The following is a 113,215-nucleotide window of genomic DNA, read 5'->3' as shown; positions in this document are numbered from 1 at the left end:
CCGTTCGAGGGCAGTGTGGCCTGCCCGATGCCCTCCTGGCGCAACCCGGACAGACCAGAACACCTCTCACACGACCGTGCTCCCTGCCCAGGCCCCGCCGGGGGGAAGCTCCGACACCATTACCCGGGCCCTGCTAACCGACTTTCGGCCGGATAAACCTCCCGACGCGGCCGAAGGGTCACAGGCGCGTCGCGGCGCACGGGTGCGGATGCTGTTCGGCCGGCCGCTCGACCGGCCAGGCGCTGAGGGCAGCACGTCGAGGATCACGAAGGCGCTCATGCGACGCCGGCCTTCCTCCTCTTACCCTTTGTCCCCGGCTTCGTCCCCGGCTTCGTCCCCGGCTTCGTCGCGAGGCCGGCCCAGGAGTGCGCGCAGCAGTCGTTCGTCATCGGGGCCGAGGCCGTTGACGAAACTGGCCAGCACGGCCTCGCGGTCCCGCTCGGCGTCCAGCACCCTGCGCATGCGCCGGGCGGCGAGACCGGCCTCGTCGGACGCGGGCAGCCAGGCGAACGACCGCCCGCCGCGCTCGCGGGTGACCGCGCCCTTGGCGAGCAGCCGGGTGAGGATCGTGATCACCGTCGTATAGGCGAGACCGCCACCCAGGCGTTCCTGCACCCACCCGGCGGTGGCCGGACCGTCCGCCTCCCGCAGCGCCGACAGGACCAAGGCCTCCAGCTCGCCCTGTCCGCGCCGCCGGGGACGCTGCCGGTGATCCGTCACGCCCCGTCTCCTCTCCGCCGCCGTCCGTTTCCCGGTCGGACATCGTATAGACGCCGCCCGCCACACCCGCCTCGCATCGCCCGGGTGAACCCTTGCTCTCGATACCCCTAGGGGGTATACAGAACGTATGGACCACGACCAGCACCACCCTTCGCACGGCGACCGGCACCACGATCACGCCTCCCCGGCGGCGCAGCACGGAGGCGTCTCCTGGTCCATGGCGATGAAGGCGACCCTGCACTGCCTCACCGGGTGCGCCATCGGCGAGATCCTCGGGATGGTCATCGGTACCGCCCTCGGCTGGGGCAATGTGCCGACCATGGTCGTCGCGATCGTTCTCGCGTTCCTGTTCGGCTACTCCTTCACCCTGTTCGCGGTGCGCCGGGCCGGCCTGAGCCTCAGGGCCGCGGTCAAGGTGGCGCTGGCCGCCGACACCGTGTCGATCGCCGTGATGGAACTGGTCGACAACACCGTCGTCGCCCTCACCCCGGGCGCGATGGAGGCCGAGTTGTCGGACGGGCTGTTCTGGGCGGCCCTCCTGGGCGGCTTCGTGATCGCCTTCGTGATCACCACGCCCGTGAACAAGTGGCTGATCGGCCGCGGCAAGGGCCACGCCGTCGCCCACGCCCAGCACGCCTGAGGCACCTCGCCTCCCTCGCCACTCCCCGCGCCTCTCCCCCGGCTTCGCTCACAGCCTGCCGAACGCCACCCCGCGCCAGATCCAACCCGCCGCCAGCACCGCCTCCCGCAGCGGATCCTTCATCTCCGCCGGGTCGAAGCGGTACGTCTCCTGGAGGCGCCGGCGGCCGTCGGGGCCACGCTCGACCGCCCATCGGCGGGAGACCGTGGTCACCTGGCCGTGGCCGAACTCCCGCGCCACGGCCGGCCGGGGAGGGTCGCCCACCCACGTGACCTCACGCAACTCGTCGACGCTGCGCACCTCATGGGTCCCCGGCAGCAGACGCATCCGTGTCTTGAGCGTCTGCCGCATTCGCACCTGGACGAAGTACGAGTGCCAGGAGGGCTCCCGGACCCGCCACTCCGCCACCAGATCGGCACGTTCCTCGGGCAGCGCGTTGCGTACGCGGTACGGAACCTCCGGGCCGTTGACGGCGAACAGCGCGGCCCGGACCTCCTCGGCGGAGCGCGGCACGAGACCGCTCTCCGGGTATCTGGTTCCGGTCAATCTGTCGAAGAAACCCATTCGATCAACCTAGGGGAAGGGCGGGTACGGCCGTCCGGGCCGCCCGGACATCTCGTCCGACCGAGGGTCGAACCGTCCCCACGCCCGCCGCTAGTCTTTCCCCTCATGGGGAAAACCGCAGGTGGGCAGATGGCGGTCGTGGCCGCGTTGGTGCGGTCGGCGTTCCTCGTGAACGCCGTGTACGCCGAGTCGAGCCGCGCCCACGGCATCACACCGCAGCAGGGCCAACTGCTGTGCGTGCTGATGCCGCAGCCGTACGGCATGAGCGAACTCGGCGAGATGCTCGGGCTCGCCAAGTCCAGCCTGACGGGGCTGGTGGACCGGACGGTCCAGCGCGGACTGGTCCGGCGCGAGCCGGATCCGCGGGACGGGCGGGCCGTCCGCGTCGGACTCACCGAGGAAGGCCATCGGCTGGCGCAGGGGTTCTACGACGAGACGTGCCGCCGTCTCGAGAACCTGCCCTCGGGGCTGAACACGAGCGAACGCGACCGGCTCGCAGCGCTGCTCGCCCGCGTCGTCGTCGACAACAAGGTGCCCGAGGTCTTCACCGACCCCGACGCCTGATCCCGGTCTGATCCCGGTCTGATCCCGGTCCCCCTGCCATCTCCCACGCACTCGCGCACTCACGCACCCCGACCACCCGCTCACCCGCTCACCCGACCGAAGTCGTTCGCCTCGTCCTCCGCGTCGGCTCGTCCGGCGGCGGCCTTCAATGTCAGGGTCACCGCGACCGATGTCAGCGCCATCACGGTCATCGCCGTTGCGGGTGAGGTGAGTTGGGCGACGGCTCCGGCCAGCGCCGCGCTGACGCCCTGCATCGTGAGCATGCCGGCCGAGTGCAACCCCAGTGCGTGGCCGCTGAGTTCAGACGGGGTGAGGGCCATCAGCCGCTCCTGCTGGACCAGGCTCGCGCCGAATCCGACGGAGGCGAGGGCCGCGCAGACCGCCGCGAGCGGAAGGGCGGGGCGCAGGGCGAAGAAGGCGTAGGGGGTGGCGAGCAGCAGCAGGAGGGGCGTGGCCAGGCGGGTGCGCAGGGCCGGCGGGACGAGGCGGCCCACGGTCACGTCACCGACCAGCATGCCCAGCGCGCCGCACGCGAACAACGTGCCTGCCGCGTCGGGGTCGTAGGACACGAAGAGCGCTTCGCAGCCGACGACCAGCCCGTTGGGGAGCCACAGGCCCAGATAGGTGAGGCGGCGGGACCGCGAGGACCACAGCTCGGCGTTCGTGCGCCGGGTCGCCGCGACCGAGGGACGGCCGCAGGCCCGCGGCGGGCGGACGGTCAGGCCGAGGCGGGTGATCACGGCTGCGGTCGTGTAGAGCAGGGCGGCGAGCAGCAGGACCGGACGCGGGGAGAGCACGGTCACGAGCGCGCCACCGGCGGCGAAGCCGATGATCTGCATCAGTCCGCTCAGCATGTTGAAGAGCGAACGCCCCGGCAGATAGCCGTCCTTGGTGAGGATCTCGTTCAGCAGGCCCCAGCGGACGCCTCCGCCGAGCGAGGCGATCAGTCCTTGGAGGAGCACGACCGCGAAGACACCCCACACCGGCAGTCCGGGCAGCGCCAGGACGGCCGTCGCGGCGGCGAAGGCGAGGGAGAGGCCGGTCAGCGCCGACCTCGGAGGCAGCCGGTCGGCGCCCGAGAGGAAGAAGGTCGCGCCCAGCACCTGCGCGAGCGACGGGCCGAACATGCTCACCGCCGACAGCAGCGGGGAGTCGGTGGCCCGGTAGACGAGCGTGCCGAGGGCGAGCCCGCTCACCGTCCCGGCGGCGGTCTGGGCGGCGGCGGAGAGGAAGAGGGGCGTGAACTCGGGCGTGCGGAAGAGCTGTCGGTATGTGTGGCCGGTCATGGGCGGAGTCTGCGACGGGCCGTGGAGGGGTGGTTATTGTTTCGCGGGACCGCGAAACGTCGTCGGTCGTACGGGCACGGGGTGGGGGCGCAGGAGCATGGGCTGGTGGCAGGTGAACGCGGACACCCTGGCGCGCAGCCGGTTCGTGCTCTCGCCGCTCGCGGAGACCTTCGCGAGCCTGAAGCTGCTGCACGCGGGCGTGGGGACGCATCCCGGCGAGCGCGACTGGCTGCGCGACCGGCTCCCCGGCTACCGCGCCGTACTCGCGGCCGACCCGGTGACCGCGCTGCTGGTGCGGGCCGGGCTGGGGCGGAGCTGGGTCGCCGACTTCCTCACGCCCACCCCGAGGGACGGCGAGAGCTTCGAGGAGGGCGTCGCCCGGGTACGGTCGGCCGATCCGGCGCGGGCCCGCGCCCATCTGCGGATGTCCCTGGGCGGTCCGCTGCCCGCCGCCCTGGACCGGGAGGACCTGCCGGACCGGGCGGCCGGGCTGCTGGAGTACGTGTGGGAGGCGGGCGTACGGCCGCACTGGGAGCGGCGGCGGCGCGTCCTGGAGGCCGATGTCGTCGCACGGACCGCGCAGGTCAGCCGGGGTGGCTGGGCGGCCGTACTGGACTCGCTGCGGCCGGGGACGCGATGGCTGGGCGAGAGTCGGTTTCAGGTCAACCTGCACGAGTATCCGCCCCGCGAGATCTCCGGTGCCGAACTGGTGTTCGTACCGGTCACCCCGAAGACGGGGTGGGTGTCGTGGGACGAGCGGGAGCGGTACGCCGTCGTCTATCCCTGCACGGGAGCGCTCGCCGAGGACCACCGGGACCGGGCCCGCGCCGCACCGGCCGCGTTGGGCGCCCTGCTGGGGCCCGGCCGGGCCGCGGTGCTCGTCCTCCTGGCCGGCCCCCTGAGCACCACCCAACTGGTCGCCCTGACCGGCCAGGGCCTCGGCTCGGTCGGCCGCCATCTGCGGGTGCTGCTGGAGGCGGGGCTGGTGGAGCGGCGGCGCGCGGGGCGGTCGGTGCTGTATTCACGGACGGCCGCGGGTGAGGTCCTGACCCGGGCCGCCGCCGGGTAGGTCCTGGCCGTCCCGGCCGGAAACGGAAGCGGGGGATGGCCCCGGAAGGGGTGGGTTCACCGCCCGGGGCTAGCATCCGGAGCATGACTACTGACGCAGGTGCCTCTCCCCTCGACGTTCGGATCGATGCCCTCAAGGGCGGTTCCGCGGAGCTCTCCCAGTACGCGGGCCAGGCCGTGCTCGTGGTGAACGTGGCCTCCAAGTGCGGCCTGACCCCGCAGTACACGGGCCTGGAGAAACTCCAGGAGCGGTACGCCGCCCAGGGCTTCACCGTGCTCGGCGTGCCCTGCAACCAGTTCCTCGGGCAGGAGCCCGGCACCGCCGAGGAGATCGCCGAGTTCTGCTCGGCCACCTACGGCGTGTCCTTCCCGCTGACCGAGAAGGTCGAGGTCAACGGCGCGGAGCGGCACCCGCTGTACGAGCGCCTCGTCGGGTTCGCGGACGCCGAGGGCCACGACGGCGACATCCGCTGGAACTTCGAGAAGTTCCTGATCGGGCGGGACGGGTCCGTCGTCGCCCGCTTCTCCCCGCAGACCGAGCCCGAGGCCGCCGAGGTCGTCGCGGCCATCGAGAGCCAGCTGGGCTAGGCGGTTCCCGGCCGAAGGATCGTCCGGCTTGACCTTGCCCCTGGGGCAGGGCCGAGCCTCCTCGACGCCGGGCGCGAAGGCCGCCCGGCGACGGAGGACGACGAGGGGGTGCGTGGTGGACATCGGGGATGACGGCGCGCTGCTCACGATCGGCGCGTTCGCCGCGCGGGCCCGGCTCTCGGCCAAGGCGCTGCGGCTGTACGACCGGCTCGGGCTGCTCGCCCCGGCGCACATCGACGAGGCCAGCGGCTACCGCTACTACCGGGCCGGCCAGGTGGAACGCGCCCGGCTGGTGGCCATGCTGCGTCAGCTGGACATGCCGCTCGCGCGGATCGCCGAGCTGGTGGAGACCGCTGACGGGCCCGCGTCCGGGGCACTGCTCGCCGCCTACTGGGGCGATGCCGAGGCCCGGTTCGCCGCCCAGCGCACCCTCGCCGCCTACCTCCGTGCACGGCTGTCGGGGAGGAGCTCCGAGATGTACGAGAAGTTCGAGGTCCGGTTGGCCGACGTGCCCGAGCAGGTGATCGTCACCGAGACACGGCACACGCTCGCGGACGAGCTGCCCCTGTGGATCCCCGCCTCTCTGGGGCGGCTGGAGGAGGCGGCCGGGGAGTGCGGGGGTGTGGTCGGGGCGCCGTACGTCGTCTACTACTCCGCGGTGTCCATGGAGAGCGACGGGCCGGTCGAGTCCTGTGTACCGGTCGCCGACGAGTCCGGGGCCCGGGCCTGGGCGGCCGCCGCGCAGGGCCGGGGCCGGCAGTTCCAGGTGCGGGTGGAGCCCGCCCGGCGGCTCGCGTACACGAGGATCACCAAGGCGCAGGTGGCGCACCCTCAGATCCTCGCCCCGTACGAGGCGGTGGAGGCGTGGATGAAGCGGGAGGGCTGGGACTACGACGGTCCCTGCCGGGAGATCTACTTCGCCGACTGGGACGCGGCGGGAGCCGAGGACCCGGTGTGTGACGTGGCGTTCCCGGTGAAGCGGGGCTAGCCGGGTCGGCGGGCCTGTCGGGCCTGTCGGCGGGCCCGCGCCGGGAATGTACCGAGCCCCCTCGGCAAGGACGGCGAGCTGGTCGAGGGGGCTCTTGGGTCGTGCTGGTGAAGCCGGTTGTGCAGATGAATCCGGTCGTACTGGTGAAGCTGGTCGTGCTGGTGGGGCGGTCTCAGGGGATCGTCCCCTTAGGCCTTGACCGATGCCACGAAGGTGTTCCACGCGTCGGCGGGGAAGGCCAGGGTCGGGCCCTCGGTGACCTTGGAGTCACGGACGGCCATGGCCGCACGGAGAGGGGACTTGATCTCGACGCATGCGCCGTTGCCCTGGGAGTAGGAGGACTTGACCCACTCGTTCGCGGCGCCCTGCTGGATTGCCATGTTCGCTCCGGTAGTCAGTTGCTGAGTTGCTGTCACCACGCCGTGCGCAGATCCCGTCTGCACGGCATGGTTTGCGCCACCGTTGTTGCTTGATGGCGTGATCGACGCTACTCGCCAACATCGTGATGCGGAGCGACTATTCACCCGTCCGGATGGCATATTCCATAGGGACTTCCCTCCGGCCCGGCCGGAGGTGTACCTTGCGGCGCTTCACGGGGCGACCTCCCTGGCGTAGTCCTTCGCCACCTTCGCGATGAACTCCCGGGTCTGGTCGGCGTTCAGGGCCTGCGCCCGCAGGTGCTCGTACATCACGCTGTACTTCTGCACGTCCTGCGGCTTCTCCAGGTACAGGTCGCTGGTGACTCCCTCGATGTAGACCACGCTGGAATCGGCCGCGTCCGGGAACTCGAGGATCGCGTACTGGCCGCTCACCCCCGGATGCGCGCCCATGGTGAACGGGATCAACTGCACGGTCACGTGCGGCAGCTGGGACATCTCCAGCAGGTAGTCCAGCTGCTCGATCATCACCTGCCGGTTGCCGACCTCGCGGCGCAGCGCCGCCTCGTCCAGGACCGCCCACAGACGCAACGGGTTGTCGGCTGTGGAAATACGTTCCTGTCGGCGCAGGCGCACCTGGATCCGCTTCTCGATGTCCGCCGGCGGGGCCTCCGGCAGCGCGCCCGAGATCAGCGCCTCCGCGTACTGACGGGTCTGGAGCAGCCCGGGCACGACCTGCGGGTCGTACACGCGCAGACTCGCCGCGTCCGTCTCCAGGCCGATGTAGACGCTGTACGGAACATCGCCGAAGGCATGCCACCAGCCCTGCTGGCGGGAGTCCTTGGCCATCTCCATCAGCGAGTCGACCATCCGCTGGTCCTCGACCTCGTACACCCCGCACAGGTCACGGACGTCACGCTGACTGATACTGCGCCGGCCGTTCTCCAGCCGGCTGATCTTCGACTGGGACACCAGCAGGCGCTCGGCCACCTCTTCGGCCGTCATGCCCTTGAGCTCACGGAGCCGACGCAGCTCCTGGCCCAGCCGGCGTCGCCTGACGGTGGGATTGACATTGGACGCCACGGGACGTGCACCTCCGGCTGCGTGTCTGTAACTGACACTTTGCGTATCTGCTGTTCAGCAGACTGCCACCAAGGCGCTTTCTACCGCTGGAAAACGGTGGATATGCGGCGGGTACACGCCAGTTCGGGTCCGTCCCCCGACATGCGTCCGCGCGGGGTGGCGGATCGATACGTCCACCACCCCGCGCGGCCGCTGCGGCTCCCGGAACGGGTCCTGTGTCCGACGGGTCCAACTGGCCCTGCGGGTCTTACGTCCTGCGGTTCCTACGCCCTGCGGTTCTCCGGCCCGGCCGGCGCGATGTCGTGGGACTGCGGCTCAGTGAGCCACGACACGCGCCATGGGACCGCGGTGCGGCTGCGCCGGAACGCCACGGGCGGGTTCCGGTGCGGGCCTGGCACCGGGTCCGGCCTGCCGGCCGGGTGGTGCCTGGTTACGGCGCGGCTGTGCCACCGCGCCGTTCTGGACGTCCATCACGGCGTGCGCCACGAGGCCGCCCATCGGGTCGTGCCTGATCAGATCCCGCAGCCGGGAGCGGGACGAACGTCCCTCGTTGCCCGGGTACAGGTGCTTGCCGAGGCCGACCGCGTGCGCCAGTGCGGCGAGCGCCGCGGTCCGCGGGTCCGGCGGTACGCCGGTGCGGATCGCGGAGTCCAGCCGGGCCTTGATCTCCCGGCTGATGTCGGTGTCCGTCGCCTGGTAGCGAGTCGTCGGCAGCACTCCGCACATCTGTCCCGCCACGGCATGAACCATGCCGCACCGCTCCAGATGCGAGAGGTAGGTCTGGCGTAGCCCGAGACGCGGCCCGCCGATCCAGTGGACGGCACGTACAGGAGCGCCACGCCTTCGCAGCAACTCCAACGCGCAGTCCAGCGTTGGGTCTCCAGTCGGCCGTGGGGACACCACGGCGATACGATCCCCGTCAGGGGCTATCCGTCCGGCCAGCGCCAGCTCCACTAGCTGTGCTCCGGCCAGACCGAGGTCGAGCGACTGCGGCTGTGCGGTGGTACCCGTGGTCGGGTCCAGCGCCAGCAACAAAAGCTCTTCCGGAATTGTTCTGCGGCTCCTGCCCATCCATGCCTCCCCGCGTGGATGAATGACAGGGTGACCCCTCTCACATTGGTCTGTCGAGGGTGCGTGACCTGTTTGTAGTGGAACCAGTAGGTATGTCGTTCTCGTCTACCGCAGGAGCCAAGCCCTCTACACAGGACACTGGTACATGGTTCGGACATGCCGTGAGGCGTGTTTCGGGCGGGCGGTTCACGGTTCGGCACGAGCGCGCGGTGGGCGTGCGGCACAGGAGGAGGCATCGGTGGCGGGCGAGTCCCCCGACAGGTCGAAGCAGCGCGAGTCGTCGGCAGAACCGACGTCGGGGAGCGCGAGCGCGGTTCCCGAGGCGCGTGAGCCTCGCGATTCCCGCGAAGTCCGCGATCCGCGGGTGGCCGTGGCGCGGGAGGCCGAGCCGTCGGCGTCACGGGGCGGCGTGGACACGGCGACGCGAGTGTTCTCGGTACGGGACCTGAAGACCGCGGAGTCCGAACAGCCCGAGGCGTCCGCGGAGCCCGAGGAGGGCGAGGAGCCCACGGGGACCGAGGACGGCGACGAGACCACGGCGAGCGAGTCCGCCGAGGACGCCACGGAGGCCGAGGAGCCAGAGGGCGGGGCCGGGGCCGACGACGCCGAGGAGCCCGCGGAGGCCACCGAGGCCACCGAGGCCACCGAGGCCACAGAGGCCGAAAACAGCGCTACGGCCGCCAGGACCGGATCCACCGAGGCCGAGGACGCCGAGAGTGGCCCCGAGGACGCCCAGGACGGCCCTGAGGGCGCCGAGGCGGCCGAGAGCGCCTCAAGGAGCGCCGGGGGCGCTTCCGGGGGCAGCGACGAGCGCCTGCGGGAGGCCGTGGCCCAGTGGGTGGCCTCGGCGGACGACAAGAGCTCCGCACCGGAGCCCGCGACGGACTCGGCGGCGGACGGGGGTGCCTCGGACGAGGACACCTCGGACCGGGGCACCGGCGCCGAGGCGGAGGAACGTTCCGCGAGCGACACCGCGGTAGCCGACGGATCCGACGAACCCGGCAAAGCTGACGATCCCTCCGACGCGAAGCCGGGCGCCGAGGCCCAGGCCGCCTCCGGGGCCGCGTCCGAGTCCACGCCCAAGTCGGCCGCCAAGCCCGCGCCGAAGTGGGCGTCGGACACCGACGAGGAAGCCGCCGAAGCCGCCGAGCCCGGTCGGGCCGAGGACGCCGAAGCCGACACCGGCACCGGCACCGGCACCGACGCCGACGCCGACGAGCCCGACCACTCCCCCGTCGACCAGCCCACCGCCGTCTTCAAGGCGCCCCGGCCCAAGCCCGCCGTCGACCAGCCGACCACCATGCTGAAGCTGGGCGGCGCCACCAAGCCCGAGCCGGACGAGGACGAGGCCGCTCCGAAGGATGCCCCGAAGGCCGGCCGGCCGGCCGAGCCCGAGGCCCCTGCCGAGCGGACCAGCAAGTTCGTCGCGCTCAAGCCGCTCGACGAGCCCCGGCCGCCGAAGCAGGCCGACGTCACCGCCCTGGTCCCGCAGGTCGGTCCCGAGCGCACCACCCAGCAGCCGCTGCCGCCGAGGCCGCCGCTGGACCTGCTGGCGGAGCTGACGAACACCCCGCCGCCCCCGCCCACCCCGCTGCGCACGCTCGGACGGCGGCTCAAGATCTGGACGCCCCTGGTCATCCTGCTGCTGGTCGCGTTTGCGATCGCGCAGGCTGTGCGGCCGCTGCCGGCGACCGCGTTGGCCCTCACCGCGGAGGACTCGTACACCTTCGAGGGCGGCAAGACGCAGTTGCCCTGGCCGAGTGAGGGGCAGGGCTGGATGGACGCCGACGGCGTCGGCACGGTGGGCAGCTTCGGCAAGCAGACGCCCGTGGCGATCGGCTCGGTCGCCAAGACCATGACGGCGTACATCATCCTCAAGGACCACCCGATGAAGGCCGGGGAGGAAGGCCCGGAGATCGAGGTCGACGCCACGGCGGAGAAGGAGGGCGGCTACGACGTCTCCGGCGACGAGTCGACGCTCAACACCGTCAAGGCCGGTGACCGGCTCACCGAGAAGCAGGCCCTGTCGGCCGTCCTGATCCCCTCCGCCAACAACATCGCGCGGCTGCTCGCGCGCTGGGACGCGGGTACGGAGGCGGCGTTCGTGAAGAAGATGAACGCCACCGCCAAGGAACTGGGGATGAGCGACACGACGTACACCGACCCCTCGGGCCTGAAGGAGACCACCGTCTCCACGGCCGAGGACCAGGTGAAGCTCGGCCGCGCGTTCGTGAAGGTCCCGGCCCTGGTCTCCATCTCCAGCGCGGCCAGCTGGACCGACCCGTCCGGCAAGTACTGGAACAACTACAACACCCTGCCGTACTACATCGGCGCGATCGGCATCAAGACCGGCAGCACCACCGCGGCCGGCGGCAACCTGCTCTTCGCCTCCCGCAAGAAGGTGAACGGGCAGACGGTGACCCTCGTCGGCGCGGTCCTCGGCCAGCACAAGCCGAAGATCCTCGAAACGGTCAACGCGGTCAGCAAGACGGCGCTGCTCGCCGCCCAGGACGCGCTCACCTCGGCGAAGATCCTCAAGAAGGGCGACGTCGTCGGGTACGTGGACGACCGGCTCGGTGGCCGAACGCCCGTCGTCATCACCAAGGACGTCTCGGCGGTCGGCTGGGCGGGCATGACCGTGAAGCTGTCCTTCACCGCCGACGACGTGCCGCACACGGCGAAGGCCGGCACCCAGGTGGGCACGCTCACCGTCGGGGACGGCACCAGCAGTGCCGTGAAGGTGCCCGTCGCCCTGCAGTCCGATCTGACCGAGCCGGGCTTCTCGGACAAGCTGACACGCATCGGCTGACCCGCGGCCCCGCACGTACGCCTGCGTCACCCCGTCGGGCAGCCGCCCGGCGGGGTGCGTGCTAGCGTCACGAAACGGGACAGGTCGCCGGTCGCAAGGACGCAGCCGTGAAGCGGACGCGAACGGCATGCGGCCGAGAGCAGAAGACGGGACACGGGGAGTGCCTTCAGGTGGCCACTGCGGAGCCGACACGCGCCGACGACACCGGTCCGGACCCGGACGCCGACGCGCGACCGAGGGTGCCCGCCCCGCAGTCGGGCGACCACGACCGTGACGACCGCGGCGACCGTGCCGGCCATGGCGCGATGGTAGAGCTCGAACGGGACCACGTCCCGGACCCCGACGCGGCGGACAGCCGTGCGGACGACCCTGCGGACGGCCGTACGGGCGACGCGGGCGACGCGCGTGAGCCGTCCCGGGTGAGATCCGCGCTCGACCGGCTGGGCGGCCGGCTGCGACGCCATCCCGTGCTGTCCATGACGGGACTGTCCGGCGTCCTGCACCTCGTCTGGTTCTTCACGTTCGCGAACAGTGGTGGCGACCTCGCGGCGCAGGACGCCTGGGCCGAGTTCGTCGGCCGGCACCCGGACTCCGCGTACAACCTCGCCTGGTACGGCGGCATGCACCCGGTGTCGTACAGCATGGTGTCGCCGTATCTGATGTCCCTGCTCGGCGTCCGGACGACGATGATGATCGCCGGGACGCTGTCGGCGGGGCTGCTCACCCTGATCCTGCTGCGCTGCCGGCCGGTGAAGAACCCGCTGTGGCCGGCGCTGGCCGGGGTCTTCGCCCTGCTGTGCAACGCGGCTTCCGGGCGCGTGACGTTCGGGCTCGGCAACACGTTCGCGCTGGGCGCGGTCGCCGTCGTGTTCTGCTGGCCGTACCGCTGGCGCTACAAACGCTGGGCGAAGGCGCTGTGCGCCGCCCCGCTCGCCGCGCTCGCCACGATGGGCTCGCCGGTGGCGGGGCTCTTCGTGGGGCTCGTCGCCGCCGCGCTGTTCCTCCAGAAGCGGCGGCCGGGCGCGTGGGCGTTGGGGCTCGCGCCGACGGCCGTGGTCGCCCTGTCCGCCTGGCTGTTCCCGTTCTCCGGCACCCAGCCGATGTCCTTCGGTTCGGCGTCGCTGCCGCTGCTGTCCGCGGTGGCCGTCTTCGCGGTCGTCCCGCGCGACTGGAAGACGGTACGGATCACCTCGGCGGTGTACGGGCTCGGGGTCCTGCTGGTGTGGCTGATCAGCTCGCAGATCGGGTCCAACATCACGCGTCTCGCGATGCTGTTCACGGGCGTGGTGCTGATGGCGGCGCTGCCGTTCGCCGTGCCGCGCAGCCGCAAGTGGTACGCGATCGTCGTGGCGTTCTGCGGGTTCGTGGGCTGGATCGGCTTCAAGTCGGTCGACGACGTCCTGCGGACGACCCCGGCGGCCTCCTGGGCGCGTGAGCTGGCGCCGCTCGTCAACGAACTCCAGGAGATCGGCGCGGAGAAGGGGCGGGTGGAGGTCGTACCGGCCCGCTCGCACCGCGAGGCGTCCGCGCTCGCGCCGTACGTCAACCTCGCCCGGGGCTGGAACCGCCAGGCCGACATGGAGCGCAACCCGCTCTTCTACGACGACACCCTCAACTCGGCGAACTACCACGAGTGGCTCCAGCGGTGGGCCGTGCACTTCGTCGTCGTCCCCAAGGAGGCGCTGGACGGGGACGGCGGCGAACGGGAGCGGGAGCTGGTGCAGCGGGGGCTGCCGTATCTGGTGCAGATCTGGGGCGACGCCAACTGGCAGCTGTTCAAGGTCACCGACCCCGCCTCGCTCGCCGAGCCGAACGCGGTGGTGCAGCGGGCCAAGCAGGACGAGATGACGATCGACGTGAAGAAGGCGGGGCGGATCCTGATCCGGATCCCGTACTCGCCGTGGCTGAGCGTCGTCGACGCGCAGGGCAAGAGCCTGAAGCCGCCGCAGGAGACGGACGCGTCCAAGGACCGGGTCGAGGGGGAGCCGAAGACGTACGACAACGTCGACGGGTGTCTGTTCGAGACGGAGGAGGACGCGGAGGGGGACAAGTGGACGATGCTGGTCGCTCCGCGGGCGGGGGTGTACCGGCTGGCCGCGCCCTATCAGCTGCCGCGGGGCACGCCGTGTCCGGACGAGTTGAAGTGAGCGTGGCCTGACGCCGGTGCCTCTGGGGGCTGCCCCCCCCAGGCCCCCGCTTCGGCCCTCAACGGGCCTCGTCCTCAACCGCCGGACGTGCTCGGAGTGCGCAGCTCGGTCACATGGCGGTCCGTGCCCGGGACCGTCGGGATGAAGGGTGCGAGCAGTTCCACCCGGCCCAGGCCCGACTCCGTCAGCGCCTCCTCCAGGCCGGTGAAGTGCGGGTCCCAGCAGTCCCTCGGGTCGGTTTCCAGGAACCACAGGAGGGTCAGGCGGGTGTCGACGCCCTCGACCTGCTTGACGTAGGTCATGCGGTCGCCGGGGAGCGGGGTGGGGCGGAAGACCGTGACCATGGCCGTCGGGGAGCCTGCCACCCGCTTGGGGAGGTGGCGGGCGCGCAGCCACTCCAGGAGTTCGGCGCGCTGCTGCGCCGAGTCGGTGTCGATCACCTCGAGCACCAGGCCCGCGTACGGATGGTCCAGGGCGTGGAAGTCGCGGGGACCGGCGGCGCCGTCCCGGTACACGGTCGTCTCGTGGTCCTGGAACGCCGTGAAGACGTGGGTGCGGTCCTGGTAGACGCGGGCGTCGCGGTTGAGGCGCTTGTTGATGGCGACCGTCCACTTCATGTGGTCGTCGTAGCGGCCGTCGGTGATCCAGTAGGTGGAGAGGTAGCAGCCGGCGGTGACCGGCCGGGCGATCGCCGACTTCTCCGGCCGGCGCAGGAGCTGGAGGTCGCGGGTCGCCACCCACCTGCGGCCGGCGTACATCCAGGGCATCGCCATCGCGCCGGCGTAGTAGTGGTCGTCCTCGTACCAGCGGTTGTAGGCGTACTCGTGGCCGGGGTGCGGTTCGACCATGGTGATCAGGGCGTGGCCGGGGCGCACCCCGTAGGGGCCGACGGCGGCCAGTTCGGCGTACGTCTCGCTGTGCGTGTCGCTGTGCGTCTCCTCGCGCATGCTCTTCCCCATCCTCGGTGACTGGCCCATACTCTGACGCTCCGTCAGATAATGCGCCAGAGGCCAGGGGGTCCCGATGTCACTGCTCACCGGCAAGACCGTCGTCGTCTCGGGAGTCGGCGCCGGGCTCGGACACCAGGTCGCCGCCGCGGTCGTCCGGGACGGCGGGAACGCCGTGCTGGGGGCGCGGACCGAGGCGAATCTCGCGAAGAGCGCGGCCGGTATCGATCCGGAGGGGGCGCGTACGGCGTACCGGGTCACCGACATCACCGACGAGGGGAGCTGCGAGGCGCTCGCGGAGCTGGCGCGGGAGCGGTTCGGCGGGATCGACGCCGTGGTGAACGTGGCGGCCTGGGACTCCTGCTTCGGCGGGGTGGAGGACGCCGACTTCACGACCTGGCAGTCGGTGATCGACGTGAACCTGCTGGGGTCGCTGCGGATGACGCGGGCCTGCCTGGCCGGGCTGCGGGTGCGGGGCGGGTCGGTGGTGTTCATCGGGACGCAGTCCGCCGTGGCGGCTCCCTCACAGGTGCGGCAGGCGGCGTACGCGGCCTCCAAGGGTGCGCTGACCAGTGCCATGTACTCGCTCGCGCGGGAGTGGGGGCCGCACCGGATCCGGGTCAACACCGTGCTGCCGGGGTGGATGTGGGGACCGCCGGTGCAGGCCTACGTCCAGTTCACCGCGCAGACGGAGGGGGTGGCGCAGGAGGAGGTGCTGGGGCGGCTCACCGAGCGGATGGCGTTGCCCGAGCTGGCGACGGACGGGGATGTGGCGGACGCGGCGGCGTTCCTGGCGTCGGACCGGGCGCGGGCGATCACCGGACAGTCGTTGCTGGTCAACGCCGGGGAGCTGATGCGATGAGTTCATGTAGGTGAACGCGAACCACCATACCGAATTCCTTTACCTCCCTTTGACCTTACGGTTACTTGTCGTGTTCACGCAGCAGCGCCCACGATGAGCGCCGGACTGAACGCCGGTCTGAACCCTGGGAGGGCGCACATGAACGGTCTCGACTGGGCCGTGCTCATCGGCTATTTCGGCGTGATGGTCGCGATCGGCGTCTGGTCGCACAAGCGCGTCGACAACGTGAGCGACTTCTTCACCGCCGGCGGCAAGATGCCCTGGTGGCTGTCCGGCATCTCGCACCACATGTCGGGCTACAGCGCGGTGATGTTCACCGGGTACGCGGGTATCGCCTACACCTACGGCGTCACCTCCTTCGTCACCTGGTCCTTCCCCATCGCACTCGGCATCGCCATCGGCTCGAAGCTGTTCGCGCCGCGCATCAACCGGCTGCGGTCGCGGCTCCACGTGGCTTCCCCGCTGGAGTATCTGAAGAACCGCTACGACCTCAAGACCCAGCAGGCACTGGCCTGGTCGGGGATGCTGCTGAAGATCGTGGACGTCGGCGCGAAGTGGGCCGCCATCGCGACCCTGCTGTCCGTCTTCACCGGGATCTCCCTCAACCAGGGCATCCTCATCACCGGCGCGATCACCGCCGTCTACTGCACGATCGGCGGTCTGTGGGCGGACGCGCTGACCGAACTCGGCCAGTTCGTGATCCAGTTGCTGGCCGGCGTCGCGATGTTCGTCGCCGTCGTGCTGAAGCTGAACGACAAGGGCATCGGGTTCCTGGACGCCTGGGACCAGCCGGCGCTCCAGGGCCACGACAAGCCCCTGGTCGCCCAGTACGGAACCGTGTTCCTGCTCGCGTTCCTGTTCATCAAGCTCTTCGAGTACAACGGCGGCATGCTCAACCAGGCCCAGCGGTACATGGCCACGGCCACCCCGAAGGAGGCCGAGCGGTCGGCGCGGCTGTCGGCGGTGCTGTGGCTGGTCTGGCCGCTGGTGCTGTTCTTCCCGATGTGGATGTCGCCGCTGCTGGTGACGTCGAACAAGCCGGACGGCTCCGACTCCTATGCCCTGATGACCGAACAGCTGCTGCCGCACGGCCTGCTGGGGCTCGTCATCGTCGGCTTCTTCTCCCACACGATGGCCATGTGCTCGTCCGACGCCAACGCCATCGCCGCCGTCTTCACCCGGGACTGCGCGCCGGTGATCTGGGCCAGGGCGCGGGAGTGGAACCAGCGGTCCGGGCTGATCGCGGCGCGGGTGGCGACCGTCGTCTTCCTGGGTCTGTCGATGGCGGCGGCCACGCAGGTCAACTCCCCCGCCTTCAAGGACATCATCACGGTCGTCATCAAGTGGGTGGCCGGACTGATGGGCCCGATGGCGATCCCGATGATGCTGGGCCTGCTGCGTCCGTTCCGCCGCTCCGGCCCGACGGCCGCGCTGACCAGCTGGTCGATGGGTCTGCTGGCCTTCTGGCTGGTCAACTACCCGATCAACTGGAACGTCGACGGCGGAGTGCCGCTCCAGTACCAGGTGTCGATCCCGCTGGCCGTGTCGCTGGTCCTCTACATCCTCATCGGGTTCATCAAGCCCGAGGACACCCCGGAACGCCTGGCGCTCATCGAGCAGATCAACACGGACGGGGACGGCAGCGCTTCGGCCGCCGCGCAGCTGCCGCGGCCCAAGGACGAGGTCCCCACGGCGGTGACGGACTAGCCGCCCCTGGGGTACCGGGCCATCCAGCCCGGGGACGCCCCGGCGGGACCGTGCAGGGCCGGCCCCTGGGTCATCTCCATGGCGAAGTCGTCGGCCAGTTCCAGGATCGTGGGACGGCCCTCCAGCTCGGCCAGCCAGGCCGGGGGGAGGGCCGTCTCGCCGTGCAGGGCGCCGAGCAGGCCGCCCGCGAGGGCGGCGGTCGGCCCCGAGGGCGCACCGTGGTTCACCGCGAGCCGCAGCCCGTGCCGGACGTCCTCCGCGACGAGCGCGCAGTAGACGGCACCCGCCAGCACGGCCTCCGCGGTCCCCGCGCCCGCGAGCTCCTCCACCCTCGCAGGACCCGGCAACCCCTGCCGTACGGCACCCAGCGCGTGCTGCAACGCCTCCGACACCGCCTCGTGGCCCGGCCGCGCGGCCAGCAGCGCGAGTGCCCGCTGCACCGCGCCGTCGAGACTCTCGCCGCAGGCCAGCGCGTGCACGGTGACGGCGTACGCGGCCGCCGCGAGGTACGCCGTGGGGTGGCCGTGGGTCTGGGCGGCGCACTCGACGGCGAGCTGGGCGACCAGTTGGGGCTCCCAGCCGACGAGCAGCCCGAAGGGCACCGACCGGGGAACCACCTCGGGCCCGGCCGCGCCGGGGCTCTTGGGCGAGTCCAGGGTGCCCATGACCTCGTCGCCGAGCCCGAGCAGCAGCGTCCGGGTCGGATCGCGCCGGGCGTACAGCCACTCCTCCCGGGCCAGCCAGCCGTCGTCCTTGCGGCGCAGGTCGGGACCCCAGTCGCGCTGGGTGGCCGCCCATCTCAGATACGCCCGGTGCAGATCGGTCGGCGGATGCCAGGCGCCGGTGTCCCGCCGCACCTGGGCGCGGATCAGCCCGTCCACGGTGAACAGGGTCAGCTGGGTGAGATGGGTGACCGCGCCGCGCCGCCCGTGCGCGGGGGCCAGGTCCACGATGCCCTCGGGCCCGTGCTCCTGCCGGATGTCCTCGATCCCGAGCCCGTCGACGGGCGCCCCGAGGGCGTCCCCGACGGCCGCGCCCAGCAGCGTGCCACGCACCCGGCTGCGGAAGTCCTGCTGTTCGGCACGGCCCCAGACGGGCCCGGCAGTCGCACCCACCCAGTCCTCCCGCACCGTGCGTACATACGACGTCCGTCACTGTAATCGAACAGCGCTCCGTTCCGGCCCCGTGCACGTGCTGTCCGGTGGAGGGGTGATGAAGACCTGGTGGGGTAAGGACACCGGCATGACCACCCCCACCACACGTATCCCACACGCGTCACGCGTGCTTCCGCTCACCGCCGCCCTCCTCACCGGGACGGTCGCGCTCTACATGCTTCTCGTCGCCTTCGGGAACATCACGGACTTCGGCACGAACCAGCAGTTCGTGCGGCATGTGCTGGCGATGGACACGACGTTCAAGGACGACGACGTGATGTGGCGGGCGGTGACGAGCAAGGGGCTTCAGGACGCCGCCTACGTCGCGATCATCGCGTGGGAGACCGTCGCGGGGGTGGTGCTGGCCGCCGGGACGTGGTTCTGGGCGCGGCGGGACGACATACGCGGTCGGTCGCTGTCCACGTACGGGCTGGTCATGGTGATGCTGCTGTTCGGCGCCGGGTTCATCGCGATCGGCGGGGAGTGGTTCTCGATGTGGCAGTCGGACACCTGGAACGGGCTGGACGCGGCGACCCGGGCCTTCCTGTTCGCCGGGGTCGTGCTGATCGTGAACCAGCTGCCGACCGGACAGGCGCGGGACGACTCCCGGGCCTGACGCCCGAAGCTCCGGGACCTACTCGACGACCCTGACCTTCGTCCCCGTCTCGCCGAACGCCCACAGCGCCGTCCCGTCCGCCTTGGCCATCCGGATGCCGCCGGTCTGCGTGCCGGCGGCGGCCGGGGGCGGGGAGGAGCCGTCGACGGCGTTGGAGAAGGCGATGTTGACGCCCGAGGTGGCGGAGAAGTAGACGATGTGCTCGATCGCCACGCCGTCGGAGCCCGTGGTGGCGTCCTTGCGGAGCGAGACCGTGAAGCTGCCGACGGCCGGGTCCACCGTGCCGGGCCAGACCGTGAAGGTGCGGCGGGCCGTGTCGTCGGCGTCGACCAGCCAGACCCGGTGCTGCTCCAGCGAGTAGACGATCCGCCGGCCGGTGCCCGAGCCGGCCGGCACCTCGGCCGCCTTGGGGGTGGCCGACGGTTTCGGTGAGGCCGAGGGCTGCGCGCCCGCCGACGCCGAGGCGTTCGGGCGGCTCGCCGCCGACGCCGTCGGGTGCGGGCCCTGTTCGGCCTGCGCCGTCAGGAAGACGACTGCGGCGATCGCGCCGGTCGTCAGGCCGGTGACCCAAACCCAGGAGGGAAGCCGTCGGGCAGGCACGGGCACGCATCTCCTCAGCTACGGGACCCCTCCGGTCGGGGCCCGATCATCGTACTGCGAGGGGCCCGCTCCCCGGTCCCTGAATAGTCCCTGAGCGATCCCCTCAGTCCAGCACCGGCAGCAGTTCCGGCAGATGCCCGTCCGACGCCGAGGCCGCCAGCCGCCGCTCCTGCGGCACCTCGCCGTACAGCGTCGTCCGCGGCCTGGCCGGGCGGCCCGCCGCGTCCGCGACCGCGATCAGGTCCTTGACGGACTTGTAGGAGCCGTACGACGAGCCCGCCATCCGCGAGATCGTCTCCTCCATCAGCGTGCCGCCCAGGTCGTTCGCTCCCGAGCGGAGCATCTCGGCGGCCCCCTCCGAGCCCAGTTTCACCCAGCTGGTCTGGATGTTGGGGATGTGCGGGTGCAGGAGCAGCCGGGCCATCGCCGTCACCGCCCGGTTGTCCCGCATGGTCGGACCGGGGCGGGAGATGCCCGCCAGGTACACCGGCGCGTTCGTGTGGATGAACGGGAGGGTGACGAACTCCGTGAAGCCGCCGGTCCGCTGCTGGATCCCGGCCAGGGTCCGCAGGTGACCCAGCCAGTGCCGGGGCTGGTCGACATGGCCGTACATCATCGTCGAGGACGACCGGATCCCGAGCTCGTGCGCCGTCGTGACGACCTCGATCCAGGTCGCGGCGGGCAGCTTGCCCTTGGTCAGCACCCAGCGGACCTCGTCGTCCAGGATCTCGGCCGCCGTGCCGGGGATGGAGTCGAGCCCGGCCTCCTTCGCCGCGGTCAGCCACTCGCGGATCGACAGGCCGGTGCGGGTCGCGCCGTTGACGACCTCCATCGGCGAGAAGGCGTGCACATGCATGCCGGGGACCCGCTCCTTCACCGCCTTGGCGATGTCGAAGTAGGCGGTGCCGGGCAGGTCCGGGTGGATGCCGCCCTGCATGCAGACCTCCACCGCGCCCAGTTCCCAGGCCTGTTGGGCCCGGTCGGCGACCTGGTCGAGGGAGAGCGTGTAGGCGTCGGCGTCGGTGCGGCGCTGCGCGAAGGCGCAGAAACGGCAGCCCGTGTAGCAGACGTTGGTGAAGTTGATGTTCCGCGTGACGATGTACGTGACGTCGTCGCCGACGGTCGAACGGCGGACGTCGTCCGCGATGCGGGTCAGGGCGTCCAGGGCCGGGCCGTCCGCGTGGAGCAGGGCGAGGGCCTCGTCGTCGGTGAGCTTCGTCGGATCGTCGGCGGCCGTCGCGAGGGCCTGGCGTACGTCCGTGTCGATGCGCTCCGGCACCATGCCGGGGGCGGCCGCCTCGCGCAGGGCGCCCCAGTCGCCGTACACCTCGTCGAAGTCGTCGCGGCGGTCGGAGGTCCGGCCGTCGGTGTCGATGGTGCGGTGCAGGTCGGTACGGCCGGACGGCACGAACACCTCCTCCGGCTCCTGCCAGGGGCGGCCCTCGACGACGGCGTCCGACACGGCCAGTCCCGTCTCCGGGTCGGCCAGCGCGCGCACGTGCGGCAGCAGCCGCGGGTCGAGCCACGGCTCGCCGCGCCGGACGAACTCCGGGTAGACGCAGAGACGTTCCCGCAGGGCGAAGCCGGCCGCCGCCGACTTCTCGGCGAGTTCGTCGATCTGCGGCCAGGGGCGCTCGGGGTTGACGTGGTCGATGGTGAGCGGGGACACCCCGCCCCAGTCGTCGATCCCGGCCCCGATCAGCCGCTCGTACTCGCTGTCGACGAGGTTGGGCGGGGCCTGGAGGCAGGCGGCCGGGCCCATGATGTGGCGGGCCACGGCCACGGTCGCGACCAGTTCGTCGAGTTCCGCGTCCGGCATGCCGCGCATCGCGGTGTCCGGCTTGGCGCGGAAGTTCTGGATGATCAGCTCCTGGACGCCGTGGTAGGCGCGGGAGATCTTGCGCAGCGCGAACAGCGACTCGGCGCGCTCCTCGTAGGTCTCGCCGATGCCGATCAGGATCCCGGAGGTGAACGGGACGGAGGAGCGGCCGGCGTCCTCCAGGACGCGCAGCCGGACGGCGGGCTCCTTGTCCGGGGAGCCGTGGTGGGGGCCGCCGGGCTCGGACCACAGCCGGGTGGCGGTGGTCTCCAGCATCATGCCCATGCTGGGCGCGACGGGCTTCAGCCGCTGGAAGTCGGTCCAGCTCAGCACCCCGGGGTTGAGGTGCGGCAGCAGTCCCGTCTCCTCGAGGATGCGGATGGAGATGGCGCGGACATAGGCGATGGTGTCGTCGTAGCCGTGCGCGTCGAGCCACTCGCGCGCCTCCGGCCAGCGGTCCTCCGGCTTGTCGCCGAGGGTGATGAGGGCTTCCTTGCAGCCGAGGGCGGCACCGCGCCGGGCGATGTCGAGCACCTCGTCGGGCGACATGAACATCCCGTGTCCGGCCCGGCGCAGCTTGCCGGGGACGGTGACGAAGGTGCAGTAGTGGCACTTGTCACGGCAGAGCCGGGTGAGCGGGATGAAGACGCTCTTCGAGTACGTGATGACACCGGGCCGGCCGGCCGCTTCCAGGCCGGCGTCCCGCACCCGGGCGGCGGAGGCGGCGAGGTCCTCCAGCTGCTCGCCGCGCGCCTGGAGCAGCACGGCCGCCTCGCCGGCGTCCAGGGCTACGCCGTCACGAGCCCGTTTGAGAGCGCGACGCATGGAGTTCTCGGTGGGGCCGGGGGTCGGGCCGGGGCCGGTTCCGGAGGTCGCGGAAGTCGTCATCCTTCGAGCATACGATCACGTTTTCCGAGCCCGGGGCGGGACCGGGGCCCGGAACGGAACCGGCAGCGGCGCCGGGGCCCCGGCCCGGACCCCGCCGCCACGGGCTCTGAGTACGCGTACCCCTCCCCCGTACGCAGCCGTACCGATGCCCCGTGCACCCCGGCGGGCCTACGGTCGCCGCATGCCCGAGGAGATCACCACCGCTCCCGCCACCACCGCCGTACCGGCACCCGCACCCGCCGCGACCGGCCGCACCGCCGCGCGGGCCTTCGGCATCGGCTGCGCGGTGCTCGTCGCCGTGCCGCTGCTCCTCGTCCTCGCCTTCGTCGGCTGGATCGCCGTGGTGACGAAGGACGCGTCGGACTTCCCGCGGGTCGCGCCCGAGGAGATGGTGAGCCGGGCGGTCGACCGCTCCCGGGAGGCGTACGACGTCCTCGGGTTCACCCGCACCGTCAGGCCCGGTGTCGAGGAGATCGGGGTCTCCACCGAGAACACGGTCGGCTCCGACCACTGCTACCGGGGCGGTCTGACCGACGAGACCGTCGACGGCGCCTACCGCGTCAGTCACAGCTGGGCGCTCGACCACGTCCCCGCCGGGCAGGCGGTCCCCGGTCTGCGCCGGCTGCGCGACCATCTGGAGGACACCGGCTGGGACATCACCTCCTACCGGGAGAACGTCTCCGGGGACTACTGGGCTCTGTACGCCTCGCGTTCGGACGGCGACGAGCGCATGTCCTTCCAGTGGTACGCGGACCGCGACTACTTCGCCGGCGGCACCTCCACGCCCTGCGCCGTGGACCCGGGTTGGCGGCCGGGCGACGACGAGCCCGCCGGGGACGAGCTGTGGCCGCCCGACTTCGGGCCGTCGGCGAAGAAGAACGGGTCGTGAAGGCCGGAACGCGAACGGGCCCTAGAGGTACGGCGCGAACTCGTCCAGGGCGCGCAGCGCCTCCGCCTCCCCCACCGGCGGCAGCTGCACCACGACCTCCTCGATACCCAGCTCGGCGTAGTACGCGAGCTTGCCGGGGGACGGCTGGACGGCGTACGGCACGACCTGGAGCGCGTCCGGCTCGCGGCCCGCGTCCGCCCACGCCGAGCGCAGCACGGGGAGCGCCTCGGAGAGGCCGCGGCCGCCGATCGGCAGCCAGCCGTCGGCGTACTCGCCGATGTGCGAGAAGAGCTTCGGTCCCGCGGCACCGCCGACGAGGGTGCGGGGGCCGGTGACCGGCCCGCGCGGCTTCTGCACCGGCTTGGGGTACGCCGTGCTGGCGCGGACACTGCCGAACTCACCTTCGTACGCCGTCGGTTGCTCAGCCCACAGGGCCTGCATCAGCCGCATCCGGTCCCGGACCAGCTCGCGGCGGGTACGCCACTCGACGCCGTGGTCGGCGGCCTCCTCCACGTTCCAGCCGTAGCCGAGCCCCAGGGTGAGGCGGCCGCCCGACAGGTGGTCGACGGTGGCGATCTGCTTGGCGAGGTCGATCGGGTCGTGCTGGGCGACGAGCGTGATGCCGGTGCCGAGGCCCAGCGTCTGCGTCACCGCCGCCGCCTGACCGAGGGCGACGAAGGGGTCGAGGGTGCGGCCGTACTCGCGGGGCAGGTCGCCGCCGGCCGGGTAGGGGCTGGTGCGCTCGACGGGGATGTGCGTGTGCTCGGGCAGATAGAGCCCGGCGAAGCCGCGCTGCTCCAGCTCACGGGCGAGGCGGGTGGGGGTGATCGTCTCGTCGGTGAGGAAGATCGTGACGGCGATGCGCATGGGAGGCCTTTCGCTGCGTACGGCTCTGTCGACGGCGTCGTCGCGAGTGACGGTCCCATCTCTACCTGCGGAACGATCCACTGTCCATACCGACCGGTCGGCATCGATTGTCATCCGGGCGGCATCGGCGTCAGAACGCGCCGGGAGTGTCGAGCGGCCATCTGTCCGGCTCCGACGGGGGGCCGTACGCCATGACCCGGCCGAGCCGCTCGCGGTGCGCCGCGTCGAGGGCGTCCTCGGCCGGGTGCGGCGGGAGGCCCCGGCAGTACTCCGCGAACCGGTCCCGACGCTCCGGCCACACGATCATCACCACCACGTGCAGCACCAGCGCGAACACGACCCACGTCAGCAGGCCCGCGACCACGCCCGCCACGAGCTCGGTCGCACCCGCGGAGAACGCCCCGCTCACGTACATCAGCTGGGCGGCGAGCCACCCCGCGAGCAGCGGGGCGACCAGGATCGCGGCGATCTGGAGGCGGCCCTCGGCGTGCCCCGACCAACGCGGCCACCTGGCGTCCTCGGCCCGCAGGAAGAGGCCGCGCCGCCGGCAGTGCTCGGCGTCCACATACAGCCGGTTCAGCGGCCACGGCCCGGCCTTACCGCGCAGCGTGACCAGTACGGCGGCCGGCACCGGATGCTCCGGCGTCCGGGCGGTGTCCGCGCCCGCGTCGGTGACCGTCGCCTCCGTCCTCCTCGATCCGGATCAGGCCGGCCAGCAGCAGCTCGGCGGCGGCCCGGTCCGCGCCCTGGTCACCGTCGATCGTGGCAACCGCGTGGTACGGGTCGACGCGCGTCCCGTCCACCCGCGCGACGGCGGCCCGGTCGGCCCGGTCGGTGATCCACCACAGCACGCCGAGCACGGCGTACACCACGCCGAATGCCGTCAACACGGCCAGGAGCAGGTCCACTTGACTCACGCAGGCTTCCTCTCGGACGAAGACGCGGGCGGAGGCGACGACAGGGACGGCGGCGGGACGGGGACGGCGGCAGGAACTCGGCGGATCAGCTCACGTGCCGGAGTTTCCCGTCCCGCGACGGAACCATGTGCGAAGCAGGCCCGTTCGTACGAACCCGTGACAACGCGACGGCATACTCGACAGCGCCGTAACTGAGCTGCCGAGCAGTCGACTTGAGTCGGCTTCGGCGAAGAGGGGGTGTGGTGCCGATGCGCACGAGCGGGAACGGGAGTTCCGGCAGGCAGGGTCGAGGCCGCACTGCCCTGCGATCCGCGACACTGCCGCTGGCCCTCGTCCTCACCACCGCCTGCCAGACGAACGCGGCCGACGGCCCGAGTACCGCTGAAGCGAGCTTCACCGTCCGCTATGACCGGCCGTCCGGCCCGGACGCGGACGACGCGGCGTTCGTCCGGGAACGGCGGCTGCCGGAGGAGGCCGTGCGGCACGTCACCGCTCTGGTGCGGCTGAACCCGCCGGTCGTGATGACCGTTCGGTCCTGCGACGGTGAAGGACCCTCCTACGACCCCCAGACCCGTGAAGTGGAGATCTGCTACGACGAGATCTCTGAGACACGGGGCCTCTATCAGGACGCCGGCCAGGGTCTCTCCGACGACGCCCTGTCCGCCGTCCTGCTGGAATCGCTGTTCCACGAGAGCGCACACGCCGTGATCGACGTCCTCGACCTCGCGGTGAGGGGTAAGGAGGAGGACTTCGCCGACCAGTTCGCCGCCCTCATGCTGCTCCGCCAGGGAGCGGAGGGAGAGGAGCGACTGCTCGACGTCGCCGAGACATGGCGCCTGTCCGCGATCACGTACGAGCACGAGGACGACGGTCAGGCAGACGAACACTCCACGGACCACGAGCGCGCCGTGACCTACCTCTGCTACCTCTACGGAGCCGCCCCGGCGAACCACGCGGACGTGATCGGCACGGACACACTTCCCGCAGGCCGGGCGCGCGGCTGCGCACGAGAGTGGAAGAGAGCGCAGGCCGCATGGATGAACGCCCTGGGGTGACCTGCCGCAGGCGCCGGCGCCTCCGCTGCCAGGACCGTCGGCGCCCGGCGGTCCGTGCCGGGATGAAACGATCGTGCCCATGACGTCTGCAACGCTCCCCACCGCCGACACGCACGTCAGGCTGCTCGCCGGGTATGCCGGCAACGGGCGGCCCGCCTACGAGGTGCTTCCCGCGCGCACGCTCGACGGGGATCTCTTCGAGTTGGCCGGAAGTCCGGGGCTGGTCCTGGGATGCGCGGCCGGTGACGTGCTGCGGATCTCGGACGACGGGGAGTTCGAGGTGACGCGACAGGGCCCCTGGCTCTGCGTCCAGGCCGCTCCGGAGGCCGGAACCTTCACAGCGGAAGCCCTGACCGCACTGCACGAAGCCGTCGAAGGACTGGGCGGGCTGGTCGAGTCCCCTGCCACCCTGCGCTTCGCCGTGATCACGATCGAGCGCTCCACGGATCCGGCCGCCCTCGAGAGCGCGCTGGACGCCTGGGCCGACCGGACCGGGCAAGTGGCGTGGTGGTTCGGAAACGGTGAGGTCGCTCAGTAGCGGCCGAAGGGCGACTCGGTCCACCACCCGTGGATCACGGACCCGCACCGGCTGCGCCGCCCTGCTCGACGCCGTCAGTGCACGTCGACCCGGTAGGTGACCCGCTCCGGCTCGGCCGTCGGGGTCGAGGTCGGGGACGGGGACGGGCTGGCGCCGCCGCCGCAGGCCGCGGTGTCCGCCGTGGGGAACGTGCAGTGCAGCAGCACGATCCGGGTGCTGCCCCTGCCGGTGGCCTCGAAGGTGAGGACGAGGGTGCCGCCGCCGCCGACCGACTTGCCGTCATCGGCCGGCTCGTAGCCGCGGTCGGCGGCGCGGACCACCGACGCGTCCGGCTGCGGGGCGACCACGAACCAGTGCTCGCGGGTGGACGCGTTCTCCGGCACGGAGAGCGTGAAGCGCTCGCCGACCTCGGCGGTGATGCTCAGGTCCTGCGTGGGGTGACTCGTGGGCCCGTCCGCGTCGGAGCCCGACGCGCAGCCCGCCACCAGCGTGACGGTGCAGAGTGCCGCCGCGACGGCCCGCGTGCCCCTGCTCGACCTGGCCGACATCGGCTCCCCCGTTTCGATCTTGACCGCCGGGAGGGTAACACCCGCCCGGCGGACAAGTCCTAGCCGTCGACCTCGTACCGGCCGACCTCCAGGAAGTACCGCAGCTCCTCCGGCGTCCCGTCGATGACCTCCTCGGCTGCGGCGCGCAGGGCGGCGCTGATCTTCGGGTCGGCCAGGATGCGGGCCACGGCGACGCGGTCGTCCTCGGCCTGGGCCAGGCGGTAGCCCGTCTCCAGGAAGGCGCGCAGAGCCTCCGGGGTGCCGATGTCGAGAGCCTTGCCGGCCTCCCGGACGACCGCCTTGCCGGAGTCCTCGTCCGCCAGGATGCGACCGATGGCGACGGCGTCGTCCTCGGCCTGGGCCAGGCGGTAGCCGGTCTTCAGGAAGGTGCGCATGTCCTCCGCGGTGCCGTCGAGGGCCTCGTTGGCCTCCCGGAGGACCCGCTTGCCGCTGTCCTCGTCCGCCAGGATGCGCGCGATCGCGACACGGAGCTCCTCCTCGGACATCTCGTCCACCGGCGTATCGGTCGTCACCACCGACGCCGCCGTGGTCGTCGCCGGGACCGTTGCCGTCGTCGCGTCGGTGGCGAACGCCGGGGTGGTGAGGAGGAGCGCCGGCGTCAGCGCGGTGGCCGTGAGGAGCAGGGCGGCACGGTGCCGTCTCAGGGATCTCATGGGCTTCAAGGTGGGTCCCTCCGTGGTCTGGCGGTCGGTACGAAGATCCTCGCCGCTCCGCGCCATCGATGTCAGTGCCGGATTCAGGCACTCCTTGTCGGCTTTCGTTGCCGTACCCGCACCCACCCGATCGGCCGCCCGCCGGTACACAACTCCCGTCGCGAGACCGGCGGTTACGTCGGAGGTAATCGCTTCGGGCCGTCCCCGCCGGTGATGATGGCGGCCTCGTCGCGTCAGTGGGACGCGGCTTCCGCATCGGAAGGATCCCCCGTGTCCTCAGCCACGCCCACGACTCCCCGCGCCGTGGTGCGGGAACTGCTCCGCCGGATCGGCGAAGGGGACCCCGAGCGCATCGCGGAGCTGTACGCCGAGCGGAGCGACTGGAAGCTGGACTGGCCGCAGGACGAGCACGGCCGTGCGCGGAGCGCCACCCCGTGGATCCGCCACCGGGCCACCCGTGCCGACGCCGCCGCCCACTACCGCGAGCTCGTCGAGCACCACGTGCCCGGGCAGGCGGCCACCGTGATCGAACGCGTCCTCGTCGACGGTGACGAGGCGGTCGTGCTCGGCGAGATCCGCCAGACCGCCCGCTCCACCGGGCGGGCCTACCGCGCCCGGTTCGCGCTGCACCTCACGATCGAGGGCGGCCTGGTCAGCCGGCACCACGTGTACGAGGACAGCCTCACCGTCGCCCGCGCCTTCGGTACGGAGGGCGCGGAGGCGACGGGTGGGACGCAGGGGATGGGTGAGACGGCGGGGCCGGGTGACGCGGGTCGGGCCACGGCCTAGATGATCGCCGTCCCCTCCTCCGCCAGGTCCGCGACCACGGCCGCGTGGTCCGAGGGCCAGACTCCGTCCACGGGGCCGTGGCCCGCGCGGCGGACGTGCCGGACATGGCCCTCGCCGACCGGGCCGGGCGGGCCCACGTGGATGTAGTCGATGCGGACGGCGGGTTCCAGCACGCGGGCCGCGTAGGGGTTCTCGGGGGACCAGGTGGCGGCGGGGGCGGTCGGGTCGGCGTAGTCCCAGGCGTCGTAGAGGACCTGTCCGGGGACGGCCGACGCGGTCCTCGTGCCGCCGAAGAGGCGCACCTCGTCGGAGTCCGGCCAGGCGTTGAAGTCACCGGTGACGACGGGCGGGAAGGGGGTGCCGCCGCGGTGCCGGGCGACGAGTTCCGCGAGCGCGGTGACCTGGGCGCGGCGCACCGCCGAGGCGTGGCCGGCCGAGGTGAGGTGGGTGGTGAAGAAGGGGATGTCGAAGGAGGGGGCGGCCACGCGCGCGTAGAGGGCCGCGCGGCCGTCGGCCAGGTCGGGGGGCGCGGGCAGGACCAGCGTCTCCCGTTCCACCACCGGCCAGCGGCTCAGCACCGCGTTGCCTATGTCGACCGAACCGGCCTCGGGCTCCGTGATCCGCTTGCGCCAGCGTTCGGGGGCCGGTGACGGGGCCCAGGTGCAGTGCAGACCGAGTTCGTCGGCCAGCCACTCGGCGAGGTTCTCGGCGCCGGCCGCCCACACCTCCTGGAGGCCGACCACGTCGGGGTCCAGCTCGCGCAGGACGGCCAGGATGGCCTTCTGGCGTTCCCGCCAGGGGCCGAACCGCCACCACAGGTTCCAGGTCACCACGCGCATGTGCAGCCACCCGCTCTCGTCGCGCCGACGGCGTCGGGGACCATTGAAGCAACAAACCTGTGCGTGAAGGAGTCCCACGGATCATGACCCGTTCCAGCGACCTCCGTTTCCGCGCGACCACCGCCCTCCAGCGGTACGTCGCCAACCCCCTCATGCGCCGCCTGCCGTTCCACACGCTCCTGGAGACCACGGGCCGTGTCTCCGGCCTGCCCCGGCGCACCCCGCTGGGCGGCCGCCGGGTCGGTGACGTCTTCTGGCTGGTCTCGGAGTTCGGCGAACGGTCGCAGTACGTCCGCAACATCAAGGCCGATCCGCGGGTGCGGGTGCGGCTGGGAGGACGGTGGCACTCGGGCACGGCCCAATTGCTGCCCGACGACGACCCGGTGGCCCGGCTGCGCACCCTGCCCCGGGGCAACAGCACGGCCGTCCGGGCCCTGGGGACGGGGCTGCTCACCATCCGGGTGGATCTGTCGAGCTGAGAGACATCCCCGTGAGTTCGCCCTCGGCCGGCCCGGTCGTGCTCGGTGCGTTCCGGAACCTGTCCGCCGTGCGGTTCACCGAGGATCCGGGCGCTGTGGACGAGCGGATCACGGAAGCGGTCGAGATCGGGCTCCGTGCCGTTCTCGACCTGTGAGGGGCGGTGCGTGCGGCGTTCTCACCCCGGCCACACGATCGACTGCACCTCGCTGTACGCGTGCAGCGCGTACGAGCCGACGTCCCGCCCGACGCCGCTCCGCTTGAACCCGCCGAACGGGGCCTCCATGTTGCGGCCCACGGTGTTGATGCCGACGCCGCCGGCCCGGAGCCTGCGGGCGACCCGGAAGGCGCGGGCCACGTCCGCCGACCAGACGTAGTCGATCAGGCCGTAGTCGCTGTCGTTGGCCAGGGCGATGCCCTCCTCCTCCTCGTCGAAGGGGATGACCGTGACCACCGGGCCGAAGATCTCCTCCCGCGCCACCCGCATGTCGTTCGTGCAGTCGGCGAGGAGGGTGGGGGCGACGTAGAAACCCCGTTCCAGCGGCGGGCGTTCGCCACCCGCGACGACCACCGCCCCTTCCTTCCGGCCGAGTTCGACGTACGCCTCCACCCGGTCCCGGTGGGCGGCCGAGATCACCGGGCCGACCACCGTGTCCGGCGCCCGGGGATCACCCACCGCCAACCGGCCCGCGTACGCGGCGAGTTGCTCCACCAGCCGGTCGTACACCCGACGCTGTGCCAGCACCCGCGTCGGGGCGGTGCAGATCTGGCCGCTGTAGAAGGAGAAGGTGGTGCCGATGCCGGCCACCGCCGAGGCGAGGTCCGCGTCGTCGAGGACGACCGCCGCGCCCTTCCCGCCCAGCTCCATCAGCTGGCGCCGCATGTCCCGGCCGCACACCTCGGCGATGCGCTGCCCGACCGCCGTCGAGCCGGTGAAGCTCACCATGTCGACGTCCGGCGACGACACCGCCGTCTCACCGATCCCGACGGCCCGCCCGGAGACGACGTTCACCACCCCGCGCGGCACGCCCGCCGCCTCCAGCGCCTCCGCCATCCGGTAGACGGACAGGGGGTCCTGCGGGGCCGGTTTGACGACCACCGTGTTGCCCATGGCGAGTGCCGGGGCGACCTTTCCGGCCGGGTTCGCCCACGGGTTGTTGTAGGAGGTGACGCACGTGACGACGCCGACCGGCTGCCGTACGGCGACCGCGCCCATCACGCCCGCCTTCCCCATCGGTCCGGCCTCGTTGACCTGTGGCGCGATCGGCCACTCGGCGGGCTCCACGCGCGCGTAGCGCCGGAAGCGGGCCACCCCCACCCCGACCTGCATCCCGCGCGCGGTGCCGGTCGTGGCGCCGGTCTCCGCCTGGGCCAGTTCGGCGTACGGCAGCAGCCGGGCGCGCATGATGTCGGCCGCCCGGGCGAGGATCGCCGCCCGCTCCTCGGCCGGAGTGCGCGACCAGGGCCCGAAGGCCTCCCGGGCCGCCGCGCAGGCAGCGCGCACCTGCTCCCGGGAGGCCTCCGGAGCCAGACCGACGGTCCCCTCGGTCGCCGGGTCGACGACCTCGTAGTGCCCCCCGTCGGGCTCCACCCAGGCACCGCCGACGAACAGCCGCTGCCCGCCGAAGCCGTGCGACCCACCGGACCCGTCGGTCGTGCCGCTCCCGTCGGTCACCTGGTGCTCACCGTCCTGGTGTCCCGCCCCGAGCGCAGCACCCGGCCCGGGACGGCGCCCGTCACCACGTCGTCCCGGATGGCCGCCACGCCGTTGACCCAGACCGCCCGCACGCCGAGCGCCTTCGAGTCCAGCCGAGGGCTGTCGCCCGGCAGGTCGTGCACCAGGGTGGCCTTGCCGGCGTCGATCCGCTCCGGGTCGAACAGGACGAGGTCCGCATGCCAGCCCTCCCGGATCCGGCCCCTCTCCCGGAGGCCGAACAGCCGCGCCGGGTCGTCCGTCAGCATCTTCACCGCCTGCTCCAGGCCCGCCAGTCTCCGGCCGCGCAGACAGTCGCCGAGGAAGCGCGTGGTGTACGGCGCCCCGCACATCCGGTCCAGGTGCGCGCCCGCGTCGGAGCCGCCGAGCAGTACGTCCTCGTGGCTCCAGGTGTCCGCCCGCAGCGCCCAGGAGTCCGGGTCGTTGTCCGTCGGCATGGGCCACAGGACCGTACGCAGTTCGTCGGCGGCGCAGATCTCGACCAGACAGGCGAAGGGGTCCAGGCCGCGTTCGGCGGCGATGTCGCGTACGACCCGCCCGGTGAGGCCCTCGTTCGCCGCGCTGTAGGTGTCGCCGATGACATACCGGCCGAAGTTGGTCAACCGCCGGAAGACGCCCGCCTCCTTGGAGTTGGCCCGCCTCAACAGCTCCGCCCGCACCTCCGGGTCCCGCAGCCGCTCGATCCGCTCGGGGACGGGCAGGCCGAGGACCGGCCCCCACCCCGGGATCAGGTTCAGCGCGCAGAACGTGCCCAGCGACATGTTCATCGGCGTGAGGATCGGCATGGTCAGCGCGACGACCCGGCCGCCGGCCTTCCGTGCCCGTTCGCTCGCCATGAGCTGCCGGGGCACGCGTTCCGGAACGGCCGCGTCGACGGTCAGGACGTTCCAGTTCAGGGGTCGTCCGGCGGCCGCGCTCATCTCCACGAACAGATCGATCTCGGCGTCGCTGAACTGGTCCAGGCAGCCCGCCACGATCGCCTCGATCTGGGTGCCCTCGTGCTCGCCGACGGCCCGGGACAGCGCGAGCAGCTCCTCCGGCCGGGCGTGCCGGGAGGCGACCGGCTGTCCGTCCCCGTCGGAGTGGGTCGAGGACTGTGTGGTGGAGAAGCCCCACGCGCCCGCGTCCATGGCTTCGTGCAGCAGCCGGACGATGTCGGCCAGCTGCGCCTCGCTCGGCTGCCCGCCCACCGCGTCCGCGCCCATCACGTACCGGCGCAGCGCGCAATGGCCCACCATGAACCCGGCGTTGACGGCGATCCGCCCCTCCAGCGCGTCCAGGTACTCCCCGAAGCCGTGCCAGCTCCAGGGCGCCCCCTCCTCCAGCGCGACCAGGGACATGCCCTCCACCTTGGACATCATCCGACGCGTGTAGTCGGCGTCCTCGGGACGGTCCGGGTTCAGCGGCGCGAGCGTGAACCCGCAGTTCCCGGCCGCGACCGTGGTCACCCCGTGGTTCAGGGACGGGGTGGCGTACGGATCCCAGAACAGCTGGGCGTCGTAGTGCGTGTGCGGATCCACGAACCCGGGAGCGAGGACGAGCCCGCGCGCGTCCTCGCTGGTCCGCGCCTCCTCGGTGACCGACCCGACGACGGCGATCCGCCCGTCCCGGATCCCGACGTCGGCGACGAACCCGGGCGCGCCCGTCCCATCGACGACGGTCGCCCCTTTGATGACGTGATCGAGCATGAGGGCTCCTTCTCAACTCCGATGCGATGGGCGCCCCCGAGGGGCGCGGGGCTGTATCGCTGTGCGGCTCCGCCGCGTGGGCGCGACCAGCCACGACGGACCCGCGACCGCCAGGCGACCCGCGCCCCCGGGGCGACGACGCACCCGCAGGTCCGCGACAGCGGCTACGCGCCTTGCCGGAACCGCGTCGTCCGATGGACGGGATCCGTGTCGATCTTCGGAATGACCTGCTCCCCGATCAGCCGGATCGTCTGGAGCGTCTCCTCCTTCGGCACCCCCACCGGCAGTCCGAAGGACAGCTGATCGGCGCCCGCCTGCTCCCACCGCTTGCACTGCCGCAGCACCTCGTCCGGGTCACCGCAGATCAACAGCTCTTCCTCGACGAGGAGTTCGACGAACTCGGCGTTGTACTCGGGCAGCGTCTCCGGCCAGACCGGGAAGCCCTCGGGCCGGGGGAAGGTGTCGTGGTAGCGGAACACCAGCGAGGGCAGGTAGTGCAGCCCGCCCTCGACGGCGATCCGGATCGCCTCGTCGTGCGTGGGCGCGCAGATCGCCGTCGTCGTCACCATCACGTTGTCGTTGACGAAGTCGCCGATCGGTTCGGCGTTCACCACCGCCGTCTTGTACTGCTCCAGCACCCACTCCATGTCGGACACCTTCTGGATGCTGAAGCCGAGCACCCCGAGGCCCTTGCGGGCGGCCATCGCGTACGAGGGCGGCGACCCGGCCGCGTACCACATCGCCGGGTGCGACTTCCCGTGCGGCTTCGGCAGGATCTTGCGCGGCGGCAGCTGCCAGTGCTTGCCCTGGAAGCCGACGTACTCGTCCTGGAGCCACATCTTCGGGAACTCTGCGATGGTCTCCTCCCAGATCTCCTTCGTGTAGTTCATGTCGGTGATGCCGGGGAGGAAGCCGAGGATCTCGTGCGAGCCAGCGCCGCGTCCGCTGCCGAACTCGAAGCGGTTGTCGGTGAGATGGTCGAGCATGGCGACCTTCTCGGCGACCTTCACCGGGTGGTTGACCTGGGCGAGCGGGTTGAAGATGCCCGAGCCGAGGTGGATGCGGTCGGTCGCGTGGGCGAGGTAGCCGAGGAAGACGTCGTTGGCGGAGAGGTGGGAGTACTCCTCCAGGAAGTGGTGCTCGGACGCCCAGGCGTACTTGAAGCCGGACTTGTCCGCCTGGATGACGTACTCGGTCTCCTCCATCAGCGCCTTGTGCTCGGCGAGCGGATCGGTCTCGGCGCGTTTGCCCACGTATCCCTGTACAAAGAGCCCGAATTCCACGGAGGTTCACCGTCCCGGTTCCTGGATCGCGGTTAACTGACGGTTCGTCAGATTCAGCGGATGCCGCCGACTGTGGCACCGGGCTCCTGGATGGTCAATAGCCGACGAACTCTCAGATGACCGAAACGCCCGCCAGCCATCCCCCGTCGATCACGAACGGTTGCCCGGTGATGTACGACGAGTCCTGCGAGGTGAGGAACAGGGCGAGGCGGGCCACCTCGTCCGCGCGGCCGATCCGGCCCAGGGGCACGAGCTTGCGATAGAGGGAGTCGAGGGCGCGGGTCGTCTCCTCGGGGTCGGAGTCCGGCTCCAGCCGGGACGGGTTGGACATCGCGGTGTCGATGGCTCCGGGACAGACCGCGTTGACCCGGATACGGCGGGGCGCCAGCTCCAGGGCGGCGACCCGGGTGAGGCCGAGCACCGCATGCTTGGTAGCCGCGTAGGCACCCACGGCCGCCATGCCGGTGAGCCCGGTGTAGGAGGCGGTGTTGACGATGGTGCCGCCGTCGGACAGCTCCGGCGCGGCGGTCCGGATGCCCAGGAAGCAGCCGACCTGATTGACCCGCACGACCTGCATGAACTCGTCCAGCGGGGTGTCGACGAGGGCGTTGAACCGCAGGATGCCGGCGTTGTTGACGAGCCCGTCGAGATGGCCGTACGCCCGCTTGGCCTCCCGCACCGCCGCGGTCCACTGCTCCTCCACCCCCACATCGAGGTGGACGTACAGCGCGCCGATCTCCTCGGCGAGCGCCTGCCCCTGCTCGTCGAGCACGTCGGCGACGATCACCTCGGCGCCCTCCTCACGGAACAGCCGCGCCTCCTGCTCGCCCTGGCCACGCGCCGATCCGGTGACGAGGACCACCCGTCCGTCGAGCTTGCCCATGCCGGCTCCCTTCGCCTCGGTGGAGCTCAGCATCGTATCGCCGCATCTGACGAATCGTCAGATGCGCGTGGACGCGAAGCGTGCGGGGAGAGGCCGGGCATTGCACAAGCACACACCAAGTGACCTGCCGGTAGGGACATTTGACTCTGTCCGACACCCGTCCGGGGCCCCAATAATCCTTCACGGCCGGGTAAAGCCGAACCCAAGGATGGAGTCCGCAGTGGCCAGAAGAAGACTGAGGAACAGGAAGGTCCGGTACGTGGCGATCGGTGCGGCTCTCGCGACCGGCGGAGCCGTCGTCACCCTGCTCCCGTCGGCGAACGCGGCCGACGAGAAGACACCGGACCAGATCATGAGGATGTGCCAGAGGTCCGCCGTGCTCAACGGGAAACAGCAGTCCGTGAGCGACTTCGGAGGCGCCTTCGCCGACGGATTCGAGTCCGACAACTGCGATTTCGTCGAGACGAAGTTCGAGACCTTCGACGGCCCCACCGAGAAGTCCTCCATCGATTTCCCGAACTGCGAACCGAACGCCGCCGAGCCGGCGAAGGTCTCGATCACCTGGTCGGCGGCCGCGGCCCAGGGCCAGGGAAAGTACTCGGTCACGCAACAAGGCGCCGGGGGCGGCCTCTTCGGATTCCTGAGCGGCTCCTGGCTGAAACACAAGGGCACCCTGGACATGACCGTGAAGTCGGCCACCGCAGGCGCCACGGAACAGCGGGAGGTGCCGGTCGGCAAGGTCCTCCACATGGAGTTCACGCCGAAGCTCCAGCGCATGACCGGCGAGTGGCGGGTGCGGCTCGACGCCGACCCCGGAAGCTTCGCCGTGAACCCCTCCCCCGAGCAGAACTTCGTGGCACCCGACGTCGTCGAGGGGCCCGTGATCCTGCCGGGCGCGGCTGGGGCGCCCGGTGTCGCGGACGGCACCTCCAAGGCGGTCCTGGAGGACTGCTGACCTGCGCGAAGCAGCAGAGACACCGCAGCTCGACCCGCATCCCCCACAGGAGAATCCCATGACCACCCGCACCCCCCGGGCCAGAAGCCACCGCAGCAGGAAGAAGCGCATCACCCTCGCCCTGGCCCCCGTCGCGGCTCTCGCCGTGGCCGTGCCGCTGATGCACCCGGCAGGCGCCGCCACCCCCTCCGAGGTGACCGCCGACTGTGCGGCCGACGCGAACGCACTGGAGAACTGCGAGTTCGTCGACGTCCAGTTCAAGGCGAACAGTCTCGGGCCCAATCAGCGCGTCTCACCCGTGACCCAGAACTGCGGATCGACGACCGCCGCGACGAACACCTTCAGCGTGAGCACGTCCGTCACCAGGACCATTCAGCTGGAGGACGGGTTCACCGCCGACGCCGGCACGAAACTCGGCAACTCCTTCTTCGAGATCGGCCTGAAGTTCAACACGTCGGAAATCAACATCACCCGCGACGACAAGACGACCGGCCTGGCGTTCAGCCGCTCCGACACCGTCCAGCCGGACAGCATCGGCTTCTTCATGTGGTCCGCCAAGCGCACCGACGTGAGCGGATTCCTGCGGGCCACCTACAAGGAGGCCCAGGAGGGCCAGAAGGTGTTCTTCGCGCCGAGCGAGGGCGGGAGCACCGTCCACGTCTTCTATCCGCAGATCCTGAAGAACGGTACGCCGGACGGCCGGCTCTGGCTGCGGAACGTGAAATGCGGAACGCCCGAGGCCAATGGAATCCAGAACTCGGAGAACAGCATCCCGACGGAACCGGGATTCGGCGAAGCCGGCGGAAACGTCACCGACGTGGAGGTCCCGCTCGCGGACCTCCCGCTCGCGGAGATCCCTGCACCCTGATGGTTCTCAGGTGCGAAGCACGGGTGCGGCCGGGGTGGCGCCGAGCCATCGCAGGACCGCTTCCGTGCTGCCCCGGGCGTCGATCTTGGCGTAGATGTTGCTGAGGTTGTTGCGGACGGTCTTCTCGCTCAGCCGTAATCGCAGCCCGATCTCCTGGGCGCCGAGGCCGGTCGACAGCAGCTCCATGACCTGCCGTTCACGCGGCGAGAGCAGCGCGCGCAGCCGCTCGATCGCGTCGCCAGCCGCCGGCATCCGGCGGGCCCCCTCCCGCAGGGCGGCGCATGCGGACGGGGAGAGGTAGGTGTGGCCGACGGTGGCCGCCATCACCGCGGAGGACAGCATGTGGGTGCAGTAGTCGCCCTCGGCCAGATAGCCCGCGCCGCCCCGGAAGACCCCGACGACCGTCTCGGTGTCCGTGCGGGGGCTGACGACGATCACCGGGACGCCGCGGCCGCCCAGCGCCGCCAGCAGCCCCGGGAAGGACGTCGCCGGCTCCGCGCAGCGCAGCACGACGACGTCCGGCTCACCCTCGTGCAGGGTGTCGTAGGGCGGGGCGACCCGCACCACCCGGCCCACGTACGGGTCGTCGGGGGCGGGCCAGCCCTCGTGCGGCCAGTCGTCCTCGGCGCAGGCGAGAGCGACAAGGAGTCGCTGGGAGGATCGCACTCACGGGGTCCTTCCGCCGGAACCATCACGTCCGTACGTCCGTACATACGCGGCCCGGCGTGGACATGTTCAAACTTCAAGAAGCCTGGTCGAGCAGGGGTCCCACCTCGGCTCCGAACAGGCCGATCTGGTCGGTGAGTTCGGTGCGGCTCCGGCAGCGGAAGCGCACCTGGATCTGATGGACGCCCATCGCCCCGTAGGCCCGCAGCGACTCGGCGAGGACCTCGGGCGGCCCGGTGAGGGTGCGGCGGCCCACCTCCCAGCCGGGGGCGCCGACGTACAGCGGCTCGGTGATGGCGCCGACGGTGAGCGGCGCGTCGTCCCCGCGCAGCCGCCGCAGCGTCTCGATCTGCGCGGGCAGCCGGTCCCTCGGGTCGCCCTGGGGCAGCCAGCCGTCGCCCTTGAGGGCCGCCCGGCGGACGGCGGCCGGGGAGGAGCCGCCGACCCAGAGCGGCACCCGCGCCTGGGTCGGCCGGGGCCGCTGCCCGAGCCCCTCGAAGTCGTACGACTTGCCGTGGTGGGAGGGGAACTCGTCCGGCCCGAGCGCGGCGCGCAGCGCGTCGATCGTCTCGTCGAGCACGGCGCCCCGCCGCTCGAAGTCCACCCCCAGCGCCTCGAACTCCTCCCGTACGTGACCGGCGCCGACGCCGAGGATCAGCCGGCCCCCGCTGAGGTGGTCGAGGGTCGCGTACTGCTTGGCGGTGAGCAGCGGGTGGCGCAGGCCGACGACGGCGACGTGCGCGAGCAGCCGGACCCGGTCGGTCACGGCGGCCAGGTGGGCGAGGGTGGCCACGGGGTCGTACCAGACCGTGCTCATGGCCTCGGCCAGCCGGTGCGGGATCGCCACGTGGTCGCAGGCGGCGACGTAGGCGAATCCGGCGCGGTCGGCGGCGCGGGCGATCTCGACGAGGTCGGCGGGGCCCGCGTCCGCCTCCCAGGGTTCGGCGTAGAGCGTGGACTGGGACTGGACCGGGAGCTGGATGCCGTAGTCGAGACTCACCGCGGGCTCCAGAGGCCGTCCGGGGTCAGCCCCAGCAGTTCGATCGCGTTGCCCCGTACGATGCGCTCCACCACGTCCGGCGCCAGGTGGCCCATCTGCGCCTCGCCGACCTCGCGCGACTTCGGCCAGGTGGAGTCGGAGTGCGGGTAGTCGGTCTCGTAGAGGACGTTCCCGACGCCGATGGAGTCGAGGTTCCTGAGCCCGAAGGCGTCGTCGAAGAAGCAGCCGAAGACGTGGTCGGCGAACAGTTCGGACGGGGGACGGTGGACCTTGTCCGCGACCCCGCCCCAGCCCCGGTTCTCCTCCCACACCACGTCGGCGCGCTCCAGGATGTAGGGGATCCAGCCGATCTGGCCCTCCGCGTACATCACCTTCAGGTTCGGGAAGCGCTCGAACTTGCCGCTCATCAGCCAGTCGACCATCGAGAAACAGCAGTTGGCGAAGGTGATGGTGGAGCCGACGGCGGGCGGGGCGTCGGCGGAGGTGGACGGCATCCGGCTCGACGAGCCGATGTGCATGGCCACGACCGTGCCGGTCTCGTCGCAGGCGGCGAGGAAGGGGTCCCAGTCGTCGGTGTGGACGGAGGGCAGGCCGAGGTGCGGGGGTATCTCGGAGAAGGCGACCGCGCGGACCCCGCGGGCGGCGTTGCGCCGGACCTCCGCCGCCGCCAGTTCGGCGTCCCAGAGCGGGATGAGGGTGAGCGGGATGAGCCGGCCCCGCGCCTGCGGGCCGCACCACTCCTCCACCATCCAGTCGTTGTAGGCGCGCACGCACAGCAGGCCCAGTTCGTGGTCGGCCGCCTCGGTGAAGGTCTGGCCGCAGAAGCGCGGGAAGGTGGGGAAGCAGACGGCGGACTGGACGTGGTTGACGTCCATGTCGGCGAGCCGGGACGGGACGTCGAAGGACCCCGGGCGCATCTGCTCGTAGGTGATGACCTCCAGCTTGATCTCGTCCCTGCTGAAGCCGACGGCGGTGTCCAGGCGGGTGAGGGGGCGGTGCAGGTCCTCGTAGATCCACCAGTCGCCGATCGGGCCGTCGTCGCCGGGCTCGCCCATGACGGGCTTGAAGCGGCCGCCGAGGAAGGTCATCTCCTTCAGCGGGGCCCGCACGACGCGGGGCCCGGTGTCGAGGTACTTCTTCGGGAGGCGGTCCTGCCAGACGGTGCTCGGCTCCACGGTGTGGTCGTCGACGGAGATGATCAGCGGGAGGTTCTCCGTGGCCTGGGCGGTCTTCGCGGTCTCCAATGCGTTCTCCATGGGGGGCACGGTAGCGCTGATCTGACGGATCGTCAGCTAGTGGGCGGGAGCCGGAGTTGATCGACTCCGCGGGGATGTGTGCACACCGGATGTGAGGGGTGTGTGGACTCCCGTGCAGCTGCCGGGCAAGCTGACGCTTCCGGCATGGACAGGGCAAACTGGCCTGGTAATTCGGATGCCTAAGGGGAGCCCTGATGGACGACCGGGTAGGACACCGCGACCCGCGTGTGCCGGAGCAGAGGCGTCCCGGCTCCACCGAGGAGCCGGCGGCGCTGCGCTTCGACGTGCTCGGCCCGGTGCGGGCACGGCGCGGCGACGAGCGGCTGGCCACCGGTTCACCGCAGCAACGTGCCCTGCTGGCAGCCCTGTTGCTGCGCGAGGGCCGTACGGCGACGGCCGCCGAGCTGATCGACGCGCTGTGGGGCGAGGAGCCTCCGTCGCAGGCGCTGGCGGCGGTACGGACCTACGCCTCCCGGCTGCGCAAGGTGCTCGACCCGGGTGTCCTGGTGAGCGAGTCGGGCGGCTACGCGGTACGCGGACTGGCCGAGGGTTCGTTCGACCTGGCGGTGGCGCAGGAATGGGCGGCGGAGTCGGAGAAGGCGCGGAACGCCGGGGACCTGTCCCACGCCCGCGAGGTGCTGAACCGGACGCTGGGGCTGTGGGACGGGGAGGCCCTGGCCGGCGTCCCCGGGCCGTACGCGGAGGCGCAGCGCGTCCGGCTGGAGGAATGGCGGCTGGGACTGCTGGAGTCCCGGCTGGACATGGACCTGGAGCAGGGCTGCCACGCGGAGGCCGTCTCCGAACTCACCGCGCTCACCGCGGCGTACCCGCTCCGTGAGCGGCTGCGCGAACTGCTGATGCTGGCGCTGTACCGCAGCGGCCGGCAGGCGGAGGCGCTCGCGGTGTACGCGGACACCCGACGGCTGCTTGCCGAGGAGCTGGGGGTGGATCCGCGGGCCGGACTGCGGCGGTTGCAGCACCGCATCCTCCAGGCCGACCCGGAGCTGGCGGAGCCGTCGGCGCCGGCGGCGGAACCGGCGGTGGTACGGGTGCGGCCCGCGCAACTCCCGGCCACCGTGCCCGACTTCACCGGCCGCTCCGCCTTCGTACGGGAACTGAGCGAGGTGCTGGCCGGAGCCGGTGACGGCACGGGCGCGGGCGGGCGGGTGATGGCGGTGTCCGCGCTCGCGGGCATCGGGGGCGTGGGCAAGACGACCCTCGCCGTGCACGTGGCCCATCAGGCCCGTCCCGCCTTCCCCGACGGCCAGCTGTACGTCGATCTCCAGGGCGCGGGGCCGCGGTCGGCGGAGCCGGAGACGGTCCTCGGGTCGTTCCTGCGGGCCCTGGGCACGGCGGACTCGGCGATCCCCGACTCCCTGGAGGAGCGGGCTGCGCTGTACCGCTCGGTGCTGGACGGCCGCCGGGTGCTGGTGCTGCTGGACAACGCGAAGGACGCGGCCCAGATACGCCCCCTGCTGCCGGGCACGGAGGGCTGCGCGGCGCTGGTCACCTCACGGGTGCGGATGGTGGACCTGGCGGGAGCGCATCTCGTCGACCTGGACGTGATGTCCCCCGAGGAGGCGCTCTCCCTCTTCACCCGGATCGTCGGCGAGGAGCGGGTCGCGGCCGAGCGGAAGGCGGCGCTGGACGTGGTGGCCGCGTGCGGCTTCCTGCCGCTGGCGATCCGGATCGCGGCCTCCCGGCTGGCCGCCCGCCGTACCTGGACGGTGTCCGTCCTCGCCGCGAAGCTGGCGGACGAACGGCGCCGGCTGGACGAGCTCCAGGCGGGCGACCTGGCGGTGAAGGCGACCTTCGAACTCGGCTACGGCGCACTGGAGCCCGCCCAGGCCCGCGCGTTCCGGCTGCTCGGCCTGGCGGACGGCCCGGACACCTCCCTGGCGGCGGCCGCGGCGGTCCTGGACCTGCCGGTGGAGGACACCGAGGACGTGCTCGAGTCCCTGGTGGACACCTCCCTGCTGGAATCGGCGGCCCCCGGCCGCTACCGGTTCCACGACCTGGTGCGGCTCTACGCGCGTGCGTGCGCCGACCGCGACGAGCCACCGGGCGAGCGCGGCACCGCGTTGTCGCGGCTGCTGGACTTCTATCTGGCGACGGCGGCCGGCGTGTACACGATCGAGCGGCCCGGCGACCGCACGGTCGTCCACCTGGAGCCCACGTCGTACCGGGGGCTGTCCTTCGGCGAGCGGACACAGGCCCTCGACTGGCTCTTCGCGGAGGCGCAGTGCCTGCTGGCGTGCGCACGGCAGCAGCAGTCGGGCAGCGGGCTGCGCCGTGCCGTCGATCTGCTCTGGGCCGCCAAGGACCTGGCGGAGTCGGGCGCGAACGCGAAGCAGTACGAGTGGGCGGCCACGGCCCTGCGGGACGCCGCGCAGGACGCCGCCGACGTCCGCGCGGAGAGCCGTGCGCGGACGGCGCTGTCCAACGTCCATCTGGCCGCCGGACGTTACTCCGAGGCGGACGAGGAGGCCCGGCGCGCGATCGAACTCGCGACGGCGGCGCACGACGCGACGCCGGTGAGCTGGGCGGCGACCGACCGGGGGATCATCGCCCTCGGCCAGGGCCGCTACGAAGAGGCCGAGAAGTTCCTCACCACCGCCAGGGACGGCTACCGGGCGGACGGGAACCGGCCGGGCGAGGCCAACGCGCTGTGCAACCTCTCACGGCTCTACGAGCGGATGAACCGCCCGAGCGACGCCGTCACCCTGGCCCGGCAGGGCGTCGACATCTACCAGCAACTCGGACTCACCCTGCGCCTCGCGAACGGCCGTTACGCCCTCGGCGTCGCGCTGATCAGCGCCGGCAGACTCTCCGACGGCCTGGTGCAGTTGTCGGACGCGCTGGAGATGTTCGGCAGCAACCGGCAGCGCCTGTGGGAGGGCACGACGCACTTCCGCATCGCCCAGCTGCACCTGGCCGACCGGCGGCCGGCCCAGGCCGCGCAGCACGCCGAACAGGCGCTGGCGATCGGGTTCATCGGCGGGGACCTCATCCGGGGCAGTGTGCTGACCGCGCTGGGCCGGAGCCTGCACGCGCTCGGCCAGTCGGACCGGGCACGAGCCTGCTGGCACGAGGCCCTGTCCCTCCTGGAGCGGTCGGGAGCGCCCGAGGCGGCCGAGGTACGCCGTCTGCTGGCGCCCCTGGACGCGTCGTAACCTGCCCTCGGCGGCGTTCATCGAACGTTTATGACCGCCTGGCAGGGTCTACTCAACGGTCCGTCGCCTCGGGGGGCAGACGGACCGGACGAGCCCGCTGGGGGGTGGGCTCCGGCACATGTCTCTGTCCGGCGATACTCGGGGGAATCGCCGGACAGAGGCGCCTCACTCACTTGAACACTCCCAGGGGGAGCCGAACATGAGCAACACCGAGAAGCAGACGACGCAAGCCACCGCGGACATCACCACGCTGGAGAACCACGCTCCGATCCTGCCGGCCCTGTCCAAGCCGGCGACGCCGGAGGCCGGGGCGGCCACGCCGGCGGCCGAGGAGAAGATCGTCACGCTCGAGAACCACGCGCCGGTCCCGCCCGCCCTGGACCTGGACGGCAAGTAGGCACCACCCGTCACCACTTCGACGGGGATCGGCCGCGGCGGCGCGGAGGGGAGCCGCCGCGGCCGACGTGTGTCCGGGGCCGCGCGGTCACCGTGCGCGCAGTTCGCCCTTCACCACCTTGCCGCTCGCGTTGCGGGGCAGGACGGTCACGAACTCCACCGTCCTCGGCACCTTGTAGTTGGCCATCTCCCGGCGGGCCCAGGCGATCAGGTCGTCGGCCGTGGCGACCGCGCCCGGCCGCCGCACCACGTACGCCTTGCCCACCTCGCCCAGGCGCGGATCGGGGACACCGATCACGGCCACGTCGGCCACGTCCGGGTGCAGGCCGAGGCGCTGCTCTATCTCCGCCGGGTAGGCGTTGAAGCCGCCGACGATGAACATGTCCTTCAGGCGGTCGGTGATCCGGAGGTTGCCGGCGGCGTCCAGGACGCCCACGTCTCCGGTGCGCAGCCAGCCGTCCTCCGTCAGGGCCTCCGCCGTCGCCGTCTCGTCCTCGTAGTAGCCGCGCATCACGTTGAAGCCCCGGACCAGGACCTCCCCGGGTTCGCCCGGCGCCGCGTCCACCCGCACCTCGGTGCCGGGGATCGCGCGGCCCGACGTCGAGGCGATGACCGTGGGGTCGTCCCCGCGACGGCACATCGTGACGACACCGCTCGCCTCCGAGAGGCCGTACGCCGTCAGGACGGTCTCCACGCCCAGTTCGCCCCGCAGGCGTTCGACGAGCCGCAGCGGCACCACCGCCGCGCCCGTGACGACCAGTCGCAGTGCCGACAGGTCGTGCTTGTCCCGGGACGCGTGGTCCAGCAGCGACTGGTGCAGGGTCGGCGGGCCCGGGAGGACCGAGACCCGTTCCGACGCCACGTTCGCGAGGACCGTGTCCACGTTGAACACCGGCTGCGGGATCATCGTCGCGCCCCGCATCAGACAGGCGATCACGCCCGCCTTGTAGCCGAAGGTGTGGAAGAAGGGGTTCACGATCAGATAGCGGTCGCCCTGCCGCAGCCCCGCGAGGTCGGTCCAGATCTCGTACGCCCGCAGGGTCTGCGCGTGGGTGATCACCGCGCCCTTGGGGCGGCCCGTCGTGCCCGAGGTGAAGACGATGTCCGAGGGCCACTCGCCCGCCACCCGGTCCGCCCGCGCCCGGACCTCCGCCGTCCCGATGCCCTCCCCGCTCGCCAGGAAGTCCTTCCAGGTCCGGAAGTCCGCCGGGGCGTCGTCCGAGAGGACCACCACCTGCTCCAGCGCGGGCAGCCCCGGCAGCGGGCCACCGCCGACGCCCTCCGCCGCCGCCCGCCGCAGCGACGCCACGTACGACGTCCCGAGGAAGGTGCCCGTCACGAACAGCAGACGCGTCCCGCTGCGGCGCAGTACGTCCGCCGCCTCCGTGCCCTTGAAGCGGGTGTTCAGGGGCACCAGCACCGCCCCCGCGCTCACCGCGCCGAGCGCCGCCACCATCCAGTCCAGCGAGTTCGGGGCCCAGACGGCCACGCGGTCGCCCGCCCGCACCCCGTTCGCCAGACAGGCCGCCGCCGCGCGTTCGACGCGGGCGCCGAGCTCGGCGTACGAGATACGGGTACGGCCCTCCACCACCGCCTCGGTCGTCGCGTACCGCTCGGCGGACCAGCGGACCAGGCCGGGGATCGTCCCCCACTCCATGTCACCACGCACGACCGGCCTCCCCACCGAACCTCTAGCTGACTGACCGTCAGATTAGCGGTAGCCTGACGGACTGTCAGCAGCACTGTCGCCGTGTGGAGGTGGGTGCGGCATGCCCGCAGTGACCGGAATCAAGGACGCCACGGCCATCGTCGGCATCGGGCAGACGTCCTTCGCCAAGCACCTCCCCGAGGACGAACGGACGCTCGCCTGCCGGGCCGTCCTCGCGGCCCTCGACGACGCCGGGATCGCCCCCGGTGAGGTCGACGCCCTCGCCTCCTACACCATGGAGGAGACGGACGAGGTCGAGCTCGCCAAGGCCGTCGGGTTCGGGGACCTGTCCTTCTTCAGCAAGATCGGTTTCGGCGGCGGCGGTTCCTGCGCCACCGTCGCCCACCTCGCCGCCGCCATCGCCGCCGGACAGGCCACGGTGGGGGTCGCCTGGCGGTCGCGGAAACGGGGCTCCGGGCCGCGTCCGTGGACCAACACGGCCGTCCAGCTCCCCACCCCCGCCCAGTGGACCCGGCCCTTCGGGCTGCTGCGGCCCGCCGACGAGATAGCCATGCTCGCCCGCCGCTATCTGCACGAGTACGGCGCCACCCGCGACCATCTCTTCAACGTCGCCCTCGCCTGCCGCAACCGCGCCAACCAGAACCCGGCCGCCGTGATGTACGAACGGCCGCTCACCCGCGAGATGTACATGTCGTCCCGGTGGATCAGCGAGCCCCTGTGTCTGTACGACAACTGCCTGGAGACGGACGGGGCGTTGGCGTGCGTCATCGTGAGCGGCGAGCGGGCCCGGGACTGCCGCCGGAGACCCGTGTACGTCCACTCGGCCGCCCAGGGCCTGCCCGCCCAGCACCACGGCATGGTCAACTACTGGAACGACGATCCCCTCACCGGCCCCGCCTGGGCAGCCGCCCGGCACCTGTGGAAACACGCCGACTTCACCCCGTCCGACGTCGACGTCGCGCAGATCTACGACGCCTTCACGCCCCTCGTCCCGCTCTCCCTGGAGGGCTACGGGTTCTGCGGCCGGGGAGAGGGTGGCGCGTTCACCGAGGGAGGGGCCCTGGAGACCGGCGGACGGCTGCCCCTCAACACCGGCGGGGGCGGCCTCAGCGAGGCCTACGTGCACGGCTTCAACCTCATCAACGAGGGCGTCAAGCAGCTGCGCGGGACCAGCACCGCCCAGGTGCCCGGCGCCGCGACCTGCCTCGTCACCGCCGGCGAGGGCGTCCCGACCTCCGCCCTGCTGCTCAGGAACTGACCGCACCGAGGAGTTGATCCCGCGATGCTCACCCCCGTCACCGACGCCGACGGCGCCCCCTTCTGGCGGTACGCCGCCCAGGGCGAACTCCGCGTCCAGGCCTGCGCCGACTGCGGCGAACCCCGCTTCCCGCCCCGCCCCTGCTGCCCGCACTGCCAGTCCTTCGCGAGCGAGTGGCGGCGGACGTCGGGACGCGGCCGGATCTGGTCCTACGTCGTCCCGCACCCACCCCTGCTGCCCGACTACGCCGCCCACGCCCCCTACAACGTGATCCTCGTCGAGCTGGCCGAGGCGCCCCGCATCCGGCTGGTGGGGAACCTGGTGAGCGGACCGGGGGCGGCGATCGACTCCTTCTCCCCCGACCGCATCCGCATCGGCGCCCGCGTACAGGTCGTCTTCGACGGCGACGGGCTTCCGCAGTGGGTCCTGGAGCGGCCGTGAGTGTGCGACTGGACATCGACAAGGACACCGGGGTCGCCGTCGTCACCCTCGACCGGCCGGCCCGGCTGAACGCCCTCGACCTCGACGCAGTCCGCGAACTGCAGGACATCTGGCGCGAGTTGCGGTTCGACGACTCGGTACGGGCCGTCGTCCTCACCGGGGCCGGACAGCGGGCGTTCTGCACCGGCCTCGACCGGGACGCCGTCGTGCCCCAGCCCGGCTCCCCGTACATGCAGGACGATCCGCTGCTCACCGTCGGCCCGAAGGCGAACGACCTGTGGAAGCCGGTCGTCGCCGCCGTGGAGGGGATGGCCTGCGGGGGCGCCTTCTACCTGCTCGGGGAGTGCGAGTTCGTCGTCGCGGGCGCCGACGCCGTGTTCTTCGACCCGCACACCACGTACGGGATGGTCAGCGCCTACGAGTCGGTGCTCCTGGCGCAGCGGATGCCGTACGGGGAGGTCGCGCGGATGATGCTCATGGGGACGGCGGAACGGATCTCCGCCCGGCGCGCCTTCGACGTCGGGCTGGTGTCCGAACTCACCGACACCGGTGGGGCGTCGGCCGCCGCCGTCGCCTGCGCCGCCGTCGTCGCCGGGTATCCCCCCGCCGGGGTCCAGGGCACCGTGCGGGCACTGTGGTCGGCGAAGGAGGCGGCCCGCGCGATGGGGTTCGCACAGGCGCCGCACCTCATCTCACTGGGGAACCTGCCGAGCGAGGAACAGGCACGCCTGTTCATTGCACGGACGACCGCCCGCCCGCGAACCCGCTGAACCGTCCGGAGTCCGGGCACGGCCGTCCCTCGCGCCCGCCGGGTCCGCCGTGCACGGCTCACGGCGGCCCGCCGCCTCCCTCGGCGCCTCCCGCACGGGACGGCACGGCGGTCAGGCCGCCAGGCGGGTGCCGCGGCGCCAGACGGCGCGGGTGTTGAGGGTGTCGCCGATGGTGCTCGTCGGGTCTCCGTCGACCAGCAGCAGATCGGCGCGGAGGCCCTCGGCGATGCGGCCCCGGTCGCCGAGGCGGAAGCGGCGGGCCGTGGTCGCGGTGGCCGCGCGCAGGGCCCGGGCGGGGGTGAGGCCGGCGGCCACGAGGTACTGCAGTTCGTGGTGGAGGCTCGCTCCGTGCGCCAGGCCGCCGAAGAACGTCTCGGGCATGGAGACGTCGGAGCCGGCCAGCACGTCGACACCGGCGGCGTCCAGAGCGCGCACGGTGTCGTACACGTCGTCGAGCTTGCCCTGCGGGTAGCGGTTGTAGCTGGAGCGCAAGGTCCGGTCCCACTCGGTGTCGAGGCGTGCCGCGACCCGGGGGTCGTCGGCGAGTGCGCTGCCGGTGATCCCCATCATCGAGGCGTTGAGAGTGATGCAGGGAATGACGAACATGCCCGCGTCCTTGATGATGCCGATGATCTCGTCGGTGTGCGGCTGGTCCATGAACACGTGGGTGAGGCCGTCGATGCCGGCTTCGGCGGCCATCGAGGTGGCCTCCACGGTCAGCGCATGGGCCACGGTCAGCGCGCCGTACTTCTTGGCCTCGGCCACACCGGCGTTCACGGTGGCCTGGTCGAGCGAGGGCAGTCCGGGGTGCCCCTCCACGCTGCCGTCGTCGATCATGAACTTGATGAAGTCGGATCCCCGGGCGAGGAGCTGGGGCACGAAGCGGGCCGCTTCCTCGGGGGTGGTGGAGAACGGCATCAGGGGCATCACCGGCGGGAGATCCCACTTCGGCCGGAACCCTTCGGGCATCAGCTCGCTCGGGTGACCACCGGGCGGTGTGATGGCGAAGCCGGAGGAGCGCACGTCGGCCTGGGTGTCGTCGTCGGTGATGAGCCCCCGGTTCTCCCGAGTGTTCATCCCCTGCATCTCCAGTTCGGTCGTCACCCCGAACCGCAGGGCGAGCGCCAGGGAACCCGGGGCGGAGTGGACATGGGCGTCGATCAGTCCCGGCAGGAGGGTGGCACCGGCGCCGTCGACGATCTCGCTGTCGCGGGGAGCGTCGCCACCGACACGCGCGATCCTCCCGCCGTCGACGACCACGGTCTGCACACCTGTCGCCTTCTCTCCGTCGAAGATCTGCGCGCCGGTGATCGCGGTGAGGGTCATAGCGGTCCGCCTCGTTTTCTCACGTCCAGGATTTACATACCTAATGCTATGCAGTTACCTGACAGCATGCAAATGCCTGATGGTATGCAAGTGTGCGCCCCGGCCCTAGACTCGGTCCTATGAGCCGCGTGTCCTTCCCCGAACCCTCCGACGACACGGCGTTGGACCAGATCGGCCCGGCGTTGTCACGGCTGCGCCGACGGGCACCGGCATCGAGGAAGGACCTCTCCCGCAATCTCGTGCTCAACGTGATCGCCGACGCGCCGGGCGAGACGACCGTCGGCAGCCTCGCCGCCGAGATGGGTGTCGCCCAGCCGGTGGCCAGCCGGACCGTGGCCGCCTGCATCGAGGACGGACTGCTGCGCCGGGCCGCCTCCCAGTCCGACGGACGCCGTACGGTGCTCGAACTCACCGAGCACGGCGAGGCCGTACGCGACCGCTTCGCCGCCGAACAGCGAAAGGCGTTCCTGGAGATCACCGCCGCCTGGTCGCCGGAGGAGCAGATCCAGTTCGCACGGCTCCTGGCCCGGTACGGAGCCGACGCCACCGCGTGGTCCAGGAGACAGGCCGCGAGCCCCGAGTGACCCGGCGGCGTCCCGCCCCCGGGTCACGGCCGGGAGTGCGGGCATCGACCGCGCCGACGCTCCGGGAACCTCATCGCGCGTTCCGCCTGCGGGCGGGCCGCGCACCCGGCCGTCGGGGCCCTCTGCTCAGCCGGCTGCGAGGAGCCGCTCGTGGGCCCGGCAGTCGCGGCAGCGGCCGGGTTCCGGCGTACGGAACGCGCGGTCGCAGCCGTCGCAGTTGCGCAAGGGGACGACCGCCCGGCCGACGGGGGCTTCCGGGTCTCGGGCAGGTGCGGAGAGCGGCAGGGGCGTCTCCTGGAGCCGGTAGGCGAGGAGGCCCGTCGGGCGGGTCAGGAACCGGTCCGGGAGCCTCGCGGTGAGGTGATCCGTGATGTGCGTGGGGAGGAGACCTGCCGCGGTTCTTTCAGGAGGTCAGCGGCCCGCCGGACCCTCGTGGACAAGGGCCCGGTGAGCCCGGAACGTGGACGGCGGCCGGGGGACGGTCGCCTCAGAGGCGGTGGTGCCCGGCCTGCAACTCGCCTGTGAACGCGGCCCAGGAGGCTGCTCCGAGGCACAGCGCCGGACCGTGCGGGGCAAGACGGTGTGGGCGGAAGTGCCCCGGGAGGGGTCGGCCCGTCGAGAGACGTCCGGTCAGCGGGCCGGTGCGTAGGGCTCCGGGTCGCAGTGGTCGACCTTCGCCGCGACGGCGGGGGCGGAGAGGTCGACCTGGACCGTCGTCGTGTCGTTCCCCGAGACGTACGCTTCCTCGCTCTGCTCCTCCAGCCGGCCGGAACCCGCGTCGAGGAAATCGACCGTGACGGTGAAGTAGCCGCCGGTCGCGTTCGGGTTGGCGACCTCGACCGTCGCGTACGCCTCGCTCGGCGTCGCGCAGTCGATCAGCTCCACCGTGGCGTCCTTCTGCGCCGTGGACGTGCTCGAGGAGCCGCCGTCGCCGTAGGTGTCGTCCGCGTAGTCGTCATCGTCGTCGTAGTCGTGGTACGTGCTGCCGGACGAACCGCTCGACGTCGAACCCGACGTCGACGACGAGCTGTCGTGGTTCTGGCCGGAGCTGCTGCACCCGCCGCCCCCGCCACTGTGGCTCCTGCCGTGGCCCTTGCTCGTCGAGAATCCGGTCAGCGCCAGCACGACGCACACCGCCACCGCCGCGAACCTGAGTTTCCGCCCCCGTTGCTCCATACCGACAGCTTAGGCACCGCCTGTCACGGTCATGTCACCGCGTGGCGACCGGCCGGTCCCCGGCGTAGCGTCTGCGGTGGCGGCCGCCGTCCAGGTCCCTTCCGTGCGCCCGGCACGACGGCCGTCCCGCTGCGACGGCCGTCCTCGCGGCGGTGAGCGGCCGGCTCAGGCCGTCCGCGCCGTGCCCGTGCCCTTCTCCGCGTCCAGGGCGTACACGCAGCGGTCCTTGCTGGAGGCGTACACGACACCGTCGCGGACCACCGGGGAGCCGGTGATCTCGCCGCCGGTCGCCAGCTTCCAGCGCAGCCGGCCGTCGTCGGCCTTCAGGGTGTACAGCAGGTGGTCCGTGGAGCCGAAGTGGATACGGCCCTCCGCGACCGCCGGGGCGCCCACGATGTCGCCGCCCGCCTGGAAGCGCCACTTGGGCGTGCCGGTGACCGCGTCCAGGGTGTAGAGCCCCTTGCCGCTGCCGACGTGCACATGACCGGCCGCCACCAGCACCGGGTCGACGGACGACCGGGCCTCGGTGGCGATGCGCCAGCGGTCGCGCCCGTCCGTGGCGTCGATGGCGTACACGGTGCCGAGGTAGTCGGCGAGGTAGACGCCGCCGCCGGTCACCGCCGGGCCGGGCACGAAGGTCGGCGGGGACAGGAACACCGCCGGGGCCTCGAAGTGCCAGCGCACCATGCCGCTCGCGACGTCGACGGCGAGGACGCGGGTGCCCGCGGAGACGTAGACATAGCCGTCGGGGGCGGGGGTGACCCGGACCGGGACACCGCCGCAGGAGGCCGTGTCGCCGATGGGGTACGACCAGCGTTCCTCGCCCGTACGGGCATCCAGGGCTCTGAGCCGGGCGTCCTGCCAGACATAGACCGTGCCCTCGTGCAGGACCGGCCCGGCCTCCGGGGACTCGAAGTCGGTCTGGCAGCCGGTGATCTCCCAGAGCTTCTGGCCGGCCGAGGCCTCCCAGGCCTGGACGCCGCCGCCGCGCGTGCCGGTGACGACCGTGCCCCGGTCGGCCTTGAGCGAGTACACCCAGGCGTCCGTCGACAGCCGCCACAGGTCGCCGCCCTCACGGGCGTCCAGGGCGAACAGGGTGGGTCCGTCGGAGGCGTGCACCCTGCCGTCCGCGACCGCCATCGACCAGGCCACGTCCCGCGTCTTGAAGCGACGGCGGCCGGTGGCCACATCCAGGGCGTGCACCTCGAAGGAGGTCACGTAGACGAGGTCCCCGGCGACGGACGGCGTGCCCCACACATCGTTCGACATGCGAAAACGCCAGGGCCGCCAGCCCGCCGGGGTCTCCGAGGGAGCGCTCTGCGGGGCCGGTACGGTCGTGTCGGCGCCGTTGACGCCGGGGTGCGGTCGGGACCAGTTGGCGACCAGGCCGGGCTCGGCCACCGGCGCCTTCACGGCGGCCGTGGCACGGACGTCGGCGACGCGCGGCCCCGGCCCGATCGGCACGGCGGCGCCCGCCAGCCGGACCGGACCGATGTCGGGGGCACCGACGGCCACGGGCGCGGGCGCCGGGCGGGAGAGGACCACGGGGGCGTGGGACGGCGGGGGCGGTACCGCCGGCACGGCGGGCCGGGCCATGCCCACGCCGCCTCCGCCGCCGCTGCGGGGGCTCGGGGGCGCCGGTTTCACCTGACGGCCGCCACGGCGCGTCTCGATGAGGGTGACCGCCTTCTCGGGCAGCCACGCCGACGCCGTACCGCTGTCGTCGGAGCCGGAACCGAAGAGGTGGGGGGCGAGCTGGGCCTGGAGATCGGCCGGGTTGGGCCGGGCCGTGGCCTCCATCTGCATACAGGACTCGATGAGCGGACGCAGCTCGTCCGGCAGGCCCTCCAGGTCCGGTCCCTCGCGCAGCAGCATGAAGACCGTCTCGACCGGGTTGGCGCCGTGGAAGGGCGGATGTCCGGTGGCGGCGAAGACCAGCATCGAGCCGAGCGAGAAGACATCGCTCGCGCCGGTCACGCTGCGCGAGTCCTTCGCCTGCTCGGGGGACATGTAGGCGGGGGTGCCGACCGCCACGTTCGTCATCGTCAAACGCGTGTTCGAGACGCCGGACGCGATACCGAAGTCGATCACCCGGGGCCCGTCCTCGACGACCAGCACGTTGGACGGCTTCAGGTCACGGTGGACCAGCCCCGCGCCGTGGATCGACTGCAGCGCCTCGGCGACGCCCGCCGCCAGCCAGCGCACCGCCTGGGCCGGCATCGGCCCGCAGTCGTTCACTATTTCCTCGAGGGAGGGCGCGGGCACGTACGCGGTGGCCAGCCAGGGCACGGCGGCGCGGGGATCGGCGTCGACGACGGCGGCCGTGTAGAAGCCGGAGACCGCCCGGGCCGCCTCCACCTCGCGGGTGAAACGCACCCGGAAGAGCTGGTCCTCGGCGAGCTCGGTCCGGACCGTCTTGATCGCCACGCGCCGGCCCGAGGCCGAACGGGCCAGATAGACCAGCCCCATGCCGCCGGCGCCCAGCCGTCCCAGCACCTCGAACGGCCCGATCCGCCGCGGATCGTGCTGCGTCAGCTGATCCACCACTTGCCTGCCACCTCCCCGTACGAACCGCGTCACCCACTTGTGTACACGGCCCCGTGCAGCGTCTCACCACCGCACCGCCATGGCGGCACGCCCCCTGATTCTTCCTGGCCGGACGGCCGGTTGCGAACCCGGGGGCAATCGGGGTGTCTCATTTCATATACGCGCATACGGCACGTATACGGCACCCGTCAGCGCTGGAGCAGCGCGAACGATGCCCCTTGATTGTCCGTGACGACCGCCACGATTCCGTACGAAGCGGTGAACGGACCCGCCTGAACCCGCCCGCCGAGCCGGCTCACCGCGCCGAGAGCCGCCTCGCAGTCCTCCACGCCGAAGTGGACGAGGAAGTGCGGCGGCATGACCTCCGGGAAGACGTCGCCGACCGGCGCCCGCCCGAAGTCGGGCTCGGCGCCCGGCCCGAACAGGGCCTCGTGGAAGAGATGACCGTAGAAGGTGTTGGCGGCCTCGGTGTCCCGGGCGTAGAGCTGCGCCCAGGCGAAGGCGCCGGGCCGGTGCCGTACGCCGAAGCCGGGGTGGCCGGCCGGCTGCCACAGGCCGAAGACCGCGCCCTCGGGGTCGGCGGCGAGCACGGTGGTGCCCGCCTCGCCGACCGGCAGCGGCGCCATGATGACCTGCCCCCCGGCGTGCTGGATACGACGGGCGGTCTTCTGCGCGTCCGGGGTCGAGAAGTACACCGTCCAGACGGTGGGCATCCGGCCGTCCGTCTTGTGCGCGAGCGCCGCCACCGGCTCGCCCTCCAGCCGGGCCCACACGGAGGAGCCGTACGCCTCCACGAAGTCCCACCCGAAGAGCTCACCGTAGAACCGCTTGCCCGCGTCCACGTCGGGGAGCTGCGCGTCCACCCAGCAGGGGACGCCCTCTGCGTACACCGATGCCCTGTTTTCGGCCATACAGCCAAACTAACGGCGCCGCCCGCAAGCCGCAGACCAGGCACACCCGCCTCCGCACCCCCTCGCACCCCATTTGCAGTCGGCCGAATAGCGCTCCGATCACCCCTCGGTAAGCTGACGGCATGACAGGACAAGTGCGTACCGTCGACGGCCGCGTGGCCGGTCGGCGCGGGCAGGCGACGCGGCAGAAGCTGCTCGACTGCCTCAGCGAGATGCTCAGCTCCTCTCCGTACCGCGACGTCAAGGTCATCGACGTCGCCCGGAAGGCGGGCACTTCACCCGCGACCTTCTACCAGTACTTCCCGGACGTCGAGGGCGCCGTACTGGAGATCGCCGAGCAAATGGCCGCCGAGGGAGCCGAGTTGACCGGCCTCGTCGAGGGGCGCTCATGGGTCGGCAAGGCGGGCTGGCAGACGGCGCAGGAACTCGTCGACGGCTTCCTGGAGTTCTGGCGGAAGAACGACGCGATCCTCCGGGTCGTCGACCTCGGCGCCGCGGAGGGGGACAAGCGCTTCTACAAGCTCCGCATGAAGATCCTCAACTCGGTGAACAACTCCCTTTCGGACGCGGTCGCCGAGTTGCAGTCCAAGGGCAAGGTCGACAAGGACGTGAACCCGGCCGCGGTCGCCGGCGCGCTCGTCGCGATGCTCGCGGCGGTCGCCTCGCACCAGAAGGGCTTCCAGACGTGGGGCGTCAAGCAGGCTGAACTCAAGCCGAATCTGGCCCTGTTGGTTCACCTGGGCATCACCGGCAAGAAGCCGACGAAGTAGCCCGACCCCACTCGATTTTCGGTCAAGTCCTGTCTGCCAGGCGGCAGCTCACCCGGGTGAGCTGCCGCCTGCCGCGCTGTCGGCCTCAGGCGGGCAGCGCCCGGTCCCTCACCACGTGCTTCATCACCAGCGTCGACGTCAGCCGCTGCACCCCCGGCAGGGTGGCGAGGCGCTCGTCGTACAGCCGCTGGAAGGCCGCGAGGTCGGCGGTGGCCACCCGCAGCAGGTAGTCGGGCTCCCCGAACAGCCGCTGCGCCTCCAGGACGTGTTCCACCTCGCCCACCGCCCGCTCGAACTCGGCCACGGTGTCCCGGTCCTCCTGCCGCATCGAGACGAAGACCAGCGCCTCGAAGGTCAGCCCGACGGCGGCCGGCTCCACCACCGCCCGGTAGCCGCTGATCGCCCCGGACCGCTCCAGCTCCCGCAGCCGCCGGTGACAGGGCGAGACGCTCAGCCGCACCCGCGCGGCCAGCTCGGTCACGGTCAGCCGCCCGTCCTGCTGAAGCTCGGCAAGAATCTTCCGGTCCACGTCATCCATGGGGCAGATCTTCCCCCGGATCGCGGCGAACTGCGAAAACTTCGGGAACACTTTCGTCCACATCGCGCCTAATGTCGCCGGTATGGACTCGGGAACGCTGATTTCTTTCCTCGCCGTCGACCTGCTGCTCGTGTGTGTGCCGGGCGCCGACTGGGCGTACGTGATCTCCGCCGGGCTGCGCGGCCGTTCGGTGGGCGCGGCGGTCGGCGGCCTCGTGAGCGGATACGCCCTGCACACGACGCTGGCCGCGGCGGGCCTCGCGGTACTGGTCGCGGGGTCGCCGACGCTGCTCACCGGGCTGACGGTGGCGGGCGCCGCGTACCTGGTGTGGCTGGGGTGGGCCGTGCTGCGGCGGCCGGGGACACCGGGCGCGGGCGCGGAGATCACGGCGGGCGGATCCCGGGTGTTCCTGCGCGGGGCCACGATCAGCGGTCTGAACCCCAAGGGCCTGCTGCTCTACCTCTCGGTCCTGCCGCAGTTCCTCACCACCGGCGAGGGGCACCTGCCGGTGGCCGCCCAGACGACCGCCCTCGGCCTGCTGCACATGGCGTGCTGCGCCGCCGTCTATCTGACGGTGGGCGTCCTGGCCCGCAGGCTGCTGGGCGCCCGCCCGGCGGCGGCACGAGCGGTGACCCGCACCTCCGGCGCGGCAATGCTGGGCATCGGCACGTTTCTGCTGCTCCAGCACGCCTTGTAGCGCCTTCCGGGCCCCCGGCCCCCGACCCCCGGCCCTTCGGGCCACCCAGGCCCTCGAGTCCCTCTAGGCCCTCGGGGTGAGCCGGAACAGGCGGATCTCGCGCTCCACCCGGGCCTGATACGTCGCGTACGGCGGCCAGAAGGCCAGCAGGGTCGTCCAGACCGCCGCCCGCTCCTCTCCCGTCAGCGGCACGGCCGTCACCGGGATGTCCCTGCCCTTCCAGCTGATCTCGGCGTCGGGGTGGGCCAGGAGGTTGCCGGTCCAGGCGGGGTGGCCGGTGCGGCCGAAGTTGGAGCCGACCAGGATCCAGCTCCCGCCGCCCTCCTCGGGCATGCAGGCCAGCGGCGCACGACGCGGCAGCCCGCTCCTCGCCCCGGTGGACGTCAGGATCACCCCGGGCAGCATCTGGGCGCTGAGCAGCACCTTTCCCCTGGTGAGGCGGTGGACGGCCCGGTCGAGGGCGGGGATGACATGGGGCGCCACCTTGGCGAAGGCCCTCGTCGAGGAGACCTTCTGCACCACCCGGACGCCGATCACACCGACACCTCCGTCCGCTCGAAGAGCCGGGCCCCCTCGGCCGCGTGCGCCCGCAGCCGGTGCACGGGCCCGAACAGCAGCTCGTCGCCGGCGGCCCGCTTGAAGAACAGGTGCGCCTCGTGCTCCCAGGTGAAGCCGATGCCGCCGTGCAGCTGAATGCCCTCGGCGGCGGCCCGGCGCAACGCCTCCAGCGCCTGGGCAAGTGCCAGCCCGCCGACCCGGCCGTCCGGGCCGGCGAGACCGTCCGGGCCAACGGCACCGCCCGCCGCCCAGGCGGCGTAGTACGCGGCGGACCGGGCCGCCTGGATCTGCACATACACGTCGGCCAGCCGGTGCTGGACCGCCTGGAAGGAGCCGATCACCCGCCCGAACTGCTCCCGTCGGCCGAGGTACTCGACGGTCCGCTCCAGCGCGCGGTCGGCGGCACCGACCGCCTCGCAGGCCAGGAAGGCGGCCGCGAAGTCACCGACGCGGGAGAGGGCCTCCGGTACGCCCGACGCCTCCTCCTCGCTCCCGAGCAACTCGGCTCGCACATCGCGAAGTTGGACGCGGGCCTGCGGGCGGGTGGCGTCCAGGGCCGTCTGCCGGGTGCGGACGAGCCCGACGGCGTCCCCCGGCACGACGAACAGCAGGGTCCGCGACCGTACGAACCCCCCGGTGTGCGCGGCGACCACCAGCGCCCCCGCGCCGTGCCCGTCGAGCACCTGCACGGCCTCCCCGTACAGCCGCCAGACGCCCTGGGCCCGCCGGGCCTGGATCCCGCCCGCGCGCCCGCCGCCGGCCCAGTCGCCGTCCTGGGGACCGGTCAGGGCCAGGGCGGTGGCCAGGGCGGGCGCGGGCACGGCGAGGGCGGCGGTCAGGGTGCCGTCGGAGATCCGGGGCAGCAGGTCGGCGCGCTGGGCGTCGGTGCCGAGGCCGAGGATCAGCGGCGCGGCGAGGACGGAGGTCGCGAGGAGCGGGGAGGGTGCGAGCACCCGGCCGGTCTCCTCGGCGGCGAGGGCGAGGTCGGTGACCGGACAGCCGACACCGCCGTACGCCTCGGGCAGCGCGAGGCCGGGCAGCCCGAGCTGCTCGGCGAGGGCGGCCCAGAGGGCGGGATCGTGACCGAGGGGTGCGTCCAGGGCGGCGCGCAGTTCTTCGGGGCCGCAGCGTTTGTGCAGCAGTTCGCGCAACGTGCGGCGGATCCCGTCCTGTTCGGCGGTGAAGCCGGGGTCCATGGCCACCCCTCTCATCCGGATCTGACGGTGCGTCATATTAGGGCGGGGGGACGGGAATGCCCAGAGAGGCGGCACCTGTCGGGGCAGCCGATATCTGATGTACCGTCAGATTCATGGCATCCGCATCCGGTACCCGGAAAGTGGCCGTGGTCGGCGTCGCCCTCTCCGACTGCGGCCGAGTGGACGACGCCACCCCCTACGCCCTGCACGCCCAGGCGGCCCGGCGGGCACTGGCCGACGCGGGGCTCGACCGGTCACGGGTGGACGGCTTCGCGTCCGCCGGGCTCGGCACGCTGGCCCCCGTCGAGGTGGCGGACTACCTGGGCCTGCGGCCCAGCTGGGTCGACTCCACCTCCGTCGGCGGCTCGACCTGGGAGGTCATGGCGGCGCACGCGGCCGACGCGATCGCCGCCGGTCACGCGAACGCGGTCCTGCTGGCGTACGGCTCGACGGCGCGCGCGGACGTGAAGGCCGGCCGCCGCACCGGCACCTTCGCCTTCGGCGGCCGCGGCCCGCTCCAGTTCGAGGTCCCCTACGGCCACACCCTGATCGCCAAGTACGCGATGGCCGCCCGCCGCCACATGCTCCGGTACGGCACGACGATCGAGCAGCTGGCGGAGGTGGCGGTCCAGGCACGGGCGAACGCGGCGTTGAACCCCGACGCGATGTTCCGCGACCCGGTGACGGTGGACGACGTCCTGTCCGGCCCGATGATCGCCGACCCCTTCACGAAACTGCACTGCTGTCTGCGCTCCGACGGCGGCGCGGCGGTCCTCCTCGCGGCCGAGGAGTACGTACGCGACTGCCGCACGGCCCCGGTGTGGATCCTGGGTACGGGGGAGCACGTCTCGCACGCCTCGATGTCCGAGTGGGAAGACTTCACGGTCTCCCCGGCGGCGGTGAGCGGCCGACTGGCCTTCGAGCGGGCGGGGCTGGGTCCGCAGGAGATGGACTTCGCCGAGATCTACGACGCGTTCACCTACATGACGCTGGTGACCCTCGAGGACCTGGGCTTCTGCGCGAAGGGCGAGGGCGGCGCGTTCGTGGAGAAGGGGCGGCTGACCCTGTCCGGCGCCCTGCCGGTGAACACGGACGGGGGCGGGCTCTCGGCTCAGCATCCGGGCATGCGGGGCCTGTTCCTGCTGGTGGAGGCGGTACGACAGCTGCGGGGCGAGGGCGGGGACCGCCAGGTGAGGGCGACGGACGGGGGCTTGCCCCGGCTGGGCGTCGCCTCCGGGACCGGCGGGTGGTTCTGCTCGTCGGGGACGGTGATCCTGGGACGGGACTGAGGCCGCCGGACTTTTCCCGGGCACGGCAACCTTTTCCGGGTCCGGCGGCGACTGACGGGGCGAAAGCTTTCCAGGACTTGCTTCGCCGAACCGCGTAAGGATTCATCCGTGGCATCCTCCTCACACCGCCGAGCCCGCCCCGAGAGGCGCACGCGCCGCGTTCCCGTCGTCACGGTGGTGGCCGTGGCGGCCGTCGCGCTCCTCGTGTCCCTGGTCGTGGCCTTCCGTCCCGACGGCGGGTCCGAGACCGGGGCCGGCGGCGGGGCCCGCGCGGTCGAGCCCGCCGCCGGGTCCGGGGTGAGCGGTTCGCCGACGGCGACCGGGACCACCGGGTCGCCGTCGCCGAAGCCGAAGCCGTCCACCGCGTCCCCGAGCGCGACGGCCGGCCGGGCGTCCACACCCGCCGCCACCCCGGCCCGCAGGTCCGGCTCGTCGAGCGGGCGCTCGGCCGCGCCCGCCGCGCGGACCGCGTCCGGCGCGGCACCGTCGGCGGGGCGGATCGCGCCCGGGACCGCCTACCGGGGCGTCGCCACCTCCTACGACGTCGGGAACGGCGACGGCGCCTGCTCCTACGGCCCGACCTCCGACGTCATGACCGCGGCGATGAACACCGCCGACTACGAGACGTCCAAGGCGTGCGGCGCGTACGTCCTCGTCCGGGCCGGGAGCGGAGCGTCGATCACGGTCCGCATCACCAACGAGTGCCCGGCGCCCTGCGCGCCCGGCCAACTCGACCTCAGCCAACAGGCCTTCGCCAAGCTGGCCCCGCTCTCGACGGGCCGGATCCCGGTCACCTGGAGCCTGCTGAGCCCCGCCACGTCCGACACCGTCTCGATCCGCTACAAGACCGGTTCCACCCAGTACTGGTGCGGCATCCAGGCGATCGGCCACCGCAATCCGCTGGCCCGGCTGGAGGTCCGCACGAGCGCCGGCTGGACCCGTCTGGCGCGCACCGACTACAACTACTTCCTCTCCGAGCAGGGCACCGGCTGCGGCGGCGCGCTCCGGCTCACCGACATCTACGGGGAGCAGCTGACGGTCGAGGGGATCGCCGTCCGGGCGAACGTGGTGCAGTCGACGGGGGTCCAGTTCGCCCGGCACTGACCGCTTACCCTCGCGGTATGGCCAAGGATCTTCATGAGCTGCTGAGGTCGCTGCGGGTGTGGGACCCGGAGGTGACCGCGCTGCCGCCGTTCGCCCCGGAGGAGGCCCCCGCCGAGCCGCTGCCCCTCTTCACGGACTGGTTCGCCGAGGCGGTGGCGGCGGGCGAACGGGAGCCGCACACGACGACCCTCGCCACCGTCGGCGAGGACGGCCTTCCGGACGCCCGCATCGTGATGCTGCACGGCGCCGACGCGGACGGCTGGGCCTTCGCGACCCACGCCACCAGCCGGAAGGGCCGTCAGCTCGCCGCGCGCCCGTACGCGGCCCTCACCTTCTACTGGCCGGTGCTGGGCCGCCAGATCCGGGTGCGCGGCCCGGTCACCTCCGCCCCCTCCGAGGAGGCCCAGGCCGACCTGCACGCCCGCTCGACAGGCGCCCTGGCCGCCGCCCTGACCGGACGCCAGAGCGAGGTCCTGGCCTCGACGGAGGAACTGACAAGCGCGTCGGAGGCGGCCTGGGAACACGCCCGCGCGAACCCGACGGCCAAGTCCCCGACCTGGACCCTGTACCGACTGCGCCCGGACGAGGTCGAGTTCTTCCAGGGGGACAGCACCCGCCGTCACGCCCGGCTGCGCTACCGCCGGGCGGGAGAGTCCTGGTCCAGGGAGCGGTTGTGGCCCTGAGGGCACCCCTCAGGGGCGGTCCGTGGCACGAGGGTGCCCTGAGGGGGCGACACGCCCCGCCCACGGCCCGTCAGTGGTCCTGCCTCACGGCCGAAGAGGCTCCGGGTCCGTCGCCAGGCGGCCGTGCAGGTGGACGTCCCGGAAGGCGTCCCGGCGGCCCGACTCCCACATCGCGCCGCGCAGGGTCCCCTCGCAGCGGAAGCCGCAGCGTTCGGCGATCCGGCACGAGGCGTCGTGACCGAGCGCGTGGCCCAGCTCCAGCCGGTGCAGACCGATCTCGGTGAACGCCCACCGGGCCGCGAGCAGCAGGGAGCGGGTGGCGACGTGCCGGCCCCGCGCCTCCGGCAGGATCCAGTAGCCGACCCTGGCGAAGCTCAGCACGTGGTCGATCATGTTGACTCCGACCTGCCCGAGGACCGTGCCGTCGGCCGCGTCCGTGACACAGAACGCCATGGCACGTCCGGCGGCCGCGTCCGCGCTCCGGCCCTCCAGGGAAGCCCGGGCGCCGGCCGCGTCGGCGATCGTCCGCAGCGGGGTGTTCCAGCGCACGAACTCCGGGTCGACGTGCCCGCGCAGCCAGGCGTCCACGTCGGTGGCGGACTCCGGGTCCCAGGACCGCAGGGTCAGGCCGTGGCCGTGGAGACCGGAGGCGAGGGGGGCCGGGTACGGCTCGCGTAGGTCGGTCATCCGGCCATTGAACACCGCCGGTCTTTCACGGCGCGGGCCGGAACACCGGCACCCCGTCCCGGAACGCGACCGCCAGCTCCAGCCCCGCCCGCAGCCCCGCCGGCGACTCCCCGGCCGCCTGCCCCACGATCTCCGTGGACATCCGCGGCCCCTCCGCCAGGTCGACCACCGCCGCGACGTACGGCGTGCGCCCCCCGAAGGGCGGCAGGTCGTTGCGGTGGACGACGGACCAGGTGTAGAGGGTGGCCCGGCCGCTCGCGTCCTGCCAGCTCACGTCCTCGCTCCAGCAGTACGGGCAGAACTCCCGCGGGTAGTGGTGGGCCCGCGCGCAGGCCCCGCAGCGCCGGATCAGCAGCCGGCCCTCGGCGGCCGCGTCCCAGTACGCGCGGGTGAAGGCGTCGGCCTCGGGGACGTCGAAACGGTTGCCCAACTCCATGGATCTGACGGTACGTCAGACGACCGGATCCGGGAAGACCGCGCATTTTCCATGAGAGATCCCTGTGCGTTCACCATGAAACTGTGCGTCGCCCGTGAATGTCCCGCAGATTGTTGACGATTTTGTCGGCTCCGAATTACGTTCACCAACGCAAGCCCGGAGAGCACGCAGTCACCACCCGGTTCATCGAGAGGCAGCATCGTGAAGCACAGGGCAGTCAAGCGCAGGTCGGTCGTCTTGGGGCTCGGCGCCACCGCGGGTGTCGCGGCAGTGGGCGGCATCGCCCTGAGCGCGCAGGCGTCCGGCGGCACGTCGACGTCCTCGTCCTCGGACGCCGGCTCCCTCGCCTTCGACCCGGACGCCTACACCAAGCTCACGACGACCGTCACGGACACCGCGGGCGCCGAGCACGCCGTGACGTACCACTTCTGGAAGGCGATCACCTACGTCGCCAAGCCGGTGGACGCCACCTACCAGTCGCTGAACGTGAGCGTGCCGGTCGAGATCGACGGCACGGCGGTCGACGCGAGCAACGCGCCGATCCTGTTCGCGAACTCCGTCGGCGGCTACATGCCGTCCTCCGTGGCGGACGCCACCGGGATCGGCGCCGGCGGGATGGGCGCCGGCGGGATGGGCGGCGGCGCACCCAGCGGAGCGCCCTCCGCCTCCGCTTCGGCCTCCACTTCGGCCCCCGGTGCCAACGGCAATACCAACGCCACCGGTGGGGCCCTGTCCTCCAACCAACTGCTGGCCCTGGCCGCCGGCTACGTCGTCGTCGAACCCGGCGCCCGCGGCCGTACGCTCAAGAACTCCGCCGGCGAGTACTACGGCGTGGCTCCCGCCGCGATCGTCGACCTCAAGGCCGCCGTGCGGTACGTGCGGGCCAACAAGGGCGTCATCCCCGGCGACACCGACCGGATCGTGTCCGCCGGCACCAGCGCGGGCGGCGCGCTCTCCTCGCTGCTCGGCGCGTCCGGCGACAGCCCGCTCTACGCCAAGTACCTCGAGGAGCTCGGCGCGGCCGACGCCTCCGACGCGATCTTCGCGACCGGCGCCTGGTGCCCGATCACCGACCTGGAGCACGCCGACGGCTCCTACGAGTGGAACTGGGGCGGCAACGCCCTCAGCACCGGCAAGCAGGTCGACCAGACGGTGTCGAAGGCGCTCCGGTCCCAGTTCGCCGAGTACCAGGCCGGACTGAAGCTCAAGGGCCTGAACGGCTTCGGCACGCTGAACGCCCGCAACTACGACGAGTACCTGGTCAAGCAGTACCTGGAGCCGTCGGCCACCACCTACCTCGCGGCCCTGTCCGACACCGCCCGCGAGACGTATCTCGCCGCCAACACCTTCATCACCTGGAAGAACGGCAGGGCCGGCTTCTCCTGGGCGGACTTCCTCACCCATGTCGGCGCCCGCAAGAAGAACACCCCGGCCTTCGACGCCTTCGACCTGTCGGCGGGCGAGAACAACGAGTTCGGCAAGGGCACGGTCATCTCCCGTCACTTCACGGCCTACAGCCTGAAGAACGACACCACCGGGCTCACCGCCAAGCGCCTCGACAGCGACATCCCCGAGATGCTGCGGCTGATGAACCCGATGTACTTCCTGGCCGACAAGCCCAACGAGGGCCGCAGCAAGCACTGGTGGATCCGTCTGGGCACCAAGGACTCCGACACCTCGCTGACGGTCTCCGCCAACATCGCCGCCGCCGCGAACGGCCTCGGCGACGACGTCGACCACCTCTACTACTGGGACCAGGGCCACGGCGCCAACACCGACCCGGGCGACTTCATCGCGTGGATCGCCAAGGTGACGGGCCACAAGGCCAAGGCCAGCGGCAAGGTCAAGAAGTAGGAGTTCCGCATGCCTCCCGGTCCGACCGGGAGGCATCCTGGACGCGGCGGCGTCAGTTTCCCGTCATAGTCACCGACGCCGTCCGCACGCGACGCCTGGCCCGAGCGCACCTGGGCCAGGCGTCGCCCCTTTCCCCGCCGCCTTCCCACCGCTTCCCCACCGGTGCGCCCGGTCGCGCACAACCGAGTGGCCTACGTCACCGGTCCTACCCCCACTTCCCCCACACGTGATCGATCCGCAACCAATTCCGGTCTTGACCGAGACCCATCAATCTCCCGCGTGATTACGCTCGCGCTCATGGAAGACTCCGCACCGCCCCCGACCCCTCAGGCGATCACCACCGCGAACCCGGCCGACCGCCCCGTCTACGTCATCGGCGGCGGTCCCGGCGGGCTCGCCACCGCGTACGCGCTGCGTGCCCAGGGCATACGGGCCGTCGTCGTGGAGAAGGCCGACGGGGTCGGCGCGTCCTGGCGGCGCCATTACGACCGGCTGCATCTGCACACCACCCGGCGCCTGTCGGCCCTGCCCGGGCTCGCGATGCCGCGCCGGTTCGGGCGGTGGGTGGCGCGCGACGACATGGTGCGCTATCTGGAGAAGTACGCCGAGGTCCACGAGCTGGAGATCGTCACCGGCGTCGAGGTCTCCCGCGTCGAGCGGACTCCGGACGGCACCGGCTGGCTGCTGCACGCCACCGGCGGGCGCGAGCTCGTCGGCTCGGCGGTGGTCGTCGCCACCGGCTACAACCACACCCCGCACCTGCCGGACTGGCCCGGCCGCGAGGAGTTCACGGGCGAGCTGGCGCACGCCGCCGCCTACCGCAGCGGCAAGGAGTACGCCGACCGGGACGTCCTCGTCGTCGGCGTCGGCAACACCGGCGCCGAGATCGCCGTCGACCTGGTGGAGAGCGGTGCGGCCCGGGTGCGGCTGTCCGTGCGCACCGCCCCGCACATCGTGCGCCGCTCGACGGCCGGCTGGGCCGCGCAGTACACGGCCGTGCTCGTACGGCGGCTGCCGGTCCGCCTCGTCGACCGGCTCGCGCGGCCGATGGCGAGGCTCAGCGTGCCGGACCTGTCGGCGCACGGTCTGCCCCGCCCCGACAGCGGCCTGTACTCCCGCGTCAAGGAGGGCGCCATCCCGGTGCAGGACGTCGGCCTGATCGACGCCGTGCGCAAGGGCAGGGTGGAGATCGTGGCCGCCGTGGCCGGCTTCGAGGAGGGCGGCGAGATCGTCCTCGCCGACGGCACCCGGATCACCCCGGACGCCGTGGTCGCCGCCACCGGGTACGTCCGCGCCCTGGACGGCCTGGTCGGCCACCTCGGCGTGCTCGACGACCGCGGCAGACCCGTCGACCACGGCGCCCGCGCCCCCAAGGACACCCCCGGCCTGTACTTCACCGGCTTCACCACCCCCATCAGCGGCACGCTCCGCGAGCTGGCGATCGACGCGGAGAAAATCGCGAAGGCCGTGCGCCGCCACCTCCGGTAGCCCGCCCCACCACCTCCGGCGGGCAGCCCCGCCACCCCCGGTAGCTCGCCCCGCCACTTCCGGCAGGCCACCCCACCACTTCCGGCTGCCCGCCCCGGCAGGCACGGCTGCGGCCGCCCGCCTCCGGGGTCAACTCCCGGTATCTCGCTGCCCGTTACACCTGTGTCAGATGTGACGAGAGCGTTGTCCCGTGCCCTTCCACGGAGCCAGAATGTGAGCACTGTTCATCTTTCTGGTTCCACCCCCGCTCGCTCTCGAAGCTCGACGGAGGACGCACGTGGCAAGTGAAAGACAGCATTCCCCAGGCATGTCCCGCCGTTCCCTGCTCGGCCGCACCGCCGCCGTGGCCGCCGGCGCCACCGCCGTGACCACGGCCGCCACCGGTACGGCCACCGCGGCTACCACCCGGGACGTGGACGTCGCGATCGTCGGCGCCGGACTCGCCGGCCTCACCGCGGCCCGCGACCTCGTGGCCGCCGGCCGGACGGTCGCCGTCCTGGAGGCCCGCGACCGCGTGGGCGGCCGGGTCGTCAACCTGCCCCTGGCCAACGGGGGAGTCACCGAGGGCGGCGGCGAGTTCATCGGCCCCACCCAGGACCGCATCAAGGCGCTCGCCGACTCCCTGGGCGTGGCCACCTTCGCCACCTACAACACCGGCAAGAACCTCCTCTACAAGGACGGCAGGAAGACCCCGTACGCCACCGACGGCCTCCTCGGCTCGGTCCCGCCCGTCGATGTCGCCGGACTCGCCAACGCCGCGATCGTGCAGGCCTCGCTGGACGACATGGCCAAGCAGGTGCCGGTCGACGCGCCCTGGACCGCCGCCAAGGCCGCCGAGTGGGACAAGCAGACCTTCGAGAGCTGGCTGAACGCCAACGCGGTGGTCCCGTCGGCGAAGTTCCTCCTCGACGTGGCCTGCACCTCGATCTTCTCGGCCGAGCCGCGCGAACTCTCGCTCCTCTTCGTCCTCTTCTACATCGCGGCCGCCGGCAACGCCTCGACCCCCGGCACCCTGGAACGCCTCACCGAGACCGCGAACGGCGCCCAGGAACTGCGCTTCGTCGGCGGCTCCCAGCTGGTGCCGATCAAACTCGCCGCCACCCTCGGCGACCGGGTGGTGCCGAACGCACCGGTGCGCACGATCACCCGGTCCGGCGGCAAGTACGTCGTCACCGCCGACGGCATCACCGTCACCGCCCGGCGGGTCGTCGTCGCCGTGCCCCCGCCGCTCGCCGCCCGCATCCGGTACGACCCGCTGCTGCCCGCCGCCCGCGACCAGCTCACCCAACGCCTGCCGATGGCCTCGGTCGGCAAGGCGATCGCGATCTACGACACCCCCTTCTGGCGGGCCGACGGTCTCAACGGCCAGGTCGTCAGCGACACCGGAGTGATCAGCTCCACCTTCGACAACTCCCCGCCCGACGCCTCGTACGGCGCGCTGATGGGCTTCATCGAGGCAGACGAGGCCCGCAAGCTGGACGCGGCGAGCGAGGCGGAGGTCAGGGCGGCCGTACTGAAGGACTACGTGACGTACTTCGGCGAGAAAGCCGCCTCCCCTTCCTCCTTCGTCCTGCAACGCTGGAACAACGAGGCCTACACCCGCGGCGGCCCCGTCTCGATCGCCGCACCGGGTGTCCTGACGCAGTACGGCCCGGCCCTGCGCGAGCCGGTCGGCGGGATCCACTGGGCCGGAACGGAGACCTCCGTCCACTGGATGGGCTTCATGGACGGAGCCGTGCGGTCGGGCGAGCGGGTGGCGAAGGAGGTGCTGGCGGCGCTGTAGGCGCCGACCGCGTCCGCCGCCCGCCCGCTCCTTTCTGTGTGCACGACCATTCCTGACGCTCCGTCAGGTATGTAACCTGACAGAGCGTCAGTTACTTGACGGTCACTCATGGCAGTCACACAGGAGCGGGCGGACCGATGCTTGGATCAACCCACGGCACCCTCACCACCGACTCCCGCCGGGCCCGGGTCATCGCGTGCGGCGAGCATCCCGGGCCCGCCGTCCACGGTCGGCCCCCCGCGGCGGACGACCTGGACGTCAGCGGCCGTCCGCTGTACGCGGCCGTCCCCGACCTGGACCGGTTCTTCCGGCCGGAGTCGGTCGCGGTCATCGGCGCCTCGGACGCCGAAGGACGCCCGAACACCGGTGTCACCCGGCAACTGGTGGGCTGGGCCGAGCGGGTGGGGGCGCGGCTGCATCCCGTGCACCCCACCCGCGGGAGCGTCTTCGGCCTGCCCTGCTCGCCGTCCGTGGCCGACCTGCCCGAACAGGTCGACCTGGCCGTCCTGCTGGTCGCCGACCCGCTGCCGGTCATCGAGCAACTGGCCGAGACCAAAGTGAAGTTCGCCGTCGTCTTCGCCTCCGGGTTCGCGGAGACGGGCGAGGAGGGCGCGGCCGCGCAGGCCCGCCTCGCGGCGGCGGTGGCCCGCTCGGGCATCCGCCTGCTCGGCCCCAACACCAACCTCAACGCCTTCGAGCGGTTCCGCGACGATCTCGGCGGCCCGTCGATCGCGCTGATCACCCAGTCCGGCCACCAGGGCCGCCCGGTCTTCGCCCTCCAGGAACTCGGCATCCGCCTCTCCCACTGGGCGCCGACCGGCAACGAGGCCGATCTGGAGACCGCCGACTTCCTCTCCTACTTCGCCGAACGCCCCGAGGTCGGCGCGATCGCCTGTTACGTGGAGGGGCTGAAGGACGGCCGGTCCTTCCTCCTCGCCGCCGACCGGGCCGCCCGGCGCGGGGTACCGGTCGTCGCGGTCAAGGTCGGCCGCACCGAGACGGGCGCCCGCACCGCCGCCTCCCACACCGGCAAGCTGACCGGCGCGGACGAGGTGGTCGACGCGGCGATGCGCCAGTACGGCGTGATCCGGGTGGACGGTCTCGACGAACTCCAGGACACCGCGACCCTGTTGGCCCGCGCCCGGCCGCCCCAGGCCGACGGGGTCGTCGTCTACTCGATCTCGGGCGGCACCGGCGCCCACGCGGCCGACCTGGCGACGGCGGCGGGCCTCACCCTGCCGACCCTGTCGGCGGACCGGCAGGCCGAGCTGCACCAGTGGATACCCGCCTACCTGAACGTGGCCAACCCGGTCGACAACGGCGGCCACCCGGTGGGCGACGAGCGCGGCCGGAAGATCATCGACGCGATCCTCGACGACCCGGCCGTCGGCGTCCTGATCTGCCCGATCACGGGCCCGTTCCCGCCGTTGAGCGACCGCCTGGTCCAGGACCTGGTGGACGCGGCGGAACGTACGGACAAGCTGGTGTGCGTGGTCTGGGGCTCGCCGGTGGGCACCGAACCGGCCTACCGCGAAGTCCTGCTGGGTTCCTCCCGGGTGGCGACCTTCCGCACCCTCGCCAACTGCATCTCGGCCGTCCGCGCCCACCTCCGGCACCACCGCTTCGTGAGCGACTACCACTCCCCCTTCGACGAGGCCCCGCGCACCCAGTCCCCGTCCTTCCGCAAGGCGCAGCTGTTGATGCGGCCGGGACAGCAGCTGAGCGAGCACGCGGCGAAGCAGCTGCTGCGGGCGTACGGCATCCGGGTCCCGCGCGAGCAGTTGGTGACCAGCGCCGCGGCTTCGGTGCGGGCGGCCGGACTGGTCGGCTACCCGGTGGTGATGAAGGCGTCCGGCGCGCAGATCGCCCACAAGACCGAGCTGGGCCTGGTGAAGGTCGGCCTGACCTCGGCCAGCCAGGTCCGGGACGCCTACCGCGAGCTGACCGACATCGCGCGCTACGAGGGGGTCTCGCTGGACGGCGTCCTGGTGTGCCAGATGGTCGAGCGGGGTGTGGAGATGGTGGTCGGCGTGACCCACGACGACCTGTTCGGCCCGACGGTGACGGTGGGCCTCGGCGGGGTCCTGGTGGAGGTCCTGCACGACGCCGCCGTACGCGTGCCGCCGTTCGGCGAGGACCAGGCCCGCGACATGCTGGCCGAACTGCGCGGCAGAGCGCTGCTGGACGGCGTACGGGGCCGCCCGCCGGCCGATCTGGACGCGCTGGTCGAGGTGATCCTGCGCGTGCAGCGGATGGCCCTGGAGCTGGGCGACGATCTCTCCGAGCTCGACATCAACCCCCTGGTGGTCCTGCCCTGGGGGCAGGGCGCGGTGGCGCTGGACGCGCTGGCGGTCTGCCGGTGAGGACCATCTCACGGACGAGGACGAAGCCGAGAGACGAAGACGAGAGAAGAGCGAAGAGAGACGAGACCCGAGAGCCGAGCGCCGAGCGCCGAGCGCCGAGCGCCGAGAACGGAGAACGGAGCGTGACCGTGCCCGAGCCGTCGATACGCCACCGGACCGACCGCCAGGTCACCCACATCACCCTCGATCGCCCCGAGACCCTGAACGCCCTCACCCCCGGGATGCGGGACCACCTGATCGCCCTCCTCGCGCAGGCCTCGGCCGACCCGGACGTCCGGGCGGTGGTCCTCACCGGCACCGGCCGCGGCTTCTGCGCGGGAGCGGACCTGCGGGGTGGCTCCACGGGCGGTGAGCGGGTGGCCGGCGATGTGAGCCGGACCCTGCGACTCGGCGCCCAGCGCCTGGTCGGTGCCGTGCTCGACTGCGAGAAGCCGGTGATCGCCGCGGTGAACGGCACGGCGGCCGGCCTCGGCGCACACCTCGCGTTCGCCTGCGACCTGGTACTGGCCGCGGAGTCGGCGAGGTTCATCGAGGTGTTCGTCCGCCGGGGCCTGGTCCCGGACGGCGGCGGCGCCTATCTCCTCCCCCGCCTGATCGGGCCCCGACGGGCCAAGGAGCTGATGTTCTTCGGCGACGCGCTCACCGCGCCGGACGCCGAACGCCTCGGCCTGGTCAACCGGGTGGTCCCGGACGGCGAGCTGGACAAGACGGCCCGTGAGTGGGCGGCACGCCTGGCGGCCGGCCCCACCCGCGCCCTGTCGCTCACCAAGCAACTGGTCAACACCTCCCTGGACGGCGACCGGGCCACCGCCTTCGCCGCCGAGGCCGCCGCGCAGGAGATCAACATGACGACGGCGGACGCACAGGAGGGCGTGACGAGCTTCGTGGAGCGGCGGGAACCGAGGTTCCGGGGCCGGTGACGCGGTCCCGGCGGTCTCGCCCCTTCCTATCTGACATGCCGTCAGTTTCAATGGAACACATGATGGGACATGCGGGAATGGCGGCCGCGGCCGTCCGTTACCTCAGGGCGGACCACACGGTCGAGGCGCTGCCACGCCCGGAGCTGCGCTGTGTCCGCGAGGACGAACGCGCGCCGGTGGACCAGGGCGAGTTCCGACGGGTGCTGGGAAGCTTCGCGTCGGGCGTGACGGTCGTGACGGCACCGGCCGTCGAGGGCGAGGACGGCGGCGCGGGCCCCGCCGGATTCGCCTGCCAGTCCTTCTCCTCGCTCTCCCTCGATCCGCCCCTGGTCGCCTTCATGGTCGGCCGCACCTCCACGACCTGGCCGCGCATCGCCCGCGCGGGCGTCTTCTGCGTCAACGTGCTGAGCGCCGGCCAGGCCGGTCTGTGCCGTGCCTTCGCGGCGAGCGGCACCGACAAGTTCGCCGGGGTGGCCCATGACGCGGCCCCGGTGTCGGGGGCGCCCCGCCTCGCCGGCACCCTCGCCTGGATCGACTGCGCGGTGCACGCCGTCCACACGGGCGGCGACCATCTCGTCGTCGTGGGCCGGGTGAACGCCCTGGGGACGGGCGAGGGCGCGGAGGAACCACCCCTGCTGTTCCACCGGGGCCGCTTCCTCTGAGCGTCGGCCGGTACGCCCCGCTCGGGGCACGTGGCCGACGGCCTGGCGCACGCGGCCGACGGCCTAGCGCACGTAGTCGACGACCTGCATCATGCCTTCGTCGCCGTGCTGGAGCTGGTGGCAGTGCAGCATGGAGCGGCCCGTGAAGTCCGCGGCGCGCAGCCGGAAGGTGACCGATCCGTTCGGCGGGATGCCCACCGTGTCGTGCCAGACCGGCGTGGCCAGGCGGCGGTTGTCGACGGCGGTCAGGAGGAAGTGGTTGGTGTGCAGGTGGAAGGGGTGATGGCTGTGGGCGTGGGAGTCGTTGACGACCGTCCACTCCTCGACCTCGCCCAGCCGGACGCGCTGGTTGACGAAGTCGGGCGCGAGGCGCCCCCAGGCGAGGTCGCGGCGGCCGGCCAGCGGGTCGGCGGGCGGGGTCTCGCCGTCACCCAGGATGCGGTAGGCGTTCGGGAAGGCACCTGAGAAGACGTTCTCGTAGCTGCGGAAGGTCAGCGTCCGGGTGCGGGTGGGCTCGGGCAGGCTGGTGGGCCGGCCGGGCAGGGCGGTCGGCAGCGCCATCGGGCGGGGTTCGCCGGTGACGACGAGCGTCAGCAGGGTCTGCGAGGGGCCCCCGCCGGAGAACTTGTAGGTACCGGGCTCGCCCCCGCGGATCAGCAGGTCGACACGCCCGCCCATCGGCAGCGTCACTCCGGTGGTCGCGACGGGTTCCATGAGCGTGATGCCGTCGCAGGCGATCTGGTGCAGCTCGTGGCCGCGCAGGCTCAGGAAGTGAGCGGTGATCGCTCCGGCGTTGACGATCCGCCAGCGCTGGACCTCCCCCGGGGCGATGGTCAGCACGGGGTTCTTGGCCCCGTTGACCAGGAACGTCGAGGTGATGCCCTCGTAGGCGCCGTGCGAGGTCAGGTCCGGCACCCGTCCGCCGGACAGCTTGAGCTCGTTGATGCAGACGACGACGTCCTTGGCGGCGGCGATCTCCGGCACCTCGTCGACGTCCCCCTCGACGACGAGCACGCCCCCCATGCCGCCCAGCAACTGGGTCGCCGTGGAGCCGTGATGGTGCGGGTGGTACCAGAACGTGCCGGCCGGATGATCCGCCGGGACGTCGACGACGCTGCGGTAGGTGGTGGTGCTCCCCGGCGTCTCGGAGGGTTCGAACGTGCGGTAGATGTTGTCCGCCTCGCCCGTGGGGTCCACGTGCATGCCGTGGGTGTGCAGGTTGAACGTGTTGAAGTGGTGCGGGACGTTCATGTCGTGCTGCGCCGCCCCGCCGTTCGGCGGCAGCGCGTTGACGTGTGTGATCTCCAGCGAGTCCCCCGGCCGCACCCGCAGCGTCGGCCCGGGGACCGCCCCTTCGTAGGTGCGCGTGGTCACCGTGCCGACCCCGGGGAACTCCTGCTCGGTGAAGGCGACGGTCAGACGGGTCTCCAGCCGATCCGTGTGCGGCGGCGTCCTGCGGGTCTCCGGCTGCGGGAAGGAGGCGCCGGCCTCCTGTCGCGCCGCCGCCCGCGGACTCGCCGCCCCGCCGGCCAGGACCGCCCCGGCGGCGACCGGCAGGCACTTCAGCACGCCACGACGAGCCAGAGAAGTCACGTATCGCCTCCAGGGGCAGAAACAGCAGCAGAGAGCAGCGGACGGCCGTACACCGGCAGAGCAACGACACGGAGGCCGCACAGCGCAGCCATCCGTGTCGGAATGTGCCCATATGGTACGTAAAGGAGCCCCGAAACCACCTTCGCCTCACCGGCCCGTTCAGGCACCCGCTCAAGCGGTGGTCGGCTCAGACGGTCGCCGGTGCGGGGACAGCCGGTGCGGGGACCGCCGGCCGCCGCCGGATGACCAGTGCCATCAGCGCCGCCGCGGCGCACAGCGCTCCCGACGCGTACCAGACCATGTCGTACGAGCCGAACGCGTCCCGTGCCATGCCCCCCAGGAAGGCCACCAGGGCCGCGCCGACCTGGTGGGAGGCCAGCACCCAGCCGAAGACGATGGCACTGTCGTCGCCGTACTGCTCGCGGCACAGGGCCAGGGTGGGCGGGACGGTGGCGACCCAGTCGAGGCCGTAGAAGACGATGAAGAAGATCATCGGAGGGTGCACGGAAGGGGCGAGCAGCATCGGCAGGAACAACAGCGAGATGCCCCTCAGCGCGTAGTACACCGCCAGCAGCCGACGTGGCTCGAAGCGGTCGGTGAACCAGCCGGAGGCGATGGTGCCGACCACGTCGAAGACGCCGATGACCGCGAGCAGCGAGGCCGCCGCCGTGATCGGCATGCCGTGGTCGTGGGCGGCGGGCACGAAGTGCGTCTGGATCAGGCCGTTCGTGGAGGCGCCGCAGATCGCGAAGGTGCCGGCCAGCAGCCAGAACGGGCCCGTGCGGACCGCCGAGAAGAGGACCCGCACGGTGCGGCGGGCGGCGCCCTGCACCGGGGGCGGCTTCGGGACGAACTCCGTCGCGCCGTACGGCTTCTGGCCCACGTCCGCCGGATGGTCCCGCAGCAGCAGCCATACGAAGGGGACGACGGCCAGCGCGGCCAGCGCGACCGTCACCGCCGCCGGGCGCCAGTCGTAGCGCGTGACCAGCCAGGACAGCAGCGGCAGGAAGATCAGCTGGCCGGAGGCGGAGGCCGCGGTGAGGATGCCGCTGACCAGACCCCGGCGCTCGGTGAACCAGCGGTTGGTGACCGTGGCGGCGAAGGCGAGCGCCATCGAGCCCGAGCCGAGACCCACCAGCAGGCCCCAGTACAGCAGCAGTTGCCAGGCCGCCGTCATCCAGACCGTCAGGAGCGAACCGACCGAGATCACCGTCAGCGCCACCGCGACCACCCGGCGGATGCCGAAGCGGTCCATCAGCGCCGCCGCGAACGGGGCGGTGAGGCCGTACAGCGCCAGGTTGACCGAGACCGCCGCGCCGATCGTGCCGCGCGACCAGCCGAACTCCTGGTGCAGCGGATCGATGAGCAGACCGGGGAGCGAACGGAAGGCGGCCGCGCCGATGATCGTGACGAAGGTGACGGCGGCGACGAACCATGCGCGATGGATGCGGCGGCGGCCGGGGACGCGGTCGGAGGCGGGCTTCTGTTCCTCGGCGGATGCCGGAGTTTCGGTTGTCTGGGTCACGTCACAGAGCCTCCGGTACCGGGATCCGGCGGGCGAGTGGCCCGAGGGACAGCATTCGCTAGGATCGGGCCATGGCCGAACCGTACGCATTCTCCCGCCATCGCGTCGTCGTCCTCGCCCTCGACGGGCTGATGCCCTTCGAGCTGGGCATTCCGCAGCGCATCTTCGGCAAGGCGCGCGACGCGGCGGGCCGCCGCCTGTACGACGTCGTCACCTGCTCCGTCCGGCCGCCGGGCCCCGTCGAGACGGATGCCGACTACGCCGTCCTGGTCGGCAACGGTCCCGAGGCGCTGGCCACCGCCGACACCGTCGTCGTCCCCACCTCCTACGAGCTGGGCCCCGTCTACGAGGAGGGCGTGCTCACCCCCGAACTGGCCGCCGCCCTCGCGCGCCTGCGCCCCGGCACCCGCCTCGTGTCGATCTGCACCGGCGGATACGTCCTCGCCGCCGCGGGCTACCTGGACGGCCGTCCGGCCACCACGCACTGGATGCACGCCGAGCACTTCCAGCGGCTCTTCCCGAAGATCCGGGTCGACGCGGACGTGCTGTTCATCGACGACGGCGACGTCCTCACCTCCGCCGGGGTGGCCGCCGGGATCGACCTCTGCCTCCATCTCCTGCGCCGCGACCACGGCGCCGCGGTCGCCAACGAGGTGGCCCGCCGTACGGTCGTACCGCCGCACCGCGACGGCGGCCAGGCGCAGTACATCGAGCGCCCCGTGCCCGACCCGCAGCAGGCGACCACGACCACCGCCCGCGCCTGGGCGCTCGGCCGCCTCCACGAGCCGATCCAGCTGCGCGACATGGCCGGGCAGGAGGCCATGTCGGTACGGACGTTCACGCGCCGCTTCCGCGAGGAGGTCGGCATCAGCCCCGGCCAGTGGCTCACCCAGCAACGGGTCGAACGGGCCCGGCACCTGCTGGAGTCCAGCGACCGCTCCGTAGACCGGATCGCCCGGGACGCCGGTTTCGGCACCGCCCAGTCGATGCGGCAGCACCTACAGGCGGCCCTCGGGGTCACGCCGACCGCGTATCGCCGCACCTTCCGCACCGGGAGCGGCGAGAGCGGCGGTCACGGCGTCGTCGACGCCGCCCTGCGGTGACCTTCCCGCGGTGCGCAGCTCGCCCCACCAGCCGACCGCCGTGAGGAGCAGGGTCACCCCGACCCCGGCCAGGACCGCCGTCGACGGGGCGACCACCTTCAGCAGGGCACCGGCGAGGGAGCCCGTCGCCGCGTACCCCGCGCCCGCGGCCGCGTACATGACCGAGTACCCCGCGGCCAGGGCGTGCGGCGGCAGGGCCTCGCGCAGGGACAGGTTGCGGGTGAGCATCGCGGCGGACTGCAGGACGCCTCCCACGGCCAGCGCCGCCGCGATCCCCACCGCGCCCGGGGTCAGAGCGGCGACCGTCACACAGACCGACGTCCCCGCCATCAGCACCACGCTGCGGGTGCGCAGCCGTCCCGGCCAGGCACGAAGACCGTAGGCGAACGCACCGAGCCCGCCGCCCACCGCCATCCCGGTCAGCAGCGGACCGGACCAGCCGACGCCGACGCCCCGCTGTTCGAGCAGGGCGGGCAGGACGAGTTCGGCGAGCCCGAGCAGGGTGAGGCTGGCCGCGCCGGTCACGTACACCGGCCAGGCGCCGGTCAGGACGCGCAGCGGCGACGCGCCCGCGCGGTCCCCGCCCCGCGGGTCGCCCGTGCCGTCCGCGCCCCAGGCCGCCGGGAGCAGCCACAGGCCCGCGACCGACCAGGCCATCAGGGCGGCCGCGAGCAGCAGCGGGACGCGCGGCGCGACACCGAGGGCCAGTCCGGCGACCGCCGCCGGCGAGAGCGCCCACACCCCGGCCGTCAGGATCGACTCCACGGACAGCGCCTGGGCCGCGGCTCGCTCCGGAACCAGCGCGGTGAGCAGCGTGCGCAGTCCACCGGTGGCGGCGGCCGGGGCGGCACCGGCCACGACCGCGAACCCGCCGAGGACCGCCGGATGCGCGGCCGGGAACGCCCCGAGCCCCGCGAATCCGACGGCCCCGGCCGCCAGCCCGACGGCCAGGTGGACCCGGGCGCGCTCGGGGCGCAGCCGCATCCCGAGGACGGGGGCGCCCACGATCTCCCCGACGACGTAGGCCGCGGCGAGGATCGCGCCCAGCGTGTAGCCGCCGGGGCGCTCGCGCACCAGGAACACCAGCGCCAGCGGCGCCATGGCGACCGGCATACGGGCGCCGACGGCGGTGCAGCACCAGATCAGTACCCGCCTGGTGGCGACATCGCGGTAGCTCATGCAAGGACCGTAGGGGGCGGCACCGGCACCACCCCACGGGTTTTCCGGGCGGCCGGCCGGGACTTCGGCCCGGCCCTGGTCAGAACGTGAGCACCGCCCGCGCCACCCTCCCCGCCTCCGCGTCCGCGGCCGCCTTCGCGAAATCCTCCACCGGGTAGGTGTCCGTCACCAGTTCGTCGAGGAGCAGCCGGCCGGTCCGGTACAGCTCGGCGTACAGCGCGATGTCCCGCTGCGGGCGCGACGAGCCGTACCGGCAGCCCAGGATCGACTTGTCCAGGTACATCGACGAGACCAGGAAGGACGCCTCGGCGGTGGCCGGCGGCACCCCGAGGAGCACCGCCTGCCCGTGCCGGTCCAGCAGGTCGATCGCCTGCCGGATCAGCTCGACCCTGCCGACGCACTCGAAGACGTGGTCCGCGCCCGTGGGCAGCACGTCCCGCACCGCGTCCGTCGAGGTCAGGAAGTCGGTCGCGCCGAACCGCCGGGCCACCGCATCCTTCGCCGGGTTCGCGTCCACCGCGACGATCCGCGAGGCGCCCGCGATCCGCGCTCCCTGCACCACGTTCAGCCCGATCCCGCCCGTCCCGATGACGACGACGCTCTCCCCGTACCCGACCCGCGCGCGGTTGAGCACGGCTCCGACCCCGGTCAGCACCCCGCACCCGATCAGCGCGGCGGACGTCAACGGGATGTCCTTGGGGATACGGACCGCCTGTACGGCCTTCACCACCGTGCGCTCGGCGAAGGCGGAGTTGGACGCGAACTGGTACACCGCGCTCCCCGCGCGCGTGAACGGCTTCCGCGGGCGCCCGATGGCCTGCCGGCACATGGTCGGCCGGCCGCGGTCGCACTGCGCGCAGGTGCCGCAGTTGGCGAGCGTGGACAGCGCGACATGGTCCCCCGGCCCGACATGACCGACCCCCGCGCCGACCGCCTCGACGATCCCCGCGCCCTCATGGCCGAGGACGACGGGCGCCGGGAAGGGAATCGTCCCGTCGACGACCGAGAGGTCGCTGTGGCACAGCCCGGCCGCCGAGATCGCGACGAGCACCTCACCCGGCCCCGGATCGCGGACGGCGAGATCGTCGACGACCTCGGCCCGCTTCCCGTCGAACACCACGCCTCGCATCGCGTCCCCACCGTCCTGTCGTTTCCCGTCGCTATCCCTTGGGCTGTCTGGGCAGGCCGAGCACCCGCTCGGCGATGATCGTGCGCTGGATCTGGTCCGAGCCGCCGTAGACGGTGTCGGCCCGGGAGAACAGGAACAGGTGCTGCGCGTCGTCGAGTTCGTACGGCGAGGACGGCGACCAGTCCGCGGGGCCGACGCTCGCCGCGGCTCCCCGCACCTGCACCGCCGCCTCCCCCAGCCGCTGATGCCAGCCGGCCCACAGCAACTTCGCCACGCTGGGCGCGCCCGGCCCGCCGGAGCCTCCCAGCGTCCGCAGGGCGTTCCACCGCATGGTCCGCAGCTCGGCCCACAGCCGGACCAGCCGCTCGCGTACGACGGGGTCGTCGGCCGCCCCCGTCCGCACCGCCGTACGGACGACGCGTTCCAGCTCCTGGGCGAAGCCGATCTGCTGGGCGAGGGTCGACACCCCGCGCTCGAAGCCGAGGAGGCCCATCGCCACCCGCCAGCCTTCGCCCGCCGCGCCGACGACGTGCTCCACGCGCGCGTGCGCCCCGTCGAAGAAGACCTCGTTGAAGTCGCTGGTGCCGGTCAGCTGCCGGATGGGCCGTACCTCGATCCGTCCCGGCTGGTCCATGGGGACGAGGAGAAAGGTCAGTCCGTGGTGCCGCCGGGACCCCGGATCGGTGCGGGCGAGCACGAAGCACCAGTCCGCCTCATGGGCGAGCGAGGTCCAGATCTTCTGTCCGGTGACGCGGTACGACCGTCCGTCGGGGGCGAGTTCGGCCCTCGTCCGGACCCCGGCCAGGTCGGACCCGGCGCCCGGCTCGCTGTACCCCTGGCACCAGAGCTCGGCCCCGGCGGCGATCGGCGGCAGGAAGCGCGCCTTCTGCTCCGCCGTGCCGTGCGCGAGGAGGGTCGGCGCGAGCAGGTTCTCCCCGATGTGCCCGGACCGGGCCGGGGCCCCCGACCGCGCATACTCCTCGGCCCAGGCGACCTGTTGGGTGAGGGTGCCGGTCCGGTTGCCGTAGCCGCCCTCCGACCACCCGAGCCCGATCCACCCGGCCGAGCCGAGGGTGCGCTCCCAGGAACGCCGATCAGAGGCATGCGGGACATGCGCATCGAGCCAGCCCCGCACTTCCGCACGGAACGAGTCGTCCGCCGACGCAAAACCGAAATCCATGCTGACCTCCTGGAGAAGGGCGACCGCCGCCACCTCAGGGGCGCGGGGAACTGCGCGACCAGCCGCAACGCACCCGCACCCCGCCGATCCACGCGCACCCCCGGGCTACCGGGCGTTGGGCCGGCTCCCGTCCCGCGCGGCCCGAGCCATCTCCTCCAGCCGCGCAAGCATCGGCATCGGATCCACCCCCACCGTCCCCGGCAGCACCTCCGCGATCCGCTCCGGCGTCCAGGGCCCGCCCTCCGCGTAAGCCGAACGCAGTTCACTCGGCTGCGCCCACACCGCGATCTTCGGTCCCGCGACGGTGTACACCTGCCCGGTGACCTGTGCCTCCCGCGCACGGTCCGACAGCAGGTACACCACGAACGCGGCCACGTCCTCGGGTTCGCCGATCTCCGCCAACTCCATGGGCACGCCCGCGGACATCCGGGTACGGGCCACGGGGGCCACCGCGTTGGCGGTCACCCCGTACTTGTGCAGACCCAGCGCCGCACTGCGCACGAGCGAGATGATCCCGCCCTTGGCGGCGCTGTAGTTGGCCTGTGAGACCGAGCCCTGGTGGTTGCCGCTGGTGAAGCCGATCAGCGTGCCGGAGCGCTGCCCGCGCATCGCCGCCGACGCGGCCCGGAACACGGTGAACGTGCCCTTGAGATGGGTGGCGACGACCGGATCCCACTCCTCCTCGGACATGTTGAACAGCATCCGCTCGCGCAGGATCCCGGCAACGCACACGACTCCGTCGAGCCGCCCGTACGACGCCAGCGCCGTGTCGACGACCCGCTGCCCGCCGGCCATCGTCGAGACGTCGTCGGCGACGGCGACCGCCTCTCCGCCCGCCGCCTCGATCTCCTTGACGACGGACCGGGCGACCTCGCTGGTGGGTGAGGCGCCGTCCACCGAGACGCCGTAGTCGTTGACCACGACCCGCGCGCCCTCGGCCGCCGCGGCGAGCGCCACCGCCCGCCCGATGCCTCGTCCCGCCCCGGTGACGGCGACGACCTTGCCGGTCAGGAAGTTCCCCACGTCCGGCCCCCTCCCACAGTTTCTGACGGACCGTTAGATTTGAATGCGAGGTCCAGACTGACCCGTCCGTCGGTCGGGGACAAGCCCCGGGGAGGCACGGAATGACACTGCCGGTCGAGTTCCACGAGATCGCGAAGCGCGTCAACAACTGGGGGCGCTGGGGGGCCGACGACGAGATCGGCACCCTGAACCTCATCACCGACGACGTCGTCCGCGCGGCCGTCGCCGAGGTCCGCACCGGCCGCCGCGTCCCGCTCGCGCTGCCCCTGCGGGAGGACGGCGTGCAGACCGGGCTGATCCCGGGGCGGGTCAACCCCCTGCACGCCATGGTGCAGATCAACCAGGAGATCTTCGGCCCGGGCACGGTGGCGTGCAGCGACGACACCGTGACCATGGGCCTCCAGGCAGGCACCCACTGGGACGCGCTGACCCATGTCTCGCACTCGGGGAAGCTCTACAACGGCCGGCCGGCCGGCACCGTCACCCCGCACGGCGGCGCCGAGTTCAGCGGCATCGACAAGGCGCGGCACGTCGTCTCGCGCGGAGTGCTCCTGGACGTGGCACGCGCGCGTGGCGTCGACCGGCTGGACGGCGGGCACGCGGTCACCCCGGAGGACCTGGCGGCGGCCGAGGAGCTGGCCGGTACGCGCGTGCGGGCCGGCGACATCGTGCTCGTACGGACCGGGCAGGTACAGCTCTACCTGGCCGGCGACAAGCAGGGGTACGGCTATCCGTCACCGGGCCTCTCGGTCCGTACGCCGGAGTGGTTCCACGCGCGCGATGTGGCGGCGGTCGCCAACGACACCCTCACGTTCGAGATCTTCCCGCCCGAGATCGACGATCTGTGGCTGCCGGTGCACGCGCTCGACCTGGTGGAGATGGGGATGCTTCAGGGCCAGAACTGGAATCTCGAAGAGTTGTCCACAGCCTGTGGACAAGCGGGCCGCTACGCGTTCCTGCTGTCGGCGATGCCCGAGCCGTTCGTCGGCGGCACGGGGACGCCGGTGGCCCCGGTGGCAGTGCTGTAGACGCCGGTACGCGGACAGGCGCCCCCCTCACGTCGGCTGGCGGCGCGCGGCTGCCCGCCCCGAGCACGGCACCGCGCACCGCCATCCGACTCCGGCGCACCCTCCCCCACTCCCGGCTTCGCCCGAGCGGGAGGGACCCCCACCGACTCCCCTCGGCCCTGAGGGAGCCGGCGCCGAATCGCGACCCACACTCGGCGAGAGCCTCCGTCACCGAAGCCCTCGTCGTCCCCTCACGGCGAATCGCTGACCACAAGCGTGATCAAACGGACACGTCGCGTCAACACCTGAACGGCGATTTATTACTTACGTCCCCTTTGTGGTGGGCGCGCACGGAAGCACAGCCGGGCGCACCGATGCCGAATCGGACGATGTGCGACAGCGCTTTCTGCGCCCGTGCCCCACGAGCCGCGGGGCGCTCCGCACCCGTGCGCCCTCACCGCCGCCCGCCCCGACGGTGTCCGTCGCCGGTCACATGTCGGTCGCACCGCCGGTCTCGCGCCGCCGGTCTCGCGCCGCCCGATCGCCGCTCAGACGACCTCGTACGCGAGCCCTCCGTAAGCCGGCTCGGGCTCCGCCGGGAGCGCGCCCCGGCACTCCTCCACGCTTCGGCACTCCTCCGCGCCGCCGTCGCCCGCCTCGGCCTCACCCGGTGCCGCACAGCGGTCCAGTTCGCACCAGATGCGCTTGCCCGCACCCTCGACGCTCCAGCCCCAGCGGTCCGCGAGACCGTCGACCAGGGCCAGACCCCGGCCACCGGTCGCCTCGTCACCGGCACAGCGGGGCACGGGAGCCCGGTCGCTGGTGTCGGCCACCTCCAGTCGGACGGTGGACGGCTCGGCCGTCCCGCCCGGCAGGGAGAGCCGCAGCACGGCCGGACAGCCGGTGTGCACCACGGCGTTGGTGACCAGTTCGGAGACGAGCAGGATCAGCGTCTCGGCGAGCGGCTCCTCGTCCCCTATCCCGGACCCGGCGAGGCGCGAACGGGCCCACCTGCGGGCGCGCCCCACCTCAGCGGGGTCGGGCCGGATCTCCAGCTGCACTTGAAGCACCTGCACCGCTCACACCATCCGAACCGGCGGACACATGGCCGTGCGCCACGCAAGCCACGCGAGCCGCGTGTGCACCATGACGACGGGGGCCACGATCGTAGCCATTTTCTGCATGGCCAGAACAACAGCCAGAGGCAGGGTGACGGAACGTGAATCCCTTACGAGACAGCTTGGTTGACATACAGTCACCTCAACAAGCGCTTCGGGCATATTCCAGCGCGAAGGAGTACCCGTGCGGCATACTGTGCGACGCTCGTTGCGGGGAGTCGAACAGGCGGGCTCCACAAGCCCGTCCGCCCTGCGAGCGGCGGCGCGCACCGCCGGATCCGGCACCGCCCCAGGGGCACCACCGGCATGGCTCGTGCTCGGAACCACTCGCATCCCACAGAAGGTACCGGAGGAGCCCGCCGACTCCGGGCCGTGACGGGTCACGCATCGGACACAACCCGATATCAACGCTCCGTGATTCCGGTATGCCACAATCCGCGACACCCCTGCGGCCGACCGCTCGCCACCCCGCCGTCACCGCAGGCGGGCACCCCTAACGGCCCCCTCCGGACAGCAGGTCGGCCGCGAGCAGTTCCTCACTCTCCGTACCGCCACCCGCACGCCGGGTACGCAGCCAGGCCCGCTTGAGCAGCAGATGTACGTCCGCCTCCCAGGTGAAGCCCATGCCGCCGTGCACCTGGAGGCAGTCGCGCGCGCCGCGTACGGCGGCCTCGTCGGCGAGCAGCCGGGCGGCCGCGATGTCGGCCGGGTCGGCGGTGACGGCGGCCGCGTAGACCGCCGCGCGGGCCACCTCGACCCGCACCAGCAGTTCCGCGCACAGATGCTTGACCGCCTGGAAGGCGCCGATCGGCTGCCCGAACTGCTCGCGCGCCCGGGCGTGTTGCACGGCGAGCTCGCACGCGCGCGTGGCGGTGCCGAGCTGCTCGGCCGCGGTGAGGAGAACGGCGACGGGATCCACGGCCGCCGAGACGCCCGGAACGCGGTGCAGCGGCGTCAGCGGATCCACCGACCGCAGCGGCACGGCCCCGTCGGCCTCGCCGCACACGACGTCCGCCTCCGTCAGCCACTCCACCAGCCCCCCGCCGTCCACGGCCGCCACGACCGTCTCCCCCTCGGCCGCGCCGGGCACGCGGCCCGCCGCGAGGTGGGTGGCCACGAGCGGCCCCGGCAGCAGGGCCCGGCCGGCCTCCTCGAACGCCAACACGGTTTCGGGCAGCCCGACTCCGACCCCGCCGTCCGCCTCGGGCAGCCGCAGCGCGAAGAACCCGGCCGCCCCCAGCTCACGCCACAGCGCCCGGTCCAGCCGCCCCGGCCGGTCCACGGCGGCCCGCAGCGCCGCCCGGTCGAAGCGGCGCGCCACCAGCCCCCGTACACCGTCCCGCAGCGCCCGCTGGTCCTCCGTCAGTCGAAAACGCATGTCGGAGAGTCACCGTCCCTTCGGCAGGCCCAGGATCCGTTCGGCCACGATGTTCCGCTGGATCTGCGAGGTCCCGGCCGCGATGGTGTACGAGAGGGAGGAGAGCCGGTCGTGGACCCAGGGGCGGTCGGTGTCGAGGGACTCCTCGCCCAGGACGTCGGCGGCCGTGTCGTACAGCTCCTGGCGGGCCTGCGAGTACCTCAGTTTGAAAACCGAACCCCCGACGCCCGGCAGGCCGCCTTCGGCCTCCGCCTCGCTCACGTTCCACTGCGTCAGCCGCCAGAGCGCCCGGAACTCGGCGTTGAGGGCCCCCAGCCGCCGCCGCAGGGCGGGATCGTCCCAGCGTCCGTTCCTCCGTGCCTCCACGGCGAGTTCGCCCAGCACGCGCCGACAGGCGACGACCTCGCCCACGAAGGCGGTGCCGCGCTCGAACGACAGCGTCACCATCGTCACCCGCCAGCCGTCGTTCTCCTCCCCCACCCGATGGGTGACCGGCACCCGCACCTCATCGAGGAACACCTCGGCGAACTCGGCGGATCCGGCGAGGGTGCGCAGCGGCCGTACGGTGATGCCGGGGGCGTCCATGGGCATGGCCAGCCAGGTGATGCCCTGGTGCTTGGGCGCCGCCGGATCCGTGCGGACCAGCAGTTCGCACCAGTCGGCGACCTCCGCGTGCGAGGTCCAGATCTTGGACCCGCTCACCACGTAGTCGTCGCCGTCGCGCCACGCGCGCGTGCGCAGCGCCGCGAGGTCCGACCCGGCGTCGGGCTCGCTGAAGCCCTGGCACCACACCTCCTCGCCGCGCAGGATGGGCGGCAGCCAGCGGGCCCGCTGTTCGGCCGTTCCCTCGGCGGCGATCGTCGGCCCGGCGTGCAGCAGTCCGACGAAGCCGGCCCCCACGTAGGGCGCGCCCGCCTTCTCCGTCTCCTCCAGGAAGATCAGGCGGACGCCGGGCGAGGCCTGCCAGTGCACGTCGGCGTACCCGGCCTCGTACAGCGTCCGCTGCCAGCCGAGGTCGTAGGCGCGGCGGCCGGGCCAGTCGTCCGGGGAGGGCTTCGGCGGGAGCGTGGGCAGCACCTTGCCGAGCCACTCGCGCAGCCGGGCCCGGAACTCCGCGTCCTCGGGGCTGTCCGCGAGGTCCATGGTCCTGATCCCCCTGCCCTGGTCCCGGCCCCGGCTACTTGTCGAGGTCCAGGTCCAGCATGCGGATCGCGTTGCCCCGCATGAGCTTGTAGACCGTCTCGTCGTCGAGGCCCTTGACGTGGTCGAGGGCGACCTCCTTGGTGTGCGGGAAGGTCGAGTCGACGTGCGGGTAGTCGGTCTCGAAGGTCGCGTTGTCGCGCCCCACCACGTCCAGGGACGCGACCCCGTGCTTGTCGCGGAAGAAGCAGCAGAACATCTGCCGGTAGTAGTACGTGGACGGCGGCTCGGGGACGATGTCCCTGACCCCGCCCCACGCGCGGTGCTCCTCCCAGACGTCGTCGGCACGCTCCAGGGCGTACGGGATCCAGCCCATCTGACCCTCGGAGTAGGCGAGCTTGAGGCGCGGGAACTTCACCAGCACCCCGCTGAAGAGGTAGTCCATCATCGAGGCCATCGCGTTGTTGAACGAAAGGGACGCCTGGACGGCCGGCGGTGCGTCCGGCGAGGCGGCCGGCATCTGCGAGGACGAACCGATGTGCATGTTGACGACCGTGCCGGTCTCCTCGCACACCGCGAAGAACGGGTCCCAGTAGCCCGAGTGGATCGACGGCAGTCCGAGGTGGCTGGGGATCTCGGAGAAGGTCACCGCGCGCACCCCGCGGGCCGCGTTGCGCCGGATCTCGGCGACCGCCAGGTCGATGTCCCACAGGGGGATCAGGCAGAGCGGGATCAGCCGTCCGCCGCTGTCCCCGCACCACTCCTCGACCATCCAGTCGTTGTAGGCGCGCACACAGGCCAGCGCGACCTCCTTGTCGTGCGCCTCGGCGAAGGTCTGTCCGCAGAAGCGGGGGAAGGAGGGGAAGCAGAGGGAGGCCTCGACGTGGTTGAGGTCCATGTCCGCCAGCCGGGCCTTCGGGTCCCAGCAGCCGCGCCGCATCTCCTCCCGGGTGATGCCCTCCAGCGTCATCTCGTCCCGGTCGAAGCCGACGGCGGCGATGTTGCGCTTGTACGGGAACTTCAGGTCCTCGTAGATCCACCAGTCGGTGGGCTGGCCGTCCGGGTCCATCGTGATCTGGTACTTCCCGGCGACGTAGGCGAGCTCGCCGATGCCCGCGGTGAGGGGCTGCGGCCCCCGTTCCCGGTACTTCTGCGGCAGCCAGGTCGCGAAGAGGTGCGCGGGTTCGATCACGTGGTCGTCGACGCTGACGATGCGCGGCAGTTCGGTGCTCATGGCTTCCCCTCCGCCTGGCGGAACGCCAGTTGTCCGATGGACGTGTTCCGGCTGTCCGAGCCGCCTGAAGTTATCTGATGACCCGTCAGATCGACTCTCCCCAGCAGGCTAGCCCCCGCCCTCTGGACCGACAAGGCGACCGGCCCTACGCTCTGCCAAAATCTGACAGTCCGTCAGTTAAGCCAGGGGGCCGACGTGAACGACACCGCCACCGCCCACGAGCTGAGCGCGTCCCGCACCCTCTGGGACCTGCTCGCCCACCGCGCCGACCTGACCCCCGGCCGCCGGGTCCTCCTCCAGGACGACCGGTCCCTGACCTTCGGCGAGCTGCGCGAGAGCGCCGAGCGGGTCGCGGCCGGGCTGCACGACATGGGCGTGCGCCCGGGCACGGTCGTCGCCTGGCAGCTGCCCACCCGCCTCGAGACGGCCGTCCTGTCCTTCGCGCTGGCCCGCCTGGGAGCCGTGCAGTCGCCCGTCATCCCCTTCTACCGCGACCGCGAGGTCGGCTTCGCGCTGCGCGAGTCGAAGGCGGAGTTCTTCGCGGTGCCGGGCGTCTGGCGGGGCTTCGACCATGCCGAGATGGCACGCCGGCTGGGCGCGAAGGGCGTCTTCGAGGCGTACGACGAGCTGCCCGACGGGGACCCGGCCGTGCTTCCGCCGCCGCCCGCCGAGGGCACCTCGGTGCGCTGGATCTACTGGACCTCGGGCACCACCTCCGACCCCAAGGGCGTGCTGCACACCGACCGTTCGCTGATCGCCGGCGGCTCCTGCCTCGCCCACGCGCTGCGCCTCACCGCGGACGACGTCGGCTCGATGGCGTTCCCGTACGCCCACATCGCCGGCCCCGACTACACCGTCATGCTGCTGCTCTACGGCTTCCCCGCGGTGATGTTCGAGCACTTCGCGCTGCCGGACGCACTGGACGGGTACCGGCGGCACGGGGTGACGGTCGCGGGCGGGTCGACGGCGTTCTACTCGATGTTCCTCGCCGAGCAGCGCAAGCGGCCGGACACACCGCTCATCCCCTCGCTGCGGCTGCTCGCGGGCGGCGGAGCGCCCAAGCCGCCCGAGGTGTACCACGCCGTCGTGCGCGAGATGGGGGTGCAGCTGACGCACGGCTACGGGATGACCGAGGTGCCGATGATCACCATGGGGGCGCCGGACGACACCGCGGAGAACCTCGCGACGACGGAGGGCCGGCCGCCGGAGGGCATGCGGATACGCGTGGTGGACGGCGAGGTGCGGCTGCGCGGCGAGGCCGTGTGCCAGGGGTATCTCGATCCGGCCCAGACGGCCGAGGCGTTCGACGCGGAGGGGTTCCTGCGCACCGGCGACCTGGGGCAGGTGACCCGCAGCGGGCATCTGGTCCTCACCGGGCGGCTGAAGGACGTCATCATCCGCAAGGGGGAGAACGTGTCGGCCAAGGAGATCGAGGACCTGCTCGCCGCCCACCCGGCCGTCGGGGACGTGGCGGTGATCGGTCTGCCCGACGCGGAGCGCGGGGAGCTGGTGTGCGCGGTGGTGGAACGGGCGCCGGGAGCCGGGGAGCCGTTGACGCTCGCGACGATGACCTCGTATCTGCGCGCGGGCGGCCTGTCGGTCCACAAGCTGCCGGAGCGGCTGGAGGTGGTGGACGCCCTGCCGCGCAACGAGACGCTGCGCAAGGTCCTGAAATACAAACTGCGCGAGCGCTTCTCCCGCTGAGCGCGGCTCGGGTGCGTACGGCTCGGGTGCGTACCGGTCGGGCGACCGGCGGTCGGGTGGGCCGGTCGGGTGGGGGCTACTCGGCGACCGTGAAGTAGCGGGCGAAGGCCGGGACGATCTCTGCCTCTCCGACCTTGCCGTCCGCGTCGGCGTCGAGGACGTCCGCGGCCCCGCGGGCGACCTCTTCGGGCGCTCCGAGTGCCCTGAGCACCCGTACCGTGTCGGCGACAGTGGCCCGGCCGTCGCCGTCGGGGTCGGCGATGTCCAGGGCCGCGTGCAGGAAGGGGCGGGCGATCTCGGCGAACCGCTCCGGGTTGTCGCGCAGGCGCTTGACCGCGCCGTTCACGAACTCGTCCCGGCTGATGCGCTGGTCGCCGTCCCGGTCGGCGATGCCTGCCATGCCCTGCCAGAACGCCTCGGCGCCCGCGTACAGCGTCTGCCCCTTGTCGGACCGGGCCGGGGTGCCGAACTCGGCGAGCAGCGCCTTGGCCGCCGCGCCGAAGTCCGCCCGGTCGATGTAGCCGTTGCCGTCCTGGTCGAAGGTGGCGAACCGGGCGGCGATCCTGCGTTCGTACTCACTGCTGACCATGTCTTCTCGGGCCGCCTTACGTCATCGCGTGGAGATTCCGCTGGGAGTGGTTCCGGCAGGGAGCGTACGACGTCGACGTCTCCCGGGCAGCGGGAAAGCGACGCCTGTGCCAAGACCGGGGAAATTCTGGGACGAGGATGTAGCGGAGTCAGCCCCGTCCGGGCCCGTGCGGGCCTACGCCGACAGCGGTTCCGTCCCGTCGTCCACGGCGGCCGCGAGGTCCCCGTAGACGTCGAAGAGGCGGCGGACGCCCAGCGCGCCCAGCACCCGGTTGACGTGGGAATCCTCCGCCGCGCCCCGCGCGGGAAGTATGAGGCGCAGCCGTCCCCGGCAGGAGCGGATGAGGCGGCGCGAGGCGATGAGGACGCCGACGCCGCTGGAGTCGCAGAAGTACACCTCGGAGAGGTCCAGGACGAGACTGTGGCGCCCCTCGGCCACCTCGTCGTGCACCTTCTGGCGCAGCACCGGCGACGTCACCAGGTCCAGCTCGCCCGACACCTGGAGCACGGCCCATCCGCCCTGCTCCCAGCCGGTCACTTTGAAGGCCACCACCACGCCCTTCGCTCGCTGTAGCTCGCGGAAAACGGAAGCTGTCCCTTCGCTTCCTTGCAGCGCGGCTGCCCAGCGGCCGTGCCCCGAAACGCCGAGGGAAAAACAGAAACGGAGAGAAAGAGGCTTGTTCCAGTCACATCCCGTCCGGTTCGATCCTTCTCTGTCGGGTAGGCACCGCCCATACCACTCTGTCGCGGACAGGGGGCGCACATTGAAACAAAGGGGCGTGCGTTGTCGGACGTGCCGACTACATTCGAGGTGACGGTGGACGCACGCTGGACACACGCACAGGCAGAGGTACGCGCACGGGTGAGGGGGCCGCATGGCGAAGAACGACGCACCGCCCCGCTGGGACCGCAAGATGCAGCAACGACTCGCGCGCGGTGAGGCCGCCGCCCTCGGCGAGCTCTATGACCGATTCGCTTCGCTCGTGCACGGTCTCGCCCACCGCGTGCTCGGAGACGAACGGGCGGCCGACGGCATCACCCGCGAGGTCTTCGCGCATGTCTGGGAACACCCCGACGCCTACGACCCGAAGCAGGGCCCGCTGCGCACCTGGGTCGCCTCGTTGACCCACCGCCTCGCCGTGCAGCGCCTGCGCGCCACCGAGACCGCCGCGCTGGCCGAGGCCGGTCCCGGCTCCGCCGAGGCGACCGAGGAGCTGGAACGCAGGGTGCGGCACGCCTCCGTAGCCGCCCGCGCCGACTACATCGTCCAGGCCATGCCCGCCCCGCTGCGCGCCGCCCTGGAACTGGCCTACTTCCAGCGGCGCGACTACCGCCAGACCGCGGCCGACCTCGGCGTCACCGAGGACGAGGCCCGCCGTCGGCTCCGCCTCGGCCTGCAACTCCTGTCCACCGCCCACGACTCGGCGGCCCCCGGGGCACCGCCCGAATACGGGGGTGCGGCGTGAGTGGCGAGAACGTGTTCCCGCCGCCCGAAGACGGCGGAGACGAAGAGGACATGAAGAGGGACGAGAAGAGGGACCAGGACAGGTCTCCGGAGGAGGGCAGGGCAACGGCGTCCGGCGACGACGGCAACGCATCGAGCGGCCCCGGCGGCACGCCTCCGGCGCGCGAACCCGGCCGCCCGCCGCGCATCCCGCTCCCCCGTGCCTCCGTGGAGGACAGCGGGCTGCCGCTGCCGCCCGCGGAGCCGGCCGGCCCGGGACCACTCACGCTCGACCATCCGGTGCTCAAGTCCCTGTTGGGCGCCTGGGCCCTGGCGGCCTGCTCGGCCGAGGAGACGGCGGCCGTCGAGGAGCACCTCGGCGACTGCGGAGCCTGCGCGGACGAGGCACGGCGGCTGCGCGAGGCGGTCGGCCTGCTCCAGCGCCCGGAGAGCCTCGACCTCGACCCGGGCCTGCGCACCCGCGTCCTCGACGGCTGCCTGAACCGTCGTCCGCCCCGCATCCCGGTGCCCGTCTGGGCGGCGTCGTACGACGCCGAGACCGCGCGGCTCGACGCCCTGCTCCAGGACTTCGGGGACGCCGAGTGGCACGCCCCGGTGCGGCTGCGCTGGTTCCGCGGCGAGGGGGCCACGAGCCGCCGGACCACCGTCGCCGGAGTCATCGCCCACCTGCTCGCCGTGGACGGCCTGGTGGCCCTCGCCCTCGGGCTCGACGACCCGCTGGTCCCGTTCACCACCGGCGACAGGCCGGACGGGAGCGACGAGACGAACGAGGCGGACGAGGCGGACGAGGCGGACGAGGCGGACGAGACGCACAAGACCCACGGGCGCGACGGGGCGACCGGGTCCGGCGGGACGGTGGACACCCCGGCCCGGCGCACGGAGTCGTTCTGGGCGGGCTCGCACTTTCCGCCCACCCGTTCCGTGCGCGGCCCCTGGCGCGAACAGACCCACGCCCTGGTGCGGACGGTGTCCTTCACCGGAGGAGGCCCCGGCACCATGCCGGTGTCGTACGGCGGCTTCGAACTGCCCCTGCGCGACGCCATGCTGGACCGGGCCTTCGAGTGCTGGGTGCACGCCGAGGACATCGCGGAAGCGGTCGACTACCCCTACGCGCCGCCCGCCCCACGCCACTTGCACGGCATGATCGACCTCGCCGCGCGGATGCTGCCCGAGACCCTCGCGGCCCGCCGCCGCGCGGGGCTCGCCACGCCCTCGCGCACCCGCCACCTGGTGACCGCGGGCCGCCCCGGCCGCAGCCTGCGTCTGGAGATCGAGGGCTCGGGCGGCGGCGAGTGGCTGATCCCGCTGGACTCGCCGGGCGCGGTGGGCTCCGCCGACCACGAGGTGGCCCACGTCGCCCTGGACGACGTGGAGTTCTGCCGCCTGGCCGCCGGCCACGTCTCCCCGGAGGAGGCGGCGGCGGGCCAGCTGGGCGACCGCGAGGCGATCAGGGACGTACTGTTCGCGGCGGCGTCACTGAGCCGGATGTAGCCGGCCGTAGCCGGACGCATCCCGGTGCAGCCGGCCATGGCCGGGGCGGACCGGCGCCGGCCGGGAGCGTCGGCCGGACTGCCCGCCGACGCTCGCGACGACCTGTGGCGGCCTTCAGCGGCTTGCGACGGCTACGCGAAGACGACCGTGCGCCGCCCGTTGAGCAGGATCCGCCGCTCCGCGTGCCACTTCACGGCCCGCGCCAGTGCCTGGCACTCCACGTCCCGCCCGACGGCGACGAGCTGGTCCGGCGTGACGCCGTGCCCCACGCGCTCGACCTCCTGCTCGATGATCGGCCCCTCGTCGAGGTCGGCCGTCACATAGTGCGCCGTCGCCCCGATCAGCTTCACGCCCCGCGCGTGCGCCTGGTGGTACGGCTTGGCGCCCTTGAAGCTCGGCAGGAAGGAGTGGTGGATGTTGATGATCCGGCCGCTGAGCTGCTTGCACAGGTCGTCGGAGAGGACCTGCATGTAGCGGGCGAGGACGACCAGCTCGACGTCCTGCTCCCGCACCAGCTCGAGCAGCTGCGCCTCGGCCTCCGCCTTGTTCTCCCTCGTCACCGGGATGTGGCGGAAGGGGATGTTGTACGAGCCCACCAGCTCGGCGAAGTCGGTGTGGTTGGACACCACGGCCGCGATCTCCACCGGCAGCGCGCCGATGCTGGCGCGGAACAGCAGGTCGTTCAGGCAGTGCCCGAACTTGCTGACCATGAGGACGACGCGCATCTTCTCGTCGGCCCGGTTGATCTGCCAGCCCATGTGGAAGGAGTCGCCGATCGCCGCGAAGCTCGCCCGGAGCTTGTCCACGGTCACCGGCGGCTCGGCCGAGAAGTGGACGCGCAGGAAGAACAGACCCGTGTCGTGGTCGCCGAACTGCTGACTGTCCTCGATGTTGCAGCCGGTCATGAAGAGATAGCTCGACACGGCGTGCACGATGCCCTGCTTGTCGGGGCAGGAAAGGGTGAGGACGTACTGGTCGGCGGCGGTCGCCGCGGCTCGGGTGGGCTGCGCGTTCATGCCCGACAGGGTCGCACACCGGCCACTGCCGTGGGCAATCGTCCCGCAGGACGGAACAGGGCGTCCGCCCCGCTCCCCCGGCCTACGCGGCGCGCGTCATGATGCGCAGCACCTCGAGGGTGCGCGGCGGCGCGTCGGCGTCGTCGCCGTCGCTGGCCGCCATCCGCACGTGCGCGTCCCGCGCCGCCCGTACCGCCTCCGGCCACGCCTCGTGGTCGACGTACGCGGAGACCGGGGCGTCCGGCCCGACCTGGTGCATGATCCGCAGCACCCGCAGCACGGCGGTGTCCACGAGGGCCGCCTCCTGCGAGTCGCGGAAGATCGTGCCGACGTACTTCTCGGCGGACCAGTTGTCGAGCCAGGTGTCCTCGACGAGGCGGTACACGGCGTCGGTGACGTCTCCGTACCCCTCGACGCCGGCCAGCCAGACGTTCTGCTGGAACACCGGGTCGGAGAGCATGTGCAGCGCGGAGCGCACATTGCTGCGCCAGCGCCACCACGGCATGTCGTTGAGTGGCATGCCGCCCATGGTGGGGGAGCGACGGCCGCGACGGGAAGAGTTCTCCGAACCTTGCACGGTCATAGATCGTACGTTTCCCCGTCCCACGTACCGCGGGTGCCCCTGTAATTCACCTTGTCGTCACCACGCGTTGACCGTGGGTCACTCCCAGGTTAGCGATGTGACGGAATCGTGCGTGTCCATGACCGGCAAGCGACGCACAGCAACGCGAAGCACCTTCCTCCCCAGGTCCTTCCGCTTCACCAGGTCCGTCAGAGCGACCGCCCTCTCGGCGGGTGCGCTGGCCGCCTGCGCGTCACTCGCCGTCGGCTGCGGGGTCGTCCCCGGTGTCTCGGGGGGTTCCGGGGACGGCCCGATCGTCGTCATGACGTGGGCGCCCGAGGAGACGTCCGCCACCAACAAGCCGGGCATGCCCGCCTTCGCCCTCGCCTACGCCCGCTGGGTCAACGCGAACGGCGGTCTCGACGGCCGCAAGCTCAAGGTCCTGACCTGCAACGACCACAACGACACCGTGTCCGCGGCGTCGTGCGCCCGGCGCGCGGTCAAGGAGCACGCGGTCGCCGTGGTCGGCTCCTACAGCCAGCACTCCGACGCCTTCTTCCCGCACCTGGAAGGCGCCGGCATCCCCTACATAGGCGGCTACGGCGTCACGAACGCCGAGTTCACCAGCCCGCTGTCCTACCCCGTCAACGGCGGCCAGCCCTCGCTGCTGGCCGGCCTCGGCAAGGAGCTCGGCGCGACCTGCGGTCCCGTCTCACTCGTCCGCCCCGACACCATCGCCGGCGACGCGCTGCCCCCGATGCTCAACGCCGGACTGACCGCGGGCGGGCACGACAAGGCCGAGGACCAGCGGGCTCCGGAGGACGCCACCGAGTACGCGACGCAGGCCGAGGCCGCCATGAAGAACGCGACCGGCGACTCGGCCGGGGACGGGAAGGGGTGCGTGGTGACCGCGCTCGGGGACCGCACCGCCACCTTCATGGACTCGTTCCGGCGCACCCGCACGGACTACCCCGACGTCCGCACCGGCACCGTCCTCGGCAGCGTCGACCAGACGGTGATCAACGCCGCCGGTGCCGCCTCCGGACCCTTCGAGGGGGCTTACGTCACCGGCTGGTACCCGGTGACGAGCGACCCCGCCTGGGCGCCGATGAAGAAGGTGATCAGCGAGGAGGCGTTCTCCGACACCCGGATCGACCCCACCGACACCGGCGTGCAGACCACCTGGATCGCCTACACCGTGTTCCGGCAGGCCGTGGAGTCACTGGACGGCGGCGAGGTGACCGCCGACTCCGTACGGGGCGCCCTGGACAACGGGCTGAAGATCACCACGGGCGGACTCACACCGACGCTCCGCTGGGAGTTCACCGACCGGCTCGCCTCGATCGGCTTCCCCCGCCTGGTCAACGCCGACGTCACCCTCCAGGCCGTGCAGAAGGGCCGCCTGGTGTCCGCCAAGAAGGGCTTCGTGGACGTGACGAAGACCCTGGAGAAGGCCGACGTCGACTGACCCGCCCCACCCGGACACCCGGACACCCGCCCGAACCGCCCGACGCGGCCGACCCGGCCGGCCCGCCCCTGCGACGGCGCCGGCCGCTCCGCGTCTACAGCTGGGTGGGCTGGCGCTCCGTCAGGCCGTAGGTCCGCGCGATCTTGTTCCACAACTTCGCGGCCTGCGTCTTCTGGGCGCTGGCGGTGCCGCTCGCGCGGTTGCCTGCCTGGGTCTCGGAGGTGGTGCGGGCCGAGCCCTTCTTGCAGCTCTTGTTCTTGCTGCCGGCGACCTGGTCGGCCCAGGTCGCGTAGTGGTTGTCCGCGGACGCGGACGCCTGCCACGCCTTGGTGAGGGCCGTGGTCAGCGCGGTGTGGTCCGGCAACTGGTCGACCTTGAGCGCGGACAGTCTGGTGACCAGTTCGGAGCGCTGCTTCGCCGCGTCCCGCAGGTCCGTGGCGGCCTGGGCGAGATTGCCGCACGCCTTCACGTCGGCCACCGCGCTGATCACGCTGGCCCGGCTGCTGCCGCTGTCCGCGAGCAGCTTGTCGAGTTCGACCGCCTGCTGCTCGGCCGCGCCGGTGGACGCCGACGCGGACCCCTCGGTCGCGGGGGCCGACGCGGCGACGGTCTGGTTGTCGTCGCCCTGGCCACCGCCCCCGCCCGCGAGCATCGCGCCAGCGCCGACGCCGACGACCGCGAGCGCCACGCCGACCGCCGCGAACAACGGCAGCCGCGAGCCGGTACGGCCGCCCCGGCCGCCGCCGTCGTCTCGTGCCCCGCGCCGCCCGCCCGTCGCCGGATCACCGGGCGGGGTGTAGGCGGGCTGCGGGGAACGGGCACCGGGCCCGGCGCCGTAGCCCGGTGCGCCACCGTGGCCGCCCGGGCCGCCGTGGCCGCGTCCGGGAGTGTCCGGCTCGGAGAAGCGCGGGAGCTGCTGCGTGGATCCTGCCGGGCTGTCGGTGGCCGGCCCGCTGCGGAAGAGGTTCTCGAACTCGGCGGGCGGCTGCCGGTCGCCGTCGGCCTGCGCGGCGACGGGCGGGATGTACTGCGTGGGCTCGGAGTCGGAGTACGCGCCGGGCTGCGTTCCGGCGGCCGGCATCGGGCCCGGGGCGTTGTGCGGGGTACGGCCCAGGTACTGGGTCGACTCGGCCGGCACCTCGGGCGGCAGCGCGCCGGGGGCGACCGGCGGTATGTACTGCGTCGCGCCCTCGTCGGCGGGGGCGGCGGGGACGGGCGGCAGGTACTGGGTGGCGCCCTCGTCGGCGGCACCGGGTCCGGCGAACTGCGGCGGGTACGGGCCCCGGCCGTCGGCAGCCGGGCCGGCCGGGACCGGCGGTATGTACTGTGTCGCGCCGTCGTCGATCGGCGCGGCGGCGGGCGGCAGGGGTGCGCCCGGCGCCGGTGCGCTCTCCGGCGGGAGCGGGCCCGCGCCCGCCGGGGTGCCGCCGTTCCAAGAGACCGCCTGCCCGCTGTCCCACCGGGCCTGCGGCTGCTGCGGCTGCTGTGAGTACTGAGGCTGGTGCTGCTGATGCCCCTGGTCCGTTCGGCCCGGCCCGGCCGTCTGGTCCGCCGGGAGCGGCCAGCCCTGGGCGGACTGCTGCGGGGCGGGCTGCTGCGGGGCGGGCTGCTGCCGGCCGGGGCCCCAGGGGTCCCCCCAGGTCTGTCCGCCGGCCGGCGCCTGCTGCCCGTACTCGGGCTGCCCCTGGGGCGCGTGCTGCCCCTGCTGCCCGTAGTCCGGTTGCCCGTACTGCTGCTGCCCGTACTCGTCCTGCCGGTACTCGTCCTGTCCGTACTGCTGCTGCCCGTACTGCTGAGCGCCGTACTGGTCGGACTGGTGGCCCGACGGCGGCCCCGGCGGCGGCCCCTGGCGGGGTACCGGCCGCGGCGGGTTCGTCGTCATTCCCGGCAGCAGGGGTTCCCCACCGTCGGAGGGCAGCACGATGCCTTCGCGCGCGGGTTGCGCCGAGGGCTCCTCGCCCTGTCCACTCTGCGTCACCGGGACTCCTACGAATGGGGGACCTTCGGAATCGTCGGTTCACGCTACCGGGTCCCCGGAACCCCGTGCCACGCAGCTCAGAACGTGATCTCCCTCCCACCGGGTCGGACAGTGACTTCGGTGACAGATCCGGAGCGCCGTGCGCTGTATCCGCCCCTCCTTCCGCGCGGCCGCGCCGTTTCCCGCGTGTTCACGCTGCGGCCCCCCGTCCGTTCACGCCGCGGTCTGCAACTCCAGCCGCGCCCCGAACTCCCTTACCACCGACTCGTCCCGGAACGGTTCCAGTCGCTGCTGGAGGTCCTCCAGGTACTCCGCGCCCCGGTTGGAGCGGAGCGTCTCGAGGAGTTCGACCGCCTTGAGGCCCGTGTGGCAGGCCTGTTCGATCTCGCGCTGCTGCACCTGCGCGGTGGCCAGCAGGACGTAGCCGATGGCGCGTCGGCGCGCTCGGCTCTCCGGGTGCCCGGCCAGGGACTGTTCGGCACAGCGCGCCGCCGCCTCGGCCTGGCCCAGGTCGCGGTGGCAGTGCGCCAACTCGTCGGCCAGGTAGGCCTCGTCGAAGTGCGCGATCCACGCGGGGTCGTCCCCGGCGGACGGCTCGGCCGCCTCCAGCGCCGAGATCGCCCGCCCGGACGCCGCCTGCGCCCCGCGCGCGTCCCCCAGCAGTGCGTGGCCGCGTGCCTCCGCCGCGAGGAACATCGCCTCCGCGCGCGGCGTCACCCGCCCCCGCGCTCCTTCCTGCGCGGCGCGCGCCAACTGCGCGATCTCCCGCGGGTTTCCGAGCTGCGCGGCGAGGTGGCTCATGGACGCGGCGAGGACGTATCCGCCGTACCCCCTGTCGCCCGCCGCCTGGGCGAGCCGCAGCGCCTGGATGTAGTAGCGCTGGGCGAGGCCGGGTTGGCCGGTGTCGACGGCCATGTAGCCGGCGAGTTCCGTCAACCGGGCCACGGCCGCGAAGAGTTCCCGGCCCACCGCCTCCCGGTAGGAGCCGGCCAGCAGGCCCGAGACGACGCTGTTGAGGTAGTGCACGACGACCGGGCGTACATGCCCGCTGCCGTACTGGTGGTCCAGGTCGACCAGCGCCTGGGTCATCGCCTTGACGGCCGCGACGTCGGAGAGGCCCACCCGGGGCCCGGCAGCCCGCGCCACCTGCGCGTCGGGGGAGGAGATCAGCCAGTCGCGGCTCGGCTCGACCAACGCGGAGGCGGCCACGGACGAACCGGTGAGGAAGTCGCGTCGGCCCACGTCACTGCGCCACAGTTCGCAGACCTGCTCGATGGCCCCCAGTACCGTCGGCGAGAACTGGAGACCCACGCCCGAGGCGAGGTTCTTGCCGTTGGCCATGCCGATCTCGTCGATCGTGACCGTACGGCCGAGCTTGCGGCCCAGCGCCTCGGCGATGATCGCCGGGGCGCGGCCCCGCGGCTGCTGTCCGCGCAGCCAACGGGCCACGGACGTCTTGTCGTAGCGCAGGTCGAGTCCGTGCTCGGCCCCGCACATGTTGACGCGGCGGGCGAGCCCGGCGTTCGAGCACCCCGCCTCCTGGATGAGCGCCTGCAACCGTTCGTTCGGCTGCCTCGCGACTAGCGGCCTTGCGGCCATGGGCACTACCCCCTGTGGCTGCGGTGACCGGGACGGCGGGTGCCCGCCCACACACCGAGTTGACGTGTCTTCCACCGAAAAGTTCCGGCCGAGAAGATCAATGCCCCACAGCCACAGCGAAAATGCGAGGCATGTGAGGATTGCCAAGACTTGCCGAGGAATACAGAGAATTGCCGGGTTACCGGCGGACGCCCGCCCCCCTCTACCTGGTTACCCGCTCCCGCGCCCGTTCCTCCCGCGCGCCCCCGCCCGTGCACCCATGCGCCCCGGACGCGGAATCGATGCTCCTCCCCCGCGCAATGTGGCGGGCGTAACCCCTGGTGACGGCTAGAGTTGTGTTCATCGTGGAAGAGACCATCGCGGGCGCCGAAGCCACTCAAATCCCGAAGCAGCGCGGGGAATCGCTGCTCGAGACCGCTGTTCGATACGCCGAGGAACGTCATTGGGACGTGTTCCCCGGCACCTGGCTGGAACCCGTCGACGGACTGCAGCGCTGCTCCTGCGGCGACGGCGCGTGTGCGGCGCCGGGCGCGCACCCCGCACGCCCCGACTGGGCGACCCAGGCCACCGGCAGCGCGACGGTCGCGCGCCGGATGTGGCAGAAGCAGCCGACCGCCTCGATCCTGCTGCCGACCGGGCGTACGTTCGACGCGATCTCCGTTCCGGAGACGGCCGGGTTTCTCGCGCTGGCCCGGATGGAGCGGATGGAGTTGACGCTCGGTCCCGTCACGTTGACGCCGGACCGCCGGATGCAGTTCTTCGTGCTGCCGGGCGCGTCGGCAAAGGTGCCGGACCTGGTGCGCAAGCTGGGCTGGTCGCTGGGCGCGCTCGATCTCCTGACGCTCGGCGAGGGCATGTGGGTCGCCGCGCCGCCCACGCGGTTCGGGTCGCGGGGTGCCGTGCAGTGGGCGTGCCGGCCCACCGCCGCGAACCGCTGGCTGCCGGACGCGGAGGAGTTGATCTCGCCGCTCGCCTACGCCTGCGGACGCGATCGCTGACCCCCTGGGGCGCTTTCTCCGCCGTAGGGTTCATGCATGACGTCCGTACGCGTGCGTAACCTCTGGAAGCGGTTCGGGCAGCAGGTCGCCGTCGCCGGGATCGATCTCGATCTGCCGTCCGGGAAGTTCATCGGGCTCGTCGGGCCGAACGGCGCCGGGAAGACCACGACCCTGTCGATGGTGACCGGGCTGTTGCGGCCCGATCAGGGGTCCGTCGAGGTGGTCGGGCACGACGTGTGGCGTGATCCCGTCGAGGTGAAGGCGCGGATCGGCGTGCTGCCGGAGGGGCTCCGGCTGTTCGAGCGGCTCTCGGGGCGTGAACTTCTCGTCTACAGCGGGCGGTTGCGGGGGCTGCCGGGCCCCGAGGTCGACAAGCGGGCCACGCAGTTGCTCGACGTCCTCGATCTGGCCGGGGCCCAGCACAAGCTCGTCGTCGACTACTCGACCGGCATGCGGAAGAAGATCGGGCTCGCGGCCGCGCTGCTGCACAACCCCGAAGTGCTCTTCCTCGACGAGCCGTTCGAGGGCGTCGACCCGGTGTCCGCACAGATCATCCGCGGAGTGCTGGAGCGGTACACCGCGTCCGGGGCGACGGTCGTCTTCTCCTCCCATGTCATGGAGCTCGTCGAGTCGCTGTGCGACTGGGTGGCGGTGCTGGCGGCGGGGCGGATCCGGGCGCACGGGACGCTGGAGGAGGTGCGGGGTTCGGCTCCCTCCTTGCAGCAGGCGTTTCTCGAACTCGTCGGGGCACAGGGGCGGGACACCGGTTCCGACCTCGACTGGCTGGGCGGCGGGGCGACCCGGTGAGCGAGCCGACCTCCCCGCCGGGCCTCGTCCCCACCGTCGTACGGCTGAAGCTGTCACTGCTGCGCAACGGGCTGCGGCAGTCGGGCGGGCGGCGGGCCGCGTACGTCGCCTCCGCCGTCGTCACGCTGCTGTTCGCCGCGCTTCAGCTGCTCGGACTGATCGCGTTGCGCGGGCACGACCACGCGGTGTCGCTGGTGGTGCTGCTCGCGGCGGTGCTGGGGATGGGCTGGGCGGTGATGCCGCTGTTCTTCCCCAGCGGTGACGAGACCCTGGACCCGACCCGGCTGGTGATGCTGCCGCTGCGGCCCCGGCCGCTGGTGCGGGCGCTGCTGGCGGCCTCCCTGGTGGGCATCGGGCCGTTGTTCACGCTGCTGATGCTGGTGGGTTCGGTGGTGTCCGTGGCGCACGGCGCCGCCGCATGGACGGTGGGCGTGCTCGCCGTCGCCCTCGGGCTGCTGGTCTGCGTGGCACTCGCCCGGGCCGTGGCCGCCGCCAACATCCGGCTGCTGACCAGCCGTAAGGGACGCGATCTCGCCGTGCTGAGCGGGCTGGTCATCGCGATCGGCGCGCAGGTCGTCAACTTCGGGGCGCAGCGGCTCGGGACGTCCGGTCTCGGGCAGCTCGATCCGGCGGCGGACGTGCTGCGCTGGCTGCCGCCCGCCTCGGCGATCGGCGCGGTGGACTCGGTGAGCGAGGGCGCGTACGGGACGGCCGCCGCGCAGATCGCGGTCAGCGCGGGTGCTCTGGTGCTGCTGGTGCGGGTGTGGACGCGGAGCCTGACCCGGCTGATGATCTCGCCCGACGGTTCCACCCTTCAGGCGGCCGAGCCGGCCGCACGGGAACGGCGGACCTCGGCGGGGCTCGGACGGCTGCTGCCGGGCGGGCGCACCGGCACCGTGATGGAGCGCGGTCTTCGCTACATCTGGCGCGACCCGAAGACGAAGGCGGCCTGGGTGACGTCGCTGGCCATCGGGCTGATCGTGCCGGTCTTCAACGCCCTGCAGGGCACCGGCTCGATCTACTTCGCCTGCTTCGCCGCCGGGATGCTCGGCATCCAGATGTACAACCAGTTCGGGCAGGACACGTCCGCGTTCTGGATGGTCGCGATGACGATCTCCTCGCGCCGGGACGCGTACGTCGAGCTGCGCGCGCGGGCGCTGGCCCTCCTGCTGATCACCCTGCCGTACGCGACGCTGGTGACCGTGCTGACGACGGCGATGCTCGGCGACTGGTCGAAGCTGCCCGAGGCGCTGGGGCTGTCCCTGGCGCTGCTCGGCGCGATGCTGGCGACGGGTGCCTGGACCTCGGCCCGCTTTCCCTACTCGATCCCGCAGGAGGGCTACAAGAACGTCGCCCCCGGCCAGGCCGGTCTCGCCTGGATCGCGATCTTCGGCGGGATGGTCTCGGCCGCCCTGCTGTGCGCGCCTGTCATCGCGGTGACGATCTGGCTGCACGTCACCGAGGGCGGGGACTCCTGGACCTGGCTGCTGCTGCCGGGGGGCGCGGTGTACGGCGCGGCGATCACGCTGTTGGGACTGCGTCTGGCCGCTCCCCGGACGGCGACGCGCCTCCCGGAGATCCTGACGGCGGTGAGCAAGGGCTGACCGGCTGCCCGCGCGGACGCCCGACTCCGCGGCCGCCGAGGGCGAGCGGCCCGCGACCGCCTGACCGCCGAGGAGGCCCGGAGCCGAGGCCTCGGGAGGCCTTCGGCGGGCCTCAGGGCGCCTCCGGCGGGCCGCAGGCGCCCAGGGAGATCGCCAGGGCCCTCAGGGACCTCAGAGGCCCCTAGGGGGGCCGGGGCCCGAGGGAGGCCGGCAGCCCGAGGGGACCCGGAGCCCGAGCGAGGCCGGCGGCCCGAGGGGACCCGGAGCCCCTCAGGGGACCAGGGACCTCAGAGGGCACCGGGTCTCAGAGGCACCGGTGCTCAGGGGGCTTCGGGGGCGAGTACGGCGTCGAGGAACGGTTCGATCGCCGTGCGCCATCCCTCCGGCTGGTCGTAGTGCACGAGATGCCCGGCGTCGACGACCTCCGCGTACGCGCCGCGCGGCAGGACCCGCACCATCTCCTGGGCCTCGGCGCGGCCGAGCTCGCCGTCCAGGCCGCGCACCACCAGCGCCGGGCACTGGACCTGGGTGAGCTCCTCCCAGTGCGCGTCGTAGACCCAGGTCTCGCGGGTCTTGAGCATCTGCTCGGGCTCGAAGACGGGACGCCAGCCGTCCGGCGACTCGTGCATCACCTCGGCGTAGAACTCGCCCCGGGAGGGGTTCGGGCGTTCCACCCAGGGGTCGTCCTCGCCGAACCACTTGCGGACGTCGGCGAGCGTGGCGAAGGGGGCCGGCCAGGACTTGAACCAGTCGCCCCACTCGCGCTGCGAGGCCGCGCCCAGCGCGGAGGCCCGCATGTCGCAGACGATCAGACCCTGCACCAGGTCGGGGCGCTTGGCGGCGAGCTGCCACGCGGTGAGCGCGCCCATGGCGTGGCCGATGAGGACGGCCGGGGCGAGGCCGAGCTGCTCCAGGGCGGCCTCCGCGTCCTCGACGTAGGCCTCGCGGGTGAAGGCGGCCTCGGGCAGTTTCGCGCTCTGCCCGTGGCCGCGCTGGTCGAGGGCGACCGCGCGGTGCCGCTCGGAGAGCCAGCGGGCGGTGGACGACCAGTGCGAGGCCCGGCCCATCAAACCGTGCAGTAACAGGACGCCCGGCCTGCTTCCGGCGCCGTACTCGGGGGGCTCGGCGGGCCGGCCCCCCTCCCGCCTCCGCACGGACTGGGGCGGAATCACGGGCTCCGTCACCGCTTTCGCCGGGTCGCCCTTGGGCGGGTCACCGAACTCCCAGGCCGCCAGGCGCACGCCGCCCGCCCCGGTCACGTCGATGCGTCGCGCCATAGGTCCTGGCACCCCCTAGCCGTCATACCGCTGCGCTTCCGATGCCTTCGTACTGCCTTCAATCACCCGCAGGCTATCGAATGGCCTTTCGAGAAATGCACTCTCCGCGCACAACACCCCTCGTTCGAGTGACCACACTCAAGGAATGATCCCCGCTGCCGAGGGGAGACCTTCAGCGGGAGGCGGACCGCTCGGGGAAATCGGTCCGCGGGGAATGACCCTGAGAGCTCGGGGCTCCGGGTCAGTACAGGGGAGGACAAGCCCCGGTGCCGTACGGCACCGGGGCTCTCCACTGCTCCGCGGCACGGCATCCGGCCCCCCTCAGGTCATATGCCCCACGCGACAGCCTGGCACGTGAAGCGCCGGAGCGCTGCGATTCGACACAGGGAATCTGCGATTCGACGAGATCGACGGAACACCCCAACTTCCCCACACTCCCGAGGAGTTGAACAATGCTCAGCGTTTCGGCGACGACCGGCGGTCGCCTCGACGCCGCCCCGCGCCCGGCCGGCCGGAGCTCAGCGCTTCGCGACGAAGACGTGGGACGCGACGTCCGACTCCAGCTCGGCGGCCTCGCCGCCGCTGCCCACCAGCACACCGCCCGCCGACTCCGTCACACTCACCACCGAGCCGGGCTGCACGCCCGCGCGGCGCAGCGTGTACATCAGCTGCGCGTCCGTCTGGATCGGCTCGCCGATGCGGCGTACGACGACCGTCTTGCCCTCCAGGCCCGGGTCGAGGTCGGCCAGCGAGACCATGCCCTCGTCCAGGAACGGGTCGGCGCCGTCCTTCTCGCCCAACTCCTCCAGGCCCGGGATCGGGTTGCCGTACGGCGACTCGGTCGGGTGCCGCAGCAGCTCCAGCACGCGACGCTCGACGGCCTCGCTCATCACGTGCTCCCAGCGACAGGCCTCGGCGTGCACCTGCTCCCACTCCAGGCCGATCACGTCGACGAGGAGACACTCGGCGAGGCGGTGCTTGCGCATCACGCGCGTGGCCAGTCGGCGGCCCTCGTCGGTGAGCTCCAGGTGTCGGTCGCTGGCCACGGAGACCAGACCGTCGCGCTCCATGCGCGCCACCGTCTGGCTGACCGTCGGCCCGCTCTGGTCGAGGCGTTCGGCGATCCGGGCACGCATGGGCACCACGCCTTCCTCCTCCAGCTCGAGGATGGTGCGGAGATACATCTCCGTGGTGTCGATCAGTCCGGACATGTGTGCCCCTCGATTAGCTCTGCTGGCTCTGCCGAAGGCTGAACGGCTCTCCGGCGCGTGCGCTGGCCCTGGACTCAATTCTGCCGGATACCACTGACAAGCGTGCCGCGCCGTTGAAACGAGGCGGTTACATCGGGGCGCGGATCCCCACCGCGAGGCAGGCCGGCACCCCGGCCGCCCCACCGTCACCGGGCGTATTGACAGCGCACTGGTCCAGACCGCACGGTGATCCGCGACACGGACACCCGCTACGGCAAAGGGGCCCTTCGGATGAGCGACCGCAAGCTCGCCGCCCAGTTCTTCGACGCCGCGATCGCCCTGCTCCAGCGGGCCCGCGACGAGGAGGCCGACACCGTCGAGGCCGCCGGCACGCTCCTCGCCGACACCGTGGCCGCGGGCGGCCGCCTCTTCGCCTTCGGCGCCGGTCACTCCTCCCTCGCCGCCCAGGACGTCGTCTACCGCGCGGGCGGCCTCGCCCTGATGAACCTGCTCGCGGTCCCGGGCGTCGTCGGCGTCGACGTCTCCCCCGCCACCCTCGGCTCCGCCCTGGAGCGCGTCGACGGCCTCGCGAGCGCCGTCCTGGAAACCTCGCCCCTGCGCGCGGGCGACGCCCTCGTCATCGTCTCGCTGTCCGGCCGCAACGCCCTGCCCGTGGAGATGGCCCAGAAGGCCCGCGCCCTGGGCGTCCGGGTGATCGGTCTGACGTCGGTGGCCTACGCCTCGGAGACGACGTCCCGGCACGCCTCCGGAACCTTCCTGAAGGACCACTGCGACGTCGTCCTCGACTCGAAGATCGCGGTCGGCGACGCCGAACTCACCCTCGACACCGTCCCCGCGCCCTTCGCCCCCGCCTCCACGGTCGTCACCTCGGCGCTCCTGCAGGCCGTGATGGCCACCGCGGCCGGCGTCCTCGCCGAGCGCGGCATCGAGCCCCCGCTGCTGCGCTCCGGCAACGTCGACGGCGGCCACGACTGGAACGGGCGGATCATGGAGGAGTACCGGGACCGGATCTTCTACCGCCGCTGAACGGGCGCCACCCCCACCCGGCGGCGCGACCGGCGGACCGACCTCCCGACCGGGCGACCGCGCGGGTCAGGCGCCTTCGCCCCGGCCCGAAGCGTCGGCCACCCCGGTCAGATCGGCGAGGTCCAGCGACGCGGCTATCCGGACGGCGACGTCCTCGGCGTAGTTCGCGTCGGAACGCTCGAAGGCCGTACGGCCGCCGCCGCGCAGGAACGTCACGACACCCAGCGTGCGGCCCCTGCTGCGCAGCACCGCGCACAGGGCGTGCACCGTGTCGTCGGGCCACAGGCGCGCCCGGGCCCACTCCCGTGCCTCGTCGGCCGGCGCGGAGCCCACCCCGGCCCGCACCGAACCGGCCCGCGCCACGCACTGAAGCGCCGGGTGCGCCTCGCCGTAGCGCACCGGCAGGCCCGTGTGTCCGGTGAGCGTGCTGGGACCCGGCCCGCCCGACGGGGTGGCCGCGACCCGCATCAGCCGCTGTGGACCGGCCCCCTCCACGTCGGCCGGGGCGCCGCCCATCACCCGGTCGACCAGGGCGTGGTCGGCGAATCCGGCGAGCGCGAAGTCGAGGTGCACGGTGGCCGCCTCGGCGGGGTCCTCGCACTCGGCGGCCGCGCGGGCGGCCCGGTGCAGCTGGTTGGCGCGGAAGCGCAGCAGCGAGGCCTCCTGCTCGCCCTGCTTGGCCTCCGTGACGTCCTGGAAGAGCCAGCCGACCCCGAGAGGCACCGGCTCCTCGGCGAGCGGCGAGGCGAGCCGCAGGAAGCCGCTGCGCCAGCAGCGCCGCTTCTCCCCCTCCGGGGTGCGCACGCCGACCCACAGCTCGGCGGGGACCGGCGGAGCACCCTCGGCGAGGACGTGCGTCAGCGCGTTCTCCAGTTCCTCGACGCCCCGGGTGAGCAGATCGCCCAGAGGGCGGCCCAGGGCGGCCGTACGGCCCGTGCCGAGCGCGCGGGCGGCGTGCGCGTTGACGACGGCGGGGCGCAGGTCGGCGTCGACCAGGACGACTCCCCAGGAGGCGTCGTCGAAGAGGGCCTCGCTGAGCGCGATGGAGCGCTCCAGGTCGATCTGGGCGTGCACCTCGCTGAACGCGAAGTACAGCCCCGCGGGCTTGCCGTCGGGCCCGCGCACGGCGGCGGACTGGCTGCGCACGAGGACGCGGCCGCCGTCCTTGGTCAGCAGCGCGAACTCGTGGACCTGGCGGCCCGACGCGTGCATGGCGGACATCAGCCGCCCCTCGATGTCCTCGGCGTCGGCCTCGCGCACGGCCCATCCCGCGAAGCCGTGCCGGCCAACCGCCTCGGCGGCGGTCCAGCCGAGGATGCGCTCGGCCTCGCGGTTCCAGTGGGTGACGATGCCGTCGCCGTCGAACGCGCAGAGCGCCGCGTCCATGCCGTCGAGCAGCGCGGCGAGCAGATCGGTGCCGTCCGGGCCGACCGGGCCGACCGCGGTCTCCGCGCCTTCCGGGGGCGTGGGGCCGTCGCCGCCCGACCGCTCGGGCTCGTCCGGCCCCAGCTCGTCGGTGGTCCCACTACGTCGGGAAGCACTCACCTGGACCCCCTGCAGGTTCGCTCACTTGCCCTCATTCAACTCGAACGTGACGCAGCCCACATATGGTTCCCGCAAGATTGCAGAGGAATCGTTGTACCGCGGCCTAGTCATCGCGGGGCAGGAGCCGCAGGTCGACCCATTCCGCCATCCCGCCGTCGAGCACGTACCGCTCGACCTCGACGAAACCGCGTGCCCGCGCGAACCGCAGGCCGTCCTCGTTGAGGGCCAGCACGCACGTCTCGACCACCCGGGCGCCGAGCACGCGCGCGTGGGCGAGAGCGTGGTCGTACAGGGCGGCGCCGTGGCCGCGCCCCCGGTAGGCGGGCAGCACGCGCGCGATGACGGTCGCCACCGCCTGATCGCCTTCGGGCGGCCGCACGGTCGAGCAGCCGACGAGGACGTCACCGACGTAGGCGTTCTCCAGCCGGTAGCGGCCCGCGCGCTCACGCACCTCGTCGAGGGACATCGCGGCGGGCGGCACGATCGTGTTGTGGACGTGCCGCCATTGTTCGAGCGCGGCCTCACCGGCCACGACCTCGGTGCGCAGACGAAGATCGGTCACGCGAGCAGGGAATCGCTTCCCGGTCCGCCGAGTCAACATCCCGGAAAAACACTTGAAGCGAGCGGAGACGCGTTCCTAGTGTGTGACGTACCGAAGGAAAGGAGGTGGTCCGAAGCATGTATGCACACCGGACGTCGGAGGTGGCTGCGGGCTAGTGGCCCGTCGCCCACTGAGTGCGGTGCCGGACCGGCGTGTGTGAGTTGCACGCAACCGGCCAATTCAACGCAGTCACCCGACCCGCGAGTCGCCGGTACGTCCGGCCGGCCCTCCTGAGCGAGGACCAGACTCGCGGGTCGCCTGCATTTCCGGCCCTCCGTCCTTGGGGCCCACCGCGCTCGGGCCCACCGCGCTCGGGCCCACCGCGCTCGGGCCCACCGCGCTCGGGCTCTCCGTCCGCAGGGTTTGCGGGGCGTGATCCGCGCCACGCACGGATCTTTCGTCAGGCAGTACCCTGGGCGCATGCTTTCGCTCGTTCGACGCCGCCACGTGGACTACGTCCGCGTCACGAGCATGGGCTGTCGACGCTCCCTCTGAGCCTCCAGCCCCTTCCGCGGTTCACATCCGCCTGCGTTCCCCTCTCTCTTGCCCACTTGGCACCCGTGCGCCGCCCCACCCATGGCGGCGGCCGGGCCCCGTACACCTGCGGACGTACCATGACGAACCCGTCGTACCAGCAACTGCCGATCATCGATCTCTCCGCCGCCGACCGCGGCCCCCAGGCCCGGGCACTGCTGCACGCGCAGCTGCACAGTGCCGCGCACGACGTGGGGTTCTTCCAGCTGGTCGGGCACGGGGTCGGTGAGCGGGAGACCGGCGAGCTGCTGTCCGCCATGCGGGCCTTCTTCGCGCTGCCCGAGGCCGAGCGGCTCGCCATCGACAACGTGAACTCGCCGCACTTCCGCGGCTACACGCGGACCGGCGACGAGCGGACCGGCGGGCGGCAGGACTGGCGGGACCAGCTCGACATAGGGGCCGAGCGGCCCGCCCGGACACCCGGTCCCGACGAGCCCGCCTACTGGTGGCTGGAGGGGCCCAACCAGTGGCCCGCCGCACTGCCCGCGCTGCGAACCGCCGCACTCGCGTGGATCGCGCGGCTGAGCGCCGTCGCCGAGAAGCTGCTGCACGAGCTGCTCGCCTCGATCGGGGCGCCCGTCGACTTCTACGACCGGGCGTTCGGTGAGCGGGCACATCCGCATCTGAAGCTCGTGCGGTATCCGGGAAGCGCGGGCGACGGTGCGGGTCAAGGCGTCGGGGCGCACAAGGACTACGGGTTTCTGACGCTGCTGCTCCAGGACCGGGTCGGCGGACTCCAGGTACAGCGCGCGGACGGGCTGTTCCATGACGTACCGCCGCTGCCGGGCGCCTTCGTGGTCAACCTGGGTGAGCTGCTGGAGGTGGCGACCGACGGATATCTCGTGGCCACCAACCACCGGGTCGTGTCGCCGCCGAGCGCCGTCGAGCGGTTCTCCGTGCCCTTCTTCTACAACCCCCGTCTGGACGCCCGCGTCGAGCCGCTGTCCTTCCCGCACGCCTCCGCCGCGCCCGGCGTGACCGACGACCCGGCCAACCCGCTCTTCGCCGAGTACGGCTTCAACGAGCTGAAGGGCAAGCTGCGGGCCCACCCGCTGGTGGCCGAACGGCACCACGCGGAGCTGCTCAGCCCCGCGTGACGCCCTGTGCCCGGCCTAGCCGCTGATGTCCCCGTAGCCCTCGATCTCCCGAGGGTTGCGGGAACCCGGGCCGATGTAGCGGGCCGACGGGCGGACCAGGCGGCCGGTGCGCTTCTGCTCCAGGATGTGCGCCGACCAGCCCGCCGTGCGGGCGCAGGTGAACATCGACGTGAACATGTGCGCCGGGACCTCGGCGAAGTCCAGGATGATGGCCGCCCAGAACTCGACGTTCGTCGCCAGGACCCGGTCGGGGCGGCGGGCGTGGAGTTCCGCGAGGGCCGCCTTCTCCAGGGCTTCGGCGATCTCGAAGCGGGGCGCGCCCAGCTCGCGGGCCGTACGGCGCAGCACGCGCGCGCGTGGGTCCTCGGCGCGGTAGACGCGGTGGCCGAAGCCCATGAGCCGCTCGCCCTTGTCGAGGGCCTGCTTGACGTACGCCTCCGCGTCCCCGGTCCGCTCGATCTCCTCGATCATGCCGAGGACACGGGAGGGGGCGCCGCCGTGCAGCGGGCCCGACATGGCTCCCACCGCGCCGGACAGTGCGGCGGCGACGTCGGCGCCCGTGGAGGCGATCACGCGGGCCGTGAACGTGGACGCGTTCATGCCGTGTTCGGCGGCCGACGTCCAGTAGGCGTCGACCGCGGCCACGTGCTTGGGGTCCGGCTCGCCGCGCCAGCGGATCATGAACCGTTCGACGACGGACTGCGCCTTGTCGATCTCCCGCTGCGGGACCATCGGCCGGCCCTGGCCGCGCGCGGACTGGGCGACGTAGGAGAGGGCCATGACGGCCGCGCGGGCGAGGTCCGCGCGGGCCTGCTCGGCGTCGATGTCGAGGAGGGGCCTCAGGCCCCAGACGGGCGCGAGCATGGCGAGCGCGGACTGCACGTCGACGCGGATGTCACCGGAGTGGACGGGGATCGGGAACGGCTCGGCGGGCGGCAGGCCGGGGTTGAAGGCGCCGTCGACGAGCAGGCCCCAGACGTTGCCGAAAGAGACATGACCGACCAGGTCCTCGATGTCGACGCCCCGGTACCGCAGGGCGCCGCCCTCCTTGTCGGGTTCGGCGATCTCCGTCTCGAACGCGACGACTCCTTCGAGTCCGGGTACGAAGTCGGACATCGGGCGGCTCCTCGTGATGTGTGCGACGGGATGTGTGTGGGACGGAAGGTGTGAAACGAACGGTGTGGGGCGGAAGCTGGGGGTGGGACGGGTGCGGCGGGGGACAGCGGGTGTGCGACGGGCGGCGCCTGCGGCTCCACGGTCCTGTGCACCTCGGGTGCGAAGACTCGCGGTCCTGGGCGGTACTCCACTGATGCCCCGTGCGGCCGTCGGTCACCCGACCGGCACCCGACCGGGGCGGGACACGGCGACGAGTGCCTTTGCACCATATCCCCGGGTGCCACCCTTGGGGAGTGGTCGCGGCACTCAGTGCCACCTTTGGTGGGTCGGTCTGCGGCGGTGGGCCGTACGGCAAGATGACCACGTGACCGACGCAGACGCCGTCTCCCCCGGCCCCGTCCCCGATCCCGCCGCCATGCGCAAGCAGTACCGGGCCGAGGGGCTCTCCGAGGCCGAGCTGGCCGCCACACCCGTGGAGCAGTTCGCCCGCTGGTTCAAGGACGCGGCCGTCGAGGCCCATCTCTTCGAGCCGAACGCCATGGTCGTGTCCACCGCGGACGCCGAGGGCCGGCCGGGCTCCCGCACGGTGCTGCTGAAGCACTTCGACGAGCAGGGCTTCGTCTTTTACACCAACTACGACTCCCGCAAGGCCCGCGACCTCGCCGAGAACCCGTACGTCTCGCTGCTCTTCCCCTGGCATCCGATGGCCCGGCAGGTCATCGTGCGGGGCGTGGCACGGCGCACCGGGCGCGACGAGACCGCCGCGTACTTCCGGACCCGGCCGCACGGCTCCCAGCTGGGGGCCTGGGCCAGCGCGCAGTCCTCGGTGATCGCCGGCCGCTCAGATCTCGACGCCTCCTACGCCGAGCTGGCGGCCCGCTATCCGGAGGGCGAGCAGGTGCCGGTGCCGCCGCACTGGGGCGGTTTCCGGGTGGCTCCCCAGTCGGTGGAGTTCTGGCAGGGCCGCATGAACCGGCTGCACGACCGGCTGCGGTACGTGGCGGAGGCGGACGGGAGCTGGCGGGTGGAGCGGCTCAACCCCTGACGGGACCGTCGCCTCGGGGGCTCGGACCTTGTCCGGCGGGAACGCTGTTCCGTGCGGGCCCGTCGGCGGGCGCCCGGGTCGGGCCAGGGCGGGGTGTCGACGGTGGGGTCAGCCGAGTGCGTCGTCCAGCAGCCCCGCCCACTGCGTCACCACGCGCTCGCGGCGCCCCGCGTCGTCGGTGAGGAGGTTGGCGAGGCCGAGGCCGCGGGCCATGTCCAGCAGGCCCTGGACGGTCTCGCGGACGCCGGGCGCGGACTCGTCGGCGTCCAGGAGCTCGACGGCTATGCGGTGACTCTCGCGGCCCACGCGGGCCTCCAGCTCGGTCACGCGCGAACGCAGCTGCTCCTCGTTGGAGGCGGCCACCCACAGGTGTAGCGCGGCCCGGAAGAGGGGGCCGGTGTAGAGGGCCACGAGGGCGGTGACGACCGCGCGCCGGTCGCCCGTCGCGCCCTGCGGGAACAGCGCGCGCAACGCGTCCGAGCGTTCCTCGGCGACGTACTCGACGGCCGCGGTGAAGAGGTCCTCGCGGGTGGGGAAGTGGTGCTGGGCCGCGCCCCGGGAGACGCCCGCGCGTTCCGCGACGACGGAGACCGTGGAGCCCGCCCAGCCGCGTTCGGCGAGGCAGGCCACGGCGGCCGCCAGGAGCCGCTGCCGCGTGGCCCGGCTGCGGTCCTGCTTGGGCACCCGGTCACCCGGCCCGCGGTCGCCCGGGGCACGGTCGCCCGGGGCACGGTCGCCCGGGGCACGGTCGTCCGGGGCGCGGTCGTCCGTGGTCACAACACCCATGGAGGATCCCGTCGTTCGAGGAAGGCCGTCATTCCCTCGCGGGCGTCGGGGCCGGCGAACAACGAGGCCGAGAGCCTGGTCATCTCGCCCGCGTCCTCGACGAGGGCCTCCAGCACCTTAGCTGTGAGCAGCTCCTTCGTCCTGGCCAGGGCCGTGGGCGCGGCCCGTCGCAGCCCGTCGAGCACGGGTGCCAGGGCCTCGTCCAGGTCGCCGTCGCCGGCCGAGAGGGTGACGAGGCCGATCCGGGCCGCCTCGGCCGCGCCGAAGGTCTCGCCGGTGAGGCAGTAGCGGGCGAGGGCGCGCGGCTCGACGCGGGGCAGCAGCGGCAGCGAGATGACGGCAGGCGCGACCCCGATGCGCACCTCCGTGAACGCGAAGGTCGCCGTGCCGGCCGCGAGCGCGATGTCGCAGGCGCCGAGCACACCCAGCCCGCCCGCCCGCACATGTCCGGCGACCCTGGCCACCACGGGCTTGCGCAGTTCGAGGATCCGCCGGAGCAGCGCGGGCACCGCGTCGGGCGGCGGGGGGTCCTTGAGGTCGGCGCCCGCGCTGAAGGTGTTGCCGGTGTGGGTGAGGACGACGGCGCGTACGTCGTCGTCCTTGTCGCAGCTCCCGAGCGCGTCCGTCAGTTCGCTGACGAGGGCGCGCGAGAGGGCGTTGCGGGTGGCGGGCGAGTCGAGGCTGAGGGTCTCCACTCCTCGGACGCGGGTCCGTCCGACCAGGGCGGTCGTCATGCACGCTCCCTCAGTTGACGGCGAAGGATCTTGCCGGAGGCGGCGCGCGGCACGGCGTCGATGAAGGTGACCGCGCGGACGCGCTTGTAGGGGGCGACCCGCTCGGCGACGTACATCGCGATCTCTCCTTCGGCGAGCCCGGGTGACGTGGGCTGCCGGACCACGTACGCGTGCGGGACCTCGTTACCGTCGTCGTTGTAGACGCCGATGACGGCCGCGTCCGCTATGCCGGGGTGGGTGAGCAGGAGGGCCTCGAGTTCGGCGGGGGCCACCTGGAAGCCCTTGTACTTGATCAGTTCCTTGACCCGGTCGACGACGAAGAGCCAGCCGTCCGCGTCGACCCGCCCGACGTCGCCGGTGTGCAGCCAGCCGTCGCCGTCGATCATGTCGGCGGTGGCGTCGGGGCGGCCCAGGTAGCCCTTCATGATCTGCGGCCCCCGGATGAGGATCTCGCCGGCCTCGCCGACGTCGAGGTCCTTGCCGGGGTCGTCGAGAGAGACGATCCGCATCTCGGTGCCGGCGATGAGCTTGCCGACGGTGCCGGCGGGGGCGTCCCGCATGGCGTCGAGCGGGACGACGTGGGTGCCCGGGGACAGTTCCGTCATGCCGTAGGCCTGGCCGACCGGCGGCAGGTCCAGGCGCTCGGCGCAGGCGGCGGCGAGGGCGGCGTC

105 protein-coding genes (2 of these 105 only partly in view) are annotated in these 113,215 nt (G+C 72.3%); 47 read left to right on the top strand and 58 right to left on the bottom strand.

What is annotated here, in order from left to right; genetic code table 11:
- Positions 1-44: the 5' end (the start) of an acyltransferase family protein gene (locus tag OHU34_RS24115; protein WP_405768254.1), read on the bottom strand. It extends 1,123 nt beyond the left edge of the window; the window shows 44 of its 1,167 coding nt (coding positions 1-44); the start codon lies at positions 42-44; the stop codon falls past the left edge of the window.
- Between the two features lie 256 nt (positions 45-300).
- Entirely contained in the window at positions 301-720 is a 420-nt protein-coding gene (locus tag OHU34_RS24110) for a BlaI/MecI/CopY family transcriptional regulator (RefSeq protein ID WP_142264800.1), read from the bottom strand.
- Positions 721-847: 127 nt separating this feature from the next.
- Here OHU34_RS24110 and OHU34_RS24105 point away from each other — a divergent pair, with 127 nt between their 5' ends.
- Positions 848-1,360: a DUF4396 domain-containing protein gene (locus OHU34_RS24105; RefSeq protein ID WP_230195447.1), complete on the top strand. Its 513-nt coding sequence runs from the start codon at positions 848-850 to the stop codon at positions 1,358-1,360.
- Between the two features lie 48 nt (positions 1,361-1,408).
- Here the strand turns inward: OHU34_RS24105 and OHU34_RS24100 are convergent, their stop codons facing one another.
- Entirely contained in the window at positions 1,409-1,906 is a 498-nt protein-coding gene (locus OHU34_RS24100; RefSeq protein ID WP_230195446.1) for a hypothetical protein, read from the bottom strand.
- A gap of 147 nt (positions 1,907-2,053) precedes the next feature.
- On the opposite strand from OHU34_RS24100, the gene OHU34_RS24095 reads away from it, so the two are divergent.
- Entirely contained in the window at positions 2,054-2,488 is a 435-nt protein-coding gene (locus tag OHU34_RS24095) for a MarR family winged helix-turn-helix transcriptional regulator (protein WP_142267896.1), read from the top strand.
- Positions 2,489-2,568: 80 nt separating this feature from the next.
- Here OHU34_RS24095 and OHU34_RS24090 read toward each other — a convergent pair whose 3' ends face one another.
- Complete coding sequence (locus tag OHU34_RS24090) at positions 2,569-3,774, bottom strand: MFS transporter (protein WP_230195445.1); 1,206 nt, start codon at positions 3,772-3,774, stop codon at positions 2,569-2,571.
- A 97-nt stretch (positions 3,775-3,871) separates the two neighbouring features.
- On the opposite strand from OHU34_RS24090, the gene OHU34_RS24085 reads away from it, so the two are divergent.
- The 3 genes from OHU34_RS24085 (at position 3,872) to OHU34_RS24075 (ending at position 6,418) form a co-directional block, all read left to right on the top strand.
- The gene (locus OHU34_RS24085; RefSeq protein WP_405768249.1) at positions 3,872-4,843 is read left to right on the top strand and encodes an ArsR family transcriptional regulator; all 972 of its coding nucleotides are present in this window, start codon (positions 3,872-3,874) and stop codon (positions 4,841-4,843) included.
- 83 nt (positions 4,844-4,926) lie between these two features.
- Positions 4,927-5,430 carry a glutathione peroxidase gene (locus tag OHU34_RS24080; protein ID WP_020131956.1) on the top strand — a complete coding sequence of 168 codons (504 nt, stop codon included), beginning with the start codon at positions 4,927-4,929 and terminating at the stop codon, positions 5,428-5,430.
- Between the two features lie 115 nt (positions 5,431-5,545).
- The gene (locus OHU34_RS24075; protein ID WP_405768246.1) at positions 5,546-6,418 is read left to right on the top strand and encodes a MerR family transcriptional regulator; all 873 of its coding nucleotides are present in this window, start codon (positions 5,546-5,548) and stop codon (positions 6,416-6,418) included.
- 188 nt (positions 6,419-6,606) lie between these two features.
- Here the strand turns inward: OHU34_RS24075 and OHU34_RS24070 are convergent, their stop codons facing one another.
- The 3 genes from OHU34_RS24070 to OHU34_RS24060 all read right to left on the bottom strand — a co-directional run bounded on the left by OHU34_RS24070 (position 6,607) and on the right by OHU34_RS24060 (position 8,949).
- Complete coding sequence (locus tag OHU34_RS24070; RefSeq protein WP_020131958.1) at positions 6,607-6,798, bottom strand: DUF397 domain-containing protein; 192 nt, start codon at positions 6,796-6,798, stop codon at positions 6,607-6,609.
- 210 nt (positions 6,799-7,008) lie between these two features.
- Complete coding sequence (locus tag OHU34_RS24065) at positions 7,009-7,878, bottom strand: helix-turn-helix transcriptional regulator (protein WP_028807189.1); 870 nt, start codon at positions 7,876-7,878, stop codon at positions 7,009-7,011.
- Between the two features lie 315 nt (positions 7,879-8,193).
- Entirely contained in the window at positions 8,194-8,949 is a 756-nt protein-coding gene (locus tag OHU34_RS24060) for a GPP34 family phosphoprotein (RefSeq protein ID WP_028807190.1), read from the bottom strand.
- 238 nt (positions 8,950-9,187) lie between these two features.
- On the opposite strand from OHU34_RS24060, the gene OHU34_RS24055 reads away from it, so the two are divergent.
- The gene (locus OHU34_RS24055; protein WP_405768243.1) at positions 9,188-11,758 is read left to right on the top strand and encodes a D-alanyl-D-alanine carboxypeptidase; all 2,571 of its coding nucleotides are present in this window, start codon (positions 9,188-9,190) and stop codon (positions 11,756-11,758) included.
- 170 nt (positions 11,759-11,928) lie between these two features.
- Entirely contained in the window at positions 11,929-13,905 is a 1,977-nt protein-coding gene (locus OHU34_RS24050; RefSeq protein ID WP_142264806.1) for a DMT family transporter, read from the top strand.
- Between the two features lie 74 nt (positions 13,906-13,979).
- On the opposite strand, the gene OHU34_RS24045 is transcribed toward OHU34_RS24050, so the two are convergent.
- Positions 13,980-14,852 (bottom strand): hypothetical protein, encoded by an 873-nt coding sequence (locus OHU34_RS24045; protein WP_142264807.1) that lies wholly within the window; start codon positions 14,850-14,852, stop codon positions 13,980-13,982.
- Between the two features lie 76 nt (positions 14,853-14,928).
- On the opposite strand from OHU34_RS24045, the gene OHU34_RS24040 reads away from it, so the two are divergent.
- A complete protein-coding gene (locus OHU34_RS24040; RefSeq protein WP_020131964.1) occupies positions 14,929-15,714 on the top strand; it encodes an SDR family oxidoreductase in 786 nt (261 codons plus the stop codon).
- A gap of 138 nt (positions 15,715-15,852) precedes the next feature.
- Positions 15,853-17,421: a sodium:solute symporter family protein gene (locus OHU34_RS24035; RefSeq protein ID WP_142264808.1), complete on the top strand. Its 1,569-nt coding sequence runs from the start codon at positions 15,853-15,855 to the stop codon at positions 17,419-17,421.
- Here OHU34_RS24035 and OHU34_RS24030 read toward each other — a convergent pair.
- Complete coding sequence (locus tag OHU34_RS24030) at positions 17,418-18,536, bottom strand: ADP-ribosylglycohydrolase family protein (protein WP_142264809.1); 1,119 nt, start codon at positions 18,534-18,536, stop codon at positions 17,418-17,420. The two genes, OHU34_RS24035 and OHU34_RS24030, sit on opposite strands and share 4 nt — an antisense overlap.
- A gap of 127 nt (positions 18,537-18,663) precedes the next feature.
- On the opposite strand from OHU34_RS24030, the gene OHU34_RS24025 reads away from it, so the two are divergent.
- Positions 18,664-19,191 (top strand): DUF2165 domain-containing protein, encoded by a 528-nt coding sequence (locus OHU34_RS24025; protein ID WP_230195438.1) that lies wholly within the window; start codon positions 18,664-18,666, stop codon positions 19,189-19,191.
- A gap of 18 nt (positions 19,192-19,209) precedes the next feature.
- On the opposite strand, the gene OHU34_RS24020 is transcribed toward OHU34_RS24025, so the two are convergent.
- Both OHU34_RS24020 and OHU34_RS24015 read right to left on the bottom strand, forming a co-directional pair.
- Positions 19,210-19,797 (bottom strand): hypothetical protein, encoded by a 588-nt coding sequence (locus OHU34_RS24020; RefSeq protein ID WP_142264811.1) that lies wholly within the window; start codon positions 19,795-19,797, stop codon positions 19,210-19,212.
- Positions 19,798-19,894: 97 nt separating this feature from the next.
- Positions 19,895-22,498 (bottom strand): bifunctional FO biosynthesis protein CofGH, encoded by a 2,604-nt coding sequence (locus OHU34_RS24015; RefSeq protein WP_142264812.1) that lies wholly within the window; start codon positions 22,496-22,498, stop codon positions 19,895-19,897.
- Between the two features lie 181 nt (positions 22,499-22,679).
- Here OHU34_RS24015 and OHU34_RS24010 point away from each other — a divergent pair, with 181 nt between their 5' ends.
- Entirely contained in the window at positions 22,680-23,387 is a 708-nt protein-coding gene (locus OHU34_RS24010; protein ID WP_405768238.1) for a hypothetical protein, read from the top strand.
- A 21-nt stretch (positions 23,388-23,408) separates the two neighbouring features.
- Here OHU34_RS24010 and OHU34_RS24005 read toward each other — a convergent pair whose 3' ends face one another.
- From OHU34_RS24005 to OHU34_RS23995, 3 genes are all read right to left on the bottom strand, one after another.
- Positions 23,409-24,254 carry an LLM class F420-dependent oxidoreductase gene (locus tag OHU34_RS24005; protein WP_405768235.1) on the bottom strand — a complete coding sequence of 282 codons (846 nt, stop codon included), beginning with the start codon at positions 24,252-24,254 and terminating at the stop codon, positions 23,409-23,411.
- Between the two features lie 130 nt (positions 24,255-24,384).
- Positions 24,385-24,885 carry a hypothetical protein gene (locus OHU34_RS24000; RefSeq protein WP_405768233.1) on the bottom strand — a complete coding sequence of 167 codons (501 nt, stop codon included), beginning with the start codon at positions 24,883-24,885 and terminating at the stop codon, positions 24,385-24,387.
- A complete protein-coding gene (locus tag OHU34_RS23995; protein ID WP_142264816.1) occupies positions 24,851-25,171 on the bottom strand; it encodes a hypothetical protein in 321 nt (106 codons plus the stop codon). Before OHU34_RS23995 ends, OHU34_RS24000 begins: the two co-directional genes overlap by 35 nt.
- A 248-nt stretch (positions 25,172-25,419) precedes the next feature.
- Between OHU34_RS23995 and OHU34_RS23990 the strand changes: the two genes are divergently transcribed.
- Together OHU34_RS23990 and OHU34_RS23985 are read left to right on the top strand one after the other, a co-directional pair.
- Positions 25,420-26,226, top strand: a complete 807-nt coding sequence (locus OHU34_RS23990; RefSeq protein ID WP_142264817.1) for a DUF4344 domain-containing metallopeptidase — start codon at positions 25,420-25,422, stop codon at positions 26,224-26,226.
- 79 nt (positions 26,227-26,305) lie between these two features.
- Complete coding sequence (locus OHU34_RS23985; RefSeq protein WP_405768229.1) at positions 26,306-26,764, top strand: DUF4265 domain-containing protein; 459 nt, start codon at positions 26,306-26,308, stop codon at positions 26,762-26,764.
- 74 nt (positions 26,765-26,838) lie between these two features.
- On the opposite strand, the gene OHU34_RS23980 is transcribed toward OHU34_RS23985, so the two are convergent.
- Both OHU34_RS23980 and OHU34_RS23975 read right to left on the bottom strand, forming a co-directional pair.
- Positions 26,839-27,312 (bottom strand): protease inhibitor I42 family protein, encoded by a 474-nt coding sequence (locus OHU34_RS23980; RefSeq protein WP_405768226.1) that lies wholly within the window; start codon positions 27,310-27,312, stop codon positions 26,839-26,841.
- A 59-nt stretch (positions 27,313-27,371) separates the two neighbouring features.
- The gene (locus OHU34_RS23975; RefSeq protein WP_230195440.1) at positions 27,372-27,977 is read right to left on the bottom strand and encodes an ALF repeat-containing protein; all 606 of its coding nucleotides are present in this window, start codon (positions 27,975-27,977) and stop codon (positions 27,372-27,374) included.
- 279 nt (positions 27,978-28,256) lie between these two features.
- On the opposite strand from OHU34_RS23975, the gene OHU34_RS23970 reads away from it, so the two are divergent.
- Positions 28,257-28,775, top strand: a complete 519-nt coding sequence (locus OHU34_RS23970; protein ID WP_142264821.1) for a nuclear transport factor 2 family protein — start codon at positions 28,257-28,259, stop codon at positions 28,773-28,775.
- On the opposite strand, the gene OHU34_RS23965 is transcribed toward OHU34_RS23970, so the two are convergent.
- Positions 28,772-29,614 (bottom strand): endonuclease/exonuclease/phosphatase family protein, encoded by an 843-nt coding sequence (locus OHU34_RS23965; protein ID WP_142264822.1) that lies wholly within the window; start codon positions 29,612-29,614, stop codon positions 28,772-28,774. The two genes, OHU34_RS23970 and OHU34_RS23965, sit on opposite strands and share 4 nt — an antisense overlap.
- A gap of 83 nt (positions 29,615-29,697) precedes the next feature.
- Between OHU34_RS23965 and OHU34_RS23960 the strand changes: the two genes are divergently transcribed.
- Together OHU34_RS23960 and OHU34_RS23955 are read left to right on the top strand one after the other, a co-directional pair.
- Positions 29,698-30,093, top strand: a complete 396-nt coding sequence (locus OHU34_RS23960) for a nitroreductase/quinone reductase family protein (protein WP_142264823.1) — start codon at positions 29,698-29,700, stop codon at positions 30,091-30,093.
- A gap of 11 nt (positions 30,094-30,104) precedes the next feature.
- A complete protein-coding gene (locus OHU34_RS23955; RefSeq protein ID WP_160159982.1) occupies positions 30,105-30,248 on the top strand; it encodes a hypothetical protein in 144 nt (47 codons plus the stop codon).
- A gap of 21 nt (positions 30,249-30,269) precedes the next feature.
- On the opposite strand, the gene OHU34_RS23950 is transcribed toward OHU34_RS23955, so the two are convergent.
- The 4 genes from OHU34_RS23950 to OHU34_RS23935 form a co-directional block, all read right to left on the bottom strand.
- Complete coding sequence (locus tag OHU34_RS23950; protein ID WP_142264824.1) at positions 30,270-31,766, bottom strand: aldehyde dehydrogenase family protein; 1,497 nt, start codon at positions 31,764-31,766, stop codon at positions 30,270-30,272.
- Complete coding sequence (locus OHU34_RS23945) at positions 31,763-33,493, bottom strand: amidohydrolase family protein (protein WP_142264825.1); 1,731 nt, start codon at positions 33,491-33,493, stop codon at positions 31,763-31,765. Before OHU34_RS23945 ends, OHU34_RS23950 begins: the two co-directional genes overlap by 4 nt.
- Positions 33,494-33,657: 164 nt before the next feature.
- The gene (locus OHU34_RS23940) at positions 33,658-34,776 is read right to left on the bottom strand and encodes an LLM class flavin-dependent oxidoreductase (protein WP_082413031.1); all 1,119 of its coding nucleotides are present in this window, start codon (positions 34,774-34,776) and stop codon (positions 33,658-33,660) included.
- 112 nt (positions 34,777-34,888) lie between these two features.
- The gene (locus OHU34_RS23935; protein WP_142264826.1) at positions 34,889-35,659 is read right to left on the bottom strand and encodes an SDR family NAD(P)-dependent oxidoreductase; all 771 of its coding nucleotides are present in this window, start codon (positions 35,657-35,659) and stop codon (positions 34,889-34,891) included.
- Positions 35,660-35,918: 259 nt separating this feature from the next.
- On the opposite strand from OHU34_RS23935, the gene OHU34_RS23930 reads away from it, so the two are divergent.
- Together OHU34_RS23930 and OHU34_RS23925 are read left to right on the top strand one after the other, a co-directional pair.
- Positions 35,919-36,614 (top strand): hypothetical protein, encoded by a 696-nt coding sequence (locus tag OHU34_RS23930; RefSeq protein ID WP_142264827.1) that lies wholly within the window; start codon positions 35,919-35,921, stop codon positions 36,612-36,614.
- A 58-nt stretch (positions 36,615-36,672) separates the two neighbouring features.
- On the top strand, positions 36,673-37,482 hold the full coding sequence (locus OHU34_RS23925) for a hypothetical protein (protein ID WP_405768220.1): 810 nt from the start codon (positions 36,673-36,675) through the stop codon (positions 37,480-37,482).
- Positions 37,483-37,488: 6 nt separating this feature from the next.
- On the opposite strand, the gene OHU34_RS23920 is transcribed toward OHU34_RS23925, so the two are convergent.
- The 3 genes from OHU34_RS23920 to OHU34_RS23910 form a co-directional block, all read right to left on the bottom strand.
- Positions 37,489-38,148: a response regulator transcription factor gene (locus OHU34_RS23920; protein ID WP_142264829.1), complete on the bottom strand. Its 660-nt coding sequence runs from the start codon at positions 38,146-38,148 to the stop codon at positions 37,489-37,491.
- Between the two features lie 76 nt (positions 38,149-38,224).
- Positions 38,225-39,148, bottom strand: coding sequence for an LLM class F420-dependent oxidoreductase (locus tag OHU34_RS23915; protein ID WP_142264830.1), 924 nt, complete (start codon positions 39,146-39,148; stop codon positions 38,225-38,227).
- Positions 39,145-40,404, bottom strand: a complete 1,260-nt coding sequence (locus tag OHU34_RS23910; protein WP_142264831.1) for an amidohydrolase family protein — start codon at positions 40,402-40,404, stop codon at positions 39,145-39,147. Before OHU34_RS23910 ends, OHU34_RS23915 begins: the two co-directional genes overlap by 4 nt.
- A gap of 194 nt (positions 40,405-40,598) precedes the next feature.
- On the opposite strand from OHU34_RS23910, the gene OHU34_RS23905 reads away from it, so the two are divergent.
- Both OHU34_RS23905 and OHU34_RS23900 read left to right on the top strand, forming a co-directional pair.
- The gene (locus tag OHU34_RS23905; protein ID WP_142264832.1) at positions 40,599-43,577 is read left to right on the top strand and encodes a BTAD domain-containing putative transcriptional regulator; all 2,979 of its coding nucleotides are present in this window, start codon (positions 40,599-40,601) and stop codon (positions 43,575-43,577) included.
- Between the two features lie 199 nt (positions 43,578-43,776).
- Positions 43,777-43,974 (top strand): hypothetical protein, encoded by a 198-nt coding sequence (locus OHU34_RS23900; RefSeq protein ID WP_142264833.1) that lies wholly within the window; start codon positions 43,777-43,779, stop codon positions 43,972-43,974.
- Positions 43,975-44,061: 87 nt separating this feature from the next.
- Here OHU34_RS23900 and OHU34_RS23895 read toward each other — a convergent pair whose 3' ends face one another.
- Positions 44,062-45,630, bottom strand: a complete 1,569-nt coding sequence (locus OHU34_RS23895) for a FadD3 family acyl-CoA ligase (protein WP_405772344.1) — start codon at positions 45,628-45,630, stop codon at positions 44,062-44,064.
- Positions 45,631-45,742: 112 nt separating this feature from the next.
- On the opposite strand from OHU34_RS23895, the gene OHU34_RS23890 reads away from it, so the two are divergent.
- The 3 genes from OHU34_RS23890 to OHU34_RS23880 are packed head-to-tail and all read left to right on the top strand — an operon-like array spanning position 45,743 to position 48,111.
- Positions 45,743-46,900 (top strand): lipid-transfer protein, encoded by a 1,158-nt coding sequence (locus OHU34_RS23890; RefSeq protein ID WP_020131991.1) that lies wholly within the window; start codon positions 45,743-45,745, stop codon positions 46,898-46,900.
- A 24-nt stretch (positions 46,901-46,924) separates the two neighbouring features.
- Complete coding sequence (locus OHU34_RS23885) at positions 46,925-47,341, top strand: Zn-ribbon domain-containing OB-fold protein (protein ID WP_142264834.1); 417 nt, start codon at positions 46,925-46,927, stop codon at positions 47,339-47,341.
- Positions 47,338-48,111: an enoyl-CoA hydratase/isomerase family protein gene (locus OHU34_RS23880; RefSeq protein WP_142264835.1), complete on the top strand. Its 774-nt coding sequence runs from the start codon at positions 47,338-47,340 to the stop codon at positions 48,109-48,111. Before OHU34_RS23885 ends, OHU34_RS23880 begins: the two co-directional genes overlap by 4 nt.
- Before the next feature lie 111 nt (positions 48,112-48,222).
- Here the strand turns inward: OHU34_RS23880 and OHU34_RS23875 are convergent, their stop codons facing one another.
- Positions 48,223-49,437: an amidohydrolase family protein gene (locus OHU34_RS23875; protein WP_142264836.1), complete on the bottom strand. Its 1,215-nt coding sequence runs from the start codon at positions 49,435-49,437 to the stop codon at positions 48,223-48,225.
- Positions 49,438-49,556: 119 nt separating this feature from the next.
- On the opposite strand from OHU34_RS23875, the gene OHU34_RS23870 reads away from it, so the two are divergent.
- Positions 49,557-50,021, top strand: a complete 465-nt coding sequence (locus OHU34_RS23870) for a MarR family winged helix-turn-helix transcriptional regulator (protein ID WP_142264837.1) — start codon at positions 49,557-49,559, stop codon at positions 50,019-50,021.
- 630 nt (positions 50,022-50,651) lie between these two features.
- Here the strand turns inward: OHU34_RS23870 and OHU34_RS23865 are convergent.
- The 3 genes from OHU34_RS23865 to OHU34_RS23855 all read right to left on the bottom strand — a co-directional run bounded on the left by OHU34_RS23865 (position 50,652) and on the right by OHU34_RS23855 (position 54,655).
- Entirely contained in the window at positions 50,652-51,197 is a 546-nt protein-coding gene (locus tag OHU34_RS23865; protein WP_142264838.1) for a hypothetical protein, read from the bottom strand.
- A 165-nt stretch (positions 51,198-51,362) separates the two neighbouring features.
- Positions 51,363-53,744, bottom strand: a complete 2,382-nt coding sequence (locus OHU34_RS23860; RefSeq protein WP_142264839.1) for a PQQ-binding-like beta-propeller repeat protein — start codon at positions 53,742-53,744, stop codon at positions 51,363-51,365.
- 188 nt (positions 53,745-53,932) lie between these two features.
- Positions 53,933-54,655, bottom strand: coding sequence for a VOC family protein (locus OHU34_RS23855; RefSeq protein ID WP_142264840.1), 723 nt, complete (start codon positions 54,653-54,655; stop codon positions 53,933-53,935).
- 134 nt (positions 54,656-54,789) lie between these two features.
- Here OHU34_RS23855 and OHU34_RS23850 point away from each other — a divergent pair, with 134 nt between their 5' ends.
- A complete protein-coding gene (locus OHU34_RS23850) occupies positions 54,790-55,425 on the top strand; it encodes a TetR family transcriptional regulator (RefSeq protein WP_057600733.1) in 636 nt (211 codons plus the stop codon).
- A gap of 85 nt (positions 55,426-55,510) precedes the next feature.
- Here OHU34_RS23850 and OHU34_RS23845 read toward each other — a convergent pair whose 3' ends face one another.
- The gene (locus tag OHU34_RS23845) at positions 55,511-55,963 is read right to left on the bottom strand and encodes an Lrp/AsnC family transcriptional regulator (protein WP_028807204.1); all 453 of its coding nucleotides are present in this window, start codon (positions 55,961-55,963) and stop codon (positions 55,511-55,513) included.
- A gap of 82 nt (positions 55,964-56,045) precedes the next feature.
- Here OHU34_RS23845 and OHU34_RS23840 point away from each other — a divergent pair, with 82 nt between their 5' ends.
- The gene (locus tag OHU34_RS23840; protein ID WP_230195423.1) at positions 56,046-56,660 is read left to right on the top strand and encodes a LysE family translocator; all 615 of its coding nucleotides are present in this window, start codon (positions 56,046-56,048) and stop codon (positions 56,658-56,660) included.
- A gap of 63 nt (positions 56,661-56,723) precedes the next feature.
- Here the strand turns inward: OHU34_RS23840 and OHU34_RS23835 are convergent, their stop codons facing one another.
- Complete coding sequence (locus tag OHU34_RS23835) at positions 56,724-57,197, bottom strand: nitroreductase/quinone reductase family protein (RefSeq protein WP_142264842.1); 474 nt, start codon at positions 57,195-57,197, stop codon at positions 56,724-56,726.
- Positions 57,194-58,414: an acyl-CoA dehydrogenase family protein gene (locus OHU34_RS23830; RefSeq protein ID WP_142264843.1), complete on the bottom strand. Its 1,221-nt coding sequence runs from the start codon at positions 58,412-58,414 to the stop codon at positions 57,194-57,196. The genes OHU34_RS23835 and OHU34_RS23830 overlap by 4 nt, the downstream gene beginning before the upstream one ends.
- A gap of 113 nt (positions 58,415-58,527) precedes the next feature.
- On the opposite strand from OHU34_RS23830, the gene OHU34_RS23825 reads away from it, so the two are divergent.
- The 3 genes from OHU34_RS23825 (at position 58,528) to OHU34_RS23815 (ending at position 61,490) form a co-directional block, all read left to right on the top strand.
- On the top strand, positions 58,528-59,703 hold the full coding sequence (locus tag OHU34_RS23825; RefSeq protein WP_142264844.1) for a thiolase C-terminal domain-containing protein: 1,176 nt from the start codon (positions 58,528-58,530) through the stop codon (positions 59,701-59,703).
- Positions 59,704-59,811: 108 nt separating this feature from the next.
- Positions 59,812-60,807: an expansin EXLX1 family cellulose-binding protein gene (locus OHU34_RS23820; RefSeq protein WP_142264845.1), complete on the top strand. Its 996-nt coding sequence runs from the start codon at positions 59,812-59,814 to the stop codon at positions 60,805-60,807.
- Positions 60,808-60,824: 17 nt separating this feature from the next.
- Positions 60,825-61,490: a pyridoxal 5'-phosphate synthase gene (locus OHU34_RS23815; protein ID WP_142264846.1), complete on the top strand. Its 666-nt coding sequence runs from the start codon at positions 60,825-60,827 to the stop codon at positions 61,488-61,490.
- 84 nt (positions 61,491-61,574) lie between these two features.
- Here OHU34_RS23815 and OHU34_RS23810 read toward each other — a convergent pair whose 3' ends face one another.
- Complete coding sequence (locus OHU34_RS23810; RefSeq protein WP_142264847.1) at positions 61,575-62,177, bottom strand: GNAT family N-acetyltransferase; 603 nt, start codon at positions 62,175-62,177, stop codon at positions 61,575-61,577.
- Between the two features lie 25 nt (positions 62,178-62,202).
- Positions 62,203-62,613, bottom strand: coding sequence for a Zn-ribbon domain-containing OB-fold protein (locus tag OHU34_RS23805; RefSeq protein ID WP_142264848.1), 411 nt, complete (start codon positions 62,611-62,613; stop codon positions 62,203-62,205).
- A gap of 201 nt (positions 62,614-62,814) precedes the next feature.
- On the opposite strand from OHU34_RS23805, the gene OHU34_RS23800 reads away from it, so the two are divergent.
- The 6 genes from OHU34_RS23800 to OHU34_RS23775 all read left to right on the top strand — a co-directional run bounded on the left by OHU34_RS23800 (position 62,815) and on the right by OHU34_RS23775 (position 71,683).
- Positions 62,815-64,467 carry a subtype B tannase gene (locus OHU34_RS23800; RefSeq protein ID WP_405768207.1) on the top strand — a complete coding sequence of 551 codons (1,653 nt, stop codon included), beginning with the start codon at positions 62,815-62,817 and terminating at the stop codon, positions 64,465-64,467.
- 297 nt (positions 64,468-64,764) lie between these two features.
- Positions 64,765-65,955: an NAD(P)/FAD-dependent oxidoreductase gene (locus tag OHU34_RS23795; RefSeq protein WP_142264849.1), complete on the top strand. Its 1,191-nt coding sequence runs from the start codon at positions 64,765-64,767 to the stop codon at positions 65,953-65,955.
- Between the two features lie 307 nt (positions 65,956-66,262).
- Positions 66,263-67,738, top strand: coding sequence for an FAD-dependent oxidoreductase (locus tag OHU34_RS23790; protein ID WP_230195418.1), 1,476 nt, complete (start codon positions 66,263-66,265; stop codon positions 67,736-67,738).
- Positions 67,739-67,875: 137 nt separating this feature from the next.
- Positions 67,876-70,101, top strand: coding sequence for an acetate--CoA ligase family protein (locus OHU34_RS23785; protein ID WP_230195417.1), 2,226 nt, complete (start codon positions 67,876-67,878; stop codon positions 70,099-70,101).
- Between the two features lie 122 nt (positions 70,102-70,223).
- Positions 70,224-71,021 (top strand): enoyl-CoA hydratase/isomerase family protein, encoded by a 798-nt coding sequence (locus OHU34_RS23780; RefSeq protein WP_235034517.1) that lies wholly within the window; start codon positions 70,224-70,226, stop codon positions 71,019-71,021.
- Positions 71,022-71,083: 62 nt separating this feature from the next.
- A complete protein-coding gene (locus OHU34_RS23775; RefSeq protein WP_199875728.1) occupies positions 71,084-71,683 on the top strand; it encodes a flavin reductase family protein in 600 nt (199 codons plus the stop codon).
- A 63-nt stretch (positions 71,684-71,746) separates the two neighbouring features.
- On the opposite strand, the gene OHU34_RS23770 is transcribed toward OHU34_RS23775, so the two are convergent.
- Positions 71,747-73,276, bottom strand: coding sequence for a multicopper oxidase family protein (locus OHU34_RS23770; protein ID WP_405768204.1), 1,530 nt, complete (start codon positions 73,274-73,276; stop codon positions 71,747-71,749).
- A gap of 187 nt (positions 73,277-73,463) precedes the next feature.
- The gene (locus tag OHU34_RS23765; RefSeq protein ID WP_405768202.1) at positions 73,464-74,801 is read right to left on the bottom strand and encodes an MFS transporter; all 1,338 of its coding nucleotides are present in this window, start codon (positions 74,799-74,801) and stop codon (positions 73,464-73,466) included.
- A 71-nt stretch (positions 74,802-74,872) separates the two neighbouring features.
- Here OHU34_RS23765 and OHU34_RS23760 point away from each other — a divergent pair, with 71 nt between their 5' ends.
- A complete protein-coding gene (locus tag OHU34_RS23760) occupies positions 74,873-75,904 on the top strand; it encodes a GlxA family transcriptional regulator (RefSeq protein WP_142264854.1) in 1,032 nt (343 codons plus the stop codon).
- Here OHU34_RS23760 and OHU34_RS23755 read toward each other — a convergent pair.
- The 4 genes from OHU34_RS23755 to OHU34_RS23740 all read right to left on the bottom strand — a co-directional run bounded on the left by OHU34_RS23755 (position 75,800) and on the right by OHU34_RS23740 (position 80,415).
- Positions 75,800-77,083 (bottom strand): MFS transporter, encoded by a 1,284-nt coding sequence (locus OHU34_RS23755; RefSeq protein ID WP_405768200.1) that lies wholly within the window; start codon positions 77,081-77,083, stop codon positions 75,800-75,802. The genes OHU34_RS23760 and OHU34_RS23755 overlap by 105 nt on opposite strands.
- A 79-nt stretch (positions 77,084-77,162) precedes the next feature.
- Positions 77,163-78,212: a Zn-dependent alcohol dehydrogenase gene (locus tag OHU34_RS23750; RefSeq protein ID WP_142264856.1), complete on the bottom strand. Its 1,050-nt coding sequence runs from the start codon at positions 78,210-78,212 to the stop codon at positions 77,163-77,165.
- A 31-nt stretch (positions 78,213-78,243) separates the two neighbouring features.
- Positions 78,244-79,392, bottom strand: coding sequence for an acyl-CoA dehydrogenase family protein (locus tag OHU34_RS23745; RefSeq protein WP_230195412.1), 1,149 nt, complete (start codon positions 79,390-79,392; stop codon positions 78,244-78,246).
- Between the two features lie 105 nt (positions 79,393-79,497).
- Entirely contained in the window at positions 79,498-80,415 is a 918-nt protein-coding gene (locus OHU34_RS23740) for an SDR family NAD(P)-dependent oxidoreductase (protein WP_142264858.1), read from the bottom strand.
- 101 nt (positions 80,416-80,516) lie between these two features.
- Between OHU34_RS23740 and OHU34_RS23735 the strand changes: the two genes are divergently transcribed.
- Positions 80,517-81,443: a cyclase family protein gene (locus OHU34_RS23735; RefSeq protein WP_020133096.1), complete on the top strand. Its 927-nt coding sequence runs from the start codon at positions 80,517-80,519 to the stop codon at positions 81,441-81,443.
- Between the two features lie 527 nt (positions 81,444-81,970).
- On the opposite strand, the gene OHU34_RS23730 is transcribed toward OHU34_RS23735, so the two are convergent.
- The 4 genes from OHU34_RS23730 to OHU34_RS23715 all read right to left on the bottom strand — a co-directional run bounded on the left by OHU34_RS23730 (position 81,971) and on the right by OHU34_RS23715 (position 86,292).
- Positions 81,971-82,483, bottom strand: coding sequence for an ATP-binding protein (locus tag OHU34_RS23730; RefSeq protein WP_142267905.1), 513 nt, complete (start codon positions 82,481-82,483; stop codon positions 81,971-81,973).
- Positions 82,484-83,033: 550 nt separating this feature from the next.
- The gene (locus OHU34_RS23725; RefSeq protein ID WP_405768196.1) at positions 83,034-83,918 is read right to left on the bottom strand and encodes an acyl-CoA dehydrogenase family protein; all 885 of its coding nucleotides are present in this window, start codon (positions 83,916-83,918) and stop codon (positions 83,034-83,036) included.
- A 9-nt stretch (positions 83,919-83,927) separates the two neighbouring features.
- On the bottom strand, positions 83,928-85,061 hold the full coding sequence (locus OHU34_RS23720) for an acyl-CoA dehydrogenase family protein (protein WP_142264861.1): 1,134 nt from the start codon (positions 85,059-85,061) through the stop codon (positions 83,928-83,930).
- A gap of 34 nt (positions 85,062-85,095) precedes the next feature.
- Positions 85,096-86,292 carry an amidohydrolase family protein gene (locus tag OHU34_RS23715; RefSeq protein ID WP_230195411.1) on the bottom strand — a complete coding sequence of 399 codons (1,197 nt, stop codon included), beginning with the start codon at positions 86,290-86,292 and terminating at the stop codon, positions 85,096-85,098.
- Positions 86,293-86,487: 195 nt separating this feature from the next.
- Between OHU34_RS23715 and OHU34_RS23710 the strand changes: the two genes are divergently transcribed.
- Positions 86,488-87,996: a class I adenylate-forming enzyme family protein gene (locus OHU34_RS23710; protein ID WP_230195410.1), complete on the top strand. Its 1,509-nt coding sequence runs from the start codon at positions 86,488-86,490 to the stop codon at positions 87,994-87,996.
- 76 nt (positions 87,997-88,072) lie between these two features.
- Here OHU34_RS23710 and OHU34_RS23705 read toward each other — a convergent pair whose 3' ends face one another.
- Together OHU34_RS23705 and OHU34_RS23700 are read right to left on the bottom strand one after the other, a co-directional pair.
- Positions 88,073-88,585 (bottom strand): EF-hand domain-containing protein, encoded by a 513-nt coding sequence (locus tag OHU34_RS23705; protein ID WP_405768193.1) that lies wholly within the window; start codon positions 88,583-88,585, stop codon positions 88,073-88,075.
- A gap of 174 nt (positions 88,586-88,759) precedes the next feature.
- Positions 88,760-89,140, bottom strand: a complete 381-nt coding sequence (locus OHU34_RS23700) for an STAS domain-containing protein (protein WP_020130204.1) — start codon at positions 89,138-89,140, stop codon at positions 88,760-88,762.
- Between the two features lie 319 nt (positions 89,141-89,459).
- On the opposite strand from OHU34_RS23700, the gene OHU34_RS23695 reads away from it, so the two are divergent.
- Together OHU34_RS23695 and OHU34_RS23690 are read left to right on the top strand one after the other, a co-directional pair.
- A complete protein-coding gene (locus OHU34_RS23695) occupies positions 89,460-90,050 on the top strand; it encodes a sigma-70 family RNA polymerase sigma factor (RefSeq protein ID WP_142264864.1) in 591 nt (196 codons plus the stop codon).
- Positions 90,051-90,100: 50 nt separating this feature from the next.
- Positions 90,101-91,540, top strand: coding sequence for an anti-sigma factor (locus OHU34_RS23690; RefSeq protein WP_235034518.1), 1,440 nt, complete (start codon positions 90,101-90,103; stop codon positions 91,538-91,540).
- A gap of 131 nt (positions 91,541-91,671) precedes the next feature.
- Here OHU34_RS23690 and purU read toward each other — a convergent pair whose 3' ends face one another.
- Together purU and OHU34_RS23680 are read right to left on the bottom strand one after the other, a co-directional pair.
- Positions 91,672-92,556 carry a formyltetrahydrofolate deformylase gene (purU, locus tag OHU34_RS23685; RefSeq protein ID WP_142264866.1) on the bottom strand — a complete coding sequence of 295 codons (885 nt, stop codon included), beginning with the start codon at positions 92,554-92,556 and terminating at the stop codon, positions 91,672-91,674.
- An 82-nt stretch (positions 92,557-92,638) separates the two neighbouring features.
- Positions 92,639-93,139, bottom strand: a complete 501-nt coding sequence (locus OHU34_RS23680; RefSeq protein WP_078615735.1) for an SCO4402 family protein — start codon at positions 93,137-93,139, stop codon at positions 92,639-92,641.
- 118 nt (positions 93,140-93,257) lie between these two features.
- Here OHU34_RS23680 and OHU34_RS23675 point away from each other — a divergent pair, with 118 nt between their 5' ends.
- Entirely contained in the window at positions 93,258-94,586 is a 1,329-nt protein-coding gene (locus tag OHU34_RS23675) for an ABC transporter substrate-binding protein (protein WP_142264867.1), read from the top strand.
- 94 nt (positions 94,587-94,680) lie between these two features.
- Here OHU34_RS23675 and OHU34_RS23670 read toward each other — a convergent pair whose 3' ends face one another.
- Together OHU34_RS23670 and OHU34_RS23665 are read right to left on the bottom strand one after the other, a co-directional pair.
- Complete coding sequence (locus OHU34_RS23670) at positions 94,681-96,564, bottom strand: hypothetical protein (protein WP_405768190.1); 1,884 nt, start codon at positions 96,562-96,564, stop codon at positions 94,681-94,683.
- Between the two features lie 213 nt (positions 96,565-96,777).
- Entirely contained in the window at positions 96,778-98,163 is a 1,386-nt protein-coding gene (locus tag OHU34_RS23665; RefSeq protein ID WP_142264869.1) for a transcriptional regulator, read from the bottom strand.
- Positions 98,164-98,498: 335 nt separating this feature from the next.
- Here OHU34_RS23665 and OHU34_RS23660 point away from each other — a divergent pair, with 335 nt between their 5' ends.
- Genes OHU34_RS23660 through OHU34_RS23650 form a run of 3 tightly spaced genes read left to right on the top strand, consistent with a single transcriptional unit; the run spans position 98,499 to position 101,572 of the window.
- Entirely contained in the window at positions 98,499-99,161 is a 663-nt protein-coding gene (locus OHU34_RS23660) for a bifunctional DNA primase/polymerase (protein ID WP_108221969.1), read from the top strand.
- Positions 99,162-99,197: 36 nt separating this feature from the next.
- Positions 99,198-99,968, top strand: coding sequence for an ABC transporter ATP-binding protein (locus OHU34_RS23655; protein ID WP_028806912.1), 771 nt, complete (start codon positions 99,198-99,200; stop codon positions 99,966-99,968).
- Positions 99,965-101,572, top strand: a complete 1,608-nt coding sequence (locus tag OHU34_RS23650) for a transporter (protein WP_142264870.1) — start codon at positions 99,965-99,967, stop codon at positions 101,570-101,572. The genes OHU34_RS23655 and OHU34_RS23650 overlap by 4 nt, the downstream gene beginning before the upstream one ends.
- Before the next feature lie 320 nt (positions 101,573-101,892).
- Here the strand turns inward: OHU34_RS23650 and OHU34_RS23645 are convergent, their stop codons facing one another.
- Together OHU34_RS23645 and OHU34_RS23640 are read right to left on the bottom strand one after the other, a co-directional pair.
- Entirely contained in the window at positions 101,893-102,849 is a 957-nt protein-coding gene (locus OHU34_RS23645) for an alpha/beta fold hydrolase (protein ID WP_405768186.1), read from the bottom strand.
- A 518-nt stretch (positions 102,850-103,367) separates the two neighbouring features.
- A complete protein-coding gene (locus tag OHU34_RS23640) occupies positions 103,368-104,060 on the bottom strand; it encodes a metal-dependent transcriptional regulator (RefSeq protein WP_020130217.1) in 693 nt (230 codons plus the stop codon).
- 270 nt (positions 104,061-104,330) lie between these two features.
- Between OHU34_RS23640 and OHU34_RS23635 the strand changes: the two genes are divergently transcribed.
- Positions 104,331-105,086: an SIS domain-containing protein gene (locus OHU34_RS23635; protein WP_230195404.1), complete on the top strand. Its 756-nt coding sequence runs from the start codon at positions 104,331-104,333 to the stop codon at positions 105,084-105,086.
- Positions 105,087-105,152: 66 nt separating this feature from the next.
- On the opposite strand, the gene OHU34_RS23630 is transcribed toward OHU34_RS23635, so the two are convergent.
- Positions 105,153-106,631 (bottom strand): PAS domain-containing protein, encoded by a 1,479-nt coding sequence (locus OHU34_RS23630; protein WP_405768183.1) that lies wholly within the window; start codon positions 106,629-106,631, stop codon positions 105,153-105,155.
- A 103-nt stretch (positions 106,632-106,734) separates the two neighbouring features.
- Positions 106,735-107,193, bottom strand: a complete 459-nt coding sequence (locus OHU34_RS23625) for a GNAT family N-acetyltransferase (protein ID WP_405768180.1) — start codon at positions 107,191-107,193, stop codon at positions 106,735-106,737.
- A gap of 653 nt (positions 107,194-107,846) precedes the next feature.
- Between OHU34_RS23625 and OHU34_RS23620 the strand changes: the two genes are divergently transcribed.
- The gene (locus tag OHU34_RS23620; RefSeq protein ID WP_405768177.1) at positions 107,847-108,863 is read left to right on the top strand and encodes an isopenicillin N synthase family dioxygenase; all 1,017 of its coding nucleotides are present in this window, start codon (positions 107,847-107,849) and stop codon (positions 108,861-108,863) included.
- A 15-nt stretch (positions 108,864-108,878) separates the two neighbouring features.
- Here the strand turns inward: OHU34_RS23620 and OHU34_RS23615 are convergent, their stop codons facing one another.
- Positions 108,879-109,979 (bottom strand): citrate synthase 2, encoded by a 1,101-nt coding sequence (locus OHU34_RS23615; RefSeq protein ID WP_142264876.1) that lies wholly within the window; start codon positions 109,977-109,979, stop codon positions 108,879-108,881.
- A gap of 364 nt (positions 109,980-110,343) precedes the next feature.
- On the opposite strand from OHU34_RS23615, the gene pdxH reads away from it, so the two are divergent.
- The gene (gene pdxH / locus OHU34_RS23610; protein WP_142264877.1) at positions 110,344-111,024 is read left to right on the top strand and encodes a pyridoxamine 5'-phosphate oxidase; all 681 of its coding nucleotides are present in this window, start codon (positions 110,344-110,346) and stop codon (positions 111,022-111,024) included.
- A gap of 108 nt (positions 111,025-111,132) precedes the next feature.
- Here the strand turns inward: pdxH and OHU34_RS23605 are convergent, their stop codons facing one another.
- The 3 genes in view from OHU34_RS23605 to OHU34_RS23595 are tightly spaced (each overlapping or abutting the next) and all read right to left on the bottom strand, a layout consistent with a single transcriptional unit that may run on beyond the window.
- Positions 111,133-111,810 carry a TetR/AcrR family transcriptional regulator gene (locus OHU34_RS23605; RefSeq protein ID WP_405768174.1) on the bottom strand — a complete coding sequence of 226 codons (678 nt, stop codon included), beginning with the start codon at positions 111,808-111,810 and terminating at the stop codon, positions 111,133-111,135.
- Entirely contained in the window at positions 111,798-112,544 is a 747-nt protein-coding gene (locus OHU34_RS23600; RefSeq protein WP_142264879.1) for an enoyl-CoA hydratase family protein, read from the bottom strand. The genes OHU34_RS23605 and OHU34_RS23600 overlap by 13 nt, the downstream gene beginning before the upstream one ends.
- A protein-coding gene (locus tag OHU34_RS23595; RefSeq protein WP_142264880.1) for a 4-coumarate--CoA ligase family protein crosses the window boundary here: on the bottom strand, positions 112,541-113,215 show its end. It continues 894 nt past the right edge of the window; 675 of the gene's 1,569 nt are visible here — the last part of the coding sequence; its start codon lies off the right edge, out of view; its stop codon occupies positions 112,541-112,543. Before OHU34_RS23595 ends, OHU34_RS23600 begins: the two co-directional genes overlap by 4 nt.

This window comes from Streptomyces sp. NBC_00080 (assembly GCF_045041255.1).
In the GTDB taxonomy this organism is placed as follows: Bacteria; Actinomycetota; Actinomycetes; order Streptomycetales; family Streptomycetaceae; genus Streptomyces; species Streptomyces coriariae.
This window is presented reverse-complemented; position numbering and strand designations above follow the sequence as displayed.

Bases quoted from the DNA above. Each gene is read 5' to 3' on its own strand.
- OHU34_RS24105 (WP_230195447.1), top strand. From the start codon at position 848: ATGGACCACGACCAGCACCACCCTTCGCACGGCGACCGGCACCACGAT.
- OHU34_RS24095 (WP_142267896.1), top strand. From the start codon at position 2,054: ATGGCGGTCGTGGCCGCGTTGGTGCGGTCGGCGTTCCTCGTGAACGCC.
- OHU34_RS24090 (WP_230195445.1), bottom strand. From the start codon at position 3,774: ATGACCGGCCACACATACCGACAGCTCTTCCGCACGCCCGAGTTCACG.
- OHU34_RS24085 (WP_405768249.1), top strand. From the start codon at position 3,872: ATGGGCTGGTGGCAGGTGAACGCGGACACCCTGGCGCGCAGCCGGTTC.
- OHU34_RS24080 (WP_020131956.1), top strand. From the start codon at position 4,927: ATGACTACTGACGCAGGTGCCTCTCCCCTCGACGTTCGGATCGATGCC.
- OHU34_RS24070 (WP_020131958.1), bottom strand. From the start codon at position 6,798: ATGGCAATCCAGCAGGGCGCCGCGAACGAGTGGGTCAAGTCCTCCTAC.
- OHU34_RS24060 (WP_028807190.1), bottom strand. From the start codon at position 8,949: ATGGGCAGGAGCCGCAGAACAATTCCGGAAGAGCTTTTGTTGCTGGCG.
- OHU34_RS24045 (WP_142264807.1), bottom strand. From the start codon at position 14,852: ATGCGCGAGGAGACGCACAGCGACACGCACAGCGAGACGTACGCCGAA.
- OHU34_RS24040 (WP_020131964.1), top strand. From the start codon at position 14,929: ATGTCACTGCTCACCGGCAAGACCGTCGTCGTCTCGGGAGTCGGCGCC.
- OHU34_RS24035 (WP_142264808.1), top strand. From the start codon at position 15,853: ATGAACGGTCTCGACTGGGCCGTGCTCATCGGCTATTTCGGCGTGATG.
- OHU34_RS24025 (WP_230195438.1), top strand. From the start codon at position 18,664: ATGACCACCCCCACCACACGTATCCCACACGCGTCACGCGTGCTTCCG.
- OHU34_RS24015 (WP_142264812.1), bottom strand. From the start codon at position 22,498: ATGACGACTTCCGCGACCTCCGGAACCGGCCCCGGCCCGACCCCCGGC.
- OHU34_RS24010 (WP_405768238.1), top strand. From the start codon at position 22,680: ATGCCCGAGGAGATCACCACCGCTCCCGCCACCACCGCCGTACCGGCA.
- OHU34_RS24005 (WP_405768235.1), bottom strand. From the start codon at position 24,254: ATGCGCATCGCCGTCACGATCTTCCTCACCGACGAGACGATCACCCCC.
- OHU34_RS23990 (WP_142264817.1), top strand. From the start codon at position 25,420: ATGCGCACGAGCGGGAACGGGAGTTCCGGCAGGCAGGGTCGAGGCCGC.
- OHU34_RS23985 (WP_405768229.1), top strand. From the start codon at position 26,306: ATGACGTCTGCAACGCTCCCCACCGCCGACACGCACGTCAGGCTGCTC.
- OHU34_RS23980 (WP_405768226.1), bottom strand. From the start codon at position 27,312: ATGTCGGCCAGGTCGAGCAGGGGCACGCGGGCCGTCGCGGCGGCACTC.
- OHU34_RS23965 (WP_142264822.1), bottom strand. From the start codon at position 29,614: ATGCGCGTGGTGACCTGGAACCTGTGGTGGCGGTTCGGCCCCTGGCGG.
- OHU34_RS23960 (WP_142264823.1), top strand. From the start codon at position 29,698: ATGACCCGTTCCAGCGACCTCCGTTTCCGCGCGACCACCGCCCTCCAG.
- OHU34_RS23945 (WP_142264825.1), bottom strand. From the start codon at position 33,493: ATGCTCGATCACGTCATCAAAGGGGCGACCGTCGTCGATGGGACGGGC.
- OHU34_RS23935 (WP_142264826.1), bottom strand. From the start codon at position 35,659: ATGGGCAAGCTCGACGGACGGGTGGTCCTCGTCACCGGATCGGCGCGT.
- OHU34_RS23925 (WP_405768220.1), top strand. From the start codon at position 36,673: ATGACCACCCGCACCCCCCGGGCCAGAAGCCACCGCAGCAGGAAGAAG.
- OHU34_RS23910 (WP_142264831.1), bottom strand. From the start codon at position 40,404: ATGGAGAACGCATTGGAGACCGCGAAGACCGCCCAGGCCACGGAGAAC.
- OHU34_RS23905 (WP_142264832.1), top strand. From the start codon at position 40,599: ATGGACGACCGGGTAGGACACCGCGACCCGCGTGTGCCGGAGCAGAGG.
- OHU34_RS23900 (WP_142264833.1), top strand. From the start codon at position 43,777: ATGAGCAACACCGAGAAGCAGACGACGCAAGCCACCGCGGACATCACC.
- OHU34_RS23895 (WP_405772344.1), bottom strand. From the start codon at position 45,630: ATGGAGTGGGGGACGATCCCCGGCCTGGTCCGCTGGTCCGCCGAGCGG.
- OHU34_RS23890 (WP_020131991.1), top strand. From the start codon at position 45,743: ATGCCCGCAGTGACCGGAATCAAGGACGCCACGGCCATCGTCGGCATC.
- OHU34_RS23885 (WP_142264834.1), top strand. From the start codon at position 46,925: ATGCTCACCCCCGTCACCGACGCCGACGGCGCCCCCTTCTGGCGGTAC.
- OHU34_RS23875 (WP_142264836.1), bottom strand. From the start codon at position 49,437: ATGACCCTCACCGCGATCACCGGCGCGCAGATCTTCGACGGAGAGAAG.
- OHU34_RS23870 (WP_142264837.1), top strand. From the start codon at position 49,557: ATGAGCCGCGTGTCCTTCCCCGAACCCTCCGACGACACGGCGTTGGAC.
- OHU34_RS23865 (WP_142264838.1), bottom strand. From the start codon at position 51,197: ATGGAGCAACGGGGGCGGAAACTCAGGTTCGCGGCGGTGGCGGTGTGC.
- OHU34_RS23855 (WP_142264840.1), bottom strand. From the start codon at position 54,655: ATGGCCGAAAACAGGGCATCGGTGTACGCAGAGGGCGTCCCCTGCTGG.
- OHU34_RS23845 (WP_028807204.1), bottom strand. From the start codon at position 55,963: ATGGATGACGTGGACCGGAAGATTCTTGCCGAGCTTCAGCAGGACGGG.
- OHU34_RS23840 (WP_230195423.1), top strand. From the start codon at position 56,046: ATGGACTCGGGAACGCTGATTTCTTTCCTCGCCGTCGACCTGCTGCTC.
- OHU34_RS23830 (WP_142264843.1), bottom strand. From the start codon at position 58,414: ATGGACCCCGGCTTCACCGCCGAACAGGACGGGATCCGCCGCACGTTG.
- OHU34_RS23825 (WP_142264844.1), top strand. From the start codon at position 58,528: ATGGCATCCGCATCCGGTACCCGGAAAGTGGCCGTGGTCGGCGTCGCC.
- OHU34_RS23815 (WP_142264846.1), top strand. From the start codon at position 60,825: ATGGCCAAGGATCTTCATGAGCTGCTGAGGTCGCTGCGGGTGTGGGAC.
- OHU34_RS23810 (WP_142264847.1), bottom strand. From the start codon at position 62,177: ATGACCGACCTACGCGAGCCGTACCCGGCCCCCCTCGCCTCCGGTCTC.
- OHU34_RS23805 (WP_142264848.1), bottom strand. From the start codon at position 62,613: ATGGAGTTGGGCAACCGTTTCGACGTCCCCGAGGCCGACGCCTTCACC.
- OHU34_RS23795 (WP_142264849.1), top strand. From the start codon at position 64,765: ATGGAAGACTCCGCACCGCCCCCGACCCCTCAGGCGATCACCACCGCG.
- OHU34_RS23790 (WP_230195418.1), top strand. From the start codon at position 66,263: ATGTCCCGCCGTTCCCTGCTCGGCCGCACCGCCGCCGTGGCCGCCGGC.
- OHU34_RS23785 (WP_230195417.1), top strand. From the start codon at position 67,876: ATGCTTGGATCAACCCACGGCACCCTCACCACCGACTCCCGCCGGGCC.
- OHU34_RS23775 (WP_199875728.1), top strand. From the start codon at position 71,084: ATGGGACATGCGGGAATGGCGGCCGCGGCCGTCCGTTACCTCAGGGCG.
- OHU34_RS23760 (WP_142264854.1), top strand. From the start codon at position 74,873: ATGGCCGAACCGTACGCATTCTCCCGCCATCGCGTCGTCGTCCTCGCC.
- OHU34_RS23755 (WP_405768200.1), bottom strand. From the start codon at position 77,083: ATGAGCTACCGCGATGTCGCCACCAGGCGGGTACTGATCTGGTGCTGC.
- OHU34_RS23750 (WP_142264856.1), bottom strand. From the start codon at position 78,212: ATGCGAGGCGTGGTGTTCGACGGGAAGCGGGCCGAGGTCGTCGACGAT.
- OHU34_RS23745 (WP_230195412.1), bottom strand. From the start codon at position 79,392: ATGGATTTCGGTTTTGCGTCGGCGGACGACTCGTTCCGTGCGGAAGTG.
- OHU34_RS23735 (WP_020133096.1), top strand. From the start codon at position 80,517: ATGACACTGCCGGTCGAGTTCCACGAGATCGCGAAGCGCGTCAACAAC.
- OHU34_RS23725 (WP_405768196.1), bottom strand. From the start codon at position 83,918: ATGCGTTTTCGACTGACGGAGGACCAGCGGGCGCTGCGGGACGGTGTA.
- OHU34_RS23720 (WP_142264861.1), bottom strand. From the start codon at position 85,061: ATGGACCTCGCGGACAGCCCCGAGGACGCGGAGTTCCGGGCCCGGCTG.
- OHU34_RS23715 (WP_230195411.1), bottom strand. From the start codon at position 86,292: ATGAGCACCGAACTGCCGCGCATCGTCAGCGTCGACGACCACGTGATC.
- OHU34_RS23705 (WP_405768193.1), bottom strand. From the start codon at position 88,585: ATGGTCAGCAGTGAGTACGAACGCAGGATCGCCGCCCGGTTCGCCACC.
- OHU34_RS23695 (WP_142264864.1), top strand. From the start codon at position 89,460: ATGGCGAAGAACGACGCACCGCCCCGCTGGGACCGCAAGATGCAGCAA.
- OHU34_RS23690 (WP_235034518.1), top strand. From the start codon at position 90,101: ATGAAGAGGGACGAGAAGAGGGACCAGGACAGGTCTCCGGAGGAGGGC.
- purU (WP_142264866.1), bottom strand. From the start codon at position 92,556: ATGAACGCGCAGCCCACCCGAGCCGCGGCGACCGCCGCCGACCAGTAC.
- OHU34_RS23680 (WP_078615735.1), bottom strand. From the start codon at position 93,139: ATGACCGTGCAAGGTTCGGAGAACTCTTCCCGTCGCGGCCGTCGCTCC.
- OHU34_RS23675 (WP_142264867.1), top strand. From the start codon at position 93,258: ATGACCGGCAAGCGACGCACAGCAACGCGAAGCACCTTCCTCCCCAGG.
- OHU34_RS23665 (WP_142264869.1), bottom strand. From the start codon at position 98,163: ATGGCCGCAAGGCCGCTAGTCGCGAGGCAGCCGAACGAACGGTTGCAG.
- OHU34_RS23655 (WP_028806912.1), top strand. From the start codon at position 99,198: ATGACGTCCGTACGCGTGCGTAACCTCTGGAAGCGGTTCGGGCAGCAG.
- OHU34_RS23645 (WP_405768186.1), bottom strand. From the start codon at position 102,849: ATGGCGCGACGCATCGACGTGACCGGGGCGGGCGGCGTGCGCCTGGCG.
- OHU34_RS23640 (WP_020130217.1), bottom strand. From the start codon at position 104,060: ATGTCCGGACTGATCGACACCACGGAGATGTATCTCCGCACCATCCTC.
- OHU34_RS23635 (WP_230195404.1), top strand. From the start codon at position 104,331: ATGAGCGACCGCAAGCTCGCCGCCCAGTTCTTCGACGCCGCGATCGCC.
- OHU34_RS23620 (WP_405768177.1), top strand. From the start codon at position 107,847: ATGACGAACCCGTCGTACCAGCAACTGCCGATCATCGATCTCTCCGCC.
- OHU34_RS23615 (WP_142264876.1), bottom strand. From the start codon at position 109,979: ATGTCCGACTTCGTACCCGGACTCGAAGGAGTCGTCGCGTTCGAGACG.
- OHU34_RS23605 (WP_405768174.1), bottom strand. From the start codon at position 111,810: ATGGGTGTTGTGACCACGGACGACCGCGCCCCGGACGACCGTGCCCCG.
- OHU34_RS23600 (WP_142264879.1), bottom strand. From the start codon at position 112,544: ATGACGACCGCCCTGGTCGGACGGACCCGCGTCCGAGGAGTGGAGACC.